At 72.0% G+C, this 111280-nt stretch carries 107 protein-coding genes, 1 tRNA gene and 1 pseudogene (1 of these 109 cut by a window edge); 62 read left to right on the forward strand and 47 right to left on the reverse strand.

Annotation, left to right across the window (positions count from 1 at the left end):
* Positions 1–114 carry the 3' end of a hypothetical protein gene (locus BSB02_RS05370; protein ID WP_084957394.1) on the forward strand. It extends 294 nt beyond the left edge of the window, so the window shows 114 of its 408 coding nt (coding positions 295–408); the start codon falls outside the window, past its left edge; its stop codon occupies positions 112–114.
* On the opposite strand, the gene BSB02_RS05375 is transcribed toward BSB02_RS05370, so the two are convergent.
* Together BSB02_RS05375 and BSB02_RS05380 are read right to left on the reverse strand one after the other, a co-directional pair.
* The gene (locus tag BSB02_RS05375; RefSeq protein WP_206184514.1) at positions 39–899 is read right to left on the reverse strand and encodes a hypothetical protein; all 861 of its coding nucleotides are present in this window, start codon (positions 897–899) and stop codon (positions 39–41) included. The two genes, BSB02_RS05370 and BSB02_RS05375, sit on opposite strands and share 76 nt — an antisense overlap.
* A gap of 107 nt (positions 900–1006) precedes the next feature.
* On the reverse strand, positions 1007–3472 hold the full coding sequence (locus tag BSB02_RS05380) for a penicillin acylase family protein (protein ID WP_084957396.1): 2466 nt from the start codon (positions 3470–3472) through the stop codon (positions 1007–1009).
* Between the two features lie 275 nt (positions 3473–3747).
* Here BSB02_RS05380 and BSB02_RS05385 point away from each other — a divergent pair, with 275 nt between their 5' ends.
* The 3 genes from BSB02_RS05385 (at position 3748) to BSB02_RS05395 (ending at position 7597) form a co-directional block, all read left to right on the forward strand.
* On the forward strand, positions 3748–6051 hold the full coding sequence (locus BSB02_RS05385) for a hypothetical protein (protein WP_143590262.1): 2304 nt from the start codon (positions 3748–3750) through the stop codon (positions 6049–6051).
* 111 nt (positions 6052–6162) lie between these two features.
* The gene (locus tag BSB02_RS05390; protein WP_084957400.1) at positions 6163–6999 is read left to right on the forward strand and encodes an alpha/beta fold hydrolase; all 837 of its coding nucleotides are present in this window, start codon (positions 6163–6165) and stop codon (positions 6997–6999) included.
* 43 nt (positions 7000–7042) lie between these two features.
* The gene (locus BSB02_RS05395) at positions 7043–7597 is read left to right on the forward strand and encodes a TetR/AcrR family transcriptional regulator (protein WP_084957402.1); all 555 of its coding nucleotides are present in this window, start codon (positions 7043–7045) and stop codon (positions 7595–7597) included.
* Positions 7598–7647: 50 nt separating this feature from the next.
* Here the strand turns inward: BSB02_RS05395 and BSB02_RS05400 are convergent, their stop codons facing one another.
* The gene (locus BSB02_RS05400) at positions 7648–8106 is read right to left on the reverse strand and encodes a winged helix-turn-helix transcriptional regulator (RefSeq protein WP_084957404.1); all 459 of its coding nucleotides are present in this window, start codon (positions 8104–8106) and stop codon (positions 7648–7650) included.
* 82 nt (positions 8107–8188) lie between these two features.
* Between BSB02_RS05400 and BSB02_RS05405 the strand changes: the two genes are divergently transcribed.
* Complete coding sequence (locus BSB02_RS05405; protein ID WP_084957406.1) at positions 8189–8713, forward strand: pyridoxamine 5'-phosphate oxidase family protein; 525 nt, start codon at positions 8189–8191, stop codon at positions 8711–8713.
* A gap of 15 nt (positions 8714–8728) precedes the next feature.
* On the opposite strand, the gene cysS is transcribed toward BSB02_RS05405, so the two are convergent.
* The 7 genes from cysS to BSB02_RS05440 all read right to left on the reverse strand — a co-directional run bounded on the left by cysS (position 8729) and on the right by BSB02_RS05440 (position 18062).
* A complete protein-coding gene (cysS, locus tag BSB02_RS05410) occupies positions 8729–10099 on the reverse strand; it encodes a cysteine--tRNA ligase (RefSeq protein ID WP_084957407.1) in 1371 nt (456 codons plus the stop codon).
* A gap of 48 nt (positions 10100–10147) precedes the next feature.
* Positions 10148–12004: a sigma factor-like helix-turn-helix DNA-binding protein gene (locus tag BSB02_RS05415; protein ID WP_084957409.1), complete on the reverse strand. Its 1857-nt coding sequence runs from the start codon at positions 12002–12004 to the stop codon at positions 10148–10150.
* 35 nt (positions 12005–12039) lie between these two features.
* Complete coding sequence (locus tag BSB02_RS05420) at positions 12040–13902, reverse strand: UvrD-helicase domain-containing protein (protein ID WP_084957411.1); 1863 nt, start codon at positions 13900–13902, stop codon at positions 12040–12042.
* A 6-nt stretch (positions 13903–13908) separates the two neighbouring features.
* A complete protein-coding gene (locus tag BSB02_RS05425) occupies positions 13909–15786 on the reverse strand; it encodes a hypothetical protein (protein WP_084957413.1) in 1878 nt (625 codons plus the stop codon).
* A 112-nt stretch (positions 15787–15898) separates the two neighbouring features.
* Entirely contained in the window at positions 15899–16675 is a 777-nt protein-coding gene (locus BSB02_RS05430; RefSeq protein ID WP_084957415.1) for a class I SAM-dependent methyltransferase, read from the reverse strand.
* Between the two features lie 101 nt (positions 16676–16776).
* A complete protein-coding gene (locus BSB02_RS05435) occupies positions 16777–17823 on the reverse strand; it encodes an ABC transporter substrate-binding protein (RefSeq protein ID WP_240506198.1) in 1047 nt (348 codons plus the stop codon).
* 11 nt (positions 17824–17834) lie between these two features.
* Positions 17835–18062: a putative acetyltransferase gene (locus BSB02_RS05440; protein WP_084957419.1), complete on the reverse strand. Its 228-nt coding sequence runs from the start codon at positions 18060–18062 to the stop codon at positions 17835–17837.
* A gap of 104 nt (positions 18063–18166) precedes the next feature.
* Between BSB02_RS05440 and fdxA the strand changes: the two genes are divergently transcribed.
* The 3 genes from fdxA to BSB02_RS05455 all read left to right on the forward strand — a co-directional run bounded on the left by fdxA (position 18167) and on the right by BSB02_RS05455 (position 20287).
* Positions 18167–18493 carry a ferredoxin gene (fdxA, locus tag BSB02_RS05445; RefSeq protein WP_084957616.1) on the forward strand — a complete coding sequence of 109 codons (327 nt, stop codon included), beginning with the start codon at positions 18167–18169 and terminating at the stop codon, positions 18491–18493.
* Positions 18494–18560: 67 nt separating this feature from the next.
* Positions 18561–19631: a succinyldiaminopimelate transaminase gene (gene dapC / locus BSB02_RS05450; protein ID WP_084957421.1), complete on the forward strand. Its 1071-nt coding sequence runs from the start codon at positions 18561–18563 to the stop codon at positions 19629–19631.
* Between the two features lie 11 nt (positions 19632–19642).
* Positions 19643–20287 carry a DUF4178 domain-containing protein gene (locus BSB02_RS05455; protein WP_084957423.1) on the forward strand — a complete coding sequence of 215 codons (645 nt, stop codon included), beginning with the start codon at positions 19643–19645 and terminating at the stop codon, positions 20285–20287.
* Positions 20288–20307: 20 nt separating this feature from the next.
* Here the strand turns inward: BSB02_RS05455 and BSB02_RS05460 are convergent, their stop codons facing one another.
* Positions 20308–21126, reverse strand: coding sequence for a hypothetical protein (locus BSB02_RS05460; RefSeq protein WP_206184515.1), 819 nt, complete (start codon positions 21124–21126; stop codon positions 20308–20310).
* Between the two features lie 54 nt (positions 21127–21180).
* Here BSB02_RS05460 and BSB02_RS05465 point away from each other — a divergent pair, with 54 nt between their 5' ends.
* The 4 genes from BSB02_RS05465 (at position 21181) to BSB02_RS05480 (ending at position 24667) form a co-directional block, all read left to right on the forward strand.
* Positions 21181–22014, forward strand: a complete 834-nt coding sequence (locus tag BSB02_RS05465; protein ID WP_084957425.1) for a 2,3,4,5-tetrahydropyridine-2,6-dicarboxylate N-succinyltransferase — start codon at positions 21181–21183, stop codon at positions 22012–22014.
* Complete coding sequence (gene dapE, locus BSB02_RS05470; RefSeq protein ID WP_084957427.1) at positions 22011–23078, forward strand: succinyl-diaminopimelate desuccinylase; 1068 nt, start codon at positions 22011–22013, stop codon at positions 23076–23078. The genes BSB02_RS05465 and dapE overlap by 4 nt, the downstream gene beginning before the upstream one ends.
* A 198-nt stretch (positions 23079–23276) precedes the next feature.
* Positions 23277–24071 (forward strand): LOG family protein, encoded by a 795-nt coding sequence (locus BSB02_RS05475; protein ID WP_084957429.1) that lies wholly within the window; start codon positions 23277–23279, stop codon positions 24069–24071.
* An 11-nt stretch (positions 24072–24082) separates the two neighbouring features.
* Positions 24083–24667, forward strand: a complete 585-nt coding sequence (locus BSB02_RS05480; RefSeq protein WP_084957431.1) for an LOG family protein — start codon at positions 24083–24085, stop codon at positions 24665–24667.
* 5 nt (positions 24668–24672) lie between these two features.
* Here BSB02_RS05480 and BSB02_RS05485 read toward each other — a convergent pair whose 3' ends face one another.
* A complete protein-coding gene (locus tag BSB02_RS05485) occupies positions 24673–24954 on the reverse strand; it encodes a hypothetical protein (protein WP_084957433.1) in 282 nt (93 codons plus the stop codon).
* A gap of 28 nt (positions 24955–24982) precedes the next feature.
* On the opposite strand from BSB02_RS05485, the gene BSB02_RS05490 reads away from it, so the two are divergent.
* Together BSB02_RS05490 and BSB02_RS05495 are read left to right on the forward strand one after the other, a co-directional pair.
* The gene (locus BSB02_RS05490; protein ID WP_084957435.1) at positions 24983–25699 is read left to right on the forward strand and encodes a hypothetical protein; all 717 of its coding nucleotides are present in this window, start codon (positions 24983–24985) and stop codon (positions 25697–25699) included.
* On the forward strand, positions 25696–26238 hold the full coding sequence (locus BSB02_RS05495; RefSeq protein WP_084957437.1) for a DNA-3-methyladenine glycosylase I: 543 nt from the start codon (positions 25696–25698) through the stop codon (positions 26236–26238). The genes BSB02_RS05490 and BSB02_RS05495 overlap by 4 nt, the downstream gene beginning before the upstream one ends.
* On the opposite strand, the gene BSB02_RS05500 is transcribed toward BSB02_RS05495, so the two are convergent.
* Both BSB02_RS05500 and BSB02_RS05505 read right to left on the reverse strand, forming a co-directional pair.
* Positions 26235–27011, reverse strand: a complete 777-nt coding sequence (locus BSB02_RS05500) for an enoyl-CoA hydratase-related protein (RefSeq protein WP_084957439.1) — start codon at positions 27009–27011, stop codon at positions 26235–26237. The genes BSB02_RS05495 and BSB02_RS05500 overlap by 4 nt on opposite strands.
* Positions 27008–27778: a PaaX family transcriptional regulator gene (locus BSB02_RS05505; RefSeq protein WP_084957620.1), complete on the reverse strand. Its 771-nt coding sequence runs from the start codon at positions 27776–27778 to the stop codon at positions 27008–27010. The genes BSB02_RS05500 and BSB02_RS05505 overlap by 4 nt, the downstream gene beginning before the upstream one ends.
* 180 nt (positions 27779–27958) lie before the next feature.
* Between BSB02_RS05505 and BSB02_RS05510 the strand changes: the two genes are divergently transcribed.
* Positions 27959–28129 (forward strand): DUF3117 domain-containing protein, encoded by a 171-nt coding sequence (locus BSB02_RS05510; protein ID WP_084957441.1) that lies wholly within the window; start codon positions 27959–27961, stop codon positions 28127–28129.
* 18 nt (positions 28130–28147) lie between these two features.
* Positions 28148–29554 carry a leucyl aminopeptidase gene (locus tag BSB02_RS05515; RefSeq protein WP_084957443.1) on the forward strand — a complete coding sequence of 469 codons (1407 nt, stop codon included), beginning with the start codon at positions 28148–28150 and terminating at the stop codon, positions 29552–29554.
* 18 nt (positions 29555–29572) lie between these two features.
* Here BSB02_RS05515 and BSB02_RS05520 read toward each other — a convergent pair whose 3' ends face one another.
* Entirely contained in the window at positions 29573–30211 is a 639-nt protein-coding gene (locus BSB02_RS05520; RefSeq protein ID WP_084957445.1) for an O-methyltransferase, read from the reverse strand.
* Positions 30212–30370: 159 nt separating this feature from the next.
* Between BSB02_RS05520 and sigE the strand changes: the two genes are divergently transcribed.
* The 4 genes from sigE to BSB02_RS05540 all read left to right on the forward strand — a co-directional run bounded on the left by sigE (position 30371) and on the right by BSB02_RS05540 (position 33642).
* Positions 30371–30985, forward strand: coding sequence for an RNA polymerase sigma factor SigE (gene sigE / locus BSB02_RS05525; protein WP_084957447.1), 615 nt, complete (start codon positions 30371–30373; stop codon positions 30983–30985).
* 1 nt (position 30986) lies between these two features.
* Positions 30987–31481, forward strand: a complete 495-nt coding sequence (locus BSB02_RS05530) for an anti-sigma factor family protein (RefSeq protein ID WP_084957449.1) — start codon at positions 30987–30989, stop codon at positions 31479–31481.
* 99 nt (positions 31482–31580) lie between these two features.
* The gene (locus BSB02_RS05535) at positions 31581–33218 is read left to right on the forward strand and encodes a S1C family serine protease (protein ID WP_158088558.1); all 1638 of its coding nucleotides are present in this window, start codon (positions 31581–31583) and stop codon (positions 33216–33218) included.
* A gap of 64 nt (positions 33219–33282) precedes the next feature.
* A complete protein-coding gene (locus tag BSB02_RS05540; RefSeq protein WP_084957453.1) occupies positions 33283–33642 on the forward strand; it encodes a sec-independent translocase in 360 nt (119 codons plus the stop codon).
* A 15-nt stretch (positions 33643–33657) separates the two neighbouring features.
* Here the strand turns inward: BSB02_RS05540 and BSB02_RS05545 are convergent, their stop codons facing one another.
* Positions 33658–34173, reverse strand: coding sequence for an FBP domain-containing protein (locus BSB02_RS05545; RefSeq protein ID WP_084957455.1), 516 nt, complete (start codon positions 34171–34173; stop codon positions 33658–33660).
* Between the two features lie 173 nt (positions 34174–34346).
* On the opposite strand from BSB02_RS05545, the gene BSB02_RS05550 reads away from it, so the two are divergent.
* On the forward strand, positions 34347–36173 hold the full coding sequence (locus tag BSB02_RS05550) for an ABC transporter ATP-binding protein (protein ID WP_206184516.1): 1827 nt from the start codon (positions 34347–34349) through the stop codon (positions 36171–36173).
* A gap of 10 nt (positions 36174–36183) precedes the next feature.
* Here BSB02_RS05550 and BSB02_RS05555 read toward each other — a convergent pair whose 3' ends face one another.
* Positions 36184–37794: a hypothetical protein gene (locus BSB02_RS05555; RefSeq protein ID WP_084957457.1), complete on the reverse strand. Its 1611-nt coding sequence runs from the start codon at positions 37792–37794 to the stop codon at positions 36184–36186.
* A gap of 354 nt (positions 37795–38148) precedes the next feature.
* Between BSB02_RS05555 and BSB02_RS05560 the strand changes: the two genes are divergently transcribed.
* Positions 38149–39399 (forward strand): esterase/lipase family protein, encoded by a 1251-nt coding sequence (locus BSB02_RS05560; protein WP_084957458.1) that lies wholly within the window; start codon positions 38149–38151, stop codon positions 39397–39399.
* A 71-nt stretch (positions 39400–39470) separates the two neighbouring features.
* Positions 39471–40202 (forward strand): class I SAM-dependent methyltransferase, encoded by a 732-nt coding sequence (locus tag BSB02_RS05565; protein WP_084957460.1) that lies wholly within the window; start codon positions 39471–39473, stop codon positions 40200–40202.
* Positions 40203–40229: 27 nt separating this feature from the next.
* On the opposite strand, the gene BSB02_RS05570 is transcribed toward BSB02_RS05565, so the two are convergent.
* On the reverse strand, positions 40230–41369 hold the full coding sequence (locus BSB02_RS05570) for an Mrp/NBP35 family ATP-binding protein (protein ID WP_084957462.1): 1140 nt from the start codon (positions 41367–41369) through the stop codon (positions 40230–40232).
* A 75-nt stretch (positions 41370–41444) separates the two neighbouring features.
* Between BSB02_RS05570 and BSB02_RS05575 the strand changes: the two genes are divergently transcribed.
* Positions 41445–41879, forward strand: coding sequence for a MarR family winged helix-turn-helix transcriptional regulator (locus BSB02_RS05575; protein ID WP_206184517.1), 435 nt, complete (start codon positions 41445–41447; stop codon positions 41877–41879).
* Positions 41880–41944: 65 nt separating this feature from the next.
* Entirely contained in the window at positions 41945–42901 is a 957-nt protein-coding gene (locus tag BSB02_RS05580) for an EamA family transporter (protein WP_084957464.1), read from the forward strand.
* On the opposite strand, the gene BSB02_RS05585 is transcribed toward BSB02_RS05580, so the two are convergent.
* Positions 42850–43218, reverse strand: coding sequence for a hypothetical protein (locus BSB02_RS05585; RefSeq protein WP_084957466.1), 369 nt, complete (start codon positions 43216–43218; stop codon positions 42850–42852). The genes BSB02_RS05580 and BSB02_RS05585 overlap by 52 nt on opposite strands.
* Before the next feature lie 20 nt (positions 43219–43238).
* Entirely contained in the window at positions 43239–43727 is a 489-nt protein-coding gene (locus BSB02_RS39370) for a hypothetical protein (protein WP_143590266.1), read from the reverse strand.
* Positions 43728–43914: 187 nt separating this feature from the next.
* On the opposite strand from BSB02_RS39370, the gene BSB02_RS05595 reads away from it, so the two are divergent.
* Entirely contained in the window at positions 43915–44859 is a 945-nt protein-coding gene (locus BSB02_RS05595) for an HpcH/HpaI aldolase/citrate lyase family protein (RefSeq protein WP_084957626.1), read from the forward strand.
* 3 nt (positions 44860–44862) lie between these two features.
* Here BSB02_RS05595 and BSB02_RS05600 read toward each other — a convergent pair whose 3' ends face one another.
* Both BSB02_RS05600 and BSB02_RS05605 read right to left on the reverse strand, forming a co-directional pair.
* Positions 44863–45408 carry a DUF6529 family protein gene (locus BSB02_RS05600; protein ID WP_084957470.1) on the reverse strand — a complete coding sequence of 182 codons (546 nt, stop codon included), beginning with the start codon at positions 45406–45408 and terminating at the stop codon, positions 44863–44865.
* Positions 45405–46070 carry a hypothetical protein gene (locus BSB02_RS05605; protein WP_084957472.1) on the reverse strand — a complete coding sequence of 222 codons (666 nt, stop codon included), beginning with the start codon at positions 46068–46070 and terminating at the stop codon, positions 45405–45407. Before BSB02_RS05605 ends, BSB02_RS05600 begins: the two co-directional genes overlap by 4 nt.
* A 98-nt stretch (positions 46071–46168) precedes the next feature.
* On the opposite strand from BSB02_RS05605, the gene BSB02_RS05610 reads away from it, so the two are divergent.
* Complete coding sequence (locus BSB02_RS05610) at positions 46169–47167, forward strand: CPBP family intramembrane glutamic endopeptidase (protein WP_143590268.1); 999 nt, start codon at positions 46169–46171, stop codon at positions 47165–47167.
* A 214-nt stretch (positions 47168–47381) separates the two neighbouring features.
* On the forward strand, positions 47382–50327 hold the full coding sequence (locus tag BSB02_RS05615; protein ID WP_143590270.1) for a sialidase family protein: 2946 nt from the start codon (positions 47382–47384) through the stop codon (positions 50325–50327).
* Here the strand turns inward: BSB02_RS05615 and BSB02_RS05620 are convergent.
* Entirely contained in the window at positions 50290–50706 is a 417-nt protein-coding gene (locus BSB02_RS05620; RefSeq protein ID WP_206184518.1) for an NUDIX hydrolase, read from the reverse strand. The genes BSB02_RS05615 and BSB02_RS05620 overlap by 38 nt on opposite strands.
* Positions 50707–50771: 65 nt before the next feature.
* Between BSB02_RS05620 and BSB02_RS05625 the strand changes: the two genes are divergently transcribed.
* From BSB02_RS05625 to BSB02_RS05640, 4 genes are all read left to right on the forward strand, one after another.
* Positions 50772–51401: a DUF6758 family protein gene (locus BSB02_RS05625; RefSeq protein WP_084957478.1), complete on the forward strand. Its 630-nt coding sequence runs from the start codon at positions 50772–50774 to the stop codon at positions 51399–51401.
* Positions 51402–51432: 31 nt separating this feature from the next.
* Positions 51433–52041: a MarC family protein gene (locus BSB02_RS05630; RefSeq protein ID WP_084957480.1), complete on the forward strand. Its 609-nt coding sequence runs from the start codon at positions 51433–51435 to the stop codon at positions 52039–52041.
* Positions 52042–52180: 139 nt separating this feature from the next.
* Positions 52181–52888, forward strand: a complete 708-nt coding sequence (locus BSB02_RS05635) for an MBL fold metallo-hydrolase (protein WP_084957482.1) — start codon at positions 52181–52183, stop codon at positions 52886–52888.
* 1 nt (position 52889) lies between these two features.
* Entirely contained in the window at positions 52890–53738 is an 849-nt protein-coding gene (locus tag BSB02_RS05640; protein WP_338064321.1) for a RecB family exonuclease, read from the forward strand.
* Here BSB02_RS05640 and BSB02_RS05645 read toward each other — a convergent pair.
* Complete coding sequence (locus BSB02_RS05645) at positions 53735–54619, reverse strand: oxygenase MpaB family protein (protein WP_084957484.1); 885 nt, start codon at positions 54617–54619, stop codon at positions 53735–53737. The genes BSB02_RS05640 and BSB02_RS05645 overlap by 4 nt on opposite strands.
* A 13-nt stretch (positions 54620–54632) precedes the next feature.
* Positions 54633–55517, reverse strand: coding sequence for an alpha/beta fold hydrolase (locus BSB02_RS05650; RefSeq protein WP_084957486.1), 885 nt, complete (start codon positions 55515–55517; stop codon positions 54633–54635).
* A gap of 75 nt (positions 55518–55592) precedes the next feature.
* Between BSB02_RS05650 and BSB02_RS05655 the strand changes: the two genes are divergently transcribed.
* Complete coding sequence (locus BSB02_RS05655) at positions 55593–56156, forward strand: GNAT family N-acetyltransferase (RefSeq protein ID WP_084957489.1); 564 nt, start codon at positions 55593–55595, stop codon at positions 56154–56156.
* 191 nt (positions 56157–56347) lie between these two features.
* Here BSB02_RS05655 and BSB02_RS05660 read toward each other — a convergent pair whose 3' ends face one another.
* A complete protein-coding gene (locus BSB02_RS05660; protein WP_143590272.1) occupies positions 56348–58036 on the reverse strand; it encodes a DEAD/DEAH box helicase in 1689 nt (562 codons plus the stop codon).
* A 201-nt stretch (positions 58037–58237) separates the two neighbouring features.
* Here BSB02_RS05660 and BSB02_RS05665 point away from each other — a divergent pair, with 201 nt between their 5' ends.
* Positions 58238–58897, forward strand: coding sequence for a ferritin-like fold-containing protein (locus BSB02_RS05665; protein WP_084957491.1), 660 nt, complete (start codon positions 58238–58240; stop codon positions 58895–58897).
* Between the two features lie 49 nt (positions 58898–58946).
* On the opposite strand, the gene BSB02_RS05670 is transcribed toward BSB02_RS05665, so the two are convergent.
* The 5 genes from BSB02_RS05670 to ligD (BSB02_RS05690) form a co-directional block, all read right to left on the reverse strand.
* Entirely contained in the window at positions 58947–59177 is a 231-nt protein-coding gene (locus BSB02_RS05670; protein ID WP_084957492.1) for a DUF3107 domain-containing protein, read from the reverse strand.
* Positions 59178–59263: 86 nt separating this feature from the next.
* Positions 59264–59884, reverse strand: coding sequence for a TetR/AcrR family transcriptional regulator (locus BSB02_RS05675; RefSeq protein WP_084957494.1), 621 nt, complete (start codon positions 59882–59884; stop codon positions 59264–59266).
* Between the two features lie 73 nt (positions 59885–59957).
* A complete protein-coding gene (locus BSB02_RS05680) occupies positions 59958–60170 on the reverse strand; it encodes a hypothetical protein (protein WP_240506199.1) in 213 nt (70 codons plus the stop codon).
* A gap of 33 nt (positions 60171–60203) precedes the next feature.
* On the reverse strand, positions 60204–61079 hold the full coding sequence (gene ligD / locus BSB02_RS05685; RefSeq protein ID WP_084957496.1) for a non-homologous end-joining DNA ligase: 876 nt from the start codon (positions 61077–61079) through the stop codon (positions 60204–60206).
* The gene (gene ligD / locus BSB02_RS05690; protein ID WP_240506200.1) at positions 61076–61963 is read right to left on the reverse strand and encodes a non-homologous end-joining DNA ligase; all 888 of its coding nucleotides are present in this window, start codon (positions 61961–61963) and stop codon (positions 61076–61078) included. The genes ligD (BSB02_RS05685) and ligD (BSB02_RS05690) overlap by 4 nt, the downstream gene beginning before the upstream one ends.
* Positions 61964–62056: 93 nt before the next feature.
* Here ligD (BSB02_RS05690) and ku point away from each other — a divergent pair, with 93 nt between their 5' ends.
* The 12 genes from ku (at position 62057) to BSB02_RS05750 (ending at position 80566) form a co-directional block, all read left to right on the forward strand.
* The gene (gene ku / locus BSB02_RS05695; protein ID WP_084957500.1) at positions 62057–62899 is read left to right on the forward strand and encodes a non-homologous end joining protein Ku; all 843 of its coding nucleotides are present in this window, start codon (positions 62057–62059) and stop codon (positions 62897–62899) included.
* Between the two features lie 454 nt (positions 62900–63353).
* Positions 63354–63788, forward strand: coding sequence for a hypothetical protein (locus BSB02_RS05700; RefSeq protein WP_143590274.1), 435 nt, complete (start codon positions 63354–63356; stop codon positions 63786–63788).
* Positions 63789–64432: 644 nt separating this feature from the next.
* On the forward strand, positions 64433–65320 hold the full coding sequence (locus BSB02_RS05705) for an alpha/beta fold hydrolase (protein ID WP_084957504.1): 888 nt from the start codon (positions 64433–64435) through the stop codon (positions 65318–65320).
* Positions 65321–65360: 40 nt separating this feature from the next.
* Positions 65361–66542 (forward strand): adenylyltransferase/sulfurtransferase MoeZ, encoded by a 1182-nt coding sequence (gene moeZ, locus BSB02_RS05710; protein WP_084957506.1) that lies wholly within the window; start codon positions 65361–65363, stop codon positions 66540–66542.
* Between the two features lie 68 nt (positions 66543–66610).
* Positions 66611–67369 carry a hypothetical protein gene (locus BSB02_RS05715; protein ID WP_240506201.1) on the forward strand — a complete coding sequence of 253 codons (759 nt, stop codon included), beginning with the start codon at positions 66611–66613 and terminating at the stop codon, positions 67367–67369.
* A complete protein-coding gene (locus BSB02_RS05720; RefSeq protein ID WP_240506202.1) occupies positions 67357–68598 on the forward strand; it encodes a S8 family serine peptidase in 1242 nt (413 codons plus the stop codon). Before BSB02_RS05715 ends, BSB02_RS05720 begins: the two co-directional genes overlap by 13 nt.
* Positions 68599–68636: 38 nt before the next feature.
* Positions 68637–69557 (forward strand): hypothetical protein, encoded by a 921-nt coding sequence (locus tag BSB02_RS05725; RefSeq protein WP_240506203.1) that lies wholly within the window; start codon positions 68637–68639, stop codon positions 69555–69557.
* The gene (locus BSB02_RS05730) at positions 69551–70735 is read left to right on the forward strand and encodes a S8 family serine peptidase (RefSeq protein WP_084957509.1); all 1185 of its coding nucleotides are present in this window, start codon (positions 69551–69553) and stop codon (positions 70733–70735) included. Before BSB02_RS05725 ends, BSB02_RS05730 begins: the two co-directional genes overlap by 7 nt.
* A 10-nt stretch (positions 70736–70745) precedes the next feature.
* Complete coding sequence (locus BSB02_RS05735) at positions 70746–71063, forward strand: MGMT family protein (RefSeq protein ID WP_143590276.1); 318 nt, start codon at positions 70746–70748, stop codon at positions 71061–71063.
* A 207-nt stretch (positions 71064–71270) separates the two neighbouring features.
* Positions 71271–73991: a CDP-glycerol glycerophosphotransferase family protein gene (locus BSB02_RS05740; RefSeq protein ID WP_084957511.1), complete on the forward strand. Its 2721-nt coding sequence runs from the start codon at positions 71271–71273 to the stop codon at positions 73989–73991.
* 105 nt (positions 73992–74096) lie between these two features.
* A complete protein-coding gene (locus BSB02_RS05745; protein ID WP_084957513.1) occupies positions 74097–77312 on the forward strand; it encodes an ATP-dependent helicase in 3216 nt (1071 codons plus the stop codon).
* A complete protein-coding gene (locus tag BSB02_RS05750; RefSeq protein ID WP_084957515.1) occupies positions 77306–80566 on the forward strand; it encodes an ATP-dependent helicase in 3261 nt (1086 codons plus the stop codon). The genes BSB02_RS05745 and BSB02_RS05750 overlap by 7 nt, the downstream gene beginning before the upstream one ends.
* On the opposite strand, the gene BSB02_RS05755 is transcribed toward BSB02_RS05750, so the two are convergent.
* From BSB02_RS05755 to BSB02_RS05770, 4 genes are read right to left on the reverse strand one after another with little or no spacing between them, the layout of a single operon-like run.
* Positions 80551–81606 (reverse strand): type III PLP-dependent enzyme domain-containing protein, encoded by a 1056-nt coding sequence (locus BSB02_RS05755; protein WP_240506204.1) that lies wholly within the window; start codon positions 81604–81606, stop codon positions 80551–80553. The two genes, BSB02_RS05750 and BSB02_RS05755, sit on opposite strands and share 16 nt — an antisense overlap.
* An 11-nt stretch (positions 81607–81617) precedes the next feature.
* Positions 81618–83165 (reverse strand): IucA/IucC family protein, encoded by a 1548-nt coding sequence (locus BSB02_RS05760; protein WP_084957518.1) that lies wholly within the window; start codon positions 83163–83165, stop codon positions 81618–81620.
* Between the two features lie 2 nt (positions 83166–83167).
* On the reverse strand, positions 83168–84664 hold the full coding sequence (locus BSB02_RS05765; protein WP_240506205.1) for an IucA/IucC family protein: 1497 nt from the start codon (positions 84662–84664) through the stop codon (positions 83168–83170).
* Positions 84661–85821 (reverse strand): ATP-grasp domain-containing protein, encoded by a 1161-nt coding sequence (locus BSB02_RS05770; RefSeq protein WP_240506206.1) that lies wholly within the window; start codon positions 85819–85821, stop codon positions 84661–84663. Before BSB02_RS05770 ends, BSB02_RS05765 begins: the two co-directional genes overlap by 4 nt.
* A gap of 227 nt (positions 85822–86048) precedes the next feature.
* Here BSB02_RS05770 and nudC point away from each other — a divergent pair, with 227 nt between their 5' ends.
* On the forward strand, positions 86049–87017 hold the full coding sequence (nudC, locus tag BSB02_RS05775) for an NAD(+) diphosphatase (protein WP_084957640.1): 969 nt from the start codon (positions 86049–86051) through the stop codon (positions 87015–87017).
* A 75-nt stretch (positions 87018–87092) separates the two neighbouring features.
* On the opposite strand, the gene BSB02_RS05780 is transcribed toward nudC, so the two are convergent.
* Together BSB02_RS05780 and BSB02_RS05785 are read right to left on the reverse strand one after the other, a co-directional pair.
* The gene (locus BSB02_RS05780) at positions 87093–87338 is read right to left on the reverse strand and encodes a glutaredoxin domain-containing protein (RefSeq protein WP_084957524.1); all 246 of its coding nucleotides are present in this window, start codon (positions 87336–87338) and stop codon (positions 87093–87095) included.
* 67 nt (positions 87339–87405) lie between these two features.
* On the reverse strand, positions 87406–88317 hold the full coding sequence (locus tag BSB02_RS05785) for an alpha/beta hydrolase (protein ID WP_084957526.1): 912 nt from the start codon (positions 88315–88317) through the stop codon (positions 87406–87408).
* 134 nt (positions 88318–88451) lie between these two features.
* Here BSB02_RS05785 and BSB02_RS41990 point away from each other — a divergent pair.
* The 5 genes and pseudogenes from BSB02_RS41990 to BSB02_RS05805 all read left to right on the forward strand — a co-directional run.
* On the forward strand, positions 88452–89633 hold a 1182-nt coding region (locus BSB02_RS41990), incomplete at its 3' end, for an ATP-dependent helicase (RefSeq protein ID WP_240506207.1).
* A 1-nt stretch (position 89634) separates the two neighbouring features.
* Positions 89635–90455 (forward strand): annotated as a pseudogene (locus BSB02_RS41995) (HRDC domain-containing protein); the annotation flags it as partial.
* Between the two features lie 74 nt (positions 90456–90529).
* Entirely contained in the window at positions 90530–91402 is an 873-nt protein-coding gene (gene tesB, locus BSB02_RS05795; protein ID WP_084957530.1) for an acyl-CoA thioesterase II, read from the forward strand.
* A 113-nt stretch (positions 91403–91515) separates the two neighbouring features.
* Positions 91516–91764: a hypothetical protein gene (locus BSB02_RS05800; protein WP_084957532.1), complete on the forward strand. Its 249-nt coding sequence runs from the start codon at positions 91516–91518 to the stop codon at positions 91762–91764.
* A gap of 119 nt (positions 91765–91883) precedes the next feature.
* A complete protein-coding gene (locus tag BSB02_RS05805; RefSeq protein WP_084957534.1) occupies positions 91884–92153 on the forward strand; it encodes a WhiB family transcriptional regulator in 270 nt (89 codons plus the stop codon).
* A 720-nt stretch (positions 92154–92873) separates the two neighbouring features.
* Here the strand turns inward: BSB02_RS05805 and BSB02_RS05815 are convergent.
* Together BSB02_RS05815 and BSB02_RS05820 are read right to left on the reverse strand one after the other, a co-directional pair.
* Positions 92874–94229, reverse strand: a complete 1356-nt coding sequence (locus tag BSB02_RS05815; protein WP_084957538.1) for an ABC1 kinase family protein — start codon at positions 94227–94229, stop codon at positions 92874–92876.
* 138 nt (positions 94230–94367) lie between these two features.
* The gene (locus BSB02_RS05820; RefSeq protein WP_084957642.1) at positions 94368–95564 is read right to left on the reverse strand and encodes a ThiF family adenylyltransferase; all 1197 of its coding nucleotides are present in this window, start codon (positions 95562–95564) and stop codon (positions 94368–94370) included.
* 118 nt (positions 95565–95682) lie between these two features.
* Here BSB02_RS05820 and BSB02_RS05825 point away from each other — a divergent pair, with 118 nt between their 5' ends.
* From BSB02_RS05825 to BSB02_RS05835, 3 genes are all read left to right on the forward strand, one after another.
* Positions 95683–96465 (forward strand): enoyl-CoA hydratase/isomerase family protein, encoded by a 783-nt coding sequence (locus BSB02_RS05825; protein ID WP_084957540.1) that lies wholly within the window; start codon positions 95683–95685, stop codon positions 96463–96465.
* 67 nt (positions 96466–96532) lie between these two features.
* On the forward strand, positions 96533–97048 hold the full coding sequence (locus tag BSB02_RS05830) for a M48 metallopeptidase family protein (RefSeq protein WP_084957542.1): 516 nt from the start codon (positions 96533–96535) through the stop codon (positions 97046–97048).
* Positions 97049–97055: 7 nt separating this feature from the next.
* Positions 97056–97640, forward strand: coding sequence for a hypothetical protein (locus tag BSB02_RS05835; RefSeq protein ID WP_206184520.1), 585 nt, complete (start codon positions 97056–97058; stop codon positions 97638–97640).
* Here the strand turns inward: BSB02_RS05835 and BSB02_RS05840 are convergent.
* Genes BSB02_RS05840 through BSB02_RS05850 form a run of 3 tightly spaced genes read right to left on the reverse strand, consistent with a single transcriptional unit; the run spans position 97563 to position 100356 of the window.
* Positions 97563–98573: an endonuclease/exonuclease/phosphatase family protein gene (locus BSB02_RS05840; protein ID WP_084957543.1), complete on the reverse strand. Its 1011-nt coding sequence runs from the start codon at positions 98571–98573 to the stop codon at positions 97563–97565. The genes BSB02_RS05835 and BSB02_RS05840 overlap by 78 nt on opposite strands.
* 20 nt (positions 98574–98593) lie before the next feature.
* A complete protein-coding gene (locus BSB02_RS05845; protein ID WP_084957545.1) occupies positions 98594–99136 on the reverse strand; it encodes an NUDIX hydrolase in 543 nt (180 codons plus the stop codon).
* The gene (locus tag BSB02_RS05850; RefSeq protein WP_084957547.1) at positions 99133–100356 is read right to left on the reverse strand and encodes a zinc-dependent metalloprotease; all 1224 of its coding nucleotides are present in this window, start codon (positions 100354–100356) and stop codon (positions 99133–99135) included. Before BSB02_RS05850 ends, BSB02_RS05845 begins: the two co-directional genes overlap by 4 nt.
* Before the next feature lie 133 nt (positions 100357–100489).
* Between BSB02_RS05850 and BSB02_RS05855 the strand changes: the two genes are divergently transcribed.
* The 5 genes from BSB02_RS05855 to BSB02_RS05875 all read left to right on the forward strand — a co-directional run bounded on the left by BSB02_RS05855 (position 100490) and on the right by BSB02_RS05875 (position 106263).
* Positions 100490–101560 (forward strand): NAD-dependent epimerase/dehydratase family protein, encoded by a 1071-nt coding sequence (locus BSB02_RS05855; protein ID WP_206184521.1) that lies wholly within the window; start codon positions 100490–100492, stop codon positions 101558–101560.
* Entirely contained in the window at positions 101557–102021 is a 465-nt protein-coding gene (locus BSB02_RS05860; protein ID WP_084957554.1) for a molybdenum cofactor biosynthesis protein MoaE, read from the forward strand. Before BSB02_RS05855 ends, BSB02_RS05860 begins: the two co-directional genes overlap by 4 nt.
* 10 nt (positions 102022–102031) lie before the next feature.
* Complete coding sequence (locus tag BSB02_RS05865; protein ID WP_084957556.1) at positions 102032–103078, forward strand: YlbL family protein; 1047 nt, start codon at positions 102032–102034, stop codon at positions 103076–103078.
* A 130-nt stretch (positions 103079–103208) separates the two neighbouring features.
* Positions 103209–106133, forward strand: coding sequence for a UPF0182 family protein (locus BSB02_RS05870; protein ID WP_084957558.1), 2925 nt, complete (start codon positions 103209–103211; stop codon positions 106131–106133).
* A gap of 53 nt (positions 106134–106186) precedes the next feature.
* Positions 106187–106263, forward strand: a tRNA-Met gene (locus BSB02_RS05875).
* Positions 106264–106371: 108 nt separating this feature from the next.
* Here the strand turns inward: BSB02_RS05875 and BSB02_RS05880 are convergent.
* The 5 genes from BSB02_RS05880 to BSB02_RS40470 form a co-directional block, all read right to left on the reverse strand.
* Complete coding sequence (locus BSB02_RS05880; protein ID WP_206184522.1) at positions 106372–107103, reverse strand: class I SAM-dependent methyltransferase; 732 nt, start codon at positions 107101–107103, stop codon at positions 106372–106374.
* A 167-nt stretch (positions 107104–107270) separates the two neighbouring features.
* A complete protein-coding gene (locus BSB02_RS05885; protein WP_084957560.1) occupies positions 107271–107795 on the reverse strand; it encodes a site-specific integrase in 525 nt (174 codons plus the stop codon).
* Positions 107796–107798: 3 nt separating this feature from the next.
* Entirely contained in the window at positions 107799–107927 is a 129-nt protein-coding gene (locus BSB02_RS42900; protein WP_276206310.1) for a hypothetical protein, read from the reverse strand.
* Positions 107928–107963: 36 nt separating this feature from the next.
* Complete coding sequence (locus BSB02_RS40465) at positions 107964–108134, reverse strand: hypothetical protein (RefSeq protein ID WP_158088559.1); 171 nt, start codon at positions 108132–108134, stop codon at positions 107964–107966.
* A 357-nt stretch (positions 108135–108491) separates the two neighbouring features.
* Positions 108492–108668: a hypothetical protein gene (locus tag BSB02_RS40470; protein WP_158088560.1), complete on the reverse strand. Its 177-nt coding sequence runs from the start codon at positions 108666–108668 to the stop codon at positions 108492–108494.
* 170 nt (positions 108669–108838) lie between these two features.
* On the opposite strand from BSB02_RS40470, the gene BSB02_RS05900 reads away from it, so the two are divergent.
* Together BSB02_RS05900 and BSB02_RS05905 are read left to right on the forward strand one after the other, a co-directional pair.
* On the forward strand, positions 108839–110200 hold the full coding sequence (locus BSB02_RS05900) for a helix-turn-helix domain-containing protein (protein WP_158088561.1): 1362 nt from the start codon (positions 108839–108841) through the stop codon (positions 110198–110200).
* Complete coding sequence (locus BSB02_RS05905; protein WP_084957568.1) at positions 110197–110736, forward strand: flavoprotein; 540 nt, start codon at positions 110197–110199, stop codon at positions 110734–110736. The genes BSB02_RS05900 and BSB02_RS05905 overlap by 4 nt, the downstream gene beginning before the upstream one ends.
* Positions 110737–111280 lie beyond the last annotated feature (544 nt).

Raw genomic sequence — 111280 nt, forward strand, 5'->3', positions numbered from 1 at the left:
ATGGCCGTGTCGATGGCCATCTGCGGGGACCAGGCGTCCTACAACCCGTTCGAGCGGCTGGCGAACCTCGACGACGGCGGGTACGCGCGGCGCGGGCCGTGGTGGTCGAGGTAGGTCCAGGCCAGGGCGCCGATGCCCAGACCGCTCACCGCTCCCGCGCACAGCACGGAGGCCGTCGAGGGGCCGGCGGCGGTGATCCCCAGGGCGGCGAGCACGGAGACGGCCGCGGCCGCCACGCCGTACAGCAGGCAGGCCAGCCGCACCAGCCGCAGCCTCCTGGCCTCGGGGAGGGGCAGGGCGGCCAGCGCGGGCAGCAGCAGGAGGCCGTGCATGAGGACGGCGTGGGCGGGCTTCATCGACCCGGCCACCGTGTAGGCGAGCTGGGCGTTGCCCGTGGCGACCTCGACCATCCCACGGGCGATCATCACGCCGCCGAACGCCATGGCGGCCAGCAGGGTGACGAACCCGGCCCGTACGGCAAGCCGCATGCTCGGGGAGACGTCCGGGTCGGGGCGGAACGCGGCCACGGTGAAGGCGACCACGACCGCGATCAGCACGCCGCCGCCGATCGCCAGCCCGCGGCTGACGAGGGCGTCGAAGGCCGTCTCCTGGTTGAAGTGGGACGGCACGCCTCGCCAGGCCTGCATGGTGATGAGGGCGACCTCCAGTGTGGAGGCGGTGGCGAAGGCGCCGAGGAGGAGGTTCCGCCACCGCGTGCGGACGTGCCCGGCGACCCAGGCGAGGGTCAGCACGCTCACCCCGAAGCTGATGCCGAACGTGAACGGCTTGCGGAAGGACACCGGGCCGTCCCACGGGCCTCCGGTGACGGCCAGGACGCCGAGGTGTGCCAGGCCGGAGGCGAGGAGCAGCAGTCCGATGAGGTACCACAGTCGGGTCATGGGTCGATCGTCCGCCTGCGGGCGGGCTCCGGCGTCGGCTCGTGGTCTCGACCCGGGGTACGACGCCGGGATGACTGAAGGGGCATGCTGCGTCGTCCCCGCGGCGGCTATGAGCCCGGGACCAGGCGCAGCGTGTGCGTGGCGGCCTTCTTGACCGACTCCGGCTTGGAGTACATCGGCAACAACTCGCCCTTCGTCCACAACGCCGTCTGGTCCCAGTAGTTGTCGTGGTAGGCGTGGCCCGAGGCGCCCGTGAGGTTGATCCAGCCGGACTTGTCCATGTCCGCCAGGTCCACGACCATGCGCATCGACGGCACGGCCGTGATCTCGTAGCCCCTCTGCACGTTCCAGCCGGTGGCGTTGACCGCGTCCTTGTTGCCGGGCACGCCGAAGGGTCCCCGGTTGAAAAGCATCTCGATGGGCGCGATCCCCGAACTGCCGAACGTCTGGTTGGTCAGCGTGAGCGTGTGCACCTCGCCCCACGGGGTGTCGGCGCCGACCTCCTCGTAGGCGTCGACCATGGCCAGTCGCAGCATGTCGTCGCGCGTCTCCTTGACCGGTGTGCGGACGTCGTCCCAGAACGGGTCGTCCGGCCGGTCGAGCAGGCTCCTGACCACCTCGAACCACCGGTCGCCGCCGGTGGGGCGGGCCTGGGCGGGCAGCTCGTCGTCGAAAGTCAGCTTGAGCAGGTGGCGCCACACCGCGTTGAAGTACGCGGCCGGGCGCGAGCTCACGGTCTGCCAGCCGTCCCAGCCTTCGAGCAGCTTCCGCGCCTCGGCGGCGGGGCCGGCCAGGGGCACCCGCATGAGGTGGGGGACGAGCGTGGCGGCCAGGCCGTTGTGGGAGTCCTGCTGGATCTCCGCCATGGTCTGGGCGCTGATCTTGCCTTTCTGCAGCGCCTGCTTGATGCGCTCGATGATGCGCTGGGAGCGGTAGCCGTACGCCCAGTCCTTGGTGAGCAGCGGGCCGTAGCGCCGGGAGTCGATGACCGCGTTGTTGGCCGTGACGATGTAGCCCTCGGGCGGATCGGTCACGGACGGGAGCTGGTCGAACGGGATGGGCGCCGGCTTCCAGTCGTACTCCCCGGTCCAGCCGGGCACCGGCACGGTGCCGTCGCCCTTCAGCCGCACCGGGATGCGGCCGGGCGCCTGGTAGCCGATCCTGCCGTCGACGTCGGCGTAGATCAGATTCTGCGCGGGCACCTCGAACAGCGAGGCGGCGGCGCGGAACTCGTGCCAGTCGCGCGCCTCGTTCATCGCGAAGATGGCGTCGGCGCTGGCGCCGGGCGTCAGCGCCGTCCACTGCAGCGCGACGGCGTTGGCCTCCGCGCCGGGGTCGATCTTGAGCACCTCGCCGACCAGCGGGCCGTGGACCGTGCTGCGCACCTCCAGGGTAACGGGGTCGCCGCCCGCCACCTTGATCGTCTCCGTGCGCTTCTCCAGCGGGCGCGTCTCCCCCTTGTACAGGTAGGTGTCGCCCTCGACCTTCTCCAGGAACAGGTCGGCCACGTCGGGCCCGAGGTTGGTGAAGCCCCAGGCGATGCGGTCGTTGTGCCCGATGATCACGCCGGGGACGCCGGAGAACGTGAAGCCGGTCAGGTCGAAGGGGCACTCCTGCGACTTCGTCCGGCAGTGCAGCCCGGCCTGGTACCACACGCTCGGCATCGTCGCCGACAGGTGCGGGTCGTTGGCCAGGATCGGCTTGCCGGTCGTGGTGTGGTCGCCGGAGACGACCCAGGAGTTGGAGCCGATGCCGTCGCGGTCACGGCTGCTCATCAGGTCGGGGACGGCCTGGAGTGTCTCGGCGGCCGTCTCGATCAGCGCGGCGTCGGCGTCGCCGGGCATGGCCTGGGGGTCGAACCGGTCGCCGGAGATCGCGCCCTGGGTGACGATCGGGTCGTGGCGGTCGAAGGGATACTCCGGGAACAGCTGCGCCACCCGCTGCGGAGGCAGCCGCGTCGCGGTCAGCGCCCTGTCGATCTCCGTCTCGACGTTGGACCGCAGGTCCCACGCCATGGCCTTCAGCCACGCCACCGAGTCCACCGCTGTCCACTTCTCCGGCCGGTAGTCGCGGTTGGTCAGCTTGAGCACGGAATACTCGAAGCTGCGGGCGGAGGCGTCGGGGTGGGCCGCCAGCCAGGCGTTGACGCCCTCGGCGTAGGCGTCGAGATAGCGCCTCGTCGACTCCCTCAGCTCGGGGAGCTCCTTCTCCGCGACCCGGCGCCAGCCCATCGTCCTGATGGCCTTGTCCTGGTCGAGGGTCGACCTGCCGAACAGCTCCGACAGGCGGCCCGCGGTGACGTGGCGGCGGAAGTCCATCTCCCAGAAGCGGTCCTGGGCGTGGACATATCCCTGCGCGAGAAAAAGGTCCTCGGGCGTGTCGGCGTAGATGTGGGGGATGCCGAACCTGTCGCGGTAGACCTCCACCGCGGCCGACAGGCCCGGCACCCTGAGCGTGCCCTCCAGCTGGGGGAAGGACTGGCGGACCGTCCAGACGACCACGCCGGTCAGGACGAGGGCGAGCGCGAGGAGGACGGTCAGCACGCGCGCGAGCCAGCGCAGCGGCCCCGGCATCCACGCATATGGCCTCAACCTCACGGAACCTCCCTCGACCTGGATCCGCACCAAGTTTGGCAGGACTTCGCGGGTGCGAGGACCGTGGCGATCTCGCCTGTGGATAACTTCCGCGTGAGGTGTGGCGCACGACCCGGTCGTCCCATGGCCGCCAGGTCGCACGGGCCTCCGCCGCTGACGCGGGTCGTTAGGAGATCGATATTTGATCACCTTCGCGATGGCTCGCTAGGGTTGGCCGCCTTTGTTCCCCCCGGTCCCCCTCGCGAGGAGGTCCTGTGCGAGGTGCTGTGCGCCGCCACCGGTTCGGCCGGATCGCCGCGCTGCTCGCGGCCTGCTACGTCGCCGCCGCCGTCGCCTTCGGCGTCGTCGCTCTGGCCACCGGCGACCCCTCGCTGCTGCGGTCGCTCACCGGCGCGTACCGGGATCAGGACATCCTTCCGCCCACCTGGTGGGTGGAGGCCCTCCTGGTCGCGGCAGCAGTACTGCAGGGCTGGGCCTACTGGCAGGTGCTGCGCGGGCGGCTCGTCGGCGAGCCGGTGAGCCTGCCGAGACCGGTACGGCTGTTGCGGGCGGCCCTGTACCTCAGCGTCGCCTGCTCCCTGCTGTACCGCCTGCCGATCCCCGACCAGTGGTATCAGTGGTGGTTCGGCCTGCCCGCCGACCTCGTCCAGTTCGCCGTCGTAGGGCTGTTCTTCGTGGTCCTCGCCGGGAGCCTGCCTCGATGGCTGCGGCTCGCGGGGCTCGTGGCGGGCGTGGCCGGCGCCGCCATCGAGTTGGTCAACACCGTCGCCTACGGTCTCGAGGCACCGCGGGCGCTGGAATTCCTCTGGCACATCCCAACAAACGCGGTCCACCTGCTGTGGCTCGTCCCTGTTCTGATCGGGCAGGCTAGGGATGCCCGCTGGAGCCGTACGACCGTACGGATTGGCGTGGCATCGGCGTGGCTGTCGTCTCTGTTGCCCGGGTCGATCGTATTCGGGTTCTTCGGCTGGGGCGGCGTGGATTACCGCCTGGTCATCCTCATGCTCCTGGGCATTCTGGGCGTCCTCGGCATGGTGTGGGAGGCTCGCTCGGCTCACGAACTGGCCGGTCCGCCTCCGGCGCGCCCGCCCATCACCGTGCCCTCGCGGCTCGACCCCCGGCTGTGGCCGCTCGCCGCCGTGGCCGTCGTGCTCCCGCTCGTCCCGGCGGCCGTCAACCTCGCGGCGTACGGCATGCCGGTCTGGATCGGCCCCAGGGGCGCGGTGGAGAGCTTCTTCTACGAGTTCGCGAGGTACTCGACGGGCCTGCTGTGGGTCGCCGTCGACGTGCTCGTCGGGGTCGGCGCGCCTGCCGTACTCGTCCTGCTGACGGTCGTGCGCGGGACCCCGCGCCTGCTGCGCGTCACGATCTGGGCGCTGTCCATCGCCGCCGCGGTCGGCGCCGTCTCCGCGCTCACCTACGAGCCCGACTTGGACGGGCGACTCATCCCCGACATGGACGAGGATCGGCTGGGGTTCTATCCGTTCGGCCTGTTCACCCCGGACGCGGACGGCCGGCTCGCCTTCGGCATCTCGCCGCTGTGGTACTGCGCCGCGCTCGCCGCCTCCGCCCTCCTCCTGCACGCCCTGTACGGCACAGCGCCCCCCGGGCGCCCGCGACACCACGTTCTCGTGGCCGCCCTCGCCCCCTGCCTGGCCGTGCTCTTCCTCCCGGCGGCGGACCAGCCACGCGGCCCGGTGACCACGGCCGAGGAGTGCGTGCCGCGGGAGCCCTGGAAGCAGGCCGCGCTCCAGCCCTTGACGGGTCCACGCGCCTTCATCTGCGCGGCGCGCTCGAACCGCATGCTCCCGGACACCACACCCGACCAGGTGCTTTTAGCCCACGGACGCCGCTGGTGCGCCGTCTACACCCGCAACGACCCGCGCGAGCTCGCCCGCGTGCAGGCTGTGGAAGGGGTGAACGTCCGCAGCCTGGCGGGCGAGCTCTCCGGCATCTGCCCGCCCGCCGACGCGGCGGTCAAGGCCGCGCAGGCCGCGGATGACCGCGAGTTTGCGGCATTTCAGGCGGAGGAGCGGCGCAAGTGCGACGCCACCCCGCGCCACCGCCCCCTCATCAAGCCCGCCAAGGCGATCCGGCTGAAGGAACCGGAATGGCCCGAGGTGGGGCTGGAGCTGTACGAGCCGACCGAGGGCCACGACCCCGCAGACGACGGGACGTTCGAGAAAAGCCTGGACAACGGCCTCGTCGCCGGCGGGCCGGGACACCTGTTCCTGCACACGCACTCCGACTTCCACGTCTGCGTCACGCTGGAGACGTACACGCGCCGCCCGCCGGTGGAGACCAAGGGCTGGGACCACGTCGTGGAGGTCGGCTACGACAGCCCGACCGGCGACATGCGTTTCATCGACGGCCTGAGCGGCACCGAACTGCCCGACCTGTCACTCAACGGCCGCAAGGGCCACTACCGCATCCGCGTGCACTTCGCCTGGTTCCCCTGGAAGGGCGAGAAGTACGGCACGCAGCGCCTGCTGATCATGGCGTACCCGGGACCGGGCGACAAGGTCATCACCTACCGCAAACCACGCAAGGCCCAGTGACGACGGCCCACAGACGCGGGCAGACGCTTTTGACAGGACGTTGACAGGCATTGGCTAATAGCATTAGCTTTAGGGCTATCAGCGATAGCCGACCTCGGACGGAGACCGAACATGACGGAATCGCTCAGCATCCAGGGCGGCCGGATCGCCTACGACGTCACGGGCGACGGCCCGCTGGTCGTCCTCGCACACGGCATGGGAGACAACCGCCGCGCCTTCCGTTTCCTGGTCCCCGAGCTGGTGGCGGCCGGGTACCGCGTGGCGGCCGCGGACCTGCGCGGCCACGGCGAGTCCACCGCGGGCTGGCCGTCCTACACCCGCACCGACAGCGCGGGCGACATCCTGGCCCTGATCCGCCACCTCGGCGGGCCAGCGGTCGTCGTCGGCCACTCGTTCGCGGGCGGCGCGGCCACCATCGCCGCCGCCCAGGAGCCGGAGCTGGTGAGCGCGGTCGTGGAGATCGGCCCCTTTACCCGGGCCCAGCGGCTCGACCTGGCGGGCCTGCTGCGCGACTCTCACCACCGCAGGGGCATGACGCTGCTCATGGGCGCGGGGATGCTGCGCAGCGTCGCGCTGTGGAAGCGCTACCTCGACCACGCCTACCCCGGCGTCAAGCCCGCCGACTTCGCCGCTCACCTGGCCGCCGTCGAGGCCGACCTCCGGCGGCCGGGCCGCATGGCCGTGGTGGCCAAGATGGGCATGTCCGCGCCCACCGACGCGGGCGCGCACCTGCCTGCCCTCGAGTGCCCCGCACTGGTCGTCATGGGCACGCGGGACCCCGACTGGGCCGACCCCGAGGCCGAGGCCGAGGGCATCGTCGCCGAGATGCCCGCAGGGCTCGGCTCGGTCGCGATGATCGAGGGCGCCGGGCACTACCCGCATGCCCAGTACCCGGCCGAGGTGGCCGCCGCGATGCTCGCCTTCCTGCGTGAGCGGGCCGGGAAGTAGGCCGCGGGTCCCCGAGAAAAGGTCCCCGAGAAAGGAGCGTCGCGTGGCCCGAGCCGGGCTCTCCCAGGAAGCCGTGGTCGACCTCGCCCTGCAGGCGGTCGACGAAGGCGGCCCCACGGCCCTGACCCTTGCCGCCGTGGCGGCCCGCGCGGGAGTCGCCATCCCCTCCCTCTACAAGCACGTGCGCAACCTCGCCGAACTGCGCGCGCTGGTCTCCGTCCGGATCATGAACGAGCTGTCCGACCTGCTCACCGAGGCCGTGCTGGGCCGTTCCGGCGACGAGGCCGTGCGCGCCCTCATGGAAGCCTGGCGCGCCTACGCCGTGCGCCACCCGCACCGCTACGCCGCCATCATCCAGGCCCCCGACCCCGCCACGGCCCAGGCCGGGGAGCGCCTGATCGGCATCCTCCTCGCCACGCTGCGGGCGTACGGCCTGCACGGCTCCGCCGCCGTCCACGCCGTGCGCTGCCTGCGCGCCATGGCGCACGGCTTCGGCGTCCTGGAGGCCTCCGGCGCGTTCGGCCTGCCGGAGAAGCTGGACGACAGCTACGACCTGCTGGTCCGCATGGCGATCTCCAGGCTGCGCACCGCCCGTTAACTGCGCACCGCCCGTCAGCTCAGCACCGCCCGTCAGCTGGGCACCGCCCGTCAGGCGGGCACGGCTCCCGGGCCGGGCAGCACGTCGACGTCCCCCGCGCGCATCGGCCGGTCGCACACCGAGCAGTGCAGCTCGACGTGGCTGATCTCCCCGCACGCGTGGTGCCGGTACAGCACCGGCGGCCCCGCCTCCCCGGCCGTCCAGCGATCGCCCCACCGCACCATGACCATCAGCAGGTCGCACAGCTCCAGCCCCTTCTGGGTCAGGGTGTACTCGTGCCGGGGCGGGCGGCTGGAGTACTCCGTGCGCGCCAGCACCCCGTTGTCCACCAGCCACCTGAGCCGCTCGGCCAGCACCTTGCGCGAGATGCCGAGGTCCTGCTGCAGCTGCTCGAAGCGCCTGATCCCGACGTAGACGTCCCGCAGGATCAGCGGCGACCACGGCTCGCCGATGACGTCGAGGGTGCGGGCGATGGAACACGCCATGTCGCCGAATCGCGTGCGCTGCATGAAACCAGCCTAACCGGAAGAGTTCCCTCAAGAAACTTACCCTGCTAGCGTTCCCTTAAGGAACTCACGAGGGGAGTACGCCATGACGACGATCCCGGATCCCATCGCGGAACTGCTGTTCAGCCCCGCCGACGCGACGCCCATGAGCAGCGACGAGGCCACCGTCAAGCCGTGGGAGCAGGCACGGCGCTGCCTCGCGGCGGCGCGGAAGGTGTGGCTCACCACGACCCGGCCCGACGGCCGGCCGCACACCGCGCCCGTCCTCCTCGTCTGGGCCGGCGAGGATCTCTGTTTCGCCACCCGCCCCGGCTCGCGCAAGGCGCGCAACCTCCAGGCCCGGCCGTCCTGCGTCGTCGCGGCCTCCGACGAGACGCTGGACCTCGTGGTGGAGGGCGCCGCCACGCTCGTGCGCGAGGAGGCCGGGCAGCGCCGGGTGGCGGAGGCGCTCCTCGCCGAGTACGGCTGGCGGCTGACCCTCCGCGACGGCTCGTTCCACGACGACGGCCTCCCCGGCTCGCCGGAGTACGTCTTCTACCGGGTCACGCCCACGCGCGCCTACGGCTACGGCCCCGACGGCCTGACCGCCACGCGCTGGCGCTTCGCGTGACGGATCAAGGTCCGGTCAGGTCCAGACCTGCCCCTCGGGGGTGTCGGCCACCTTCACGCCCATGGCCGCCAGCTCGTCGCGGAGCCGGTCGGACTCGGCCCACTCTCTGGCCTGCCGCGCCCGTGCCCGCCGCTCCAGCAGCTCGGCAGCGCCCGGCGGGAGGACCTTGACCTTCCCGATGTCGCTGGACAGGTCGAGCCCCAGCACGTGGTCGAGGTGGAGGAACGTCTCGAACCGCGACCCGGGCGGCACCGACTCGTCGCGTTCGAGCTCCCGCAGCACCCTCAGGGCCGTGGGCGTGTCGAGGTCGTCGTCGAAGGCCGCCTCGGCCCGCCGTACGTGCTCCTGGGACAGCGGCGCGGACGGCGACTCGGCCCACTCGGCCACGCGCTGCCGCCACCGGCGCAGGGTGCGGTCGGCGGCGCGCAGCGTGTCCCAGGTCAGGTTCATCTGCTGCCGGTAGCGGTGCTCCAGGAACGCCAGCCGTACGGCCAGCGGATCCAGCCCCTGGTCGGCGACGTCGGACAGCAGCACCACGTTGCCGGTGGACTTGGCCATCTTGCGGCCGTCGAACAGCAGGTGCTCGCCGTGCACCCAGCGCGTGACGACCTCGTGCCCGGCCGCCGAGTCGGACTGGGCGCGCTCGTCCTCGTGGTGGGGGAAGCGCAGGTCGATGCCGCCGGTGTGGACGTCGATGCGGTCGCCGAGATACTCCAGCGACATGGCGGAGCACTCGATGTGCCAGCCGGGGAAGCCGGTGCCCCACGGCGTCTCCCAGACGAGCTCGCGGTGGGAGTGCTTCCACAGGGCCCAGTCGGCGTGGAAGCGCTTGCGCGGGTCGGCGCCCTCGACGCGGTGCCCGGGCTTGAGGTCTTCGAGCCGGTTTCCGGAGATCTCGCCGTAGGACGGGAAGGACTGGGCGGAGAAGAACACCGAGCCGTCGGGGACGGCGTAGGCGTGGCCCTTCTCGACGAGCTTGGCGATCAGCTCGATCATCAGGTCGATGGTCTCGGTGGCGCGGGGGGTGTGCTCCGGGGGGCGGAGGTTGAGTGCGGCGGTGTCGCGGCGGAAGGCGTCCTCGTAGAAGCGGGCGATGTCGAGGGTCGAGCGGCCCTCCGCGCGGGCCTGCATGACGATCTTGTCTTCGCCGATCTCCGCGTCGTCGACGAGGTGGCCGACGTCGGTGATGTTCTGGCAGACCACCATGCGCGCCCCGTGGCGTTCCATGACCCGGCGGATGAGGTCGGACAGCAGGTAGGAGCGCAGGTTGCCGACGTGCGCGAAGCGGTAGACGGTGGGGCCGCAGGTGTACATTTTGACGACTCTGCCCGGAGGGACCGGCACCGGCTCGGCCTGCCTCGTGCGGGTGTCGTAGATCCGCAGCATGCCTTCGAGCGTAGCCGCGGGGTGTGACAGAACCCAGACGGCGGAGGGTTACTCGGCGCCCAGGAAGGTGAGGATGTCGCGGTCGCCGCGCTCGCGCAGGCGGGCCAGGACCTCCTCCCGCGAGGCCGTCTCCGGCAGCCCGATGCGGGCCCCGATCAGCCGCAGGCCCTCGGCCTCCGACTGCACCGGAGCCGTGTACCCGATCAGGTGCAGCGCCCGGTTGAGCGGCGGCAGCTCGGGAGGGGCCGCGGGCAGGTACCGCGTCAGCAGCTCGCCCCCGTCCGAGACGGTCAGGAACACGTGGTCCCCCTCGGCCGCCTTGAACTCCGCCAGCACGTTGCGGATCGACCCCATCGTCGGCTGGTTGTGCCAGCTGATCACCACGTCCCCGGACGGCGCCGAGGCCGTGAGCGACCCGCCCGGCGCCATCCCGAGGTAGGCCGCGAACCCCGTGGGCAGCGGCGACCCCGACCCGCGCAGGTGCTCGGCGTTGACGTCCACGCGGTGCCACCACCGCCCGTCGCGGGAGCGGAAGCAGCGCCGCGTCTCGGAGACGTCCTTGCGCGGCTGGTACGGCTCGGCCGGACCGGACCCCGGCGGCGAGCTGCCCGCCACGCGGACCCACCCGCGCTGCGTGCGCTCGAACCCCGGCCCCCCGGCGTACGCCCGCACCGAGCTCTCGCTCACGTCGTAGCGCGAGGTCAGGTTCGCCACGATGGCCGAGATCGGCGCCTCGCCCCCGGCCCGCTCGATCTCGCGGGCGATCATCTCCCTGATGCCGAGGTACTCCTCGCCGCCCCATCTGGCCAGGCCGTACTTGTTGCGGTCCACCCGCAGGAAGCGGTCGTCGGCGGTGAGCTGGTTGCGGATGCCCACGAGGCTGTAGTCCTCGCCGATGCGCTCCTGGATCTCCTCGGGCGTCATCGGATCGCCGGAGATCGCCAGCACGGCCTCGGCCTTCTCGTTGATGCTCCGCGGCCAGGGCACCACGTAGTTCTCCAGGATCCGCAGCTGCGGCACGGAGCGGATCCACCGTTCGGCGACGTCCTCGCGGACCCCGAGCTGCGCCACCATGGTGACCGCCTCCTCCAGCGGGCGCGGCCCGTCGGAGAACAGCTGGCGCGTCTTCTCCCGCAGCTCGTCGGCCCCGCCCGCGACGAGCCAGCCGTCGGCCTGCTCGTAGCCGCTGAGCAGGGTGCGCACGAACCGCCAGGCGGGGATGCCCAGCGTCTTGAGCTCGTCGTGGTGCCAGGGCACGATCGCGGCCAGGTCGTCGGCCGGTACGGCGGAGCCGAGCCGCCCCCGCAGCCAGGCGACGTGCCCCACCAGGGGCGCGGCCTCGGGACCTGCCAGCCAGGCTTCGACGTGGTCGCGCAGGTCGCGCTCGATCTGCCGGATGCGCTCCCGGGTGACGTTGAAGCGCTGCGCCAGCTCGTCCAGCGTCGCCCGCTGCGCCGCGTAGAGCCGGTCGCGGGCGATCGCCCGCTGGCGCTCGTCGAGGTCGACGAAGAGCAGGTCGATCAGCTCCGGCAGCGGCCGCTCCGGATGCGCGGCCCGCACCTGGGCGGCCTGGTCGGCGGGCTCCAGCAGCCGCTCGAAGACGCCGAGGAACAGCTTCTCCACCACATCCTTGCCGAGCGACTCGGGAGTGCGCTCGCTCTCGGCCGGGTCCGACAGGCGCAGCAGCGGCAGGATGTCGCCCAGCGCGAGGTGGCCCCAGCAGGCGACGGCCAGGTCGGCCAGGTGGCCGGCCACCCGCTGCGTGCCCACGATGGCGCACGCCCGGTCGAAGGGGACCGCCTGCCACCATGCCGCGGGCAGGTCGGCGTCTTCCGCGATCGGCGCGATCTGGCCAGGGGAGGTCCAGCGCACCGGCGGTGCGAGGTCGCTCAGACTGAGGTTCATCGGGATCCAACCGGCATGGGAGAGATATCCGCAGTTCAGAGTATGTGATGACTGGCCAGGAATGGGCTGGCTCTCCCGGAATGGGAGAGGTAAAGCAACGACCGGGCACGGGTACAGGCCACGTACAGCACGCTACGCTCACGCTGCAGCACGCGCGCGCGGACACTCGGGCTGTCCGCGCCCGCGAGCGAGCCGGGATCCGGGACGACGCCCTCCGCCACCGCGAAGAGCGCGACGCGCTCGAACTCCAGCCCCTTGAGCCCGTGGAAGGTCGTCACCAGCACGTCGTGGCCGCGCAGCGCCTCGCGCCCGGCCCTGGCCAGCGACGCGGTGCGGGCCGCCACGGCGATCCGCCCGGGCGGCACCCCCTCGGCCAGCCACGCCTCGACGGTCCTGGCCAGCCCAGCGAGCTCGGCCTCGGGCGAGTCGTAGGCGCGCACCACCGGACGCTCGCCGTGCCACGCCGACCGCAGGCCGTACAGGCTGGCCACGCCCTTGACCAGCCCGTCGGCCGGGCCGCCGCCGCGCAGCCGCACGCCGAAGGACAGCAGCTCCTGCGGCAGCCGGTAGGACATGCGGAGCGTGTGCTGCACCGCGTGGATGCCGACGGACTCCAGTGTGACCCGGTGGTCGGTGACGCGCTGGTGGGGGTCGCCGACGATGAACAGGTCGTCGGGGGCGCGCGGCACCGCCGCGCGCAGCAGCTCCCACTGCGCCGGGCTGAGGTCCTGCGCCTCGTCCACCACGACGTGCCGGTACGGCCTGCGGGTCTGGCCCACGCCGTCGAGCAGGTCGCCGACGGGCGTGCCGAGCAGGCGCACGGCCTCCTCGGTCACCTCGGCGAGGGTCCGGGCGCCCGGCCCGACCAGCGGCGGCTGCCGCCCCTCGGCGTCGGCCACGATGCGCATGGCCAGGTGGTCGGGGTTGTCCACGTCGATGCGCTTGCGGACGACCGCGTCCTCCACCAGCGTGTCGAGCCGCCTGGTCAGCTCCTCGCGCAGCCCCTGGGAGAAGGTCGCCAGCAGCACGGGTCCCGAGCCGTGCGCGGCCAGGTGGGCGGCCCGGTGCAGGGCGATGAGGGTCTTGCCGGTGCCCACGCCGCCGGTGACGAGCACCGGATGGTCGTAGCGCGCCGCGCGGGCCAGGCGGTGCTGCGGCGGGTGCAGGAAGACGCACCAGCCGGGCGCCTGCAGCACGCGGTCCAGCTCGTCGGCGTCGCGCACGAACGCCGCCCGGTCAGGGCTGCGCAGCAGGGCGGCGTGCAGGTCGTCGACATCCACGCCGTGCCCGGGGTAGCCGGGAGGGTCGGGCTCGTCGACGGCCCTGCAGTCCTCCAGCTCCAGCCACGCCTCGGCCATGGTCCCGCCGCGCGCCAGCACGGCCAGCGGGCGGTACTGCGTGGGCGGCAGGTACGGCTCGACCGCCTCCACGTCGGCCTCGGTGGTGATGTGCCGGACCAGGGGCAGGATGCGCACGTCCAGGCCGAGGGCGAGCAGGTCGCCGTCGCAGATCGGGTCGAACAGCCGCGAGGCGCCCGCCGACCTGCGCAACGCGGGCTCCACGCGCTCTAACGCCTCGGCGTCCCACTCCTCGACCACGCCGATGACCGGGTTCACGCCGTAGCGGCGCCGCAGCGCGAACTCCCACGCCTCGGGCTCGGGCAGCAGCGCGACCAGCCAGTAGACCTCGCGCTGCCGTACGGCGACGCCCCGGTGGCCCTCGGCCAGCCGCAGCGTGGCGACGCGCGGGTCACGGCCGCCGCGCACCCGCTCGGGGTGCGGGGCGCCCGCGGCGTTGGCCAGGAAACGGCGCAGCGCGACCAGCACCTCCTTGCGCACCCCCGGCGCCAGCGCGGCGAGCGCCGGAGGGAAGTCGGGGCCGATCGCGAGGCGCGGCATGGCCGATCAGCCCAGCAGGGCGAGCAGATCGCGGTCGCCGCGCTCGCGGAGCCTGGACTGCAGGTCGGGCAGGCTCACCGGGCCGGTCATCCCGATCCTGGTGGCGATCACCCGGGCGGCCTGGTCGAGCGTGCCGCCGGGAGCCGTGTAGCCGACCAGGCGCAGGGCCTTGGTGATCGGCTCGGCGCCCTCGGAGGCCGCGGGCAGGTGACGCGCCCTGAGCACGCCCTCGTCGGACAGGGTCAGGAACAGGTGCCCGCCCTCCTTGGCGCCCACGTCGGCCAGCAGGCGGTCCATCGGCTCCAGCGCCGGGCGCGCGTGCCAGCTCATCGTCAGCTCGCCCGCGGCGCTGCGCACCGTGCGGCTCTCGCCGGGGTGGAGCCCCAGGTAGGCGGCGAACCCGGTGGGCAGCGGGCACTCCCCGCCCTCCAGCTGCTCCTTGGTCACGTCCACGCGCAGCCACCACCGGCCGTCGGGCTGGCGGAAGCACCGCTTGGTCAGCGAGACGTCCTTGAGCGCCTGGTACGGCCTGCCCTGCGGCTCCTCGGCGGGGGCCGGCGGGCTCGGCGCCTGCGCGGGCGCCTGGACCGGCGCCTGGGCGGCGGCGGGAACGGGAGCCTCGGCCTGGGCCTTCAGCGAGGCCAGGACGAAGTGCCAGGCGGGCACCTCCAGCGGGCGGACCTCCCACTTGTGCCACTCGTCCGCGCCGATGAGCTGCTCCTTGGACGGCGCGGGCCCGAGCGTGGCGCGCAGGTGGTCCAGGTGCCTGCGGTACGGCTCGGCCTGCGGCGAGGCGAGCCACTGCTGCAGGCGGGCGCGCAACCCGGCCTCGATGGCCTCCATCTCGGCCGGGGGCACGGCGAAGAGCTTGGCCAGCTGGTCGAGGGCGGACGGCTCGTCGGTGAAGACGCGGTTCTGGGCCACGGCCCAGGTCTTGTCGTCCAGCCCGGCGAAGGCGGCTTCCACCAGCTCGTGGAGGGGGTGGCGGGGCGGGACGGCCGGCGGCACGGGTGGCGGCGGCACGGGGGCGGGCGGCGGTTCCACCACGGGCGCGGGCTGGGGCGCCTCGACGGGCTCCGGCTGGGGAGCGGGGGCCTCCGGCACGGCCGGAGCGGGCCGCGGCGCTGCAGGCTGGGGGGCGGCCGCGGCGGGCTCGGGGGCGGCGGGCTCAGGGGTGGCGGGCTGCGGCGCGGGAGCCGCCTCGGCCGCCGCAGGGGCCTCTACAGCCGGAGCCTCGGCCGCCACAGGAGCCTTCGCGGGTGGAGCCTCGGCCGCGGGAGCCTCCACGGGTGGAGCCCCGGCCGCGGGAGCCTCCGCGGCCGGCTCGGCTTCCTCGGGAGCCGGTCCACCGGCCTCGGCCGCCGCCGGGACCGGCGCCGCGGCGGCCTCGTCTGCGGCGTCGTGCGCGGAAGCGGCCTCGGCCGCCACCGGAGCCTGGGCGGGAGCCGCCTCCGCCCGCCGGGCGGCCGGTTCGCGGATGGCCGGGGCCAGCCGTACCAGGGCGGCCGAGAACAGGGTGGCGATCACCGGCCGGGCCTGCACGAACGGCTGGTCCGCCAGCTCGCGCGCGGTCATGTTGAGCAGCCCCTGCCAGGAGCCCGCGCGGTCGAGCGCGATCGCCACGTGCGGCTCGTCGGCCTCCTCGGGGTCCAGCACGTGCAGCGCGGGCAGCACGTCGCCGACGGCGGCTGCCGGCCAGTGCTCGAGGGCGATCTCGGTCAGCAGCTCGCCCAGCGACTCCGGGCCGATGGCGGCCAGGACCTGAGGCATGGGCAGCGAGCGCCACCAGGCGTCGGGCAGGTCGGGGTGCGAGGTGAGGAGCGTGATCGTGGACGTGTCGCTCCACCTCAGCGGTGGTACGAGGTCACTCAGGCAGAATTTCATCCCGTTCCGTTCACCAGCCCCTCACACCGCCGTCGCGGCGCAGCCGTACTCTTGCCGCCAACGGAACAGACCATAGTCTGGCAAAACACCCACGTGCATCCCGCACTACGGATCAGCGCCGGACGGCGGCGAAGCGTAGGCGCACGTAGTCGGCCATCCATCCGGTCTCGCGCCGCAGGGCCGGCGCGGCCAGCTCGTTCACGCGCCTGAGCAGCGGGTCCACCAGGTCGGGCGGGAGTCCTTCGAGCAGGTTGGCGGCGAACATGCGCACCCAGTCGGCGGCGCCGCCCGGGCACTCGTCGAGCGGGGTGGGGCGGTCGAAGTACTCCAGGAGCCGGACGACGAAGCCGTGCTTCTCCAGGCGCCCGGCGTACTCGGCGGGGGAGGGGAAGTACCAGGGGAGGCCGGGCTCGGGCAGGCCGTACTCGCGCCACGCCGTGGACATCGCGGCGGTCAGCTCCGCGCAGTTGCCCGCGCCGCCCATCTCGGCCACGAACCGGCCGCCCGGCAGCAGCGCCTCGCGCACGTTCTCGATCACCCGCTCCGGGTCGCGGCTCATCCAGTGCAGCGCGGCGTTGGAGAAGACGGCGTCGTAGCCCTCGACCACGGTGAAGTCGTGGCCGTCGCCGACGATGAAGTCGATGCCGGGGAACTGGGCCAGGGCCTTCTCGATCATCGCGGGGGAGCCGTCGATGCCCAGCACCCGGGCTCCCCGCGACGCGATCTCCGCGGTCAGCACCCCCGTGCCGCAGCCCAGGTCGAGCACCCGCTCGCCGGGCTGCGGGTCGAGCAGTTCGACCAGGGGCGCGCCCTTGGCCGAGACGTATCCGAAACTGCTGTCGTAGGCGCGACTGTTCCACCGCGTCAGACTCGGTGTGTCGTAACGCAAGACAATCAGCTCACATTCTGAGACGTGGACCCCCTGTCGCCTCACTGTAGAGCTTGAATGTCTCTACGGCATATCAGTCACAACTGTGACTTTGTGCCTATTCAGGCAATCGCCTTGCCCCATTGCCGTTTCAGATAGCTCTTGGCGCGGTCGATCTGCGGGATCGTGAGGAGGACCGGCGGGCCGGGCGCGGCGGGCAGCTTGGCCGCCTGCGCGGTGTCGAGGCTGCCCTTCATCAGCATCGCCTCGGCGCGCGCCGGGCGGGCGAAGCCCTTCTGGAGCAGGTTCTGGCCCTCGTCGGAGAAGAGGAACTCCTCCCACAGCCGGGCCGCGGCCGGGTGCGGGGCGTTCTTGTTGATCGCCTGCACGTGATAGGCGCCCAGCGCGGCCTCACGCGGGATCGTCACCCGCCACGCCTCCGGGGCACGTGCGGCGCGCGCGGCGTTCACGTGGTCCCAGTCCAGCACCGTGTTGGCCGCCGTGGTCTTGGTCAGCCGGTCCTTCAGCCGGGCGAACAGCTCCACGCCCCTGACGGGCTCGGGCATCCCGTCGCGCATCGAGGCGGCCATCACCGCGTAGAAGCCCGACGCCTCGCGCACCGGGTCGCCCGGCAGGCCCACGGTGTAGCCGGGCTTGGCCAGGTCGGCGAAGGAGGAGGGCGCCGGGACCCTGCGCGGGTCGTAGCCGATGGACATGTAGCCGCCGTAGGCGGCGTACCAGGCCCCGTCGGGCTGCTTGACCTCGTCGGGCAGGTCCTGCCAGCCCTGGACCCGGTAGGGCGCGAACCGTGCCGCGTTGGCGACGGCCACGTCCAGCGTCAGCTCGAAGACGTCCGGCTCCAGCTCCTGGGCGGCCTCGATCTGCCGCCGGCTGCTCGCGGTGGGCTCCAGCTCGTTGACCTTGATACCGTACCGGTCGGAGAAGGTGTCGACGATCTCGCCGTAGTTCACCCAGTCGCGGGGCAGGCCGATGACGTTGAGCTGCCCTTCCTTCTTCGCGGCCGCGGCCAGCCGCTCCATGGTCGAAAAGCCGTCCTTCAGCGAGGCGGCGTGGACGTCGACGGCGGGCATGGACTCGTCCACCGCGCTCGGCGAGCCGCAGCCGGCCGCCAGGGCCAGGGCGAGAAGCAGTGTTCTACGCTTAGTCACATATCGAATACTTATCGTTGATCACGCCCAGGTCGAGGAGGCACGACCTTGGCCGCGACCAGCGTGTCCCGCGTGATCTCCACGAGCGTCCCGTCGCGCTTGCGCACGCGCAGCACGTCGCCCTCCCACGACTCCAGCACGCCCACCGCGTCGCTGAAGCCGCCGGGCACGCGCCTCCTGGTGGTCACCCGGGACCCGACGTCGGCGGGCGTTATCGCGACGACGAGGCGACCGGCCACGAGTTTTCACCCCCTGCTTTTCACCCCCTGCGTTTCCGCTCATCGGCGGGCGCGGCAATACTAGGGCGTAGCAAACCGCGGTCGGAGTCGTGAAGGAGCTCGAGGTGACCTACGTCATCGCGCAGCCTTGCGTGGACGTGCTGGACAAGGCGTGCATCGAGGAATGCCCTGTCGATTGCATCTACGAGGGCGAGCGCATGCTTTACATCCACCCCGACGAGTGCGTGGACTGCGGCGCTTGCGAGCCCGTCTGCCCGGTTGAGGCCATCTTCTACGAAGACGACCTGCCCGAGCAGTGGAAGGACTTCTACAAGGCCAACGTGGAGTTCTTCGACGAGCTCGGCTCGCCGGGAGGCGCTTCCAAGGTCGGTAAGATCGACAGGGATCACCCGATCGTGGCCGCTCTCCCGCCGCAGGAGGCGGACCACTGACGAGCGGGCGCGCCGGCCGGGTCGCCCTTGGCGGGCCCGGAGCTGAGGCGTGCCGCGGAGGAGCCGCGTGAACAAGCTGCCCGACTTCCCGTGGGACCGGCTGGAGCCGTACAAGGAGCGCGCCAGGGAGCACCCCGGCGGCATGGTCGACCTGTCCGTCGGCACGCCCGTCGACCCGGTGCCGCCCGCCGTCCAGGAGGCGCTGGCGCGGGCCGCCGACAGCCCCGGCTACCCGCTGACGCACGGCACCAGGGAGCTCCGCGCCGCCGCCGCGAGCTGGCTGCTGCGCCGTCACGGGGTGGGCGTCGACCGGGCCGACGTGCTCCCGCTGATCGGCTCCAAGGAGTTCGTCGCCTGGCTGCCGACCTATCTGGGCGCCACGCACGTGGTCTTCCCCGAGCTGGCCTACCCCACCTACGACGTGGGCGCGCGGCTGGCCGGCGCACGCGGCACGGCCGCCGACGGGCTGCTGGCGCTGGGACCCGAGCGGGTGGACCTGGTGTGGGTGAACTCGCCGTCCAACCCGACCGGCCGCGTGCTGCCGGTGGAGCACCTGCGCAAGGTCGTCGCCTGGGCGCGCGAGCGCGGCGCCGTGGTGGCCTCCGACGAGTGCTACATCGAGCTCGGCTGGGAGGAGCAGCCGGTCTCCATCCTCCATCCCGACGTCTGCGGCGGCTCCCACGAGGGCCTGCTGGCCGTCCACTCGCTGTCCAAGCGGTCCAACCTGGCCGGCTACCGGGCCGGGTTCGTCACCGGCGACCCGCTGCTGGTCAAGCGGCTGCTGGAGATCCGCAAGCACGGCGGCATGCTGATGCCGGCGCCGGTGCAGGCCGCCATGGCGGCCGCGCTCGACGACGACGCGCACGCCGAGGAGCAGCGCGCCCGCTACGCCGCCCGCCGGGCGAAGCTGCGGCCCGCCCTGGAGAAGGCCGGCTGGCAGATCGAGCACTCGGTGGCGGGGCTGTACCTGTGGGCCACCAACGGGGCGGACTGCTGGGAGCAGGTGCGCCAGCTCGCCGAAATCGGCATTTTGGCCGCGCCGGGTGATTTCTACGGAACCGCAGGCAGCAGGCACATCCGGATCGCCCTGACGGCCACGGACGAGCGCATCGATGCGGCGGTCACCAGGCTCCTATAGGATGCCCCGGCATGAGCACGTCCTCCATGGTCGTACTCGGGCTCAGCATCGCCACGGTGGTCCTGCTGCTCGGCGCCTTCGTCGCGACCATGCGCCAGGACAGGAAGGGCCGCGCGCCCCGGCCGGCCAAATCCCCTCCCGCCGAGAAGCCGGTGGCCGCGCCGGTGCCTGACTACATCGACCCGCGCACGATCAAGGTCGGCGACCTCATCGAGATCCACGGCGCGCCCTGGCGGGTCAGGGGCGCGATGCACATCTCCTGGCAGGGCCAGCAGTGGACCGAGTACCTGGTCGAGGACGCCCTGCGCCGCCGCCAGTGGGTCTCGGTGGAGGTACGGCAGGGCCTGGCCTCCGGCGACCCGCCGCACCTGGAGGTCCTCATGTGGACCGAGGTGCCGACCCAGGGCATGGTGCCCGCCAAGAGCATGCTGATCATGGAGGGTGTGGAGTTCTTCCCCATCGAGCGCGGCACGGCCGCGTTCAAGTCCGAGGGCGAGACCGGCGCCCCCGAGCGCGGCCTGATGGACTTCGCCGACTACCGCGCCTCCGACGGCCGCCTGCTGTCCTTCAGCCGCGTCCAGGGCGGCCCGTGGACCGCCAGCTACGCCCACCCCCTCCCGCCCGGCTCGATCTCGCTGCTCAGCCGGGCCTCCTGAGCTTTCCCGACCCCGGGCCTTCACGACAGGGCCAGGTCGGTCCCCTGGGCGCCGCCGGAGCTGTCCGTCCACGTGCCCGGATGCGCCGACCAGGTCGCGCCGCCGAACGTCACGCGGCGCAGGCCGTACTTGTCGGCGTGTGCCACCCACCACGCGGCCATCAGCCACCCGCGCCTGGGCGAGCTGACCGAGGTGTCGCCCAGCGCCCTGACCAGGTCGCGCCGGGCGCGCTCGGTCTCGGGCGAGCGCGTGGGGGAGGGGGTGGCCGGCGGCGGGTAGACGCAGTGCACGGCCCTGGGCACCCGGCCGGTGAAGGCGGCGGCCAGGATGCGGGCGTCCTCCTCGTGGTCGGCGTAGGCGTAGCCGCCGGCCGACCGCTGGACCGCCTGCGCGGCCTCCTCGATGGGCAGCTTGCGGTAGTTCTTCACCTTCACCAGCTCGGCGAAGAAGCGGTTCGTCGCGTAGACCGGGTCCATGATCTGCTTGCGCGTCCCCCAGCCCTGGGAGGGACGCTGCTGGAACACGCCCAGCGAGTCGCGGTCGCCGTAGTCGAGGTTGTAGAGCTTGGACTCCTGGATGGCCGTGGCGTAGGCGATGACGACGGCCCGCTCGGGCAGGCGGCGGCGGGCCGCCACGGCGGCGATGGTCGCCGCGATCTGCGCCTGCTCGACCTCGAGGGCGCGCTCGCCGAGCGGGGTCTTGACGGTGCATCCCGCGGCCTCGGTCGTGAACGGCTCGACCTTCCTCAGCAGGTTGTACAGCAGCACGCTGATGGCCACCGCGAGCACGACGACGACGGCCACGATGGTGACGACGGATCGAGACAGACGCAGCCGCACTCTGAAGAACCTACCGCCGTCTCGCGCGGCGTGAGGCGGATAAGCTCCCTGCCCATGAGCAACAGGTACGCCAGCCCCCTCCCGGCGGCCGTCGACGAGCTGTGGGAACGCCGCGCGGAGCTGTCCCCCGGAGACTCGGCGGCCCGTGGCGTCGTGGTCGGCGCCGTCGACCTGCTCGACGCGGGCAAGGCCCGGGTGGCCTTCGTCGCCGACGACGGCGAGGTCGTCGTGGACGAGCGCGCCAAGAGGGCGATCCTGCTCAGCTTCAAGGTCCTCGGCATGGCCAGGTCGCAGGTGGGGGATTTCCAGCACCATGACCGGATTCCACTGAAAACCAGGTTCGAAGGGGTCCGCGTGGTTCCGGGAGCGATCGCGCGCTGGGGGTCGTACCTGGCGCCCGGCGTGGTGCTCATGCCGTCGTTCACCAACATCGGCGCCTACGTCGGCGAGGGGACCATGGTCGACACGTGGGCCACGGTCGGGTCGTGCGCCCAGGTCGGCAGCAACGTGCACCTGTCGGGCGGCGTGGGCGTCGGCGGCGTGCTGGAGCCGCCGAACGCGGTGCCCGTCGTGATCGAGGACGACGCGCTGATCGGCAGCCGCGCCATGATCGTGGAGGGCGCGCGGGTGGGCCGCGGCGCGGTGGTCGGCGCGGGCACGATCCTGTCGGCCTCCATGCCGGTGATCGACGTGCAGACCGGCGAAGAGCTCGGCCGGGGCAGGATCCCCGACTGGTGCGTGGCCGTCGGCGGCACGCGGCAGAAGCAGTTCCCCGGCGGCACGTACGGCCTGCCGTGCGTCCTGGTGCTCAAGCGCCTGGAGCCCGGCCAGCGGCACGACAAGGCGGCGCTCAACGACGTCCTGCGCGAGCACGGGGTGAACACGTGAAGCTCGAACTGTCCCAAGACGTGCGCACGCTGACCGCGGCCATCGTCGACGTCGAGTCGGTGAGCGGGAACGAGAAGGCGCTGGCCGACGCCGTGGAGGCGGCGCTGCGGACGCTGCCGCACCTGAGCGTGGCGCGCTCGGGCGAGACGATCGTGGCCCGCACCGAGCTGGGGCGGCCCGACCGCGTGCTGATCGCCGGGCACCTGGACACCGTGCCCGTCGCGGGCAACCTGCCCAGCCGCGTGGTGGGCGACCTGCTGTACGGCTGCGGCGCCTCGGACATGAAGGCGGGCGTCGCCGTGGCGCTCAAGCTCGCCCACGCCCTGAAATATCCGTCCAAGGACGTCACCTACGTCTTCTACGACTGCGAAGAGGTCGAAGCCGAGCGCAACGGGCTGAACCGCATCGCCAAGGAGCACCCCGACTGGCTCGCCGCCGACTTCGCCGTGCTCATGGAGCCGACCGACGGCGTGATCGAGGGCGGCTGCCAGGGCACGCTGCGCGCCGAGATCACCGTGCCCGGCAAGCGCGCCCACAGCGCCAGGTCGTGGTTCGGGGTCAACGCCATCCACGGCGCGGCCGAGGTGCTGAACCGCCTCACCTCCTACGAGCCGCGCCGCCCGGTGGTCGACGGCCTGCAGTACCACGAGGGGCTCAACGCGGTGGGGATCCGCGGCGGGGTGGCCGGGAACGTGATCCCCGACGAGTGCGTCGTCACCGTGAACTACCGCTTCGCCCCGGATCTGTCGCTGGAGCAGGCCCGCGAGCACGTGCTGGAGGTCTTCGACGGCTACCGGGTCGCCTTCACCGACGGGGCGCCCGCGGCCCGGCCGGGGCTGACCCATCCGGTGGCGGCGGCGTTCGCGGCGGCCGTCGGCGGCGCCCCCAGGGCCAAGCTGGGCTGGACGGACGTGGCGCGCTTCGCCGAGCTGGGCGTGCCGGCGGTCAACTACGGCCCCGGCGACCCGAACCTGGCCCACCAGCGGGAGGAGCACGTCTCGCTCCAGCAGGTCGTGGCCGCCGAGCGGGCGATGGTCGCCTGGCTGACGGGCCCCGCAAAGTGAAAGTGGCTCTCCTCGCCGGCCATTTGGCGGGGAGAGCCACTTTCAGTCCCGAGCAGCACCCTCGGTCCTTAGACGCACGGCTCTCGAAATCCGGTTCCGCGCTTCTTCCAAGATTTTTCCGGGCCGTGCCCGGCGAGTTTGGACACGGCCTCGCCGGTAAGCGCACCAGTCATGGAGCAGGGCATTAGCGTGGCCGATATGCCAAACAAGCGTCGGGAACGCCGTCAGGGACAGGCCGTGGTCCGCGGCAGGCTCGTCCCCTCCTCCACTCACGACCAGCGTCTGCTCGCCCGCCAGGGGCCCGCCGACTGGGTCCACATGGACCCGTGGCGCGTGATGCGCATCCAGGCGGAGTTCGTCGAGGGCTTCGGCCAGCTCGCCGAGCTTCCCCCCGCGGTCTCGGTGTTCGGATCCGCCAGGACCAAGGAGGGCACGCCGGACTACGACATGGCCAGGGACCTGGGCGCGGCGCTGGCCCGAGCCGGTTACGCGGTCATCACCGGCGGCGGCCCCGGCATCATGGAGGCGGGCAACCGCGGCGCGTCGGAGGCCGGCGGCATCTCCGTGGGGCTGGGCATCGAGCTGCCCTTCGAGCAGCGCATGAACGACTACGTGGACCTCGGCATCGAGTTCCGCTACTTCTTCGTCCGCAAGACCATGTTCGTGAAGTACTCCTGCGGCTTCATCGCGCTGCCGGGCGGCTTCGGCACGCTGGACGAGCTGTTCGAGGCGCTCACGCTGGTCCAGACGCGCAAGGTCACGTCCTTCCCCGTGGTGCTGATGGGCACGGAGTTCTGGGGCGGGATGCTGGAGTGGATCAAGAGCTCGCTGCTGGACACCGGCAAGATCGCACCGGAGGACATGGACCTCATCCACCTCACCGACGACGTCGAGGAGGCGGTGAGCATCATCGTGGAGGCCGACCGGGCACGGTCGCGGCAGCTCGCGGAGGAGGCGGAGGCGGCCGCCGCCCAGGACGCCGAGCCGCAATAGGCTCCTGTTTCGTGAATGTCTGTGTCTATTGCTCCTCCAGCGAGAAGATCGACCGGAAATACGTGAAGCTGGCCGAGGAGGTCGGCGACCGGCTCGCCCGGCGCGGCCACACGCTCGTCAGCGGCGGCGCCACCGTCTCGTGCATGGGCGCCGTCACGCGGGCGGCGCGGGCCGCGGGCGGGCGGACCATCGGCGTGATCCCGCAGACGCTGGTGGACATCGAGATCGCCGACCGCGACTCCGACGAGCTGATCGTCACGGCCGACATGCGGGAGCGCAAGGGGATCATGGACGCGCGCTCCGACGCCTTCCTGGTGCTGCCGGGCGGCATCGGCACGCTGGAGGAGCTCTTCGAGATCTGGAGCTCCCGCGTGCTCGGCCTCCACGACCGGCCGCTGGTGGTCCTGGACCCGTGGGGCCTGTTCGACCCCCTGCGCAAGCTGATCGACGACCTCTACGAGAGCGGGTTCACGCGGGCCAACGTGTTCGACGCGATCTCGTGGACCTCCTCGGTGGACGAGGCGTTCCACCTGCTGGAGAGCGGCACGGTGCACCTGGAGCCGAGCGCGGGGGAGGTCGGCGAGGCCGGGGGCTGAGCGCGTCAGGCCAGTCCGCGCCGCGCCAGCGCCGGAGGGCGGCGACCGGCCAGGGAGTCGGTCATGTCCAGCGCCAGCCGTACCTCCTCGGCGTGCTCGGTCACGAACACCGCGGCGCCGTGCCAGCGGTGCACGGCCGCGGCGGCGAGCGCGGCGTCGAGCTCGGCGGGCAGCACGACCAGCGGGGTCGCGCCGCGGGCGGCCAGCTCGGCCACGTCAGCGGGCGACCGCGCGGGGGTCCAGGCGGGATCCACGGGTGCGCCGGGGCTGACGACTACGGGCCTCATGCGTCGATCGTACGAGTACGATTCCAGTGTGCTGGTCGTACTCGCCATCGCCGCAGTGGCCGTGCTGGTGTGCGTCGTGCTGGTCTCGCTGGGCAAGGGCGGTGAGCTGACCGAGTTCCCGCCGGACGTGCCGCCGCTCAACCTGCCCGAGCCGAGCCAGCTGTCGGCGGTGGACTTCATGGCGCTGCAGCTGCCGGTCAACCTCGTCGGCTACCACACGCAGTCGGTGGACGAGACGCTGCGGCGCGCCGCCAGCGCCATCAGCGCCCGCGACACCAGGATCGCCGTGCTGGAGCAGCGGGTCTCCGAGCTGCTGGCCAGCAGGCTGCAGGCCCGCCAGGAGGTGCACGCGGCCCCCGGCGCCGGCCTGCGCACGCAACACGAGCCGCGCCCGCCGGAGAGCGCGCTGGTGCTCGCCGAGACCGAGGCGGCGCCCGCGGCCACGAGGCTCGACCCGTACGGCGAGGCGATCGTCCGGCCGCGCCTGCCCGCCGACGCCGAGGAGCCCGCCTCCCGGAAGCCTCGGGAGCGGGCGGACGACGAGGCGCCGAGCGACCACCTGGAGGAGGCGGACGGCAAGGCCGGCGACGGGAACGACGGCAGCACCGACAGCAAGGACTCGGACGGCACAGGCGCGGACGAGGCCGGCGAGCAGGGCAGGGCGGACGGCAGCGCCGACGGCAGGGACGACGGCAGGGACGACGACAGGGACGACGACAGGGACAAGGTGGACGAGCAGCGGTGAGCGAGGTCGTCCGCTGCGACTGGGGCGTCATGCCCCCGATCTACGTCGCCTACCACGACGAGGAGTGGGGCCGCCCGGTCCGCGGCGACGACCGCGTCTTCGAGCGCGTGACCCTGGAGGCCTTCCAGTCGGGCCTGTCCTGGCTGACGATCCTGCGCAAGCGCGAGAACTTCCGACGCGCTTTCGACGGCTTCTCCATCCCCAAGGTGGCCGCCTACACCGAGCGCGACGTCGAGCGCCTGCTCGCCGACGAGGGGATCGTGCGCAACCGCGCCAAGATCCTCGCCGCGATCACCAACGCCAGGGCCGCCCTCGACCTGCCCGGCGGCCTGTCGGACCTGGTCTGGCGCTACCACGACCCCGACGCGCCGGCGCCCAGGACCATGGCCGACGTCCCGGCGTCCACGCCCGCCTCCAAGGCGCTGGCCAAGGAGCTGAAGCGGCACGGCTTCGTCTTCGTCGGCCCGACCACCGCCTACGCGCTGATGCAGGCCATCGGCATCGTCAACGACCACATCGAGGGGTGCGTCGCCCGCTAGTGGCCCTTGAAGACCGGCGTCTGCTTGGCCAGGAAGGCCCGCGTGGCGTTGAGGTGGTCCTCGGTCGCGGCGCAGGCGTCCTGCAGCTCGGCCTCCATCGCCAGGGCCTCCTCCAGCGTGTGGGTGGCCGCGTAGTGCAGCGCCCGCCGGGTGGCCGCGTACGCCTTGGTCGGGCCCTGCGCCAGCCGTACGGCGAGCTCGTGGGCGGTCTTGAGCAGGTCCTCGGCGGGGACCACGCGCGTGACCACGCCCAGCTCCAGCGCCCGGGCGGCGTCCAGCTGCTCGCCCAGCAGCAGCATCTCGGCGGCGCGGGCCGGGCCGACCAGGCGCTGCAGCGTCCACGAGGCGCCGGAGTCGGGCGCGAGGCCGATCGCGGAGAACGCCATGGCGAAGCGCGCCTTCTCGGTGGCCACCCGCAGGTCACAGGCGAAGGCCAGGGAGGCGCCCGCGCCGGCCGCCACGCCGTTCACCGCGGCGACGACGGGCTTGTCCATCGTGGTGATCAGCTCGACGATCGGGTTGTAGTGCACGCGGACCGTGTTGGCCAGGCCGCGCCCGTGCTCGAGGTTGTCGGCGTGCTCGCGCAGGTCCTGCCCGGCGCAGAACGCCTTGCCCGAGCCGGTCAGCAGCACCGCGCGGACCGACGGCTCGGTGGCCGCCCTGGCCAGGGCGTCGAGCAGGGCCTTCTTCATCGGCGCGGTGAGTGAGTTCATCGCCTCCGGGCGGTCCAGGGTGACGGTGGCGACGGCGTCGGCGACGTCATAGCGGATCACTGCAGCTCCCTCTCTACGAAGGCGGCGGCGGCGGGCAGCAGGCGGGCCGCCTCGTGCTCGAAGTATGCCCGCGCCTTCTCGCCCGGCCACCCCGCCGGGAGCAGCTCGTGCGGCAGGCCGGGGTCACGAAACAGGAAGTTGCGCCACCCGTGGACCAGCCTGCTGCGGGTGGCGAACACCTCGTCGTCGGAGGCGTCCTCGGGCAGCGCGCCCACCAGCGCCTCGGCCTCGGCCAGCCACTGCTCGTAGGCCTGGCCGATCGACGCGAGGTCCCACGCCCGCGCCACCAGCTCGCGCGGGTCGCCCTCCAGCTCGGCGTGGAAGCGGTCCACGCGCAGGCCGTCCAGCAGCCCCTCCAGCTCGGGGGAGGGGCGCGGACCCAGCCACGTGGTGTCCGACAGCGGCGCGTACCCCAGGAAGGCCAGGTCGGAGCGGAGCCGCTCGCGGCGCGTCCGGTCGCGCACCGGCTGCAGGACGACCAGGTGCCACCGTCCCGACCAGGGCGGCGAGCCCGATCGGTAAATTCTCCGCGCGGCCTCGTCCAAGCGGGTAACGCCCTTGGCGGTCAGCGCGTAGCCGGGCCCCTGGGGCAGCCGGACGGGGGTCAGCCAGCCCTGCCTGACCATGCGCGAAACCGCCGTGCGCACGGCGGGTGCGGCGATGTCGAGGGGAGCCAGCAGCCGCACGAGCGCGGCCACCGAGGCTCGCCCGCCACGGGACCGCAGATGGTCTCCGTAGAGGTCGAACAGCGCGCTGCGTGCGTTCACGAAGACCAGTTTGTATGCCTTCGCGACCATCGACAACGCATTCTGGGAGGAGATCGTTACCCATCAGGGCCCTGGATGCGGGAGAATAGGACATCACAGAAGACGTGAATGCGTCGGGCACCGACCCGGGAGGCCGGCATGACCGGTCCGCGGTGGCCCCAGGCAGGAAGGGATGCACGCATGGCGGCGATGAAGCCGCGGACCGGCGACGGTCCGCTCGAGGTCACCAAGGAAGGGCGCGGCATTGTCATGCGCGTTCCGCTGGAGGGTGGCGGTCGGCTCGTCGTGGAGATCTCGGCGGACGAGGCAAAGGCGCTGGGTGAGGCGCTGAAGAACGTCGTCGGCGGCTAGCCCACGATCAGCCTCAGCATGCCTATCGAGACCAGCGTGTCCGTGGCCGCCGCGGCGCCAGCCGACGCCGAGCTGCTCGCGGTGCCCTACACCAGCGAGCTGCGCCCCGACGTCGAAGACCTGCCGTTGCCGCCGGCCGACCTGCTCGCTCACTACGAAGCCAAGGGCGAGGCCGGCGAGATCGTCGAGGTGCCCGTCGCGCGAGAAGCGGGCGTCGGCAGGATCCTGCTGTACGGCGTGGGCGACGGCTCCCCGAAGGCGCTGCGCCGGGCGGCCGCGGCGCTGGTCCGACGGGTGAAGGGCCGCCGGTCCCTGACCGTCGTGCTGCCCGAGGGCGACGCGGCCGCCTTCGCCGAGGCCGCGCTGCTGGCGGCCTACCACTTCAAGATCGGGTCCGCGGAGGGCAAGAAGCCCGTGCGCGAGCTGACGTTCGCCGGGGCGGCGCACGACGCCGTGCGCCGAGGCGAGACCGTCGCCCGCGCGGTCGCCCTGGCCCGCGACCTGGCCAACACCCCCTCGTCGGTGAAGACCCCCGCCTGGCTCGCCGACCGGGCCGCCGAGCAGGGGCTGCCCGTCCGCGTGTGGGACGAGGAGGCGCTGCAGGCCGAGGGCTTCGGCGGCATCGTGGCCGTGGGCCGCGGCTCGGCCAGGCCGCCCCGGCTCATCCAGCTGTCCTACGAGCCCGGCTCCTACGACAAGCACGTGGTGCTGGTCGGCAAGGGCATCACCTTCGACTCGGGCGGCCTGTCCCTCAAGCCGACCGACAACATGAAGTTCCAGAAGACCGACATGGCGGGCGGCGCCGTCGTCATCGCGGTCATGGGCGCGCTCGCCCGGCTGGGCGCCCGGGTCCGGGTGACCGGCCTCGTCGCCGCCGCCGAGAACATGCCCTCCGGTACGGCGCAGCGGCCCAGCGACGTCATCAGGATCTACGGCGGCAAGACCGTCGAGGTGCTCAACACCGACGCCGAGGGACGGCTCGTGCTGGCCGACGCCATGGCCTACGCCGACGCCCGGCTCGATCCCGACGCGATCGTCGACATCGCCACGCTGACCGGAGCCATCACGGTCGCGCTGGGGCGCAACGTCGGAGCCGTCTACTCCACCGACGACGTGCTGGCCAAGGAGCTCATCGAGTCCGGCGCGGCCAGCGACGACCGGCTGTGGCGCATGCCGCTGATCGAGGACTACACGCCGGCGCTGGAGTCGTCGATCGCCGACCTGGCCAACGTCGAGCAGGGCGCGAGGTTCGGGGCGGGGTCCATCACGGCCGCGCTGTTCCTGCGGGAGTTCGCGGGCGGGCGGCCCTGGGCGCATCTCGACATCGCGGGTGTCGGGCGCAGCACGGTCGACGAGGGCGTGCTGTCGAAGGGGGCGACCGGGTTCGGGGTGCGGTTGCTGCTCGACTGGCTCAGCCGTACCTGACCCTCCGTCGGGAGGCGATCAGGAGGCGATCTTGACGGCGGCGAGCAGGCCGTCGCCCACCGGCAGCAGCACCGGGCGCAGCCGCTCGTCGGCCTGCACCAGCTTGCCCAGCTCGCGCACCGCCACCGTGTCGGGGTCGCGCTGGGTGGGGTCGGCCACGCGGTGGTGCCACAGCGCGTTGTCGAAGGCGACCACGCCGCCCACACGCAGCAGCCGGATCGCCTCGCTGAGGTAGTCGGCGTACTCCTGCTTGGCCGCGTCGGCGAAGACCAGGTCGTAGCCGCCGTCCGACAGGCGCGGCAGCACGTCCAGGGCGCGGCCCGTGATCAGCCGGATCCGGCTGCCGGAAAAGCCCGCCTCGGCGAAGGCCTGCTTGGCCAGGCGCTGGTGCTCCAGCTCGATGTCCACGCTCGTCAGCGTCCCGTCGGGGCGCATGCCGCGCAGCAGCCAAAGCCCGGAGACGCCGCAGCCCGTGCCGATCTCCACCACCGCCCTGGCGTTGACGGCGGTGGCGATGAAGCACAGCGCCGCGCCACCGCCCGGAAGGATCGGCACGGCGCCCATCTCCAGGCCGCGCTGCCGGGCCGCGCGCAGAATGTCGTCCTCCGCTACGAACGACTCCGCATAGGCCAAAGTGGCCTCTACCGGGCTGGTCATCGGCCTCCTCCCTCCGTTTGGGGCGTTTAATCACCGATCGCAGCCTAGGGGAGACGCGCCGGGACGGGAACTCACGTACGCCTCGCGGCGTTGCAGGTTTAAACGGGCTTTGCCGGTCCTCAAGGCGGCAGTGCGCACGAAGGGACGAAACCAGGCACTATGGCGGTAGCGGTGGTCCCAGAGAGAGGAGTGCTGGTGGACGCGAGCGACCACCAGGTGTCCGAGTGGACTCCTCCTACCTGGGAGGAGGTCGTGCGTGAGCATTCCGCGCGCGTATACCGATTGGCCTACCGGCTGACCGGCAACGTCCACGACGCGGAGGACCTCACCCAGGAGGTCTTCGTCCGGGTCTTCAGGTCGTTGTCGAGCTACCAGCCGGGCACGTTCGAGGGCTGGCTGCACAGGATCACGACGAACCTGTTCCTCGACATGGCGCGGCGCAGGCAGCGCATCCGGTTCGAGGGACTGGCCGACGACGCGGCCGAGCGGCTGCGCGGGCGTGAGCCCTCGCCGGCCCAGGCGTTCGACGACGCGCACCTCGAGCCGGACATCCAGGCCGCGCTCGACGCGCTCGCTCCGGAGTTCCGCGCCGCGGTGGTGTTGTGCGACATCGAGGGCCTGTCTTATGAGGAGATCGCGGCCACGCTCGGCGTGAAGCTGGGCACGGTCCGCAGCAGGATCCACCGTGGCAGGGCGCAACTGCGGGAGGCGCTGGAGCACCGCGCGCCCCGCCATCTCCCCCCGCCAATCGGAACTCGTGGGGAGGAAGTCTGAAATGTCGCATCTTGGAGAGAACGTTTCAGCTCTGGTCGACGGTGAGCTGAGCCATGTCGAGCGCGAACGCGCGCTCGCCCATCTGACCTTCTGCGCTGACTGCCGCCGTGAAGTCGAGTCGATGCGGGCGCTGAAGTCGCGCCTGCGCTCGCTCGACGGTCCACCGACGCCGGCCGACCTGACGATGTCCTTGCTGCGCATGGGTGAGCCCGGCGGGCCGCTGCCCCCGAGGGAGCGCCCTTTTCCGGCACGCACCTTCGGTGGGGTGCCGCTGCCCGGGCCGCGGAGCATCGGCCCCCTGGCCCCGGTGGACAACCGCCCGCGCCGCGACTCGGGAGCCGGCTCTGGCCCTGGGCGTAGGCGCCGCCGTACCTATGTCGCGGTCGGTGTCGTGTCCGCCGCGGTCGCCATCGGCACCTTCTTCGCCACGGTCGGCAATCCCGACCCCACGCCTCCGCCCGCCGACCTGCAGGTGCACAAGACGAGCGTGCCGTAGGCAGGCCCTGGCTCAGCCAGCATGCCCAGGGGCATACGATCGGTTTACGTCTCCCGTATGTCCCGGGCGTCAAGATTGGCTGTGGCCGAGCAAGGAGTGGTGAGGACCTACATGACCGACGAGACGCGCCCCGAAGAAGGACGCACGCCGTCGTCGGAAGAGCCCACACAGCAGCAGGAGCGGCCGGAGTTCCGCCCGGCTCAGGACGGTGGGTGGGGTGACCCGTCCGGCAGGTCGGGTGACACGGCGATCCTGGGCTCGCCGTCCGGTTCCTCCTACGGCGATCCCGGGCCCGGCTACGGCGATGCCGGTTCCTCCTACGGTGACTCCAGGCCCGGCTACGGCGATTCAGGTCCCTCTTACGGCGATTCCAGGCCCGGGTACGGCGCCGCGCCGGGCTACGGCGGCGTGCCGGGCGGTGGTGTGCCGGGCGGTGGTGTGCCGAGCGGTGGCCAGAGCGCCATGCCCGGGAGCATGCCGGGTGGCATGCCCGGTTCCATGTCGGGACCCCTGCCCCCGCCTCCGCAGCGCGCTCTCGGCATGGGGCCCGGCTGGGCCCCGCCGCCTCCCGCGCACACCGGGGCGTCCGCCTCCGGCCGCGGCGCGCCCGCCACGGGCGTGCTCGTCGCGCTGGCGGTGATCATCTCCCTGGTCGCGGGCGGGATCGGCAGCGTGGGCACGTACCTGCTCACCCGCGACTCCTCCGGCACCGACCCCAGCTACACCCTGGGCCCGATCCCGACCGGCGCCACGAGCCGGCCGCCGGAGTCCATCGCGGGAGTCGCCGCCCGCGTCCTGCCCAGCGTGGTCTCCCTCGAGGTGGGCAACGGCACCAGGACCGAAGGCGCCACCGGCTCCGGCTTCCTGATCAAGGGCGGCTACATCGTCACGAACAACCACGTGGTCGAGATGGCGGCCTCGGGCGGCGAGATCAAGATCCTCTACAACAACCGCCAGACCACCGGGGGCCGCATCGTCGGCCGCGACCCCGGCTCCGACCTCGCCGTCGTCAAGCCCGAGCAGACCTTCGGCACGCCCGAGATCCCGCTGGGCAACTCCGACCAGATCGTCGTCGGCGACACCGTCATCGCGATCGGCTCCCCGCTGGGCCTCACCGGCACGGTCACCACCGGCATCGTCAGCTCGCTGAACCGCCCCGTGGTCGCCGGCCAGGAGAGCGCCCGCCAGCCGGAGGACGTCGCCTACATCAGCGCGATCCAGACCGACGCGGCCATCAACCCCGGCAACTCCGGCGGCCCCCTGGTCAACGTCAACGGTGAGGTCGTCGGCGTCAACTCGGCCATCGCCACCCTCGGCCGCTCGGCGTCCGCCGAGGGCGGCAACATCGGCCTGGGCTTCGCCATCCCCAGCAACCAGGCCAGGCGCGTCGCCGAGGAGCTCATCAAGTACGGCAAGGCCAAGAAGCCCCGCATCGGCATCGTGCTCGACCCCGAGTACAACGGCCAGGGCGTCCGCATCGCCACCACGCCCGAGCAGGGCCGCCAGCCGGTCGAGGCGGGCGGTCCCGCTGCCAAGGCCGGCCTCAAGCCGGGTGACGTCATCCTGGAGGTCGACGGGCTGCGTCTGCAGAACAGCGAGGAGCTCATCGCGCTGATCCGCAGCAAGACCCCCGGATCCAAGATCACCATCAAGTACCAGCGTGACGGCCAGGAGAAGACCGCCACGCTCACCGTGATGGGCGAGGAGGATCCCGCCGCGTCTCCATCTCCTTCCTAACCTGTCTTAGGCTGGAGTGACCGGAACCGTCCGGTGTCAGGTGGACTGCGGCGGGAGCTGAAGCGTGCTGAACCTCGGCTGGTTGGAGATCGTGGCGCTGATCGTCATCGCGCTGCTCGTCTTCGGCCCGGACAAGCTGCCGCAGGCCGCCGCGCAGGCCGGCAGGACCCTGCGCAACCTGCGGCGGATGGCGAACAGCGCGCGCGAGGACCTGCGTGCCGGGCTGGGACCGGAGTTCGCCAACTTCGACCCGGCGGACCTCAACCCCCGCCACTTCGTCCGCAAGCACCTGCTGGATGACGTCGAGGACGACTGGAACCGCCCTGCCGAGGCGGCCCCCGCCGCGGTTCCGGCCGCGCCCGCGCCGCCCGGCGGAGAACTGGGGTACGGGGAGATCCCGCCCTACGACTCCGAGGCCACCTGAGGCTGCTCGCCCGGCTCAGCCGACGCGGGCGCCGGACGGCGCCAGCACCTTGGCCAGGAACGCATCCAGGTTGGCGACGACCCGCGCCACACGCTCCTCGGTGGTCAGCGACTCCACCCGCATGCCCACCTCGGGCGCCTTCAGCCCCCGCACGTACAGCGAGCAGGCCAGGTCGGCGCAGATGTAGGCGCCCACGGTGTTGCCCTGGCGGCCGGCCGCGCCGACCCGGGCGGCGGTGAACAGGGCGACGCCCATGCCCGGGTGCGGGGTGATGCAGATGGAGCAGACGGTCGACTTGGAGAAGCTCCTGCGCACCTCCGTGGACAGCCGCAGGGACAGCCCGACCGGCTCGCCGTGCCGCTCGGCCACCAGGTAGGCCCGCTCCGGGGCGCCCGGGTCGCGCCAGCCCAGGAAGTCGAGGTCGGCCCAGGGGAGCCGGGCCATGTCACGCGGCAGGCTGAGGCGGCGGGCCTCGCCCTTGGAGCAGTTGACGAAGGAGTCGCGCAGTTCCTTCTCGCTGATGGCACGCATGAGCCGAGAACCTAGGCAATCGCTCGGCATGGTCGCAAACGGTTTACGGCGGGGCTTACCGTGATCCCATGTCGCATTCCATGATCCCTTATTGACGCTCCGGCTCCGACTCCCATGACGCGCTCGACGGCATCGAGCTGAACGAGGAGGCGTCGTGGGCCCACGACGCCGAGGTGGTCGCCTCCGGGCTGGTGACGATGCTGCGGCGGCTGTCCGCCCTCGTGCGCGACACGCTCGCGCTCGCCTGGCGCGCCGGCAGGGCCGACACGGCGGTCATGCTGGCCGCCACGCTGGCCGGTGAGATCTGCACGACCTTCGGGGTCCTGGCGACGACCGACGTCCTGGAAGAGCTGTTCAGCGCCGCGCCGACACCCGACAGGCTGCGCCAGGCGCTGCCCTCGCTCGCCTCCGTCGTGGTCGCGACCGTGCTGCGCGGCTCCTTCCGCGCGGCCGGGGAATGGGCGCGAGCGCGGCTCGAACCGCTCGTCACCCAGGCCGTGAACCTTCAGATCGTCGCCCTCACCACCCGGGTCGAGCCGGCCGCGTTCGACGATCCCGAGTTCCACGACCAGGTCCAGCGCACCTCCGAGGCGTCGGAGCGCGGTGCGGCGATGCTGTTGTGGGCGGTGATGGCGACGATCACTGGCCTGTGCGGCCTGCTGGCCCTGTCGGGCGCCCTCGGCGTGCTGCACCCCGCGTTGCTGCCGCCGATCCTGCTGGCCACCGTGCCGGGCACGTGGGCGACGGTGCGCGGCGCCCGCGTCGGCTACCAGGTCACCGCCGGCATCGCCGCTGCCAGGCGCAGGCAGGAGACCCTTCAGAAGCTGATGACCGAGCGCGGCCCCGCCGCCGAGATCCGCTCCTACGGCATGCGCCCCTACCTCCTCGGCGAGTTCCGGCGCATCTCCCGCTGGATCGTCGGCTTCGAACTGCGTGCCGTACGCAGGCAGCAGCTCGCCGAGATCCTGGGCGGCACGCTGGGCGGCGCCGCCACCGGCCTGGTCTACCTGGCGCTGGGCGTGCTGCTGTGGACCGGCCAGGTGCCGCTGGCCGTGGCCGGGACCGCGGCGCTCGCCGTCCAGCGCGCCACCGGCGCCACCCGCGACCTTCTCAACGGCGTCAGCGAAGCCTACGAGGCCGGGCTCTACTTCGCCGACTACCGCGACTTCCTGACGCGGGCGGCCGCACGGGTGCCGGTTCTGGGCGGTACGGCACCGCCGGACGACCTGGACCGGATCAGCGTGCGCGACGTCACCTTCACCTACCCGGGCGGCGACGAGCCGGCGTTGCGCGGCGTCAGCGTCGATGTCGCACCCGGCCAGGTCGTCGCCCTCGTCGGCGAGAACGGCTCGGGTAAGACCACGCTGGCCAAGCTCATCACCGGCCTGTACGTCCCGGACTCGGGGACGATCAGCTGGGGCGGCGTGGGCGTCGAGGAGATCGACAGGGAAGCCCTCCGCCGCCACGTGGCGGTGATCGCGCAGAACTTCACGTGCTGGCCGTTCACCGCCGGCCACAACGTCACCCTGGGCGGCGACCGCGATCCCGGGGCCGCCCTGGCCGCCTCGGGCGCCGACGAGGTCGTGCGGCGCCTGCCGTACGGGCTGGACACCCTCCTGGACCCCTCCTACCGCGGCGGGACGGAGCTGTCCGGCGGCCAGCGGCAGCGCATCGCGGTCGCCCGCGGCCTCTACCGGGACGCGCGCCTGCTCGTCTGCGACGAGCCCACCGCCTCCCTGGACGCGCGCGCCGAGCACGCGATCTTCGAGAGCATCCGCCGCCACGCCGTCCAGCGCACCGTCGTCATGATCACCCACCGGCTGGCCGGCGTGCGCTGGGCCGACCAGATCTACGTGCTGGGGCGAGGCCGCGTCGTGGAGTCGGGCACGCACGAGGAGCTGATGCGGCTCGGCGGGGTCTATGCGGGCATGTACGCACTCCAGGCCAGGGCTTACGCGCCGGCCCCGCCGGTCAGGGGAGGGCGTGATGGGATCCCGTGAGCCGCCCGGCTCACGCCCCGAGCAGCTCATGCAGGTGCCAGCCGTCCCTGTCGCCCACGACACGGAGGGCGAGCTCGGCCCTGCTTGCCAGGTCCAGCGGAGCCGTGCCCGCGACGGCGTAACCGTGGGCGAGGCGGTCCAGTGCCGCTCCGACCAGGGGACCGGCGGTGCGGACGGTCGCGGCCAGCGCGACCGACCTGGTGGATCCGCCGTGCAGCACGATGTTCCGCTGGCGGTAGAGACGGCGGAAGCTCGCGCGCAGGTACCGGTTGATGCGGTTCAGCGTGGGCGAGGGGCGGGCCACCAGCTCCCGCACGCGCTCGAACGCGGCGACGGTGCGCAGGTCGGCTGCCGGGCAGGGCGGGTGTGCGGCCAGCCAGTCCACCATTCGCCTGGTCCGTTCCCGGTTGTCGCCTTCGACGGCGGCCAGGTCTCGTGCCAGGCGGGCGTCGCTGGTCGCGATCTGCTTGTGGTAGCTCAGCGTGGTGAGTTCCGCGCGCGGCCAGCCCGCCGCCACCAGAGCCGCGGCCCGGTCGGCCGCCACGGCACGGCCCTCCTCCCGGTCGGCCTCGTCGGTGTCGCAGAACAGCAGCGCCTCGATCGCGGCCCAGGCGCCCGCCACGGCTTTGCTCGGGGAGCTCTCGGTGAGCGCCGCCGCCAGCTCCAGCGCGTCGTCGATGCGCGACCCGTGTGTGCCTGTCTCGGGGAGCTCGTAGAGCAGGCCGACGCGCTCCAGGGACACCACGCTGACCGCTGGGTCGCCACGGACGAATTCCTGGGGTTCGGGCTGGCCGGCGAGGAAGACCTGCGGGTAGACGTCCAGCCGTGTCTGGCCGCGCCGGTAGCGCACCCGGTTGCGGATCCGGTCGAAGAGTTCGGTGATCTCGTGGACGGCCGACACGTGATCCCGGGCACGGACGCGGAAAAGCAGTCCTCCGCTGATGCGAATTCCCGTGACGTGGGGAAAGCCGGTGGCCAGCCGATGGGCGACCTCTTCCTGGGACAGCCAGATGGGGGACTTGATCGCAACCTGGGCGGCCGGCAGCTTGTCCTGGAGGACGATCATGCCTTCGTACGTCTGCTCGCCCTGCTCTTCCAGCTCCATGAACAGCTCGATGACGTCCACCGCGGTGGAGGATTCATCCAGCCGGGAGCGGAGGTGACGGCGCAGGAAATCCTGGTGGAAACCGCTGTCGAGCACATGAGAGGTGATGCACCGGGCGGAACGTTCCACATGAACCGGTGCAGTCGCCACGAGATCGCGCCAACGGCGGAGATAACCGTCGGCGACCAGGTCGGTCAGGTGCCCCAGGGCGCGCTGGCTCCGGGCCGCCGGTTTGATGGGCGACTTGCAGAGCTGGTGGAGCTGCCGCCGGACCTCGCCGTCGCCGATCGCGCCGTCGGTCTTGAGCCTGGGCAGCAGCGACTCCTGGACGCACCAGGAAAGCGCGGCACGGGACAGGACGTGCCGCCCCACCCAGTCGGCCGCCTCGATCACCTCCCGCATGGCCAGGACCGTTCCAAGATCCCAGAGCCGGCGATGCCAGGGACTCCACGACTCGAGCAATTCCAGGATCCGGGCCTTGACCAGAGCGTCGGTCTGGGGGGTACCGGCGGTCATGACTCCTCCCGCAGTGCGTTCGCGAAGGCGGCCTTCGCACGTGGTCGGTTGCGATCGGCTCCGGCTGGGAGCTATCCTCGAAGGGACTAAGGCAGGGGAGTCGCCCTTCGGGGCCGCTCCCCATCGCCTTTTCTGGGGGGTTGCCGCGGAAAAGTCTTGCCGACACCAGCCCCATGCGTCTCACGATTTCGCTGATTGGCGGGCTCGCTTCCACGTTCCGGGCAAGCGTCCTTCCTCGCGCTGGAAGCGGCCGTGGCATCCACACCAAGCCCCTGCGCCATGGCGGTCGGCCACATTGATCCGGGGGCGTCTCCTCGCGTGAGGTGAGGTTCACGGCACCCCCGAGGAGATGTGATGAAGCGACGGTTAGCGAGCAGGGTGGCCGCGGCGCTGGTGGCGTTCGCGGCGACCGTGGCGGGCGCGTCCGCGCCGGCCGAGGCCATGACGGGTTCGGTGACGCTGGAGGCGAGCTACTCGACGGGCCTGGAGAACGGATGGGCGCTCGTCGAGCGTTACCGGGACAACTCCAGCGCCTTCGTGGCCGAGACATATCCGCCCGACGGGCGCGGCGACCACACCGGGCAGACCAGGAGGCTGTTCGGCGACGTGGCCCGGCCGCACTCCTCGCGCTTCCTGCTCTACCACGCGCCCGGCTGGCAGACCAACCCCAAGGCGACCCCGGTGCTGCTGGTCCACGGCGCCAACCAGACGGCCGACCTGGCCTGGGCGAACCCCAACGCCCGCGGCTCGTACGGCTGCGGCCAGGCCGACTGCCCGACCACCGGGCTGATGCAGCACCTGTCCGCGGCCGGCTACAAGGTGTTCGCGATCGGCTTCCCGCACGTCACCGGCGACGGCTACTACTGGGCCGAGCAGATCGGCGACGCCGTCAGGCTGATCCGGGCCAAGACCGGCGCCGCCAAGGTCGATGTGATCGGCTGGTCCAAGGGCGCGTTCAACGCCCGGATGTACGTGTCCTCGCTGCGGAAGTCCTGGGGTACGGCTTACGCCGGGGACGTGCGCAAGCTCATCCTGGTGGGCGGGCCGAACAAGGGGTTCGACTGGGGTTACCGGCACGGCTGGACCCACGATTTCGCGATATTTCCGGAATGTGGGGGCTCCCTCAATGCGCCCGCCCCGCACAGCGCCATGATCTGCTACGGCCTGTGGCGCAGCCACCCCGAGCTGAGCTACGAGGGCAACGCCTACCCGGGCTCGGACGACATGCTCTACCGCTGGGACGACGTCTACCCGCTGCCCGCGGCCGAGCAGGACTGGTACACCACCTACTACGGCGGCACCGGCTTCTACACGCAGGGCCGAGGCATCCAGTGGGCGATCGACCGCGGCTCGCTGGTCATGCCGCTCATCGCCGCCGGCACGCCGTCCGGCGTGCCCGTCTACCAGCTCTGCGGCAACCGCGCGGACATGGCGCTGCTGCACAACGAGCACACCGGCCCCTCGGACGGCGCGGTGTTCGTGGCCAGCTGCAGCGCTCCCGACGGCGTCGCCAACCGCGCCGCCGTGGCCACCCTGCCGCTCAACCACCTGAAGCTGGGCTGGGCGAGCGAGGCCAGGACCCAGATCACCACCTGGCTCGGCTGACCGCGCAGGCCGGTGGCGGGAACGCGGAAATCCGGTTGGCAGGCCGTCCCGGGCTGCCCGATACTGCCCCGGTGTTCTCCGACGCCGACGCCGCCGCCCTGTACGACCTGATGTATCCCTGGGACGGCATCCGCTTCCCCGGCGACGCCTTCTACCTCGGCCTGGTCATGGACGCGCCCAGCGTCCTGGACGTCGGCTGCGGGACCGGCGCCCTGCTGCACCAGGCGCGCGAGCGCGGGCACGCCGGGCGCCTGGCCGGGATCGATCCCAACGAGGCGGCCCTGGCCCGCGCCCGGCGCCGCGCCGACATCGAGTGGGTGCGCGGCGTCGCCGCCGACGCCGCCTGGGACCGCGAGTTCGACCTGGCGACGATGACCGGCCACGCCTTCCAGTGCCTCGTGGACGACGACGAGCTGCGCGCGTCCCTCGCCGCCGTCCGCGCCGCGTTGCGCGAGGGCGGCCGGTTCGCCTTCGAGACCCGTCACCCGCAGGCGCGCGCCTGGGAGGGCTGGACCCCGGCCAACGCCACGGAGGTCGAGTGGGCCGACGGGCGCATGCTGCGCGTGTCCCACCACGTCGAGGCGGTCATCGGCGACGTGGTGACCTTCACCGAGACCACCGCCGAGGCCGGCGGCGCGGTCCTGCGCGTCGACCGGACGAGCCTGCGCTTCCTGGACGTGCCGGCGCTGATCGCGTTCCTCGAGGAGGCCGGGTTCGCCGTCGAGGCGCAGTACGGCGACTGGGCCCGCGGCCCGCTCACGCCGGCCAGCCGGGAGATCGTCACGATCGCCCGGCGGGTGTGACCGGCCGGTCGCGGTCGGGCCGTACCGTCACCGGCGGGTGGGAGCCAGCCCCAGCTGCATGCCCTTGAGGCTGCTGGAGCGCTTGCTCAGCAGCCCGGCGATCCGGCGCAGCTCGGCCGCGCCCGGCGAGTCGGGGTCGGTCAGCACCAGCGGCTTGCCCTCGTCGGCGCCCTCGCGCAGCCGCATGTCGATCGGCACCTGGCCCAGCAGCGGCACCCGGGCGCCGAGGATCCGCGTGAGCGCGTCGGCGACGGTCTGCCCGCCGCCCTCGCCGAAGACGGGGATGCGCTCGTCGCAGTGCGGGCAGGGCAGCCACGCCATGTTCTCGATGACGCCGGCGATCTGCTGGTGGGTCTGCGCCGCGATGGACCCGGCGCGCTCGGCGACCTCGGCGGCGGCCATCTGCGGCGTGGTGACGACCAGGATCTCGGCGCCGGGCAGCCGCTGGGCGACGGAGATGGCGATGTCGCCGGTGCCGGGCGGCAGGTCGAGCAGCAGCACGTCGAGGTCGCCCCAGTACACGTCGGCCAGGAACTGGTGGAGCGCGCGGTCGAGCATCGGGCCGCGCCACACGACCGGCGTGTTGCCCTCGGGCTTGAACATGCCGACCGAGATGACCTTGATGTCGTGCGCGACCGGCGGCATGATCATGTCTTCGACCTTGGTCGGCCGCTCGGCGGCGCCCAGCATCCGCGGCACGCTGTGGCCGTAGATGTCGGCGTCGACGATGCCGACCTTCAGGCCGTTCTGCGCCATCGCCGCGGCCAGGTTGACCGTCACCGACGACTTGCCGACGCCGCCCTTGCCGCTGGCGACCGCGAAGACGCGGGTGAGGGAGCCGGGCTGGTTGAAGGGGATCTCCTTCTCCGGTGGCCGGTTGCCGCGCAGCTTGGTCTGGAGGGCCTTGCGCTGCTCCTGGCTCATGACGTCGAGCGAGACGCGGACCGAGGTCACGCCCTCGACCTTGGAGACCGCGTTGGTCACGTCGCGGATGATGGTGTCCTTCAGCGGACAGCCCGACACCGTGAGGTACACGCCGACGGCCACCTCGCCCGAGGGGGAGATGTCGACGCTCTTCACCATGTCGAGGTCCGTGATGGGGCGACGGATCTCGGGGTCGTTCACGGTCGCGAGGGCGGCCGTCACCTGCTCGTGGGTAGGTGCCATCGCAGCTGGGCACTCCTTGTCGCTGATATCGATCGGCGCACAGTAGATGCGCGCGCAACGTTTTAAGGTTACTCCGTGAATCTGACCGTCGAGGAACTGTCTCTGTGGCGGCTGCTGCAACGCGCCCAGGTGCGGATCGCGGGGCGGTTGGAGGCCGAGCTGGTCGAGGCGCACGACCTGGCGCTGGCCTCCTACGAGGTGCTGTCCCAGCTGGCGGCCGCGCCCGGCCGCCGGCTGCGCATGAACGACCTGGCCGACCGGGTGCTGCTGTCGCGCAGCGGGCTGACCAGGCTGGTCGACCGGTTGCAGCGCGAGGGGCTGGTGGTCAGGGAGGCGTGCGAGAGCGACGCCCGCGGGCTGTTCGCGGTGCTGACCGGCGCCGGGCTCGACCGGCTCAAGGAGGCGACGCCCACGTACCTGCGCGCCGTCCGCACCCATTTCCTGGACGCTCTCGACGGCGACGACGTGCGGCGTTGCCGTTCCATGCTGGCCAAGCTGGGGGTTGTGTGACCGGGGAGCATCATGTCAGTATCAAAAGTGCTGAATGGTGATTACTAACCCCTGGTGGTGTCTCGATGCGGTACACCGGACTCGCGCTGGCGTTGCTGTCCTCGTGGTGTTTCGCCTTCTCCGGGCCGATGGCGAAGTACCTCAACGCCGCGGGCCTGGTGCCGCTCCAGTCCGTCTGGGTGCGCATGGCGGGCGCGGGCCTGCTGATGGCCGCCGTCCTGGCATTGTTGAAGCCGCGGGCGCTGCGCGTCCCGCGCGGCAAGCTCGGCTTCTTCGCCGCCTACGCGCTGGTGGCCGTCGCCGGGGTGCAGTCGCTGTACTTCGTGGCCATCACCCGCCTGCCCGTCGGGGTGGCGCTGCTGCTGGAGTTCACCGCGCCGGTGATGGTGGTGCTGTGGGTGCGCTTCGTCCGGCGGGTACGGCTGCCGCGCAGCGCGTTCGTCGGCGCCGTGGTCGCCTTCGCCGGCCTGGCCGTCGTGGTGGAGTTCTGGCAGGGCATGCGCCTGGACGTCGTCGGCGTCCTGCTTGGCCTGGCCGCGGGCGCGTGCTGCGCGGCCTACTTCCTGCTGAGCGACAGCTTCGGCGAGGACGTCGACCCGCTCGGGCTGGTGACCTGGGGCATGCTCGGCGCCGCCGTCCTCCTGCTGCCCGTCTCCCAGCCGTGGACCATCCCGTGGCAGGCGTTCGCCGCGTCGCCCACGATCGGCGGCAACACGCTGCCCGCCCTGGGCGCCTATCTGTGGCTGATCGTCGTGGCCACCGCGACCGCGTACGTGCTGGGCGTCAACGCCGTGCGCAGGCTCTCGGCCGCGGTGGGCGCCACGGTCGCGACGCTGGAGGTCATCGGCGGCGCCGTCGTGGCATGGGCGCTGCTGGGGGAGGGCCTGGGCGTCTTCCAGATCGTGGGCGGGCTGCTCGTGCTGTGCGGGGCGGTGCTCGCCCAGCTGGCGGCGGCGCGGCCGGTCGCCCGTCAGGACGCTGAGGGCGCGCGCGGCCGGAGCCTGGCGACCGTCGCCTCCTGAGCCCAGCGCTCGGTCAGGTGCTCGCCGTCGAGCGCGTTGAGCCGCTCCTTGGCCAGGGCGGCGACCGGCTCCGGCTCGGCCGCCTGGTCGACCACCTCGACGTCGGCCTCGAAGGTGACGAGCCGGGCGCCGTTGTCCTTGCTGCGCAGGATCACCTCGACGGTGCGGCGCTCGGCCAGGCCCGGCAGGTGCTGCTCGCCGCCGCCGGTCACGACGTAGAGGGCGCCCTCGTGCCAGGTGTGCCAGGCCAGCCGCGGCCGGTCCAGCACCAGCCACAGCACGCTGGACTTCTTCGCGCCTTCCTCGATGACGGTCACGCCTCGACTGTAGTCCGCACTCACCCCGCCGTCGCCGTCTCCTCGGGCGTCGGCTCAGGGGGCGGGGCCGTGGACTCCTGGACGTCGGGCGTGGGGCTGGGCGAGGGGGTCGGCGAGGGCGGCGGGCTGTTCGGCGAGGGGGAGGGCGTCGGCCGCGGCGACCGCGTGACGTGGTGCGACGGCACGGTCCTGGTCCACGGCGGCGCCTGCGGCGAGCTCGGCCTCCTGGGCTTGACCGAGCCGCTGGCCTTGCGGACGCCGGGCGTCGCCGGCGCCGACGCAGCCGGGGTGGCGCCCAGGTCGAACCAGTCGAGCCTGATGTCGAAGAGGTCCCGCCCGAAGGCCAGGAACGCGAGCAGCAAGGTGAGCACCGTGATGAGGGCGGCCGACCGGCGCGAGAGGTCGGCGGGACCGTGCTGGGCGCCGGGCGGTTTGCGCGCCGGTGCGGGGCGGCTGACCGGCTTGGCCGTGCGGTTCTTCCTGCGCGCTTTCGCCTTGCTCTTGCTCACCGGTCGACGTGCCTCTCCGTAGCCCCTCGTCAAGCTCTGTACTTAGCAGCCGCGCCGTGATCCATTCGGCCGAAGGACGCTACGTCCGCAAATGCAACGCTTTCCGCCGTCCGTGGTGCTCTCCACGGTCCTGTACGGCTGGGCCGCGCGGGTCGCCGCGGAGCGGGCGCGACTACTCTTACTGGCCATGCGCTCACGACGTTCGGTGCTCGCGGTCCCCGGCAGCAACCCGCGCTTCCTGGAGAAGGCCCAGACCCTTCCGGCCGACGAGGTCTTCCTCGACCTGGAGGACGCGGTGGCGCCGGCGGCCAAGCAGGAGGCGCGCAAGAACATCGTCGAGGCGCTCAGGACCGGCGACTGGACGGGCAAGACCCGCGCGGTGCGCGTGAACGGCCTGGAGACGCAGTGGACCTACCGCGACGTGATCGAGGTCGTCGAGGGCGCGGGGGAGCACCTGGACTGCCTCATCCTGCCCAAGGTGCAGGATCCGACCGAGGTGGCCTGGCTCGACAGGCTGCTCACCCAGATCGAGCGGACCGTGGGCCTGGAGGAGGGCCGCATCGGCATCGAGGCGCAGATCGAGAACGCCCGCGGCCTGGTCAACGTGGACGCCATCGCGGGCAGCTCCAGGCGGCTGGAGGCGCTGGTGTTCGGCCCGGCCGACTTCATGGCCTCCGTCGGCATGCGCACGCTGGTGGTGGGGGAGCAGCCGCCCGGCTACACCGAGGGCGACGCCTACCATTACGTCCTCATGCGGTTGCTCATGGCCGCCCGCATGCACGACCTGCAGGTGATCGACGGGCCGTACCTGCAGATCAAGGACGTCGAGGGCTACCGGCGGGCGGCCCGCAGGACCGCCGCGCTCGGCTACGACGGCAAGTGGGTGCTGCACCCGCTCCAGGTCGAGGCGGCCAACGAGGTGTTCTCGCCCTCGCAGGAGGACTACGACCACGCCGAGCTGATCCTCGAGGCCTACGAGTACTACACCACCGTGGAAAGGCGCGGCGCGGCCATGCTGGGCGACGAGATGATCGACGAGGCGTCGCGCAAGATGGCGCTCGTCGTCGCCGCCAAGGGCCGCGCCGCCGGGCTGAGGCGGACCAAGCGGTTCACGCCGCCGTCGGCACAGTGATTCTCACAGCGTGACGCCGATGGCGGTGAAGAACCAGAACGACGAGGTGAGCCACAGCCCCACCAGCGCGGTGAAGGCGAGCCCGCCCAGCACGGGCAGGGCCCAGCCGGGCAGGCCCCGGCGCGGCAGCGCCAGCATCTTCGCGGTGAACACGCCGTAGAAGAAGCAGCCCAGCAGCGAGTGGACCAGCACGCGCGGCACGTCGTACTGCAGGCCCAGGGCGTACAGGCAGTGGAAGGCGACCGGGACGCTCAGCAGGAACGCCAGCCGGCCGGACCAGCGGTGGACGCCCGCCGGGATGCGGATCCCGATCTTGCCCCACATGGACAGGGCGGAGACCACCTGGACGATGGCCAGGACGAACGCGCCCGTGGTCAGCCACGCCTTCATCGGCAGCGCGCCGGAGAACCCGGCCGGGCCGATGGCGAAGCCGGTGGGTGTGTGCAGCCTGCCGTACACGCCGAGGGCGACCATGACCAGGCCGCCGGCGAGGAGCGGGACGAGCAGGGGCACGGCGCTCCTGCGCTGCTGCGGGTAGACGGCGGTCATGACATCTCCTCCACGAAACCGTCGACGTCCTCGGGCACGACGTATTCGCCGTTGACGTTGATGGGCCGGTCGGGGGTGAAGGTCGGCGTGGTGACCCGGGAGTCGTTGACGGAGGCGGTGCCGACCTGGATGAAGCCGTCCCCGTTGGGGTTGGCCAGGTAGATCCAGCTGGCCTTGATCTTGGCGCCTCTGACGATCCGCGTGGCCCGGTACAGGCCCGACGGCTTCTTCACGGTGGGGGCGACGAAGTCCCACTCCTTGCCGCCGAGCGCGACGACGCCCTCGGCCCTGCCGCCGCCGAACGTGGCGTTCAGCTTGGCGTCGCCGAAGCCCTTGAGCTTGACCTTGTCGCCGTCGACGGGGCCGATGAACCACGCCTCGGTCTTGCCGTCGCAGAAGTACCCGATGGCCTTGGCGCCGCGAATGGACACGGCGATGAGGGCCCGGGTGCGCTCGACGCGGCCGGCGTAGTCGGCCCGGACGACCACGGGCTTGGCGGCCTCCTCGCCGGGCGCGGAGGTGGTCTGGGCGGTGGCTCCCGTGACCTGCTCCGCGGCGGCCACGGTCTCGCCCGCAGGAGCGGCGGTCGCGCTGGCCACGCCCAGCCCCGCGGCCAGGACGGCGCCTGCCGCGAGGGTGACGAACGGCCCCAGTCTGGACATGACGTACTCCCAGGTTGTGCTGACGGACCCCTCGACGATGGCCTCTTCCGCGCGCTCTGTCTGTGAACTAATCCGCGCTCAGCGGACAGAATGGGGAGATGCAGGAGAACCAACAGCCGTTCCCCCAGGGCCAGCCGTACCCGGCGGCGCTCGCGTATACACCCCCGGCGCCCCAGCCCTGGCTTCTTCCGCCACCCGAGGGGGTGCGGTACGACCACCTGGCCAGGAACCCGGCGACCCGGTGGTGGCGGCCGGTCGTCGGCACGCTCGTCGTGGCCGTGGCCTTCGTGGTGGCGGCGATGGTCGTCTTCCTGCTCGGCGCGCTGCTGGCGCCGGCGTTCGGCGTGAAGATGCTGCCCGGTGACACCAGGCTGTTCGACGATCCGGAGTACGCCCTGGTCGTCATGCTGCTGTCGATCGCCGTCGTGCTGCCGCTGGTGTTCGGTACGGCGGCGCTGATCCAGCGGCGGCGGCCGGGGACGCTGTCGTCGGTGGCCGGGCGGCTGCGCTGGTCGTGGCTGTGGGGGTGCGCGGGGGTCGCGGTGGTCGCGCTCGTGCTCGGGCAGACGGCGCTGGTGGTGGCCTACTCGGTCGCGGGCGAGGACACCTCGGGGCTGTTCGGCGAGTGGGCGGGCTGGGAGCGGTTCCTGCCCGGCCTGGTGGTGATCGTCCTGCTCGTGCCGTTCCAGGCGGCGGCCGAGGAGTACATCTTCCGCGGCTGGGTGATCCAGGCGTTCGGCAGCTACCTGCGCAATCCGGCCTACGGCATCGTGCTGGGGTCGCTGCTGTTCATGGTCATGCACGGCTACACCCAGGCCGGGATGGTGGACGTGTTCGGCTTCGGGGTGGTGATGGGCTTCCTCGCGGTGCGCACCGGCGGGCTGGAGGCGGCCATCGCCATGCACGTGGTGAACAACGTGTTCGCCTTCGGGCTCAGCGCGGCGACGGGGCAGCTGGACAAGGCGATGCAGCAGGGGGCGGTGCCGTGGCCGGCGCTGGCGGGGACCGTCGTGCAGCTGGCCGTGTTCGCGGCCGGGGTGCTGCTGCTGGCCAAAAAGCTGGCCAAAAAGCGGGCAATCAGCGCATTTTCTGGATAAATCTCCAGAGGGTCGGCGAAATCTCGCTAGAGAGGTCTCGCCTTCCGGGCTGTGGCGTGCTGATCTGGAAGGGTGGCGTGCTGGTCCGGCCGTACGGCAGGCCGTCGGATCCGGAGGTGATCATGTCGATCGGACCGGGTATAGGCGCCTAGGAGTCGGCAAACCATCGGCAAGTCAGTGGAACGGTCCGGAACACCACGAGGAGGTGTCGCGCGTGGCCTCCGGCCCCAGCGATCCACCACGGCGACAGCCGGACGACCCGCCGGGTGACGCCCCGCGCGAATCCGGCGAGGCCCCCCGCCAACCCGGCGACGCCCCCCGCGAACCTGGTGAGGCTCCACGGCCGCGCGAGCCCCGGATCCAGCACTCGCCGCCCGGGCCGACCGACGACCGGGCGCGCGGGCTGCCTCTCGCCTCGCCGTGGGGGATGCCCCCGTTCGCCTCGCCCACGCCCGAGGACGCCGCGGCCGAGGACGAGGAGCCGCCCGAGGCGCCCCGGGGACGCAGGCCGTACGGCTCGCCGACCGCGGAGCCGGAGACCCAGCGGCGCAGGCGGCTGGTCAGCAGGCCGGACAAGCTTGTCGCCAGGGGCAGGCCGCGGCCGTACCCGCCGCCCGGCCCGGCCGAGGAGGCCGAGCGCCGCGAGCGCATGGCCGACACGCGCCCCTACCCGCGCCAGCCCGCCGCACCCGAGCAGGCCCCCCGCGAGCGTCCGGTTCCCGGCGAGCATGCCGTGCCAGCCGAGCAACCGCGGGAGATCCAGGTCGAGCCGCGCATCAGCGCCGAGCCCGAGCGCGGCCCCCAGGACCAGCAGCCCGTCAGGCGCGTCGGCAGGCCGCCCGGCGGCCGCCCGACCCGCCCCGACCTGCTGGTCGCCAGCGGCCCGCCGCGGCCCTCCGGCTCCAGCGGACGCCACCACCGCGGCGCCGCGCCGCCCGTGCCCGCCAGGCGGCGGCGCGGGCTCACCGCCCCGATCGCCATCGTCGTGGCCCTCGCCCTCACCGCGACCGCCGGGATCCTCGCCTGGCGGTACCTGACCGGCCCCGGCAAGCCCGGGCCGACGCTCGCGACCGGCGAGGTGCGCCCCGGCGACCCGTGGTTCAAGCTCTCGGCCGCCGTCGGCGGCGCCAACCAGAAGCTCAACGACGTCGCCGCCACCGGCGACACGGTCGTGGCGGTCGGCAGCGACACCACGACGCCCACGCCCCGGCCGATCTTCCTGTACTCGCCCGACGCCGGGAGGAGCTGGCACCTGGGCAAGGTGACCGACTCTCCCACGGCGATCGTCCGGCGCGTGACCGGCGGCGACGGGAGGTGGCTGGCCGCCGGCGGCGACGAGACCCAGGTGGGCCTGTGGGTCAGCGGCGACGGCTTCAGCTGGGAGGCGGTGTCCAGCCCGGCGTTCCGGCGCGGCGACCTCGTCCACGACATCGCCAGGACCGCCTCCGGCTTCGTGGCGGTCGGCCGCGCGCCCGCCGCGTCCGGCCTGGTGCCCGCCGCCTGGCGGTCCGCCGACGGGCGGACTTGGCAGCGCGTCGACCTCGGCGATCTGGACGTCGGCGAGCTGAAGGCGGTCGAGGCGCGCGGCGACACGGTCGTCGCGCTGGGCCCGTCCGCGCGCGGCGAGGGCGCGCGGGCCGTCCGCTCGGCCGACGCCGGGAAGACCTGGCACGCCACGGCGTTCCTCCTCCCCGAGGCGCAGGCCGAGCCCGGGACGCTGGCCGTCCTGCCCAGGCAGTTCCTCCTCGTCCCGCTCGGCCGGCGCACCCCGGAGGGCCAGGTGCGGGTGTACTGCTCGGCGTCCGGCGAGCGCTGGGCCCAGTGTGGCGCGATCAGCGGCCTGGACAGCCAGAGCGTCGGCGTCGACGCGGTCGTCTCCCACAAGGGCGGCGTGACCGCGGTCAGCGAGGTCGGCCTGGGCGACTACCGCGTGCTGACCAGCCCGGACGGCAGGACCTGGACCAGGCGCGCCCAGCTCGCCGGGCTGGAGGAGGCCACGCTGCGCGGCTTCGCCGTCGGCGACTCCGGCGTGCTGTTCGCGGGCGGCGACCGGGCCGCCTCCGACATCGACAACCAGCCCGTCCTGGTCACCGCGCCGCCCGGCGGGGCGCCCGCGACGGTGGAGCTCACCGGCATCGACGGCCTGATCAGGGCCGCACGCGACGTGGCCAGGCTGTCCGTCGCGCGGGGCACGTACGTGGCGGTCGGCTCGGCCTCCGGCGACGCGGGCATCTGGACCAGCTCCGACGCCCAGGTCTGGCGGGCCTCCAGCCTGGGCGGGCCGCGCCAGCAGGGCCTGTCGGACGTGGCGCACGGGCGCAAGGGCTGGGTCGCGGTCGGGGCCAACGCCGTCGGCGCCAACGGCGCCGAGCCGCTCGTGGTCTCCTCCACCGACGCGCTGACGTGGAAGAAGGTGCCGGTTCCCGGGCGCGAGGGCGGCTGGGTGACCATGCACGCGGTCGCGGCCGGGCCCAAGGGCTACGTGGTCGCGGGCGAGGACCGCGGCCAGGCGGGCACGGCCGCCGCGCTGTGGTTCACCGCCGACGGGCAGAGGTTCACCCGCTCCAGGCCGCTGCCGCAGGGCGGCGTCGGCGTGCGCGTCCACGACGTGGCGGCCGTCGGCGAGCGGTACGTGGCCGTGGGCGGCTTCGGCGACGCCGACCGGGAGACCGGCGTCGTGTGGTGGTCCGACGACGGGCTGACCTGGAAGCAGCGGGACCGGCGCATCCTGCCGGAGGACGCCCAGAGCGCGGGCCTGCGCCAGGTGGCGGTGGACGGCGAGCGCATCGTGGTGACCGGTACGGCGTTGCGCGACGGCGTGCGCAAGGCGTTCGCGGGCGTGTCGGAGGACGAGGGCAGGTCGTGGACCTACAGCTGGCTGCGGGCCGAGGGGGAGGCGGCCGTCTACGACCTGGCCGCCACGCCCCAGGGGCTGGTGGCGGTCGGCTCGCACGACGGCGACGGCGCGGCGTGGACCTCGCAGGACGGCCTCGGCTGGAACCGCACCGACCTGACGGGCCAGCGGCTGGCCGGGGAGGGCCGGCAGTGGCTGGCGGCCGTCGCGGTCACCGGGTCGCAGGTGGTGGGCCTGGGCCGGTCGGCCACCTACAACGCCGACCACCTCAGCCTGTGGATCTCGACCCTGTCGGCCGATCGGTGATCCCCCAGGCGGCCAGCGCGTCCAGCAGGCCCTCCGACAGCGGCAGCCGTACGAGGTCGGGAAGGGGGCACCAGCGCACGTCGGCGGCGTCGTCGCCGGCGGCGAGCACGCCGCCCGTCACCGTGGCGCGGTAGTCGCGGATGTCGTAGACGACCCCGCCGGGGCCGGGCCGGTCCACCACGCCCACGAACGGGCCGGGCTCGACGAGCAGGCCGGTCTCCTCGCGCACCTCGCGCCGCAGGGCCGCCTCGTCGGACTCGCCGGGCTCCACCCGGCCGCCGGGCAGCGACCAGAGCCCCTGGCCGGGCGGCCTGCCACGGCGCACGAGCAGCAGGCGGTCGCCGTCCACGACGATGGCGCCGACACAATTTACACGCACATTGCGGTTATATAACGGCCGCCGCCCTTGACGGATCGGCGTCACACGAAGCACCGTGAGTAGCTGTGAGAGCGGCACCAACCTGTCCGCGGTGTTTTGGCCCGCTTCATCCGCCCAGCGCCTGGCACAGCGCATGGCGCTGTGACGCGCACGGCGACGTCCTGCCCTTCCAGCCGCCCCGGCAGCCGTCGGAGGCGTCGATGGAGCTCATCCGGCAGAACTCGGTCGTGCCCGTGTGGCTGCCCTGGCCGCTGCCGACGGGCTGGCTCGTGACCGGGTTCGCCGAGGTCGGCGACGAGCGCACCGGTGGGCGGGCGAGCGTGGTCGCCCTGTCGGGGCCCTCGGTGACGCACGGGCCCGCGGACCTGCTGATCATCGCCGAGGAGCCGGGCATCGGGCTGGGCGCGTCCTTCGCCGGGATCGGCGGGCCGGACCCCGGAGCGGGCTTCGACGAGGGACCGCCGAACGCCAAGATCGACGTCCTCGGGCACCCGACCGCGCTGTGGTTCGTCAAGGGGCCGGGCGACCGGGCGGCGTACGCGGGGGAGGCGCTGGGCAACTGGCTGTGGACGATCGGCTGGCCGGCCGAGGCCGGCTGCGTCATCGCGCTGGCCCAGCTGAGCCTCATCGACCTGCGGGAGGCGCCGCCGCTCGACGTGCCCTTCGGGGCGTTCTCGCCGCGCCTGGACGACTAGGATCGCTGTCCCCCTGGGATTGGGGGAGCCGGTGTTCGACGTACGGTTCTTCGTCGAGGCGTTCGTGACGATGTTCGTCATCATGGACCCGCCCGGCGTCATCCCGCTGTTCCTCGCCTACACCGGCGGGCGCACCGCCCGGCAGCGCACCACGATCGCCTGGCAGGCGGCGGTGACGGCGTTCTGCCTCATCGTCGTCTTCGCGGTGTTCGGGCAGGCGATCCTGTCGTACCTGCACGTCGAGGTGCCGGCCATGCAGATCGCGGGCGGGCTGCTGCTGTTGCTGGTGGCGCTGGAGCTGCTGCGCGGGCAGACCGAGCCGCGGGCCGACGAGATGCGCTCCAACGTCAACGTCGCCCTGGTGCCGCTGGGGACGCCGCTGCTGGCCGGTCCGGGCGCGATCGTGGCCACGATCGTCTTCTCGCAGCAGGCGCAGGGCCGCTTCGCCGACACGCTGGCGCTGGGGCTGGCGATCGCGGCCGTCCACATCATCCTGTGGATCTTCATGCGGTTCTCGGTGTCGATCATCCGCGTGATCAAGGAGAACGGGGTCGAGCTGGTGACGCGGATCGCGGGCCTGCTGCTGTCGGCCCTGGCGGTCCAGCTCATCATCAACGCGATCAGAGCCTTGCTCGCCTGACACGCGAGGGCCGCGACAGGGATCGGCCCGCCCTTTCCCTCTGGTCCTCCGCCCCCATCTGGCAGAAAGACGCGGTACGGCGGGGCGTGGCCGCGGTGAGGATCGGCCTCGCCGTTCAAACGCAGTAGCATGCGGAAGCGTGACAGCGCGTATCGAGCGAGTGGTGACCGAAGGCGTCGTGGATGTCGACGGCGTCGAGCACAAGGTCGAGAACAATACGTGGATCGTGGGCGACGACGAGGAAGTCATCGTCATCGACCCGGCACGGGACGCCGACAAGATCCTGGAGCAGGTCGGCGAGCGCGAGGTGCTCGCCGTCATCTGCACCCACGGCCTGTCCGACCACGTCGGCGCGGCGATCGAGGTGGCCGCCCGCGACGAGGCGGTGATCGCCCTCCACCCGAAGGACAAGCCCCTGTGGCGCGAGACCTGGTCGGAGACCTGGCCGGACATCGACCTGGAGGACGACGGCCGGTTCCAGGTCGCCGACGTCACCCTCGACGTCATGGAGACCCCCGGCGTCACGCCGGGCGGCATCTCCCTCTACAGCGAGGACCTGCAGGCCGTCTTCACCGGCAAGTCGCTGCTGGCCGACGGTCCCGGCAAGCTCGGCGGGGAGTATCCCGCGCTGGCCGACCAGCTCACCTCGATCGGCGGGCGGCTGTTCACCCTGCCCCACGCCACGCGCGTGCTGCCCGCGCACGGCGAGGAGACCACGGTCGGGGACCTGGAGCCCCACTTCGACGACTGGGTGTCCGGCTCGCTGACCCGCACCGACAAGCCGGAGAGCCCCCTTGTCGACGGCACCAGGTCCGCCGGGATCTCGCTCGAACCGGACGACGACTAGCGTGTACGACCAGCTCCCGCTGGAGGGCATGCCGCGGCGGCTCTACTCCTGCACGCCGTCGCGGTTGAACACCTGGCTCGACTGCCGGCGCCGCTACCGCTTCACCTACCTCGACCGGCCGGCGCCCCAGAAGGGCCCGGCCTGGGCGCACACCAGCCTCGGCGCGAGCGTGCACAACGCCCTGGCGGCCTGGTGGCGGGAGCCGTACGAGAGAAGGACCCCGCACATGGCGAGCGTCCTGCTCGCCGGCGGCTGGATCGCCGAGGGGTACAGGGACGCCGAGCAGTCGGCCGCCTGGCTCAAGCGGGCGTGCGACATGGTGGCCGGGTACGTCAGCACTCTGGACCCCGCCGACGAGCCGGTGGGCGTGGAGCGGGTCGTCGCCACGCGGACCCCGGTGATCGCCGTCTCCGGCCGCATCGACCGGCTCGACCGGCGCGGGGACGAGCTGGTCGTCGTCGACTACAAGACCGGGCGGCGGGCGCTGACCCCCGACGACGCCCGCTCCTCCCTCGCGCTGGCCCTGTACGCGATCGCCGCCTCCCGGATGCTGCGCACGCCCTGTCACAAGGTCGAGCTGCACCACCTCCCGACCGGTGAGATCGTGGAGTGGGAGCACACCGACGAGTCGCTCGCGCGGCACCTGGGCCGGGCCGAGGAGGTCGCGCTGGAGGCGGCCGAGGCCGACGAGGGCTACCGGAAGGGCGAGCACGAGGCGCTCTTCCCGCCCAACCCCGGCCCGATGTGCTCCTGGTGCGACTTCCGCCGCCACTGCCCGGAGGGCCGGGCGGCCGCTCCCGACAAGCGCCCCTGGGACGGGCTCGACACGGGTCAGCTCGACACGGACTAGGCGGCCCCGGCCCAGCGGCGTGGGTCGGTCAAGCCCGCGAGGCCCCTGCTCAGGTCGTAGCCGGCCGCCGCCAGGCGCGTGCGCGCGCCCTCCAGCATCCGCCGGGTCGACGGCATGAACATCCGGTCGTGCACCGCCTCGGGCAGCGAGTTCGCCGCCAGCCGGAACGCCCGCAACGCCGCGGTCGCCGTCGCCTGCGGCACCTCCGGCAGCACGCCGTACATGCGCCGCGCCCAAGCGGGGAGCGTGTAGTAGCACAGCGCCCCGAACGGGAAGTAGGCCGGCTTGCCCGGCGCCAGCATCCGCATCTCGCGCGGCAGCCGCGGCCACAGCAGGAAGCGCACGGTCGCCGCCGCCTCGGGCGTGACCTGGAGCTTCGGCCGCATCTGCTTGAAGTAGGCGTCCATCTCCGCGACCGACCCCGGCACGTCGTCCTCGTGCAGGCCGACGTAGGTGGCACTCTTGCGCTGCTCGCGAAGGTACCGGTCGGCCATGCGCTCGGTGATGCCCGGCCTGCCGCGCCTGGCCACCTCCAGGTAGGAGGACACCTCCGCGCAGTGGACCCACAGCAGCAGCTCGGGGTCGTCGACGCGGTAGGTCCTGCCTTCGTGCCGGATGCGGAGCCGCCGGTGGATGGCGCGGACGCGGCGGCCGATCTCCTCGGCCTCCTCAGGGCTGCCGAAGGTCACCCGTCCCACGAAGTCCGCGGTACGGCGGAGCCGCCCGAACGGGTCTTCCTGGAAATTGGAGTTCTGCCAGACGCCCCGCATCGCGACGGGGTGCAGGGCCTGGAGCATGAGGCCGCGCACGCCGCCCACCCAGATCGAGCGGTCGAGGTGCACCAGCCACGTCACGGACTGCGGGGGCTGAACCGTTTCCATAGTAAGTGAATGATTACACCTCTTTGGACTTGGCGTCCAATGCCTCCGCCTCGTTCCAGAAGCGGACCAGCGCCGCGGCCGTCGTCTCGGGCGCCTCCACCGCGGGCGAGTGGACCGCGCCCGGCACCACCACGCACTCGGCCTCCAGCCGCCTCGCGGTCTGCCGCTGCACCTGCGGCGGCCAGCCGTCGTCGTGCTCGCCGAACAGCACCAGCACCGGCACGCCGGCCTGCCGGAGCTGCTCGGTGCGGTCGTCGATGCACAGGCACTGCTCGGCCATCACGCCCAGCCCCGTCGGCGAGTTGGACAGCAGCCTCTTGCGCAGGAACGCGACGATCTCGTCGGGCACGCCGTTGGCCACGGCCTCGGGCTCGAACCTCGAGTGCCACAGGTGTTCGAGGCCGAACTGCCCGATCTCCTCGATGATCTTCTTGCCGCCCTCCGCCCGGCGCCCGGTGATGCCGGTCGGGCCGGTGCTCATCAGCGTCAGCGAGGCGAGCCTGGCCCTGCCGTCGATCGCCGCGGCCCGCGCCACCAGCCCGCCGAAGGAGTGGCCCACCAGGTGGACGGGCTCGCTCCCGCCGATCGTCTCGGCCAGCGCGTCGACGTCGGCCCCCAGGGCGGCGCAGGTGTAGGCGGCCGGGTCGTCGGGGCCCGGCGTTTCGTACTGCCCCCGCAGGTCCATCGCGACCACGCGGCGTCCGGAGTGGGCGAGCGTCTGCAGGACGGCGAGGAAATCCTCCTTGCTGCCGGTCAGCCCCGGCACCAGCAGGGCGGGACAGCGCTCGACCACGCCGCTGCCGGGCAACGCCTCGAGGACCGCGAAGATCCCCCGGGAGGTCTCGATCCTCCTGGGCGTCACACCGGGCGGCAAGGTCAGGAAACGCGGCGTACTCACGTGGGGCAACAATACCCGTCACTTCCCGTGACGACACCGGTGAAGTCGCTACGCCGGTTCTGGGAGGATGGGCCGATGGAGGAGATTGCGATCCGGCCCGCGAGCTCGTGGCCCGACGTGGCCGCCGTCTTCGGGCCCAGGGGCGCGTACGGCGGTTGCTGGTGCATGTGGTTCAGGACCACCGACGCGCAGTTCCGGCAGATCGCGGGGGAGCAGGCCAGGGAGCGGCTGCGGGGGCTCGTGGAGTCCGCGGGACCGGCTCCGGGACTGCTGGCCTACCTCGACGGGACGCCGGTCGGCTGGTGCGCGGTGGCGCCCCGGGAGGACTACGTGCGGATCGGGCGGTCGCCGGTCGTCAAGCCGGTGGACCCCGCCGAGGAGGGCGTCTGGTCGGTGCCGTGCTTCTTCGTCACCCCCGCTGGGCGGGGGCGCGGGGTGCCGGCCGCCCTGCTGCGGGCGGCGATCGGCTTCGCGCGGTCCCACGGGGCGCGGGCGCTGGAGGGCTATCCCCGCGACACCGGCAGGCGGGTCCAGGCGGCGGAGCTGTACTACGGGTGGCGCTCGCTGTTCGAGGGGGCGGGCTTCCGCGAGATCGCCCGGCGCTCGCCCACCCGTCCGATCATGCGGCTGGACCTGTGACTTACCGCCCCTCGCCGTAACCCCTGCCCCGCCGTCCCGGCCCTGCCCACGGCTGGGGCTGAGGACATGGGGAGTGGGGTACGGCGGCACGCACACTCCCAGGTCCTCGGCCCGGCACGGGGTGCGGTGAGGCGCGGCGCGCACTCCAGGTCCCCGGCCCGGCAAGGCGTCGGCCTGCGGGCCGGGGAGGGTCAGCGGCGGCGGGTGCCGTTGCCGCGGGGGCGGCGGCGCTGCTGCTGCCGCTCCGTCGCCGCCGAAGGCGCGATCTCGTCCTCGTCCGTCGCCAGGTCGGGCGACTTGAAGATGACCTGGAACGGGCTGGCCGGGATGATCCGCTCGGGCTCGCGGCGCACCGGCTCCTGCACCGGCTCCTGAATCGGCACAGCGGCGAGCTCCTCGACGGAGACCAGTTCGGGTGTCTGGTCCATGGACTCGACCTCCGGCTCGGCGGACACGGACTCCTCTGGCTGCCTCGGCTCCTCTGCCTGCGTTGGCTCCTCTGGCGACGGGGCCGTCACCAGGCCGCCACGGGTACGGCGGCGCTGGCGGGGAGCGCGGGCCGGGCGGTCGCGCTCCTCCCGGCGGCCGCGGGAGCGCGACCGCCCGGTCTCGCCGAGGTCTTCGATCTCCTCGGCCGCCAGCCCGGCGCGCCTGCGGGCCTCACGCGGGAGCACGCCCTTGGTGCCCTCGGGGATGCCCAGCGACGAGTAGACGTGCGGCGAGGTGGAGTAGGTCTCCTCCGGCTCGGCGAACTCCAGGCCGAGCATCTGGTTGATCATCTTCCACCGGGTCAGCTCCTCCCACTCGACGAAGGTGACCGCGATGCCGGTGCGGCCCGCGCGGCCGGTGCGGCCGATGCGGTGCACGTAGGTCTTCTCGTCGTTGGGGCAGTCGTAGTTGACCACGTGGGTGACGTCGTCGATGTCGATGCCGCGCGCGGCCACGTCGGTGGCCACAAGCACGTCGATCTTGCCGTTGCGGAAGGCCCGCAGAGCCTGCTCGCGCTGCCCCTGGCCGAGGTCGCCGTGGACGGCGGCCACGGCGAAGCCGCGGGTGTCGAGCTGCTCGGCGACCATGTCGCAGGCGCGCTTGGTCTCGCAGAACACCATCGTGAGCCCGCGGCCCTCGGCCTGCAGGACCCGCGCCAGCAGCTCGATCTTGTCCATGCGGTGCGTCCGCCAGACGAACTGGCGCACCTGCGGGGTGGCCTCGCCCTCGCCGGCGTCGTGCTCGGCGCGGACGTGGGTGGGCCGGTTGAGGTAGCGGCGCGACAGCGCGACGATCTCGCCCGGCATGGTGGCCGAGAACAGCATCGTCTGCCGCTCCTCGGGCACGAGCTTGAAGATCCGCTCGATGTCGGGCAGGAAGCCCAGGTCGAGCATGCGGTCGGCCTCGTCCAGCACCAGCGTGGTGACCTGCGAGAGGTCCAGGTGCTTCTGCTTGACCAGGTCCAGGAGGCGCCCCGGGGTGCCGACGACCACGTCGACGCCGGTCTTGAGCGCCTCGATCTGCGGCTCGTAGGCGCGCCCGCCGTACACGGTCAGGACACGGGAGCCGAGCTTGCCGGCCGCGGTGACCAGGTCCTCCGAGACCTGGATGGCCAGCTCGCGGGTGGGCACGATCACCAGACCGCGCGGCTTCTTGCGGTTCTTGCGCGGCTTGCCGATGCTCTGCAGCATCGCGATGCCGAACGCGTAGGTCTTGCCCGTCCCGGTGCGCGCCTGGCCGATCACGTCCTGGCCGCTCAGGGCGAGCGGGAGTGCCATCTCCTGGATGGGAAACGGCGTGGTGATGCCCTCGGTCTCGAGGGCATCGGCGATCTCCGGAATGACTCCGAGCTCACGGAAGGTCGTCAGTGTGGCCTGCCTCAGTCTCACCATGAAGACTGGGCCTCCGGGACAGGGGTCCGCGCGGAGGGGCCAGTCCTCTCCATTCGTCAGCGACCGCTGACCCAGATGTGGGGGCAATCGGGAGAGAATCCCCCGGATTCACATAGTGCGGTCGCACTTTCACAGAGCAGTGTACTCGATAGCACAACGCTGGCCGAGATGGCAGATGTTCCCGCGAAGTACGCTGCGTTCATGGCAGATTCTGATGCGCCTTCCCCCGGCGCGAGCTCCGGCGTGGTCGACCTGCTGGGCGCCCTGGCCTACGCCGAGCTGACGGCGTTCCTGCGGATGGCGGAGGACGCGGCGCATCTCGCGCCGACGGTGACGGACCGGGCCCAGCTGGGCGAGCTGGCCGTGACGGAGTACGGCCACTTCCGCCTGCTGCGCGACCGGCTGACCGAGCTGGGGGCCGATCCGGAGCGCGCGATGGCGCCCTTCTGCGGGGCCTTCGACGCCTGGCACGAGCTGACCAGGCCGGGCGACTGGCTCGCGGCGCTGGTCAAGGCGTACGTGGGGCTGGGCATCGCCCTGGACTTCTACCGCGAGGCCGCCAAGCGGCTGGACCCCTCCCTCTCGCCGCTGGTGGAGGAGGTGCTGGCCGACGAGCCGCGTTCGGAGTTCGTCGTCGAGCGGGTGCGCGCCGCCCTGGCGGAGGATCCCGCGCAGAGCGGGCGGCTGGCGCTGTGGGCCAGGCGCCTGGTGGGCGAGGCGCTCAGCCAGGCCCAGCAGGTGGCCGCCGCCCGGCCCGAGCTGGCCCGGCTGCTGTCGGACGCCGACCAGGCCGACGTCTCGCGCCTGTTCGCCCAGCTGACCGAGGAGCACAACAAGCGCATGGCCGCGCTCGGCCTGTGACCGGCATGCCGAGGGGTACGGCCGGGCCGTACCCCTCGGGCCGGAAAACCTAAAGCGTGCCGCCGAATCCCACCGGCCTGGCCTCGTCCTCGCCGATCTCGACGAAGCCGAGCGCCGCCACCGGCACGATGATGCGCCTGCCCTTGACGTCGGTGATGGCCCAGAAACCGCGATCGGCGGTCAGCGCCTGCTTGATCTCCTCTTCGAGCTGCTCGGCCGAGAGGTCGGTTTCCACCACGAGCTCACGGTGCACCGACCGTACGCCGATCTTGACTTCCATCGCGCTCCCTCACGTCCCGTGTTCCACACCCCATCGTGACCTGCGGCGACCGGCTCGGGACCGGGTGATCGCGGCAAGCGAACGGATTAAGCCGTACGCGGAAAGCCGCTGATGCCGCGCCAGGCCAGCCTGGCCATGAGCTGCTCGGCCGCGTCCTTGGGGATGGAGCCGTGCGTGGTGACCCAATAGCGTGCGCTGACCTCTGCCATGCCGACGAGCCCGACGGCCAGCAGGTGCGCCTCCTCGCTGGAGCATCCGGTGTCGTCCTGGATGACGGCGCTGATCAGCTCGGCGCACTCGCGCAGGGACCGCTCCACCCGCTGCCGCACGGGGGCGACGTTGCGCAGGTCGGACTCGAAGACCAGGCGGAACGCCTCACCCTGCCCGGAGACGAAGTCGAAGAAGGCGCCGAAGGTGGCCTGCACGCGCAGCTTGTTCTCCTGCGTCGAGGCCAGCGCGTCCCTGATGCGGCTGACCATGTCGTCGACGTGGAGGTCGAGCAGCGCCAGGTACAGCTCCAGCTTGCCGGGAAAGTGCTGGTACAGCACCGGCTTGCTGACCCCGGCCCGGTCGGCGATCTCGTCCATGGCCGCGGCGTGGTAGCCGTTCTCGACGAAGACCTCCTGGGCGGCGCTGAGCAGCTGACGCCGGCGGGCGAGTCGGGGCAGCCGCGTGCCCCGGGGCTTGGCATCCGGGGTAGCCGTCATGCGGTCTCCTTCGTCGCGGACTCCGAGTGGGGGGGTCGAGTTCGTTCGGACATCCTACGTGTGGGCTAGCACCTCATCGGTAGTCTTCGTCGTCGAGGTCCACAATGCGCTCCTGGTCGGCCATGTCCGCGGGATCCACATCGAGCGGCAGCTCGCGGCGGAACGTCCGGTCGGCCTCCTCACGCAACTGACGCTGCTGCTCGGCGGCGTCCGCCTCGGGCGCCTCGATGGGCAGCTCGGCCTCGTCGAAAGGGCGCTCGTCCCCACGTACGTCCATCTCCGACATGTTTGGTCCCCTCTGGTCGTGGACGGTTCCACATTACGCCCGGCCGAACAGATCCCCGTGCTCCTCCACTCGCTCCAGCACGTCCGCGGCGGTGAAGACCAGGTCCTCGGGCCGCTCGCAGCCCTCGACCTCCTCCCACAGCAGGGGCGTGGAGACGGTGGGCCGCTGCCTGGCACGCAGAGAGTATGGCGCCACGGTGGTCTTGGCCGGGTTGTTCTGGCTCCAGTCGATGAACACCTTGCCAGGTCTGGCCGATCGCGTCATCACGCTGACGATCCGGTCACGGTGCTCTTTCTCCAGCAACCTTGCCAGCTCCTTGGCGTACGTGGCCGCATCTGCGCGGCCGTCCCAGCCGGCGTACAGTTGCATGCCCTTGCTGCCGCTGGTCTTGGGCCTGGCCGTCAGCCCCTCGGCCTTGAGGACGTCCCGCAGGATCAGGGCCACCTCGCAGCACTCCACGATCGTCGCCGGAGGGCCGGGGTCGAGGTCGAACACGAGCGTGTCGGGGTCCTGGGCACGGCCCCTCCCGTCGACGCGCCACATCGGGACGTGCAGCTCCAGCGCCGCCAGGTTGGCGTAGTACACCAGCCCGGGCAGGTTCTCGACGATGGGGGAGTCGATCGTCTCGCGGTCCTTGGTGCTGCCGGGGACCGGGATCGTCACCGTCCTGATCCACTCGGGGGTGCGCGAGGGGGCGTTCTTCTCGAAGAAGAAGGGGCCCTCCACGCCGTTGGGGTAGCGCTTGACGGTCAGCGGCCGGCCCTCGATGTAGGGGAGCAGCACGGGGGCGATCCGGCTGTAGTAGTCGATCACCTCGGCCTTGGTGAAGCCGGCCTCGGGGTAGAGCACCTTGTCCAGGTTGCTCAGCATCAGCTCCCGGCCGTCGACCTGGACAGGCACTCTGCTCATAGCGTCACCTCGGCGGGGAGCTTGTCGGGGCGCAGGCCGCGCCACACGGGGTGTCTCAGCTTGAGATCGGCGGTCCACATCGTGTAGGCCACCTCCCCCACGAGCTCGGGTCTAACCCACCGGTTGCGCCACGGCACCTCGTTGCGGAAGGGGCTGCGCCGGATCTCCAGCGGCCTGAGCAGCTCGTGGAGCTCGTCGAGCAGCGCGTCGGTGAAGCCCGTGCCGACGTGCCCGACGTAGGTCAGGCCCTGGCCGGTGAACACGCCCATGACCAGGGACCCGACGCCGCCGGCACGCCGTCCCTTGCCCGGCTTCCAGCCGCCGACCACGACCTCCCTCGTGGTGAGGTTCTTGACCTTGACCCACCAGGGGGAGCGGGTGCCCGGCCGGTACGGCGAGTCCAGCCGCTTGGCGACCACGCCCTCCAGCCCTTGCGCGTGGGTGGCGCCGAGCAGGTCCGTGGTGCCCGGGAAGTACGGCGGAGCCCCGATGTCGAGCTCGTCCAGGAGGGTGCGGCGGTCGCGGTACGGCAGGTCGAACAGCGGGGTGCCGTTGAGGTAGAGCAGGTCGAAGGGCAGGTAGGTGACGGGGTACAGGCGCAGCATGGCCGGCTCGGGATCGGTCAGGTGCATGCGGTGCTGGAGGCGCTTGAAGCTGGGGCGGCCGTGCCGGTCGAAGGAGACCACTTCGCCGTCGATGACTGCGTTCCTCAACCCGAGGTTTCGCAACCCGAACCCAGAAATTTCGGGATAACGGCGGGTGTAGTCGGCGCCGTGCCGCCCCGTCACCCGGAACCCCCCGTCCACGTGGATGATCGCGCGGATGCCGTCCCACTTGACCTCCAGCCCGTACAGCTCGGGACGCTCGGGCAGCTCACCAGGCATGGCGAGCATCGGCTCCACAGGAAACGGCATTGGATCGCCCATGTACGGGTATGTGCCCTCAAGGCGAGCCGGATAGTGACGAAGGGGTGCTCCATGCGCAGCATCTGGAAGGGTGCGATCTCCTTCGGCCTGGTCACGATCCCGGTGAAGCTGTACTCCGCGACCGAGCAGAAGGACGTCACCTTCCACCAGGTGCACCGCGAGGACGGCGGCAGGATCCGCTACAAGCGGGTGTGCACCAAGTGCGGGGAGGAGGTGCCCTACGCCGACATCGCCAAGGGGTACGAGCTGGCCACCGGGGAGATCGTCGTGCTCACCGACGAGGACTTCGAGGACTTGCCCCTGTCCACCTCGCGCCGGATCGACGTGCTGCAGTTCACCGCGGCCGACCAGATCGACCCGATCTACTTCGCCAAGTCCTACTACCTCGAGCCGGACGCCGAGGGGGCCAAGCCGTACGTGCTGCTGCGCAACGCCCTGGAGAGCTCGGGGCAGGTCGCGGTGGTGAAGGTCGCCCTGCGGCAGCGGGAGTCGCTGGCCACGCTGCGGGTGCGCGACGGCGTCTTCGTGCTGGAGACGATGCTGTGGCCCGACGAGATCCGCCGGCCGGACTTCGAGTTCCTGGACGAGGACGTCGAGGTGCGGGCGCAGGAGCTCAGGATGGCCGAGTCGCTCATCGCCACGATGGAGGCCGACTTCGACCCGGAGGAGTACCACGACGCCTACCGCGAGGCGCTCCAGGAGGTCATCGAGGCCAAGGTGGCCGGCAAGGAGGTCGTGGCGTCTCCGGAGGTCGAGGAGGCGGGGCCCGCGGTGGACCTGATGGCCGCGTTGCGCGCGAGCGTCGAGGCGGCGAAGAGGGAACGCGGCGCGGCGGCGAAAACGAAGAAGGAAGAAAAGGCCGAGTCCAAGAAGAGGGCCCGCAAAACCGCTTGAAACATTCACCGCGAAAGCCCGGAGGGAAAAGCGCCCTCCGGGCTTTCTCATGACGGGCCACGGTAAGCGGCAAAAGAGGGCCAGGGGCTCCTCAAGAAATCGTCACGAACGGACCACCTCGTCCGACGTGCCGAGAGACGCCTTATGCGCGCCCCGGACATCGAGGGCAATTGACAATTCTTCACCGATTCTTTCCAGGCACGGGAAATGCGTCGTCGGTGTGCCGCTCTGGAACAGTTCGTGGCGAGTGCCATCATCATGGTGATCTCTCGTCGTCCATTCTCGGAAGGAACGAAGGATGTCGAAGCTAGCTCTAGGCGGTTCTCTCTCCGTGGTCGTGGCCGCCAGCCTGACCATGGCGGTGAGCCCGGTCAGACCCGCAGAAGCCCAGCCTCCTCGGTGCAATCCGCACATCTTCTTCAAACACCACAAGCTCTCGCCGCGGAATTTCTACGTGCCGCGTACCCGCTTCATCGACGGCCCGGGCGGCTCGATGACGGTCTCCGTCACCAGGGAGCACGAAGTGCTCGCGTACCTCGAAACCTTGAAAGTGCGCTCGCTGGAGAAGTCGCTGCAGCTCACCAAGGACGACGTGGTCAAGACGCTGGTCCAGAGCCTGTCCAAGTCGGGGCTCCCGCACCTCGAAGAGCGGCACATGGTCTTCACCGGCCACGAGTACTCCCGCGAGATCAGCAAGGGCATGTACGGCAACATGTGGTACCGGGTGCTCGGCTACCGCATCGGCTGGTCGGCCTGGCGGGTCCTCGGCACATGCAAGCTCGTCCCGGTCGGGCGGGGCATCGCCAACGTGCCTTCCAGGGTGGAAGGCTGGCGGTACTGGGAGACCAAGCGCCCGATGTTCCGTGGGCGCGTCCTGTCGCCCAAGTGATGCTCAGCCGGCGCCGGTGCGACGGCGATGCCGTCGGCGTCGCAGACCGGAATCGTCCCCGGCGTCGGCGTTGGGAGACAGGAACAGGGACAGGTGGGGTACGGCGAGGCCGGCGGTGTGCGGGTGGCGCACGTGGTGCCCGGCCGATCGGGCCCGCCGTTGTGCCCGGCCTGTCGTCCGCCCGCCGCGCGGGCCAAGGAGTGGGTGAGCGCCCAGGCCGAGCATGTGACGCTCGGTCTGGAGCGGATCCGGCTGATGGCGCACAAGCGGCGCCGGCACGGTGATGTCGTCTGGCGCACCAGGCGCCCGTTCACCGAACGGGTGCCGTCGCCCGCGTGTGGGGGCGGGTCTCCGAACCGCTCAAGGACCATGTCGCGGTGGAGGTCGGCGATCGGCTGCGGGCGGCGGCCGCCCGCACCCGTGGTCGCGCCGACCGTCGTGGCTCCGGCTCCCATGAGACCCAGGTGAGAGCCGCCGTCAGGGTGCCGACGGCTACGGCCTTCCTGTAGTGGGACATCATCCCTTTCCCCGGCGGTCTGCCGGCCATTTCAGGCGCCACAAGCCGGACATAAATAGATATAAGCGGTGTATGCATTTATTTATGTCTAACTTATGCAAAAAGGCGCGTGAGCTATCTTGGGGGCATGGACCTGCCGATCCCCCACTGGCCCGGACGCATGGTCGGGCCCGTCCACGTCCGCTCGACCCCCGAAGGAGCCCCCGAGCGGGCCGTCTTCGTCCACGGGCTGGCCGGTTCCGCGACGAACTGGACCGACCTGATGCACGAGCTGCGCGACGTGGTCACCGGGCACGCGATCGACCTGCCGGGCAACGGCTTCTCCCCGCCGCCGCCCGACGGCGACTACTCGGTCACCGCCCACGCCCGCGCCGTCGTCGGCCTGCTGGAGGAGACGGGACCGGCCCATCTGTTCGGCAACTCCCTGGGCGGCGCCGTCGCCGTGCGCGCCACCGCCCTGCGGCCCGACCTCGTGCGCTCCCTGACGCTGGTCAGCCCGGCGCTGCCCGACCTGCTGCCCCGCTACGGCCCGGCCAGGGTGCTGCTCGCCTCCGCCCCGCGCCTGGGCGAGGTCGCCGCCGCCATGCTCGGCCGGCTGCCCGCCGAGCGCAGGATCGCCGCCACGATGGCGATGATCTACGCCGACGTCGCCTGCGTGCACCCGCGCCGCGTCAGCGACGCCGTGGAGGAGCTGCGCCGCCGCGACGGCCTGCCGTACGCCCAGCAGGCCATGATCGGCTCGGCCAGGGGCATCGTCAGGGAGTACTTCAGGAAGGACCTGTGGCGCGATGCGGCGTCGATCGGCCAGCCCACCCTGCTGCTGTACGGCAGGCGCGACCGGCTCGTGCGGCCCGGGGTGGCGCTCAGGGCGGCCCGGACCTTCCGCCGCAGCCGCCTGGTCGTACTGCCCGGCTGCGGCCACGTGGCGCAGATGGAGATGCCGCAGGTGGTGGCCGCCGAGACCCGGCGTCTGATCCTTGAGACGCGATTGGGGAATGCCCCACTCGCCAGCTAGGTTTCTGAGAGGAAAGAACCTGCATCGGGAGCGTAGAACCGTGTCCTTGCCACCTCTGGTCGAGCCGGCCGCCGAGCTGAGCGTCGATGAAGTGCGCCGTTACTCGCGACACCTGATCATCCCCGACGTGGGGATGGCGGGTCAGAAGCGGCTGAAGAACGCCAAGGTGTTGTGCGTGGGCGCCGGAGGGCTCGGCTCGCCCGCGCTGATGTACCTGGCCGCCGCGGGTGTCGGCACGCTGGGCATCATCGACTTCGACGTCGTCGACGAGTCCAACCTGCAGCGCCAGATCATCCACGGCCAGTCCGACGTGGGCCGGCTGAAGGCCGAGAGCGCCGCCGCCACGGTCCGCGAGATCAACCCGCTGATCGAGGTGATCGTCCACAACACGTCTCTGACGACCGAGAACGTGATGGACATCTTCTCGGGGTACGACCTGATCGTCGACGGCACCGACAACTTCGCCACCCGCTACATGGTCAACGACGCGGCGGTGCTGCTCGGCAAGCCGTACGTGTGGGGCTCGATCTACCGGTTCGACGGCCAGGCCAGCGTGTTCTGGGCCGAGCACGGGCCGTGCTACCGCTGCCTGTACCCCGAGCCGCCGCCGCCCGGCATGGTGCCCAGCTGCGCCGAGGGCGGGGTGCTGGGCGTGCTGTGCGCGTCGATCGGGTCCATCCAGGTCAACGAGGCGATCAAGCTCATCACCGGCATCGGCGACCCGCTCGTCGGCCGCCTGATGATCTACGACGCCCTGGAGATGAAGTACCGCGACGTCAAGGTCCGCAAGGACCCCGAGTGCGCGCTGTGCGGGAAGAACCCGACGATCACCGAGCTGCTGGAGGACTACGAGGCCTTCTGCGGCACGATCTCCGACGAGGCCGCGCAGGCCGCGTCGGGTTCGACCATCACCGCCACCGAGCTCAAGGCCATGCAGGACCGCGGGGACAACATCTTCCTCATCGACGTCCGCGAGCCGAACGAGTACGAGATCGTCTCCATCCCCGGCGCCACGCTGATCCCCAAGGGCGAGTTCATCAACGGCTCGGCCCTGGAGAGGCTGCCGCAGGACAAGCGCATCGTGCTGCACTGCAAGTCGGGCGCGCGCAGCGCCGAGGTGCTGGCGATCGTCAAGAACGCCGGCTTCTCCGACGCCGTCCACGTCGGCGGCGGCGTGCTGAGCTGGGTCAAGGCGGTCGACCCCAGCCTGCCGACCTACTGACCTCCTGCTGACCCCCGAAAGGGACGAACGGGTGCCTGTGCCTGTTCGTCCCTATTAGGGTCGGTTTTGTGAGCAGCTTCGACCATCGCGCGAGCGGCGTGGGCGTCCACGTGCGAGCGCGGACCTGGCCGTCGCTGATGGTGGCCGCCGCGCTGAGCGTGCTCTGCGCCGTCGCGGCCGTGCTGGGCGTGCGCACCGTCGTCGCCGAGCTCACCCGGGGCCCCACCGAGGCCGAGCTGGCGGCGGCCGCCCAGGAGGAGGTGGCCGAGCGCTGGCGCACCTGGCCGGCCGGGCGCGTGTTCCCGGAGTCCCTCGCCTACTCGGCCGAGCAGGGCGGCGAGGAGCGGGCCCGCCGGGTCGGCATCTCGCCGCTGACCGGTTGCGCCCCGGCCGTGGACGAGGAGGTACGGCAGGCGCTGCGCGAGGCGGGCTGCCGCGCCGTGCTGCGCGCCACCTACCTCGACGCGCTCGGCGGCGTGGTCGTCAGCGTCGGCGTGGTCGTGCTGCCCGACGAGCCGCGCGCCCAGCGGGTCGCCCTGGCCTTCCCCCAGGGCGGGTCGGCGGTGCCCGGCCTGCGCGCCGTGCCGTTCAAGGGGACGGTCGCCGAGCGGTTCACCGACGCGGGACGCCAGGCCGGTTCGGTACGGCAGGCCGGGCCGTACGTCGTGCTCACCACGGCGGGGCAGAGCGACGGGCGGCCGGCGCGGGCCGTGCGGGAGCAGCGGCCCGCGATCTTCGCCTTCGCCCCCGACCTGGGCGAGCAGGTTCTGGAGCGACTGAGCGAGCCGCGCGTGCCCGACTGCGCGGAGGAGGGGTGGCGGTGCTGAACGCCGGCCGGGCCCGGCGGCTCGGCGGGGCGGTCGCGGTGCTGCTGCCCGTCCTGCTGGCCGCCGCCCCCGCGCGGGCCGACGACGTGCGCGGCGCCCAGGGCGAGGTGATCCGGACGATGGAGCTGCCGAAGGCCTGGACCACCACGCGCGGCAAGGGCGTGACCGTCGCCGTGCTCGACTCCGGGGTGGACCCCGGCCACCGCGACCTGGCGGGCTCGGTCATCGTGGGCAAGGACTTCACCGAGGGCGCCAACCCGCCCGGCGTGCCGCCCCGCAGGCTCCACGGGACCTACATGGCCTCGCTGATCGCCGGGCACGGCCACGGCCCCGGCGGCTCCCGGGGCGTGATCGGCGTCGCGCCCGAGGCCAGGGTGCTGTCGGTCCGGGTGATCCTGGAGGACGAGGAGCCGGGGTTCCATAAGTTCAACACGGCCGAGCGGTACGAGAACGTGGTGGCCAACGGCATCCGCTACGCGGTCGACCACGGCGCCGACGTGATCAACATGTCGATCTCCAAGGAGCTGGCGACCAAGGAGGAGCGGGCCGCGATCCGCTACGCCATCTCCAAGGGCGTGGTGCTGGTGGCCGCGGCGGGCAACGAGGGGGCGCGCAAGGCCGGCGTCAACGGGTTCGCGCCCTACTCCTACCCGGCCGCCTTCCCCGGCGTGGTCGCCGTCGGGGCGATCGACCGCAGGCTGCGCCGGGCGTCGTTCTCCAACGTCAACCCCTCGGTCCTGGTGGCCGCGCCGGGCGTGGACATCCTGGGCGCCGGGCCGGGCGACGAGTACTGGGTCGGCCGCGGCACCTCGCAGGCCACGGCGCTGGTGTCGGGGGTGGCCGCGCTGATCAAGTCCAGGTACCCGCGCATGTCGCCCCCGCTGGTCGCCCAAGCGCTGACCAGGGGCGTGATCAGGCAGCCCAAGGGCGGCTACGACACCGGCACGGGCTTCGGCGTCGTGAGCGCCGCCCGCTCCCTGGCCGAGGCCGCCAAGCTCTCCCGGCACACGCTGGTCGCCAGGTCGGCGCACGACCCCGGCAAGCCGCTCGGCCCGGGCGCGGCCGAGCCGGTCCAGGTGATCCGGCGCGACCAGCGGCGCATCACGCTCTACGGGACCGTCGCGGTGGCGGGCGTGCTGGGCGCGCTGCTGGGCGTGGCCGCCATCGCCGTCCTGGCCAGGAGGTGCGGCGGATGGGCGGTCGCGGGCACGCATGATCCGCGTCCATAGGGGGACGAAATAGGCGTAAGCATCCGCGGAGTGTGCGAGTGAGCGACGAGGCCAGGGCACGGAGGAAGCCGGCGCCCCCATTGCCACGCGCCGAGCAGGGCGCCAAGCCCTTCGCCGGCGCGCGTCCCGTCAAGGGGGTCGCCCGCCGTTCGCGCGTCCGCTCCTGGCCCGCCGCCTCCACCAGGGCACGCGCCCAGGCCGCGCGGCAGCGGGCCGAGACGGCCGCGCTCCAGCAGGGGATCCGCTACCGGTCCCTCTTCCTCGGCCTGCTCGGCGGCATCGTCGCCGTCTCCGCCCTCGTCGTGCTGCTGGGGACCGTGGGGCTGGTCGCCGAGACCCGATCCCGTCCCCTCACCCCGACCGAGCAGATGCGCTACCAGCAGGAGGAGATCGCCCGCCGCTGGCAGGCCTGGTCCGCCACCGACGTGTTCCCCGCGGAGGTCAAGTACCTCGGGCTCGGCCGGGCCACCCAGTACGCCCGCCGCGTCGGCATCGCGCCCGAGGTCCGCTGCGGCCAGGCGGTGGACGGCGCGGTGGCCGACGTGCTGACCCGCCACGGCTGCGTGACCATGCTCAGGGCCACCTACGTCGACCAGACCTCCAGCTTCGTCTTCACCGTGGGCGTGGCCGTGCTCAAGGACGAGGAGGCCAGGGTCTCGGCCACCGAGGAGCTGACCGGCGACGACCGCGTGGGCGTGCTGCCGGTGGCCTTCCCCGGCACGGTGACCGAACGCTTCGGCGTCGACCAGCGCCAGCGCAACGGCTGGGTGGGCGCCGGGCCGTACATCGTCTTCTCCACCGGAGGCTACGCCGACGGCCGCACCCGGGCCGCGGTGCCGCCCGAGGAGATCCTGCACAGCGAGCTGTGGCCCGCGGCCCGCTCCATCGGCAACCAGATCGCCTACTTCCTCGCGGACCCGCCCAAGGTCCCGCCCTGCACCCAGGGGAACGTGTGCTGACCGCCCTGCGCGCCGTCGTGGCCTCCGGCGTCCTGCTCCTGTCGGGTCCCCTGACCGGCTCGCAGACCGGTACGGCGCCGCCCCCGGTGCGCGAGCAGCAGCAGTGGGTGCTCAACGCGCTCAACGTGGAGCAGGCGTGGTCGGTCACGAAGGGCGAGGGCGTGACCGTGGCGGTGATCGACAGCGGCGTCGACCCGCGCCTGAAGGAGCTGCGCGGCCGGGTCACGGTCGGCCCCAACCTGTCCTCCCCTGAGAGCCGGGAGGAGAGCACGCCAGGCCGGCACGGGACCGCGATGGCGTCGCTGATCGCCGGATCGGGAGCCGACGGCGGGCTCGTCGGCGTCGCGCCCAAGGCGCGCATCCTGTCCCTGCCGCTGGTCCCCGAGGAGCCCGACGGCGGGGCGGGCCTGATCCCGCCCGGCGAGGACTTCCTGGGCTCCTCGCGCAGCGCCCTGGCCCGGGCCATCCGCTACGCCGCCGACCAGGGCGCCGACGTGATCAGCATGTCGGTCGGCAACCACCGGACCGACCGGTCCGAGCGCGAGGCGGTCTCCTACGCGCTGGGCCGCGGCGCGGTGCTCGTGGCCGCGGTCGGCAACGACGGCCAGAGCCTCTACACCCAGATGAACGGCACGTCCTACTGGACCTTCCCGGCCGGCTACCCCGGCGTGATCGGCGTCGGGGCCGTGGACAAGAACGGCAAGGCCGCCGCCTTCAGCAGCGACAACATGTCGGTGCTGGTGGCCGCGCCCGGCGTGGGCGTGCCCGTGGCCGACCGGAACGGGCACTACCCGCTCACCGAGGGCACCAGCGCCGCCGCGGCGCTCGTCGCCGGGGTGACGGCGCTGATCAAGGCCAGGTATCCGGACATGCGCCCCGAGCAGGTCGCCCAGGCGCTCACCGCCAGCACGCACGGCCGGCCGTTCGCGGGATACGACGACAAGGTCGGTTTCGGGGTGGTGGACGCGGCCGCCGCCCTCGGCGCGGCCGAACGGCTCAGCGGCCAGCGGCGCAGCGTGGCCGTACCGGACGAGACCCACTTCGGCGCGGGCGAGGACTCCCCGCTGCCCTCCCGCCCCGGCCCCGACCCGGTGCGGCTGTGGATCTTCGGGGGCGGGGCGCTGCTGGGCCTGGTGGCCTTCGGCTGGGCGGTGGCGGTGCTCAACCAGCGTCGCTAGAGTTCCGCCAGTGGATCACTTCGCCGAACGTGTGCTCGACGTCGTGGAGCGCATCCCGCCCGGCATGGTCATGGCCTACGGCGACATCGCCGAGTACCTGGGCGAGGGCGGCCCGCGGCAGGTCGGGCGCGTGATGTCGACGTGGGGTGGCGGCGTGCCGTGGTGGCGCGTCGTGCACGCCGACGGCACCCCCGTGCCCGGGCACGAGCGGGAGTGCCTGCGCCGCTGGCGCGAGGAGGGCACGCCCATGCGCGGGGAGCGGGTGGACATGCGCCGCGCCCGCTGGGACGGGGGCGTCGCCACGTCCTCAGCGGAAATTCAGGAATGATGCTGAGCTGGGCTGACGTGTCCGAATCGGCGAGGAGCTCGGCAAGCGGCCATTACCATGGCCAGAACAAGCGACAAGCGGGTTGGGAAAGGGGTCTCCCCGATGGCCACCGGCGTCACAGCCCCGAGCCAGGGCGGCGATGCGGTCGCCGAGCGCCTGCGGGTTGTCCAAGAGCTCTGCGATCGAGGTGAGCCTCTGCCCGCGGTCATGCGGGCCGTGGGCCGGGGCGGGCTCGACGCCTTCGACGCCGGGGCACTCAGCGGGCCGCTGGGCGCGCGCATGGACCACGCGATCAAGAAAGGCGCGGCGCGCCGGCGCGAGCTCGTCGAGCTGCTGCGCCCCTACCTCGCGCAGGTCTCGCCCCGCGTCAAACGCGAGCTGCCGGTGGCGCGGCGGCTGCTGGTGCACCTGATCGAGACCCGCGGCGACGAGGAGCTGGTCGAGGGCGAGACGCTGGTCAAGGTCGTCACCGCGGCGGCCGAGCCGTCCAAGCGCATCCGCAAGGGCCTGCGCTGGTACGCCGACCTGCCCTTCCGCGACGAGCTGCCCGCCCCGCTGTTCCGGCTGCGCAAGGCCGACCTGGTCCCGGTCACCCACATCGAGGACATCCACTGGAAGGACGGCAGGCTGCACGTCCACGGGCACGCCTACCTGGCCGGCCTGTCGGTCCGCAGCCGCCGCTTCAACTGGGCGACCGTGGTGCTGCGCGGTCCCCGCTGGCTGCCCCCGGTACGGCTGCGCACCAGGCGCGTCTACGCCCCGGAGGCCACGCACGGCGCCCGCGAGCCGGGCTGCAACTACGACTGGTCCGGCTTCACGGCCGAGCTGAGCCCCTGGTCGCTGCGCTGGCGGGCCTCGGCCCGCGCGGTCGTCAGCGGCGTGCGGCGGCTCCTGCGCCGCCGCATGGCCGTGCCCGAGACGACCACGTGGCGCGCCGAGATCGTCTTCTGGAGCCGCGGCGCCCGCGCCATCGGCCTGCTGCGCGGCGCCGCCCTGGGCCGCACCGAGCGGCCCGCCGGGCTGGAGATCCGGCCCGGCTGGTGGGTGCGGCCGGTGTGGACCTCCGACCGGGCGCTCCAGGTGGTGCTGCAGCCCAACCGGGCCGAACTGGTCGGCGTCGACGTCGACACCGAGCGCCTGGAGCTGCGGGTCATGCTGCCGGGCCGCAGCGTGGCCAAGGGGCACGCCCGCCTCGGCGGCCACCGCATCGCCGCCGACTTCACCCCCGTGCCCGAGGGCACGCTGGTGGTGGTCCAGCTGGCCGTGCCGTCGCTCGTCAACGAGAAGGACGGCCGCCGGCTGTGGGTGGAGCCCAAGGGCGATCCGGCGGCCTCGGTCATGCTCTCCTCGGCGGGGGAGACCAGGGCCGTGGTCGGCGACCGCGAGATCACCGTGCTCGGCGACCGCCGCGACCGCGTGGTCGTCTCCGCGCACCGTATCCGCCCGGTGATCCACTCGGTCGTGTGGGAGGACGCCACGCTGATCCTTCGGGGGAAATATCCCGATAAAGCGGGCGCCACGCACCTGTCGCTGCGGCACCGCTCCGGCCTCATGTACACCCTGCCGATGGCGCGCACGGGCGACGACTTCGAGGTACGGCTCACGCCGTCCGCCATGGACCGCTTCGGCGAGGCCGTACCGCTGGCGTCAGGCACCTGGACCATGTCGGTCCGCCACCCCTCGGGCGAGATCGTGCCGGTGCGCATGGAGCACACCGCCCTGCCCGGCCTCGACGAGGACCCCCGCACCGTGGGCGGCCGCTCCTACCGCCTGGTCTCCACCCGCTTCGACGTGCCGGTCGTCATGGTGGAGGAGGTACGGCCCGCCGACGAGAAGGGCGTGGCGGGCAACCACCAGCTGCGCCGCGTCTTCTACCCGGCGCAGCGCACCCAGCCGCTGCGCGAGGCCACGGTCTACGTCGTCAACGACGGCCGCCTCTACGCCGACAGCGTGCGCGCCGTCTTCGAGGAACGGCTGCGCCGCGGCGACGACGGCGAGCACATCTGGATCGTCAAGGACGGCGCCTTCGAGGTCGCCGGGGCGACCCTGATCCGGGCGGGCAGCCGCGAGCACTACGAGGCCCTGGCGCGCTCGCGCCACATCGTCACCAACTCCTTCCTGCCCACCTGGTTCCGTGCCCGCGACGACCAGGTCGTCGTGCAGACCTGGCACGGCACCCCGGCCAAGCACATCGGCAACGACCAGCCCCACATGCGGCGCGACCCGCGCCCGCCCGTGTGGTACCGCCAGGCCGCCGAGGTGCGCGGCTGGGACCTGCTGCTGTCGCAGTCGCCCTGGGCCACCAAGGTCCTGCGCCGGGCCTTCAACTACCAGGGCGAGATCCTGGAGAGCGGGCTGCCCCGCAACGACGTGCTGTCCTCGCCCGACCGCGCCGAGCGCGCCGCCGAGATCCGCCGCCGCCTGGGCCTGCGGGAGGACCGTCCGGTCGTGCTCTACGCCCCCACCTGGCGCGACTATGACCGCAAGAACGCCTCGGTCAAGCTGCCGGCGGCGGACTTCTTCCAGCTGCTGGTGCGCTTCCACCCCATGCAGGCGATGCCCAACGTGCCCGCCGGCGCGATCGACGTGACGACCTATCCCGACACCGCCGACCTGCTGCTGGTGGCCGACGTCCTGGTGACCGACTACTCCTCGTCGATGTTCGACTTCGTGGCCACGGGCAAGCCGGTGCTGGTCTTCGCCTACGACCTGGACAAGTACGCGGCCAAGCGCGGGCTGTACCTGGACCTGCGGGAGCAGGCGCCGGGGCCGGTGCTCTCGACGGGCGCGGAGGTGGTGGCCGCGTTGCGCGACATCGAGGCGGTGGCCGCCTCGCACGCCGACCGGTACGAGGCCTTCCGCGCGACCTTCGCGCCCCGCGACGACGGCAAGGCCACGGCCCGCGTGGTCGACCACATCTGGGGCTGATCTCGGGGCGGGCCGGCGCCGCCCGCCTGCCCTTTTGGCGAATCCCGCGACCAGAACGGTCAACTCGGCACGATCTACGCCTGTGGTCTGGTGGAATGGAGGGTTGTGAGTGGTCAGACCTGGCGGTTGGTGCGACGTGGGGGCGCGGGACGATCGGCGCCCCCTGAGCTGGACGAGCACCAGCGTGCCGTGGTCGGCCACGAGGGCGGCCCGCTGCTGGTCCTCGCCGGTCCCGGCACCGGCAAGACGACGACGATCGTCGAGGCCGTCGTCGACCGCGTGGAGCGCCGGGGCCAGGACCCCGAGCGGATCCTCATCCTGACCTTCAGCCGCAAGGCCGCCAGCGAGCTGCGCGACCGCATCACCGCGCGCCTGCGCCGCACCACCCGCTCGCCGCTCGCCATGACCTTCCACAGCTACGCCTACGCCCTGGTCCGCCGCGAGGCCGTCCTGTCCGGCGCCCCGCAGCCGCGCCTGCTGACCGGGCCCGAGCAGCTGCTGGAGATCCGGCGCCTGCTCCACGGCGAACTGGAGGACGGCGCCCGCGGCTGGCCGGAGCACCTCCACGAGGCGCTCAAGACCCGGGGGTTCGCCGAGGAGCTGAGGGACTTCCTGGCCCGCGCCGCCGAACGCGGCCTGGACGGCGAGCGCCTGGTCGAGCTGGGCCGCCAGTACGGCAGGGCCGACTGGATCGCCGCCGGCCGCTTCGCCCTGCGCTACGAGGCCCGCTTCGACCTGGACCCCGAGCCGGTCCTCGACTACGCCGAGCTGATCCGCGAGGCGGGCGGCCTGCTCGCCGACCCCGAGATCCGCCTGCGCGAGCGCGAGGCCTACGACGCCGTGTTCGTGGACGAGTACCAGGACACCGACCCGGCCCAGGAGTTCCTGCTCAGGCAGCTGGCCGGCGACGGGCGCGACCTCATCGCCGTGGGCGACCCCGACCAGTCGATCTACGGCTTCCGCGGCGCCGAGGTGCAGGGCATCCTGAGGTTCCCCGAGCGCTTCCGCGACCGTCACGGCCGCGAGGCGCCGGTCGTCGCCCTGCGCGTGTGCCGCAGGAGCGGCCCGGTCCTGCTGGAGGCCTCCCGCCGCGTGGCGGCCCGCCTGCCCGTCGCGCCCCTGCCGACCGAGGCCGGCGAGCCGCCGAGCCGTACCGGGGTGCGAGGACACAGGGACCTGCTGCCCCTGCCGGACGCCGAGCCGGGCGAGGTGAAGGTGCTGCTGGCCGACAGCGTCAACCAGGAGGCCGCCTTGGTGGCCGACACCCTGCGGCGCGCGCACCTCGTCGACGGCGTGCCGTGGCACCGGATGGCCGTGCTGGTGCGCTCGGCGACCCGGCAGGTGCCGCTCATGCGCAGGGCGCTGGTGGCTGCCGGCGTCCCGACCCTGGTCGCCGGCGACGAGGTGCCGCTCGCCCAGGAGCCCGGCGTGCGGCCGCTGCTCACCCTGATCCGCGTGGCGATCAACCCCGGCGCCCTGGACGAGGCCGTGGCGGAGGAGCTGCTCACCGGCCCCCTGGGCGGCACGGACATGCTGGGCGTGCGCCGCCTGCGCCGCGCCCTGAAGATCGCCGAGAACGAGGCGGTGGAGCTCGCCGGGGAGGACATCGAGCCCAGAACCTCCGGCGAGCTGCTGGTGGCCGCCCTCAAGGACGCCCGCGAGCTGACCCGCGTCGAGCCGCACGTCGCGCTGCCCGCCGAGCGCGTGGCCAGGCTGCTGGCCGCCGCCGGGGACGCGGTGGGGCGGGGCGGCACCGCCGAGGAGGTCCTGTGGGAGGTGTGGGACGCCAGCGGCCTGGCCGAGAAGTGGACCGAGCAGAGCCTCGCCGGAGGCGTCAGGGGCGCCCAGGCCGACCGCGACCTCGACGCGGTGGTCGCGCTGTTCGACTACGCGGCCAAGTTCGTGGACCGCATGCCCAAGGCCGGGCCCGGGGTGTTCGTCGACGACCTGGCGGCCCAGGAGATCCCGGCGGACACGCTGGCGGACCGGGCCCCCGAAGGCGACGCCGTCCACGTGATGACCGCGCACCGCGCCAAGGGCCTGGAGTGGGACGTGGTCGTCGTGGCGGGCGTGCAGGAGGGCGTCTGGCCCGACCTGCGGCTGCGCGGCTCCATGCTGGGCGTGGAGAGCATGATCCAGCTCGCCGAGGGCCTGCCGCTGGACTCCACGAAGGTGGTCGCCGCCCAGCTGGCCTCCAAGCTGCTGGCCGAGGAGCGCAGGCTCTTCTACGTCGCCGCGACGCGGGCGCGCAGGAAGCTGGTGGTGACCGCCGTGGGCGGCGACGACACCGAGGAGCAGCCGTCGCGGTTCCTGCAGGAGCTGCTGCCCGGCGGCGTGGACGCGGCGGGCGCGGACGACCGGTCGCGCTGGCTGACCATGTCGGCGCTCGTGGCCGAGCTGCGCGGCGCCGTCGCCGACCCCACCAGGCCGGCCAAGGTCCGCCAGGAGGCCGCCCGCCAGCTCGCCCGCCTGGCCGCCGCCGGCGTCCAGGGGGCGCACCCCAACGACTGGTACGCCCTCACCCCGATCAGCGACGACCGCCCCCTGGGCTGGCCCGGCGACACCGTCAGGATCTCCCCGTCGGCCGTGGAGAGCTTCACCAAGTGCGGCCTGCGCTGGCTGCTGGAGACGGCGGTCGGCGCGAGCGGCACCAGCAGCGCGCAGGGCCTCGGCTCGGTCATCCACGCCCTGGCCGTGCTGGCCGCCACCGACCTGCCCGCCGAGGACCTGCTCAGCCGCCGCCTGGATGACGTCTGGGGCGAGCTGGACTTCGGCGGCGTGTGGTTCAACAGGAAGCAGCGCCAGGTGGCCGAGCAGATGGTGGCCAGGTTCCTGCGCTGGCACAAGGAGAACCCGCGCGAGCTGGTCGCCCTGGAGGAGGCGTTCGCCGTGAAGGTGTCCGAGGGCGTGGAGATCCACGGCCGGGTGGACCGGGTCGAGCGCGACGCCGAGGGCCGGGCCGTGATCATCGACCTGAAGACCGGGTCGGGCAAGCCCAAGCCCGGCGACCTCGACCGCCACCCCCAGCTGGGCGTCTACCAGCTCGCCGTACTCCTGCAGGCCTTCGCCAAGCACGGGCTCACCGAGCCGGGCGGCGCGGCGCTCGTCCAGGTCGGCAAGGCGGCCGGCAAGGACGCGGTGGAGCAGCGGCAGCCGGCCCTGGCCGACGACCCCGACCCCGGCTGGGCCAAGGACCTGGTCGACACCGTGGCGCTGGGCATGTCGGGGCCGTTCTTCCAGGCCAAGGTCAACGACGGCTGCCGCACCTGCGCGGCCAGGAGCTCCTGCCCGGTCAGCGACAACGGAGGCCAGGTGTGCTGACCCCGGTCGAGCTGGCGGAGAAGCTGGGCATCCTGCCCCCGACCCCGGAGCAGGCGGCGGTCATCGAGGCGCCGCTGGAGCCGATGGTCGTCATGGCCGGCGCCGGGTCGGGCAAAAGCGAGACCATGGCCGGGCGGGTGGTCTGGCTGGTGGCCAACGGCCTGGTCCGCCCCGAGCACATCCTCGGTCTGACCTTCACCCGCAAGGCCGCCGCCGAGCTGGCGCATCGCGTCCGCGAACGCCTGGCCGGCCTGGCCCAGGCCGGGCTCGTCGACCCGGAGGTGCTCGACAACGAGCCCACGGTCTCCACCTACCACGCCTACGCCGCCCGCCTGGTCACCGACCACGCGCTGCGGGAGGCGCTGGAGCCGACGCTGCGGCTGATCACCCCGGCGATCTCCTGGCAGCTCGCCTCCCGCGTGGTGGCCATGTACGACGGGCCGATGGACAAGGTCGAGCTCAGCCCGGCCAGCGTCACCGCCGCCGTGCTGGAGCTCGCCGGGGAGCTGTCCGAGCACCTGCGCACCCCCGCCGACGTGCGGCGGGCCGGCGAGTGGCTCAAGGAGAGGTACGGCGAGCTGCGCGGCAGGACCAACGCGCAGCAGCGCCGCCCGCTGGCCGTGCAGGAGGCGCGCGAGCAGCTCCTTCCGCTGGTGGAGGCCTACCAGAAGATCAAGCGCGCCCGCGAGGTCATCGACTACGGCGACCAGATGGCCCTGGCCGCCCGGATCGCCGCCAACCACCGCGAGGTGGGCGAGATCGAGCGCGGCCGGTACGCGGTGGTGCTGCTGGACGAGTACCAGGACACCAGCCACGCCCAGCTGGTGCTGCTCAGGAGCCTGTTCGGCGAGGGCCACCCGGTGACGGCGGTGGGCGACCCGTGCCAGTCCATCTACGGCTGGCGCGGCGCTTCCTCGGGCAACCTGCGCCGCTTCTCCCAGGACTTCCGCACCCCCTCGGGCGACCCCGCACCCGTCCGCCGGCTCAGCGTGAGCTTCCGCAACGGTGACCGCATCCTCGACGTGGCGGCCAGGATCCAGCTGCCGCTGCGCATGGAGGCCCGCGAGGTGCCCGTCCTGGTGCCCGGCCCCAACCGCGTGGACCGGGGCCGGGTGACCTGCGCCTTCCACGAGACGGCCGAGGACGAGGCCCGCTGGATCGCCGAGGGTGTCGCCAGGCTGCTGAGGACCGAGACCGCACCCGACGGGCTGCCGTGGGGCGACGGCGAGCGCAGGAAGGCCAAGACGCTCGCCGTACAGCCGGGTGACGTGGCGATCCTGGCGCGCAGGCGGTCGCAGTTCCCGATGATCCGCAGGGCGCTGGAGGAACGCGGCATCCCGGTCGAGGTGGTGGGCCTGGGCGGGCTGCTGACCGTGCCGGAGGTGGCCGACGTCGTGGCGACCCTGCGGGTGCTCTACGACGCGACCGCCGGCGACGCGCTGGTCCGCCTGCTGGCCGGGCCCCGCTGGCGCATCGGCCCCGCCGACCTCAAGCAGCTGGGGGAGTGCGCCCGCGAGCTGAACCGCGAGTCACGCGAGGGCTCCCGCCAGGAGAGCGACCCGCTCCAGCAGGTCGTCGCCGACCTGGCCGAGGAGCGCGGCAGCCTGGTCGACGCGCTGGACGAGCTGCCCGACCGGCCGCAGTGGCACGAGCTGTTCTCGCCGCTGGCCCGCACCCGCCTGATCGCCTACGCCCACGAGCTGCGCGCCCTGCGGGCCCGCGCCGCCCAGCCGCTGCCCGACCTGATCACCGAGATCGAGCGGCGCATGGGGCTGGACATCGAGGTGGTCGCCAGGGGCGGCGCGTTCGCCGCCCGCGCGGACCTGGACGCCTTCCAGGACGCGGCCTCGCGCTTCGCGGGCGACTCCGAGGACCCCACGCTGGGCGCCTTCCTCGCCTACCTGCAGGCGGCCGAGAGCGAGGAGTTCGGGCTCGAGGGCGGCCGGGTGAGCGACGGCAACTCGGTCAAGCTCATGACCGTTCACGCCGCCAAGGGCCTGGAGTGGCCGGTGGTCGTGGTGCCCGGCCTGTCGCAGCTGACCAGCGCCAAGGGGATCACGACCGGCAGCGTCTTCCCCTCCACCCCGGCCGCCAACACGCGATGGACCGAGAACCCGCGCAAGCTGCCCTCCTTCCTGCGCGGCGACGCGAGCGACCTGCCCAGGCTCACCGGGCTGAGCAAGGAGGAGCTGGCCGCCTTCGAGGAGCAGTCGCGCGAGCGTGACCTGATGGAGGAGCGGCGGCTGGCCTACGTGGCGGTCACCCGCGCCCACTACCACCTCATCGCCTCCGGCTACCGCTGGGGCACCGCCACCAAGCCGCTGGAGCCCTCGCAGTTCCTGCTGGAGATCCGCGACACCGCCGACCGGGTCGCCCACTGGGCGCCCGAGCCGGAGGAGGGCGCGACCAACCCGCTGCTGGCCGAGCCGCCGGAGGCCACCTGGCCCGTCACGCCCGAGGGCCTGCGGTACGAGTCGGTGCTCGACGGCGCCCGCATGGTGGAGGAGGCGCTGGCCGGGCTCCTCGAACCGGCCGCCGACGAGCCCCTGCGCCCCTTCGAGGAGGAACGGCTCAGGGCCTGGCAGCGCGACGCCGAGCTGCTGCTGCGCGAGCGCGAGGCCCACGCCGACCGCGCCGGGCTGACGGTCGAGCTGCCCTCCAGGCTGACCGTCTCCTCCCTGGTGACCCTCGCCGCCGACCCGGCCGAGCTGGCCCGCCGCATCCGCCGCCCGGTGCCGCGCAAACCCGCCCCGCTGGCCCGCCGCGGCACCTCCTTCCACCAATGGCTGGAGTCCCGCTGGAGCCAGCAGCGCCTCATCGACGACTTCGAGCTCGGCCTCGAGGAGCCGGAGGAGATCGACGTACGGCTGGCCGAGCTGCAGGCCCGCTTCGAGGAGAGCGAGTGGGCCGGGCGGCGGCCGGTGGACCAGGAGGTGCCGTTCGAGACGGTGATCGGCGACCGGCTGGTGCGCGGCCGCATGGACGCGGTGTTCCTGGACGACGACGGCCGCTATGAGGTCGTGGACTGGAAGACCGGGCGGCCGCCCGCGGGCAGGGCCGCCCAGGCCGCCTCGGTCCAGCTGGCCGCCTACCGGCTGGCCTGGTCCCACCTGGCGGGCGTCCCGCTGGAGCGGGTCGGCGCGGCCTTCCACTACGTGCGGCTCAACCAGACCGTCAGGCCGGTGAACCTGCTGGACGAGGCCGGTCTGGTCGCGCTCATCGAGTCGGTTCCGGAGACTCAGCCCGGCAGGTAGTGGACGGCCGGCTTGGGGTGCATCAGGAAGTCGTGGTGGGAGATGTTCCAGGCGTAGGCGCCGGCCATCTCGAACACCACGATGTCGCCCGGCCGGAGCGAGGCGGGGACGTCGCGGGCGAAGACGTCCTTGGGCGTGCACAGCTGGCCGACGACCGTGACCGGCTCCTCCCGGCCCACCCGGGCGGGGAGGACCGTGAAGGGCTGGTCGTGGCCCTTGGTGACGGGCGTGCGGAGGTGGTGGGTGCCGCCCTGCACGATGGCGTAGGACCTGCCGTGCACCCGTTTGACGTCGATGACGCGGGTCGCGTAGTAGCCGCAGTACGCCGTGAGCGCCCGGCCCGGCTCGATCCGCACCACCTGCCCGGGCCGGCGCAGCTCGGCCAGGCCCTTGCCGTAGGACTCCCAGTCGAAGCGCGCCTGCGGGTCGGCGTAGGAGACCGCCATGCCGCCGCCGACGTTGACCTCCCCGGCGTGGTGCCTGAGCACCTCGGCGGCCAGCTGGAGCAGCTGGGGCGCCGCCAGCCCGCTGGCCAGGTGCGCGTGGACGCCGCGCAGCCGTACGCGCTCGCCGAACAGCGGCAGGCACTCGGCCACGGCCTCGGCGTCCATCCCGAACGGCCCGTCCATCCGCAGCGCCGCGCCCTCGACCCGCACCTCGAGGTTGAGCCGCAGCAGCACCTCGGCGGGCAGGCCCAGCCTTACCAGGCGGCGCAGCTCGCCGGGCGACTCCACGTGGACGCGGTGCGCCCGGGCGGCCAGCGCCAGCTCCTCGTCGGTCTTGCCGGGGCCGCCGAAGGCCACCCGCGCCTCCAGGAACAGCCCGGTGACGTGGGCGAACTCCCCGCCGGAGGACACCTCGAAGCCGTCCACGTGCCGGGCGAGCACCCGCAGCAGCTCGGCGTCGGGGTTGGCCTTGACCGCGTAGTACAGCTCGATCCCGTCCATCGCCCGCCGTACGGCTGCCGCGTGCTCGTCGAGCGCGGCCAGGTCGTAGAGGTAGGCGGGGAAGCTCGTGAGGCGCTGCACCGCATCACGCACATTCGCGGAAATCATGCCAGAGGGTTCGCAATCGGGACGTAGCCCGCGGCGCGGTCCGCGTGCCTGGCCCACCGGACGCTCAGGTTGGCCTTGGCCGGCAGCGGCGCCCCGGCGAGCAGGTCGGACAGGGGCAGGGGACGGCCGATCGAGTCGGCGTAGTCGCCGACGACCTTACCGGCGACGCGCCACAGCTCGCGGAGCAGGCCGTCGCGCCCGCCGGCCAGCGTGGCGGCGATCTCGGTGAGGTGGTTGACGACCAGGCAGTACACCACCCTGGCCCAGCCGCGCTCGGCGTCGTAGGTCAGCGCCTCGGCCACCCTCGGCTCCAGGCCCGCGAGGTCGTGGCGGCCCGCGACGAGCTTGGTCCCCTCCAGGTCGCGGAAGATCGCCTCCCGCGGCAGGCCGTCGATCCCGACCAGGACGTTCTGCAGGTGCGGCTCCAGGACGACGCCGTGCGTGAAGTACGCATCGAGCACCGGCAGCGCCACGGCCGACACGTAGGCCGACCACCAGGCCACCGGGTCCGCCACCTCCAGCGGCCCGGCGGCCAGGGCCCCGGCCAGCACCGGCGTCGCCTTGGCGACCGTCCACGGGCTCTCCCTGACGATCACGCCCAGGCCCTCCAGCAGGCGCGGGCCCAGGGCGGCCGAGCGGTACCCGGGCTCGCGCAGCCACCGCGTGCCGGGGAACCTGGCGGCGACGCCGGCGAACACGGGCGCCAGCCGCGAGGTCAGCTCCACCGCTCCGGCCAGCTCGTACCAGGCGTTCTTCCGCACGCAGTTCGTGATGCGCACATCCAGGCTGAACTTCAGGCACACGCCGCTCACCGGGTCGTAGACCGTGCGCACCGACGAGGTCGGCGTCACCGGCCAGGCCGTCTCGCCCAGGTCCACCAGCCGGTCGTCGAACGTCACGCCGAGCAGGTCGAGCTGCCAGGGGTGGGCGGGCAGCAGCACGTACCCCGGCGGCGCCTGGCCGAGCCGGTCCAGCGCGCTCACCTCGCCCTTCTGGGCCGCCACGTCCGCCCGCACGCCCAGCAGCCGCAGCGGGAACTCCGCGTGCGTCTCCGGCGCGTAGCGCAGCCAGCCCTCGCCGCGCGACTTCGGGCTCGGATGGAAGGGGTGGCCGTAGACGAGCGCCTGCTCGGAGGCCAGCCACGGGTCGGTGGGCGGGGCCGCCTCGCCGCGCGCGCGCACGATGGCCGCGATCGCCTCCCGGCTGGCCGCCACCTGGGCCGCGAACTCGGGATTGGCCGCACCTGCGCCCACCCCCTCGCCCGCGCCCAGCTCGGCCTCGGCCAGCCGTACCAGCTCCTCGGAGGTCAGCGGCCGCCACAGCCCGCCCTCCAGCCGCTCGGGCGTCCCCTCGAACCGCAGCGCGGCGCCGCCGTACGTGCGGGCCCGCAGCAGCGCCCCGCCGACCCGCAGCAGCAGGTACGGCGGCGCCGGCCACACCAGGCCGCGCACCCCGGCCACCTCGCGCACGCAGCAGCGCAGCAGCGCGGCCAGCGTCGCGTTCTCCGCAAGAGCCGACGACGCATCAAGCACCAGGCTGTCCACGATCAGGCACTCCTTCGCAGGGAGACGGCGCGCAGGTAGTTGGGCCCGCTGGTGCCGTAGTACTTGTTGACGTCGCGCGCGCCGGTCCGCTCCTTGGCCACGAGCGTCCCGGCGATCACCATCGACTTGCCGGTCAGCCGGGCGGCCTCCAGCGTGCGGGCGCGCAGGATCCTGGCCATGGGGTCGCGGCCGTGCTCGGCCAGCGCCTCCTCCAGCGTGTCGCGCAGGAGCCGCGCCGCGCGGTCCTCCGGCAGGGCGCCGAAGACCACCGCGGCGGCGGCCAGGTGGAGCGTGACGGTCACGAACACGTCGGCCAGCGCGTGCGGGTCGTCGGTCAGCATCCGCTCGTCGGCGAAGCCCGGCGGCTCGACGCCCGCGGCGGCCAGCCGCGCGGGCGAGGCGAGCAGCCCGTCGTTGTCCTTGACCAGGAGCCTCAGCTCGCCGTCCCGCAGCACGACCGCGAGGTTCTGCTGGTGCGCCTCCAGCGCGACGCCGTAGCGGACGAACAGCCGGACGTTCCACCGCAGCAGCACGCGCAGGTAGCGCTCGATCAGCTCGGGCGCGGGGTCCACGCCGGGGGCGTTGAACGCGGCCACCGGGATGATCTCCCCTTCGGGCAGGCGGCGCAGCATCCAGCCGAGGTACTCGTGCCCGGCGTGGGCGTAGGTCTGCTCGTCGGCGACCAGCACGTCGGGGTCGGCGAGGCGCTCCAGCAGGCGTTGGGCCCTCGCGCCGTCCTCGAGCGTCGAGGGCTTGATCGAGCGCCGGTTGCGCCGGCCCAGCGTGCTGGTGGCCAGGGGAAGCTTGAGGTGGACGCGGGGGGTGACCTCGACCGTGCGCATGGACAGCGTGGGGCGGACCGTGAGGTACGGCCGGGGCGCGACCGTCACGCCGTCGATCGCCGCGACCTGCGCCAGCGACAGCGGATGCACCGGAAAGAGGACATGTCCAGGAATGTCGGGAAGGCCCACGTCCTCATGCTTCGGCCACCACGGCGGGAGGTCCATGCCGCTCGGATGGAGTACGGCCACCCAGCGCAGCTCGAACGACGGGGCGAACTCGGGCGCGTACGCCAGCAGGTCGGCCGCCGTGAGCCCGGCGCGCGCCCGCGACGTCGGGTAGATCGGGTGGTCGGCGAACGCCGCCAGCGACTCGTAGTCGATCAGCGTCCGGCCGGTCAGCCGCGCCAGCACGCTCTCGCGGTGCTCCTGGAGCAGGTCCCAGGCCAGCTGCGCCTCCGCGCACTCCTCGCGGAAGGCGGCCACGCCCGCCGCGTCGGCCGGGTCGGCGACCGACTCCAGCGTCCGCAGGACCTCCTCCAGCTCCAGCTCCTCGCCGGGGGCGACGACGAAGTCCTGGAAGAGCCGCCCGGGGACGAGGCGGACGCGCCTGCCCGTGGCCAGCTCGATCGCCACGCCGTCCCTGCTCCTGGTCACCCGCGCGGCCAGGCCGCCGTAGTCCTCGCGGAGCAGGGCGTTCAGCACGCGGGCGGCGATCACGAGATCACCCACGGCTGGGCCGCGCGGAAGGCCGTCACGGCGCGCTCCACCCGCTCCCGCGAGGGGCCGACGGCGCGGATGACGCCCAGGTAGTCGCGGTTGGTGTGGGTCAGCTCGACCGTCTCGCCCACGCCCCGCAGGGGCCGGTGCCACAGGCGCACCTCGCCGTCCGCCAGCTCCGCCGGGCCCGGCGCCGCCGTTATCACGCCCGAGCGGTCGGCGACGACGCTGACGGCCGTGCCGTACCCGCCGGGCCTGGTCAGCGCGGGCAGCGGCTCGCCGAGGTGGACGCGCAGCACGAGCTCGAACAGCGGCAGGTCCAGCAGGTCGGCCAGCAGGAAGTCGCAGTGGTCGCCGATGACCCGGTAGTTCACCTCGACCACGCGCGGCCCGGCGGGCGTGTCCACGTACTCGGTGTGGCAGGCGCCGAACCCCACGCCGAGGGCGCGCAGCGCGGCCGGCAGGTGCGGGTCGGGCGGCGCCGGGTCCCAGTCGAGGCGTTCCTCCACGAAGTGCGGCGGCGGTCCCAGGGTGGTGCGGAAGCCGCCGAGCACCTCGACCCTCGCGCCGTCCCCCAGCGTCTCCAGCGTCCTGAGCGGCCCCTGGAGGTACTCCTCCACGACGACCGCCTCGCCGGGACGCCGCTCGCGCACCTGGGCGACGGCCTTGTCCAGGCCGTCCTCGACCAGCAGCACGTCCTCGCTGGCCACGCCCTCCCGGGGCTTGACGACCAGCGGGTACGGCAGGGGCCGCGGGGCGGGGGGGCCGGGGGGGGGGCCGCGGGGCGGGAGCCGTACCGAACGGACGTGTTCCACCCCCGCCTCGGCGAGCCTGCGGCGCATGAGGTACTTGTTCTTGGCCGCCAGGCAGGCGCGCCAGTCCTTGCCGGGCAGGCCGAAGTAGGAGGCCGCGAGCGCCGTCTCGGTCTGGAGGTGGTCGGAGTTGGTGAAGACGGCGTCGGGACGGCCCAGGTGCTCGATGGCGTCGATCAGGGCGCGCGGGTCGCGCACGTCGCAGCGGACGGCGTCCGGGTGCTGCTCCGGCCGGTCGGTCAGGATCGTGACCTCGCAGCCCAGCGCCCGGGCGGCGGGCAGGAAGCCGTGGGTCACCGAGTCGGTCGGCTTCATGGCGGTCAGGTAGAGCCGCAACGGTGGCACCCCCGAGATCAGGTAAGGCTAACCTAACCCCCGAGATCCTAGCCGTCCGGAGATCATCACGGGCCCCGGTCACGGTAATTGGAGACTATGAGAGTTTTCTCATCGCCGTCTCACCGAGCCCGGCTCCCCGGCCGCCTAGCGTCATAGGACAGTCCCGGCCGTCCTCCGGCCGGGACTGTCGCGTGGGCGTAGGATGGCCAGGGCTCCGGGAGGGTGTGCGCGTGTCGATGATCGCTGGCGAGCAGTTGCTGGGCCCTTTGTTGCTCGCGAGGGGGACGGTTGACCGTTCGGCCGCCATGCGCGCCGACGCCGACGCTTTGGAACGTGCCTGGGCCGACCCCGCCACCAGGGTCCTGCTGGTCAGCGAGGGCCAGACCCTGGTCAGCAGGGCGGGCGGGCAGGTGACCGCGGTCCTGTACGGCACGGCGGAGGCGCCACCGGGCGAGCGCTACTTCCTCGGGGTGGAAAGCGGCGTCAGCTACTTCGCCGTCGCCGCGCCGCTGCCCGTCCCGCCGCGCGGCGACGCCAACGGCCGGGTCACCGTCCCCATGCGGATCGACGAGACGCCCGATGGCCGGCCGGTGGCCGCGGGCCTGCGCCAGGTCGGCGGCCTGCTCGGCGACCGCGACGCCGGGCTGCTGGTCTACGCGGTGGCGTTGGAGGCCTGGCACGGCACCCACCAGCACTGCCCGCGCTGCGGCTCGCCGACCGAGGTCCAGCACGGCGGCCACGTCCGCGTCTGCCCCCGCGACGGCAGCCAGCACTTCCCGCGCGTCGACCCGGCGGTCATCATGCTCGTCCGCGACGCCGACGACCGCTGCCTGCTGGCGCGCGGCCCCCAGTGGCCCGCCGGGCGCATGTCCGTGCTGGCGGGCTTCGTCGAGCCGGGGGAGTCGCTGGAGCACGCCGTGGTGCGCGAGGTCGCGGAGGAGGTCGGCATCGCGGTCACCCGCCCGCGCTACCTCGGCAGCCAGCCCTGGCCCTTCCCGCGCAGCCTCATGCTGGGCTTCTTCGCCGACGCGCTCTCCACGGACGTCACGCTCGACCTGGAGGAGATCGCCGAGGCCCGCTGGTTCACGCGGGAGGAGCTGGCCGGCGCGCTGGCCTCCGGCGAGGTACGGCTCCCGCCGCCGGTGTCGATCGCGAGGCGGCTGATCGAGACCTGGTACGGCGGGCACCTCGCCGGAGACTGGTGAGCCGCGCGAGTCCACCGAGCTCAAGAACATGACGAAGTCCCGGCCGGAAACACCCGGCCGGGACTTCGTCATCGCTCACACCCCCAGCAGGGCCTTGACCTCCAGCACGCTCGGGTTGGTGCGCACGACCTTCCCCTTCGGCGTCTCGATGACCACGGTCGGGACGGTCTGGTTGCCGTTGTTGACGCTCATCACGAACTCGGCCGCTCCGGGGCTCCGCTCGATGTCGATCTCCCGATACGCGATCCCCTCGCGGGTCAGCTGCGACTTGAGCCGCTTGCACGGGCCGCACCACGTGGTGCTGTAGACGGTGAGCGCCATGGAAGAGGTCCTTTCTGTCATGAGGCGCCTTCGTTAACAACGCGGGCGCTCCGCGTCATCCTCATGATCACCCGATGCGCTCGCTGATCCAGGTCTGGATCAGCTCCGCCACGCCCAGCGTCCGGTACAGCGGCGCGCTGTGGGCCACGCCCGGCTCGGTGACCACCGTCATCGGCACGCCGACCTGGGTGAGCATGTTCTTCACGACCTGGCTGTGCGCGGGCGGCACGAACTCGTCCTGGGAGTGGACGGTCAGCATGGGCGCGTCCCTGCGGCTGGCGTGCCAGGCCACCTCCATGCTCGCCCAGATGCGGGCGCACTTGCCCGCCGGCTCGCAGCCCCCGGCCAGCTGGATGGCCGCCTCGCGGAGCTTGCGCCGGTAGGGGTCGAGGGAGTTCTCGCCGTCCCGGTAGGCGAGCAGGGGCGACAGGACGGGGGAGACGCCGACCACGCCCTTGAGCCCGGGCAGCCGGCCGTCGCCGTACGTGCCGGCGGAGGCGGCGAGGTGGCCGCCGGCGGAGAACCCGAGGATGACGTAGTTGCTGGAGTCGAAGGACCAGCGGGCCGCGTGCTTGACGGCGGTCCCGATGGCCGCCAGCACGTCGGTGCGCTGCGCCGGCCAGGGGGCGTCGCCGGACAGGCGGTAGTTGAGGTTGAAGACGGTGTAGCCGAGATCGGCGTAGCTGCGGGCGATCTGGGTGGCCTGCCTCTTGTCGCCCGCCGACCACCACCCGCCGTGGATGACGAAGACGCCCGGGCGGCGGATCCCGTCGGGCGTCCACATGACGTCCATGGACTGCCGCCTGTGCCTGCCGTAGGAGACGGTCTCGACGGACAGGCCGCCGACGCCGGCGCGGTCGGTGACGCTGTGGGTCGGCTCCGGGGTGGGATCCTTGACGGTGGCGTGCGCGACGGCGGGCGCGGTGGCCGACGTCAGCACAACGAGGGCGAGAGCCGCTAGGGGGACCGCGGTTCGCAAACGTGCCTTCCTTTCCCCGGCCCACGATTGTCGGGGCGATGACCTACCTTTTCATCTCGGCGATTATCCCGGACTCCGGGCGGCATGGTGCCAGACCGGCGGTCCCCGCCGCCACCTGCTGGGAGGATGAGGGCGTGCGAGATGTTCTGGCCGGGCTGGACCCGGAGCAGCGCGAGGTGGCCGAGGCCGTGCGCGGTCCCGTCTGCGTGCTCGCTGGAGCAGGCACGGGCAAGACCCGCGCGATCACCCATCGGATCGCCCATGCCGTCCACACCGGGGTGGTCGAGCCGCACGGCGTGCTCGCTGTGACGTTCACCACACGCGCGGCGGGGGAGCTGCGGCAGCGCCTGCGCGAGCTGGGCGCGCCCGGCGTGCAGGCGCGCACGTTCCACGCCGCCGCGCTGCGCCAGCTCACCTACTTCTGGCCGCGCGTCATCGGCGGCTCGGCGCCGGCCGTGATCGAGTCCAAGCTGCCGCTGCTGGCCGAGGCGAGCCGGCGGCTGAGGCGTAACACCGACCGGTCGGAGCTGCGCGACGTGGCGAGCGAGATCGAGTGGGCCAAGGTCACCCAGATCGGCCCCGAAGACTACGAGGCGGCCGCCGCCAAGCACCACCGCACCCCGCCCATCGAGGCCGCCCAGGTGGCGGCGCTCTACGAGGCCTACGAACGGCTGCGCCGCGAGCGCCACCTCGTCGACTTCGAGACGATCCTGGAGCTCACCGCCGCGGTGATGGCCGAGCACCAGGAGGTGGCCGCCCAGATCCGCCAGCAATACCGCTACTTCGTGGTGGACGAGTACCAAGACGTCAATCCGCTGCAGAAGATGCTGCTCGACACCTGGCTCGGCGGGCGCGACGACCTGTGCGTCGTCGGCGACCCCAACCAGACGATCTACTCCTTCACCGGCGCCACCCCGCGCTACCTGACCAACTTCGCGGTCGAGTATCCCCACGCGACCGTGATCAAGCTGGTCCGCGACTACCGCTCCACCCCGCAGGTGGTCAACCTGGCCAACCTCGTGCTCGCCAAGAGCCGCGCCCCCCACCGCATGGAGCTCGTCGCCCAGCGCCCGGAGGGGCCGGCGCCGGTCTTCGAGGAGTACGACGACGAGCCCGCCGAGGCCGAGGCCGTCGCCCGCGCCATCGCCAGGCTGACGGAGCGGGGCGTCCCGGCGCGCGAGGTGGCCGTGCTGTTCCGCGTCAACGCCCAGTCGGAGGCCTACGAGGAGGCCCTGGCCAAGGCCGGCATCCCCTACCTCGTCCGCGGCGCCGAGCGCTTCTTCGAGCGCCCCGAGGTACGGCAGGGGGGGGGGGTCNTGGCCTCGGAGGTCCACCACATCCTGTCCGGCGTCGGCCTCACCCCCGAGCCGCCCGCCGGAGGCGGCAAGGCGCGCGAGAAGTGGGACTCGCTCAAGGCCCTGGCCGACCTCGCCGAGGACATGGCCGCCGAGGGCGCCGACCTGCCGGCCTTCGTCGCCGAGCTCGAGCGCCGCGCCGCCGAGCAGCACGCCCCGCCGGTCGAGGGCGTCACGCTCGCCTCCCTCCACGCCGCCAAGGGCCTGGAGTGGGACGCCGTGTTCCTGGTCGGCCTCACCGACGGCATGCTGCCGATCGTCTACGCCGAGACGCCCGAGCAGATCGAGGAGGAGCGGCGCCTGCTGTATGTGGGCATCACGCGCGCCCGCGCCCACCTCCACCTGTCCTGGGCGCTGGCGCGCTCGCCCGGGGGGCGCAGGAGCCGCCGCCCCTCACGCTTCCTCGACGGCCTCACGGGCCGCCCCTCGGCCCCGCCGCGCGCTTCCTCCGGCTCCCGCCGTACCGGCCCGGCCGCCCCGGTCCACTGCCGGATCTGCGGCAAGACGCTGGTGGCCGCCGCCGAGCAGAAGCTCGCCCGGTGCGCCACCTGCCCGGCCGACTACGACGAGGCCCTGCTGGCCGCCCTCAAGGCCTGGCGTACGGCGACCGCCAAGGAGGCCAAGGTCCCGCCGTACGTCGTGTTCACGGACGTGACGCTCCAGGCCATCGCCGAACGGGTGCCCGCGACCGAGGAGGAGCTGCTGTCCATCGCCGGGATCGGCCGGGTCAAGCTCGACAAGTACGGCGAGGCGGTGCTCGCCCTGTGCCGGGGCGAGCGCTAGGTCCACCCCCTGGTGCGAGGCCGCGCCGGGACACGCCACACTGTTCTAGGCCGAAGTCCAACCAAGGGGGAGCAGTGAACGAGGCGCTCAAGGAGGTGCTCGACCTCCTGGACCTCGAGCAGATCGAGCTGGACATCTTCCGCGGGCGCAGCCCCGAGGAGCGCATCCAACGGGTCTTCGGGGGCCAGGTGGCCGCCCAGGCGCTCGTGGCGGCGGGCCGCACAGTGCCGTCCGACCGCAACGTGCACTCCCTCCACGCCTACTTCATCCGTCCCGGCGATCCGTCGGTCCCGATCGTCTACAACGTCGAGCGGGTCCGCGACGGGCGGTCCTTCACCACCCGGCGCGTGGTCGCCGTCCAGCACGGCAAGGCGATCTTCACGATGTCCGCCTCGTTCCACATCGCCGAGGAGGGCGTCCACCACCAGGCGGCCACCATGCCGCAGGTGCCGGCGCCCGAGACGCTTCCGACCTTCCAGGAGCGCATGCGCGAGGTCGTCGGCGACGACCCGGAGTGGCGGGCCTGGCTGGAGCGGCCCCGGCCGATCGACGCCCGCTACGCCTCGCCGCTGACCTGGGAGGCGCACAAGGACCCCTCGCTGCGCAGCGCCGAGACCAACGTGTGGTTCCGCTGCGACGCCGAGCTGCCCGACGACCCGCTGCTGCACGTGGTGCTGGCCGCCTATGCCTCCGACTTCACGCTGGTGGACACGGTCCTGCTGGCCCACGGCCTGGCCTGGGGCGCCTCCAACGTCATGGGCGCCTCGCTGGACCACGCGATGTGGTTCCACCGGCCCTTCCGCGCCGACGAGTGGCTGCTGTACGCGCAGGAGTCGCCGTGGTCCGGCGGCGCCCGAGGCCTGGCTCGCGGGCAGATGTTCACCGCGTCGGGAGACCTCGTGGTGTCCGTGGTCCAGGAGGCCATGATCCGTATCACAAATCCGTGAAATCCCAGCTAGAAAATAAGTTGCCCGTCTTGGGCTTCCCGGTTTAGGGTCATGGTCATGCGAGTCGGACGCTCCTGTCCGACGATCTGTCTTCTGAGTGGAGGTGAGTCCCAGTGGTGATCAGCATGACGAACGCTTCGGCCACGCAGTGGCTCGCCTTCGCATGCCTTGAGTCGAGCCCGAGGCTCGCCGATGGGCCCACCGGCGCGCGGCGGGAGAAGTCTGCCTTCTTCCTGCGTGTGCGCTACGCCGTCCCGGCCTTCGCCGGCGCCGGCGCCCAGCACGTGCCGACCCAGCAGATCGCCGACAAGGGTGGACTGCGTGGTCCGCAACCCTGGAGGGACGAACCGGTCATATCCTGACCGGTTCACACACCGCCTCCAGGCCGCGGATCCGCAGACAGGATCCGCGGCCTCTTTGTTTGTCCGCGAACCCCCTACCGCCCACGAGGTACCCACCACACACCACTGAGGAGAGACAGATGGGGGCGCAGCCGATCATGGACCTGATCGACGAAGCCAAGATCCCCTGCCGTACCGACCCCGACCTCTGGTTCGCCGAGTCGCCAGAGGACGTCGAGTTCGCCAAGGCCCTGTGCGGCGGCTGCCCGATCAGGGAAGCCTGCCTGGCCCGCGCGCTGGAGCGCGAGGAGCCGTGGGGCGTCTGGGGTGGCGAGCTCATCCTCCGCGGGACCATCGTCCCGCGTAAGCGGCCTCGCGGGCGTCCCCGCAAGCACCCGGTCGCTGCCTGACCCGCACACCTCTAGCCCAGGAAGAACCTGACACCGATGACGATCTTCAGCTCTGGGAGCATCGAAATGCCACATCTCATCCATGAACTGGTCACCGACCGAATACAAACGCTGCACCGGGAGGCGGCGGAGCACCGCATGGCCTCCCGCATCCAGCGGGTCCAGCGCGCCCGCCGCAACGTCCGCCGGGCCCAGGAGCGGCTGCACCGCGCGCTGAGCCAGGCGTAGCCTGACGCGCCGATCCGGCGCTGCTCCGACGGGCATGCCCGGCGGGCACGTCGGATGGGCCTGTCAGACGGGCCCGGCCGCCCGCTCCTGCTCGGGCGGCTGCCCGGCGGTCCCCGCGTCGATCACGGCCGGGTGCGAGAGTCTCGCACCCGGCCTTTCACTTTCCGGATCTCGAAGCCATAGCGCTGGGGAGACGTCGCCAAATCCACCGCCATGTCGCCCTCTGCCGATCTCCGGCCGTCGCCAGAACTCGCCTGCAAGCGGCTGCCCGCTGAGACCGGCAAGCTCAGCCGTCAGCGTGAAGGTATGCGTCCACGGCCGAGCCGAGCCAAAACAACCTTCCGGTGGAGCGGCTGGAAACCGATCCGCAACGAGTGAGGCGTCCAGACCGGCACGGTCCAGGGGCGACAGCCTCCGACCGAGTGTTCGGGCGAGTGTTCAGGCGGGGTGAGGCATGACCCACGCGGCGATCGGCGAGGTACGGCGTTGCGGTCAGGCGAGCGGGAGCGCTTCGTCGTCGGCGAAGCCGGGGACCCAGCGCAGAGCCTCGTCCCGGAAGCGCGCGGTGGTGCCGAGCTGGCACAGCACCCCCACCCCCGCGGCGTGCACCCGGTGGATGAGCACATACGAGGCCGGCAGGTTGAGCTGGCGCACCACGTTGGTCGGCCGCAGGTCCGTGACGGTGGCGGCCTGGGCCTGGAGCCATTCCCTGCTGAACGTGAACTCCTCCACGGCCATCGGCTCGACGTAGGGCGCGAGGAACGCGCGCAGGGCGTCGGGGTCGATCTCGATGTGCGGCCGGATGAAGCCCTCGGCGCGCAGGCCCGCGATGACGGTCTCCATGTCGCCCTGGTTGAAGATGCGGGTGAGCTGCCCGAACACCACCGGATAGCCGTTGGGCATACGGTTGACGGCGCCGAAGTCGAGGATGCCCAGCCGCCCGTCGGGCAGCATGCGGAAGTTGCCCGGATGCGGGTCGGCGTGGAGCATGGCCACCCGAGCCGGCGAGCAGAACAGGAAGCGGACGAACAGCAGCCCGGCGCGGTCGCGCTCCTCCTGCGTGCCGTGGGAGATGATGCGCGACAGCGGGGTGCCGTCCATCCACTCGGTGACGAGGATCTGCTCGTTGGCGGCGATCACGTCGGGGACGTGAAAGTCGGGGTCGTCCTTGAACTCCATCGCGAAGGCGTGCTGCGCCTCCGCCTCACGCAGGTAGTCGAGCTCCTCGGCGATGCGCTCCTGCAGCTCGGCCAGGACCGGCTTGATGTCGAGCCCGGGCAGCAGCGCGCCGAAGACCTTGCCCAGCCTGGCCAGCTGCTTGAAGTCGCCCAGCAGGGCCTTGCCGGCGCCGGGATACTGGATCTTGACCGCGACCGGCCGCCCGTCGTGCCAGACCGCGCGGTGGACCTGGCCGATGGAGGCGGCGGCCGTGGGCTGGTCCTCGAAGGACAGGAAGTTCTCCCGCCAGTCGTCGCCCAGCTGCTCGGTGAGCACCCGGTGGACGGTCGCGGTCGGCAGCGGCGGGGCGGCCTCCTGGAGCTTGGTGAGCGTGGCGCGGTAGGGGGCGACGATCTCCGCCGGGAGCGCCGCCTCGAAGATCGAAAGAGCCTGCCCGAGCTTCATCGCGCCGCCCTTGAGCTCGCCCAGCACCTTGAAGATCTGCTCGGCGGTGCGCTGCTGGATCTCCTGGGCGACGATCTCCGCGGACTTGCCGCCGATGCGCTTGCCCAGGCCGAGGGCGGTACGGCCGGCGAAGCTCAACGGGAGCGTGGCCAGTTTGGCCGAGCGAGTGACGGCGCGGCGGGGAAGGTCGCTGTGTTTGGCGTTGCGCTCGACGGGCTCGCTCACATGGCCTCCTTCGTCCGGCCTGCTCCCAGGCCGGGGTGCTTGCTGGTTGCCTCCACACGAACGCTCACCGGTTGCGCGGCACTCCGTGGAGACGCCGCTTCCCCCTTTCCGCGGTCGGCCACCGGACCCGGGCCCCAGTCAGCCGCTCGCGGCCGACGTGACCATTGTTAGCCCAGCAGGATCGTTTCGGAAACAACGACATTGGGCGTGGATCTTGATCGGTGCTCGCGTCCAGCTCCCATCGGGGGAGATGTCCAGTGTGCCGTTCGTCACAGGGGTCTCGACACCGTCGAGGAAAGCAAGCGCATGGCCGACGGTGGCCGCCGCGACGAGCGTGGCGAGAGCCGTACCGCACGCGATCTCGCCGGCGGGGAAGCCGCCCAGCCGCGAGGTGACGATCGGCCAGCCCGGATCGCGGTCGCGGCGGGCGAGGTCGAGGCACAGCAGGCAGGCCGTCCGGCCGGGGAGGACCAGCGGGCCGACGCTGCCGTACCCCTCGAAGGCCGAGGCCGCCAGATGCGGCATCCCGAGATCGACGAGCTCACGGACCACGAGGCCGTCGAGCGGGCCGGGCGGGGTGAGGATCACGAGGTCGGGCCGTGGCGAGCAGTCGCCGAGGTGGGCGCCACCGATCCAAACGGCCGACGACCCGCCGCCCATTCCCGAGCCCGCAGCGAAAGCGCCGGCCGCTGCCGAACGACCACCCTCCGAAGCACCACCCTCCGAAGCACCACCCTCCGAAGCACCGCCCGACGTGATGCGCCGCGCCACCGCCACGGCCCCCTCCTGGCGGCTCAGCCCCACCTCGCTCCACGTCAGCCCGCCGGGGACGACGTCTTGTGCCTGGGCCGTGCCCGGATCGACCACCGAGACGTTGCCCACCCCCGACGCCGCCAGCAGGGCGACGACCTGCGCGCCAACCCGCCCCGCCCCGTGGACGCGCACGTGCGCGCCACGCCTGCGCGCCATCGCCGCCCCGCCCCCGTCCACCGCGGCCGACGACACCGCGATCGCCTCCGCCTCCGGGCGCAGCCGGTCACGCTCGCCCAGCGGCAGGTGCGCCAGCGCCAGCGGCGCCACCGAGGCGTCGTCCAGCAGCCCCAGCCCGAAGAGCCGGTCGAGCAGCGAATACGCCCCCGCCTCGTCCAGGCCCGCCGCGCACCCCTCACGGGCCGCCTGGCGCAGCTCCTTGGTGCCGTCGAGCCCGGCCAGCCACCGCCGCACCGAGGGGCTCAGGTCGCCGACGAGCACGGCTCGGCGCGGGTGCACGCCGAACTGCAGGGTCGTGTCGTCACGGGGGATCCGCCGCAGAGCGGGCTTCAAACGTGGCCTCATGGCCCCCAAGATTCCACCCCAGGCCAAGATCCCGATCCCGTGTCCCGCCCGCTGTGGATAACCCGCCCCGCGGACCCTCCCCCTGTGGACGGCGCGGCCCGGCCGTACCATCCCCGGCATGGAAGAAGTCCTGATCGACCGCCGCGACGACGGCGTCGTCCTGCTCACCCTCAACCGCCCCGACCGGCGCAACTCCATGACCGAGGCCATGACCGGCCAGTGGCGCCGCGCCATCGCCGAGCTGGGCCATGACGAAGGCGTCCGCTGCGTGGTCGTCACCGGCGCCGGCAGCGCCTTCTCCTCCGGCGGCGACATGGCCTGGCTGGCCCAGCGCGGCACCGAGTCGGTCCCTGAGCTGCGCGAACGCATGCTCGCCTTCTACCGCGCCTGGCTTTCCGTCACCGCTCTGGAAGTGCCGACCATCGCCGCCGTCAACGGCCCCGCCGTCGGCGCCGGCCTGTGCCTGGCGCTCGCCTGCGACCTGGTCTACGCCGCCGACGACGCCCGGCTCCTGGCCCCCTTCACCGGCCTCGGCCTGCACCCCGGCATGGCCGCGACCTACCTGCTCCCGCGGACCGCCGGAGTACGGCTGGCCAGGGAGCTCCTTCTGACGGGCCGGACCATCACCGGCACGGAAGCGGCGCAACGCGGCCTGATCAACAAATCATTCCCCGGCGACGAGCTCATTCACGAGGTCATGCAAACCGCCGCAATGATCGCGGCAAACGCGCCGATCGCCACCAGGCTCACGAAACTCGCGTTGCACGATGAACACCCGGATCTGGAGGCGGCGCTGCGCTGGGAGTCGCTGGCCCAGCCGGTGACCATGGCGTCCGCCGACATGAGAGAGGGACTGGCCGCGATTCGGGAAGGACGCCGTCCCAAATTCACCGGGACTTAATCTGCTGACCAGGGAAAACGGCACACACCCCCTGTGGAAATTCGCCCGTGTCGGCTACCGTGCATATGTGCCCCCCGAGACAGTCGAGGTCCGTCGAAGTTCTCGTCGCCGGCGTACGGTTTCCGCATATCGCGACGGCGACAAGACGATCGTGCTCCTGCCCGCCTGGCTGAGCGGCGAAGACGCCGACGAGTGGGTCAGCAGGATGCTCGAGCGCCTGGCCGCCAAGGAAAAACGCCGGCGCCCCACCAACGAGGCCCTGCTCCTGCGGGCCAACGAGCTCTCGGCGAAGTACCTCGACGGCATGGCCAGACCGGTCAGCGTGCGGTGGGTGGACAACCAGCACCACCGGTGGGGCTCCTGCACGCCGGAGAACGGCACGATCAGGATCTCGACCAGGCTCAAGGGCCTGCCCGAGTGGGTCATCAACTACGTGATCATCCACGAGCTGGTGCACCTGCTCGTGCCCAGCCACGGCCCCGAGTTCTGGGCGCTGGTCGAACAGTATCCCAAGGCCGAGCGGGCGCGCGGCTTCCTCGAGGGGTTCTCGGCCGCGGCCCACAACCAGCCGGAGGAGTGCTGAGGCGGCCTTGAGGCGGATCGTCGCGGTCCTGGCCAGGGCGGGCATGGCGAAGGCGGCTCCCGGCGAGGTCGATCCGGACGAGTTCCTGCGCGCGATGGCCGAGGACGTCTACGAGGTGGCCGCCGGCCTGGAGCTCGTCACGCCCGTGCTGGTCACGAGCGTGCCGGAGCTGGAGGAGATCGTCTGGCCGGGCACCCAGGTCATCGCCGTCGCCGAGGATGTGGCGCTGAGGGACGTGTTCGCCGCCCTCGACGGCGACCAGGCGGCGGTGGTCGCCGCCGACGCGCCCGACCTGCCGCCGCTGCTGATCGGCAAGCTGTTCCGCGAGCTCGGCCGCGCGCCGCTGGCCGTGTGCCCCAGCGAGAACGGCGGAGCCGCCGCGATGGCGGCCACGCTGCCCCTGCCCGGCTGGGCCCACCCCGGCCTGGACGAGCCCGACCCCCTCCAGGCGCTGCGCGCCCAGGCCCCCGGCCGCCGCATGGTCGCCGCCGGACCGGGCTGGCACCGCCTCAGGTCACCCGAGGACGTCCGGTTCCTCGACCCCGGACTGGAGGGATGGGACAACACCCGGGCCCTGCTGCGGCAGCCGTAGCTCCGCGAAGACGGCGCGGTGGTCGGTGCCGGGCAGGGTGTGCACGCTCACCGCGCGCACGCCGATACGAGAGTCCACCAGCACGTGGTCGATGGCGAAGGCGGGCGGCAGGACGCTCTTGTGGGCCGGCCAGGTCGGCACGAGCCCCTGCCCGACCTCGGCGGCGGCGTCCTTGTAGCCGCGAGCGAGCACGCGCCGCAGCGCCGCGTGGTCGAGCGTGGCGTTGAAGTCGCCCGCGAGGATGCGCAGCCGGTCGAGGGAGGCCGCCGGCAGCTCCTCCAGCGCCCGCTCCCACACCGCGACGGCCTCCTCCAGCGGCGCGGGCGGGTGGACGGCGACGACCTCGGCCTTCTGCCCGCCCGGCAGCTCCACCAGCGCCGTGGAGTCCTGGCCGGGCAGCGGGGTCAGCCGGTGCCGGGCGTACAGGCCGCTGCCCCACGGCGACCAGTCCGGCCGCAGCACGCGGTGGGGCAGCAGCTCGGCCAGCCCGGCGGCGTCCAGGGCCGCCACCGCGCCCGGCGTCAGCTCCTGCAGGCTCAGCACGTCGGGAGCCAAGCCGCGGACGAGACCGACGACGGCCTCCGGATCCGCCCGGCCCACGAGCATGTTGATCGTCAGGACGCGCAGCGGCGTGCCCGGCGCGGCGTCAGCCGTACCGAAGGCCCGGGGTAGCACGCTCAGGCCCAGCGCGGCCGTGGTGACCGCGGCCACGGCGACGACAGCGCGGCGGCGGGCGAGCGCGGCCAGCAGCAGGGGGACCACAGAACCGGCGGCGGCGTACGGCGTGGCCGCGATGAGCTGGGTGCCGATCGAGCCGCGCTCCAGCCCGGCGAGGCGGACGGCGGCCCAGGCGGCGAAGGGGGAGACCGCGACCCAGGCGAGGGCGGCGGGCAGGCGCTTGCGTGGCGGGGTGACGATCGTCCCCCCTACCATTCCGGCGTCCCCCCGACCATTCAGGCCACCAGGGCGGCGCGTCCGCGGCGGGCCAGGCGCCTGGTCGCCTCGTCCGAGAGCGAGGGGATGCCGTCGACCGGGAACCAGCGCAGGTCCAGCGACTCCTCGCTGATCACCGCCTCGGCCCCCTCGGGCGCGACCGCGGCGTACTCGACGTCGAGGTGCCAGCTGTACGGCGGATGGCACCACACCTTGTGCCGGTCGAGCGCCAGCGGGCCGGGCAGCAGCCGCAGGCCGGGAATGCCGGACTCCTCCGCGGCCTCGCGCAGCGCGACGGCCGCCAGCGACACGTCGGAGGCCTCGCAGTGCCCGCCCATCGGCAGCCACATCCCCGCCTTCGGATGCAGCGTGAGCAGCACCCGGGAGCCGTCGTGCGACAGCACGGCCGTCGTGGCCGTCAGGTGGCCGGGCACGCACTCGCGGAACATCGCGTCGTCGTGGGCGTGCAGGTGCTCCAGGAACTCCTTGCGCAGCACCTCCTCCTCCGGCGTCGGCGCCTTCCAGGCGGTCAGCACCTCCACCGCGTCGCGGCGCAGGCTCACTGCTCGTCGCCGGACTCGCCCGGCTTGGCGTCGCCCGGCTTGGAGTCGTCCAGCTTGGAGATGTCCCAGTCCGTGCCGCCGCTGATGAAGCCCTCCGGATTGTCCAGGTCGTCGGCGGTCGGCATGAGGTCGGGGTGGCTCCACACCGCGTCACGCCCGTCGACGCCGCGCCGCTCGGCCAGCGCCCGCCACAGCGCCGCGGCCTCGCGCATGCGCCGCGGCCTCAGCTCCAGGCCGACCAGCGCGCCGAACGTCACCTCGGCCGGACCGCCCGAGGCGCGGCGCCGCCGTACCGTCTCGGCCAGCGCGGCGGCCGACGGCAGCTTGCCCGCAGACGCGGCGTCCACGACGCTGCTCACCCAGCCCTCGACCAGAGCCAGCGTCGTCTCCAGCCGGGCCAGCGCGGCCTTCTGCCGCTCGGTCTCCTCCGGCTTGAGCAGCGCGCCGCCGCTCAACGCCTCCTGGATGGCCTCCGGGTTGCTGATGTCGATGCTGCGGATCTGCTCCTCCAGCGCGGAGGTGTCGATCGTGATGCCCCTGGCGTACTCCTCGATCGCGCCCATCAGGTGCGAGCGCAGCCACGGCACGTGCTGGAACAACCGGTGGTGCGCGGCCTCGCGCAGCGCCAGATACAGCCTGACCTCGTCGGAGGGGATCTCCAGGCCGCTGCTGAACGCGGCGATCCCACCGGGCAGCAGCGCGGCCGTCTCCGACAGCGGCAGGCCGATGTCGGTCGTGCCGACCACCTCCCGCGCCAGCGAGCCGAGCGCCGCGCCGATCTGCTGGCCGACCATCATGCCGCCCATCTGCTTGAGCATGCCCAGCAGCGGCCCGGCCATCTGCTGGGCCTCCGGAGGCAGGCCGGAACCGCCGAGCGTGCCGCCCATCGTCTCGACCATCTTGGCCGCGACGGGCTCGCACAGCTGGCGCCAGACCGGGATGGTGTTCTCGATCCACTCCGACCGGCTCCACGCCTGCGGACCGGCCACCCCGCTGGGCAGCGCGGACGCCTCGTCGAGCCACAGGTCGGCGAGCTTGAGCGCCTCGACGATCTGACGGCGCTCGCCCTCCATGACGCTGGGATCACCCTCGGCCACGACGGCGTGGCGGGCGATGTTCTTGGCCATGTCCCAGTTGACAGGGCCGGAACCCTGCGGGGCCGACAGCATGTCGGCGAACTGGCGCATCGCCTGAGCCATCTGCTCAGGGTTGCCGAACATGGCGAACGGGTTCTCGTTGGGGTCGTTTTCACGACCTGGAAGGTCAGTCACCGCTCTACCTCATGCAGGATGGAGGAGTCCACATCCGCCACGTTAGTCGTCCCACGGCGGATCAGTGCAAAGTGAGGACCCCGTGCCTACCTCGAAACGACCGCGCCAGCCCGTCGTCGCCGTCACCGGCGCCGCCACGGGGATCGGCCGTGAGCTGCTGTCCAGGCTGGCCTCCTCAGGGGATTTCCGCAGAGTGGTGGCCATCGACGAGCAGCGGGGGGACGTCCAGGGCGTCACCTGGAGGGTGATCGACGTCCGGGATCCGCTCTTGGCGAACCGGATCTCCGACATCGACGTCCTGGTCCACCTCGCCGGCGACTTCGCCGTGGACTCCGACCCGGCCGAGCGCCGCGCCTACAACCTGCGGGCCGCGCAGACGGTCCTCACCGCGTGCGCGGCGGCGCGGGTGCGGCGGGTGGTCCTCCTGACCAGCGCCATGGTGTACGGCGCGGCGCCCGACAACCCGGTGCCGCTTCCGGAGGACGCGCCCGTGGCCGCCGAGCCGGACACCGGGGTGGTGGGCGACTACCTGGAGATCGAGGGGGTCGCGCGGCAGGCGGCGCGCAGCCACCCGGGGCTGGAGCTGACCATCCTGCGCCCGGCGGCGGTGGTCGGGCCGGGCGTCGACACGGTGATCACCCGCCACTTCGAGGCGCCGCGCCTGCTCACCGTGAAGGGCTGCTCGCCGCGCTGGCAGTTCTGCCACATCGACGACCTGGTGTCGGCCCTGGAGCTGGCGGCCCGCGGGGCCGTCGGCGGCGTCGTGGCGGTGGGCTCCGACGGCTGGCTGGAGCAGGAGCAGGTGGAGGAGCTGTCGGGCATCCGGGGCTTCGAGCTGCCGGCGGGGCTGACGTTCGGTACGGCCCAGCGGCTGCACCGGCTGGGGATCACCCCGGCCCCGGCGACCGACCTGCACTATGTCGTGTATCCGTGGGTCGTGGACTGCTCCTCCCTGCGGAAGGCGGGCTGGAAGCCGTCCTGGACGAACGAGGCGGCGCTGCGGCAGCTGATCGAGCTGAGGGAGAAGCGCACCACCGTGGTCGGCCGGCGGCTGCCGGTCAAGGAAGCGACGCTCACGGCGGCCGGCGCGACGGTGGCGGTGATCGGCACGGCGGCCATCGTCCGCCAGGTGCGGAAGAAGCGCAGGACATGACTCCGAGTCCTTATTCGCCACAGGGTGCGAGAATCGACAACGTGATTCGGTTGCTGGACATTCGCGACACCCCGCTCTCCGTGGACGAGGTCTTCGCCGCCGTGGGCTCCTTCGACGCGGGCGGTACCGCCCTGTTCGTCGGGACGGTACGCCGGGAGGACCACGGCAAGGAGGTGACGCGGCTGTCGTACTCCGCCCACCCCTCCGCCCTGGCCGAGCTGCGCAGGGTCGCCGAGAAGGTCGCCGCCGACTTCCCCGTCACCGCCCTGGCCGCCGTCCACCGGGTCGGCGACCTGGAGCTGGGCGACATCGCGGTGATCGTCGCCGTGGCCTGCCCGCACCGCGCCGAGGCGTTCGCGGCCTGCCGCCGCCTCATCGACGACCTCAAGGCCGAGGTGCCCATCTGGAAACACCAGGTGTTCGCCGACGGGTCGACCGAATGGGTCGGCGCCTGCGCATAAGCTCATCCCCATGTCACCACGCGCGTTGACCCTTCTGGTGTCGGGCTTCCTGGTGCTCGCCCTCGGTGTCGTCGGCGCCTTCCTGAAGGTGCCGTATGTGGTGCTGAGCCCCGGGCCGACCGAGAACACCCTCGGCGAGGTCAGCAAGAAGCCGGTCATCGCGATCTCCGGGCGGCAGACCTACCCCACCAGCGGCGCCCTGCGCCTGACCACGGTGGAGTACAAGGGCGGCCCGACCAACAGGATCGACCTGATGACGGCGCTGCGCGGGTGGATCGACCCGGCCGTGGCGGTGGTGCCCGAGGCGACGATCTTCCCTCCCGACCAGACGGCCCAGCAGGTCGAGGAGCAGAACGCGGTGGAGATGACCAACTCGCAGGACAACGCCACCGCGGCCGCGCTGACCGAGCTCAAGATCCCCTTCACCATGGCCGTCACCGTCGTCTCCACCGAGAAGGGCATGCCCGCCCACGGCGTCCTGCAGAAGGGCGACGAGATCGTCTCGATCGACGGCAAGCCGCTCGGCGGCGTCGACGAGGCCGTCGCGGCGGTCAAGGCACACAAGCCGGGCGACACGATCGTCCTGGGCATCCTGCGCAACGGCAGCAGGCAGGAGGTCTCGGTCAAGGCGGCCGCCAGCCCGCAGAACGCCGCGAGGCTGGGCGTCAGCATGCAGGCCAAGTACAAGTTCCCGTTCGAGGTGCGCATCAACGTGGGCGAGGTCGGCGGCCCCAGCGCGGGGCTGATGTTCTCCCTGGGCATCCTCGACAAGCTCACGCCCGGAGAGCTCACCGGCGGCAAGTCCATCGCGGGCACCGGCACGATCACCCCCGAGGGCGAGGTCGGGCCGATCGGCGGCATCGCGCAGAAGATGGTCGGCGCCAGGAAGGCGGGGGCGAGCGTGTTCCTGACCCCCGAGGACAACTGCGCCGAGGCCGTCAAGGCCGCCCCCGACGGGCTGCGCCTGGTCAAGGCCAGCACGCTGCACCAGGTGGTGCAGGCGCTCGACGCCCTGCGCACCGGACGGGGCACCGTGCCGTCCTGTGCGGCCGGCTGAAACTTTCCACAGGCCGTCGCGCGTTAGCCGTATGGCTGGCACCTCGGTGTAGGTTGCCAGACACAACCGATTGTTTCGTCACGACGAGGGGTTGGCCTTGAGCTTCCGAACCCCGGGAGGCGGACGGGCGATGCGTTTGCGCCGCCCCCGGCTCTTGCTTCCCGTCGCGATCGCCATCGTCGCGATCGTCGCTTTGTTCTTCCTGTTCGCCGGCTTCTATACCGACTATCTGTGGTTCGACAACATCGGCAAGGCGCGGGTGTTCTCGGGCATCCTGCTGACGCAGATCGTCTTGTTCGTGGTCGGCGCCCTGCTGATGGTCGGCATCGTCGGCGGCAACATGCTGCTGGCCTTCCGCATGCGGCCGATGTTCGGGCCCGCGATGTTCGGCGGGGCCAGCGGGGCCGACCGCTACCGGATGGCGCTCGACCCGCACCGAAAGCTGATCTTCATCGTCGGGATGGCGGTGCTCGCGCTGTTCGCGGGCTCGCAGTCGGCGGGGCAGTGGAAGACGTGGATGCAGTTCGCCAACGGCGCGGACTTCGGCGAGAAGGACCAGCTCTTCGGGCTGGACATCTCCTTCTTCACCTTCGACTACCCGTTCATCCGGATGGTGCTGAACTTCCTGTTCACCGCCGTGATCCTCGCGATCATCCTGGCGACCGTCACGCACTACCTGTACGGGGGTTTCCGGCTCCAGTCGCCCGGCGTCCACGCCTCCCGGGCCGCCCGCGCCCACCTGTCGATCCTGCTGGGCCTGTTCGTGCTGCTGAAGGCCGTCGCCTACTGGCTTGACCGCTACGGCCTGGTCTTCTCCGACCGCGGCTTCGTCCACGGCGCCTCCTACACCGACGTCAACGCGGTGCTCCCGGCCAAGACCATCCTGGCCGTCATCGCGCTGATCTGCGCGGCGATGTTCTTCGTGGGCGTCGTGCGGGCCGGCGGCATGCTGCCCGGCGTCTCCTTCGGCCTGCTGGTGCTGTCGGCCGTCCTCATCGGCGGGGTCTACCCGGCGCTGGTCGAGCAGTTCCAGGTCAAGCCCAACCAGCAGGCCAAGGAGTCGGAGTACATCAAGCGCAACATCGAGGCCACCCGCAAGGCGTACGACATCGACGACGTCGAGGTCCTCGCCTACGAGGCCCAGGCCGACGCCTCCAAGGTGCGGGGCAACGGCGACACCTCGGTGTCCGGCGTGCGCCTGCTGGACCCGTCGCTGGTCTCCAAGACCTTCCAGCAGACGCAGCGCATCCGCGGCTTCTACGACTTCCCCGAGCAGCTCGACGTCGACCGCTACCCCGACGGCAACGGCAAGCTCGTCGACCACGTCGTCGCGGTGCGCGAGCTGACGGGCCCGCCGGCCGAGCAGGACAACTGGATCAACCGGCACCTGGTCTACACCCACGGCTACGGCTTCGTCTCCGCGCCCGGCAACCAGGTCAGCGCCGACGGCCTGCCCGACTACGACGCCAAGGACATGCCGGTCTCCGGCTCGCTGGTCACCCAGACCAAGCTCCAGGAGCCGCGGGTCTACTTCGGCGAGCAGGGCGCGGCCGAGTACGTCATCGCCGGCGGCAACCCCAACCGGCCGCAGGAGCTCGACTACCCGGAAAGCGCCGGCACCGGCCAGAAGAACTTCAGCTACACGGGCAAGGGCGGCGTGCCGCTCGGCTCGTTCTTCAACCGCCTGGTCTTCGCCGCCAAGTACGGCGAGGTCAACATCCTGCTGTCGGGCGACATCAACGACTCCTCCAAGATCCTCTACGTGCGCAACCCGCGCGAGCGGATCGAGAAGGTGGCGCCGTTCCTCACCCTCGACGGCAACCCCTACCCGGTGATCGCCGACGGGCGGATCAAGTGGATCGTGGACGCCTACACCACGTCCAACGACTACCCCTACTCCCAGAGCGAGAGCCTGGGCGAGATGACCCGCGACGCCGTCGTCGAGCGCCGCCTCGCCGCCGCCCAGCCCCGCGACCGGATCAACTACATCCGCAACTCGGTCAAGGCGGTCGTCGACGCCTACGACGGCAGCGTCACCCTCTACGCCTGGGACGACAAGGACCCGATCCTGCGGACCTGGAGCAACGCCTTCCCCGGCGTCATCAGGCCCGCCGCGGAGATGAGCCCGGAGCTGCGCAGCCACGTCCGCTACCCGGAGGACCTGTTCAAGGTCCAGCGCCACCAGCTCGCGCGCTACCACATCGAGGACGCCGGGGCCTTCTACAGCGGCCAGGACTTCTGGAACGTCCCGCGCGACCCGTCGGCGGGCACCCAGGACATCAAGCAGCCGCCGTACTACCTGACGACCACCATGCCGGACGTCTCCGAGCCGCGGTTCTCGCTGACCACCACCTACGTCCCGCGGCAGGGCCCCAACCTGGCGGCGTTCATGGCCGTCGACTCCACACCGGGCGATGACTACGGCAAGCTCCGCATCCTGCGCATGCCGTCCAACACCGCCATCCCCGGCCCGGGGCAGGCGCAGAACAACTTCCAGAACAAGTTCTCCGGCGAGCTCAACCTGCTCGGCCTGGGCAACGCCACGGTCCGCTACGGCAACCTGCTCACGCTTCCCTACGCGGGCGGCCTGGTCTACGTCGAACCGGTCTACGTCCAGTCCACCGCGGGCACCGGCCAGGAGCCCTACCCGATCCTGAAGCGGGTGCTGGTCTCCTTCGGCAACAAGATCGGCTCGGCCGACCGCCTCGAGCAGGCGTTGCAGCAGGTCTTCGGCGACGCCCAGAACCAGCAGCAGCAGCCCCCGCCGAACCAGCAGCAACAGCCTCCCACGCAGACGGCGCCGCAGCTGTCGCAGGCGATCGAGAACGTCCGCAAGGCCTTCCAGGAGTCGCAGGACGCGCTCAAGGAGGTCCCGCCGAACTGGCAGAAGTACGGCGATGCTCAGCGGCGGCTGCAGGAGGCGCTGAACGCTCTCGACCGGTTGAAGACCCAGCCGGCGCCCACGAGCACCCCGTCGCCGACCGCATCACCGACCGCATCGCCGACGGCGTCGCCGACGGCAAGCCCTTCCCCGACGGCGACGGGCGGCGGCTAGCTCCTTGATTTGCGTGCACCCCGCGGGGCCGATAGTCTTTAGACACACGCCAACGCGGGGTGGAGCAGTTCGGTAGCTCGCTGGGCTCATAACCCAGAGGTCGTAGGTTCAAATCCTACCCCCGCTACCAGGGAAAACGCCCTTCCGGAGATGATCCGGAAGGGCGTTTTCCGTTATCGATGCCAATGGGATTTGTTCTGCGGTCCGGGCGGCGAAGTGATGCCCGGCTGTGGCGGGTTCAGGCGATCAGCAGGCGAAGGCCGAGCTCCGCTGCGTCGAGATCGACGAGGTCTTGGTTGCGTTCGGCCCAACGACCGGATGCGAGGTCATCACGAAGGCTGTGTACTGCGCGCTGCTCGACGGCTGGCCCGACTCTGGCCCAGACCGATACTCCGCGACGGACATTCTCGTCCAGGTATGCCTCCGGCCGGCGCCAGTAGGCTTCGAAGAAGCCGTCAGCGCAGTCCCACGGGATGAGCACCGGTTCGATCCGGGCTCCGATCGCGCGGGCCAGCTCTATCAGCGAAGGCCGGCCGGCAAGAAGGTCCGCAACCTCAGGCAGGTAGTCGCGAGTAAGCCAGAACCGATGGCGCCATCCGGCGTCACTGGTGTCGTGCGTGAACACCACCACGCGGCGAGCAACGCGCCTCATCTCGCGCAGGCCGGCAATCGGGTCCTGCCAGTGATGGACGGAGGCAACAGCCATCGCGGCGTCGAAGGACTGATCATCGAACGGCGGGCTCTCGGCAGATCCAACCAGGCACGGCGCCGCATCCGGAAGGCGCTGCGAACGCATGACCGCCGACGGTTCCACCGCGAGGACGTAGCGGTCAGAGGGCTCGTAGGACCCGGTGCCCGCCCCGACATTCAGTATGGTTCGGGCGTCGCCGAGCGCAGCCCAGATCCGCGCAGCGATGCGCGGTTCAGTGCGCCGTGTCACGGTGTAGGTGGCTCCGATAGTGTCGTACAACGGCGCGTTTGACATTGACTGTGCCTTTCTGGCTGTCACTATCGTCGTCCCCGCACCGCGCCTCTAGCCTGGGAGGTGTCACTGCGCGGGATGTTGCTTGAGCGCTATTTGACCATATTGATCGGCAGTCTTTTCGATCTCGACCGAGGCGAGCGTTCCGCCGATGATCAGATCCGCGAGGGTTGTCGGACCTGGCGGTCTGCTTCGAGGTCGGCCTGAACGTACTGCTTCATGGTGAAGGCCACGTCAGAGTGCCCGATGCGCTTGCTGAGCGCCTTCCAGTCGATCTTCGCGTCTCTGCCGGCCGTGGCGTAGCTGTGCCGTACGTCGTGAAGGTCGATGTCCGGGAGTCCGGCCTTCTGGGCGAGGCGCTTGAAGCGCCGGATGATCGTGTCCGGGTGCGGTGGCTTGCCGTTCTCCCGGCAGAACAGCAGGCCGTGATCCTGGTAGTCGGCCCCGGACTCCTTGGCCTCCTGATCCAGCATCTCGACGTGTCGGGTCAGCGCGGCCAGGGTGAAGGGATCGAGGGCAAGCGTGCGCTGAGCGTTCTCGGTCTTGCCGTCCGACTCGACGACCTTGCCGTCGACGACCACACGGGTTGTCTCGATCGTAAGAGTTCCGGCATCCAAGTCCAGGCCGTCACGACGGGCGCCCGCCAGCTCGCACCGCCGTAGGCCGGAGGTGGCTTCCAAGACCTACAGCGCGTAGAACCGGTCCGGCCGCGCCTGGTCGAGGAAGGTCCTGAGCTGAGCGACCGTCCAGACCGTACGGCCTTGCCGGGGCACGCGAGGTGGATGCGCGTCCGACACCACATTGCGGCTCACCCAGGACCAAGCCGCGAAACGGAGGCGGGCAAACCATCACTTGACGTAGCCGCCGAGCAGCGCTCGCCACGTCCGCCGTATCTCGCGAACCAACCAGGCGTCTGACTCCCAGACAGCGCCGCCGGTGGTCTTGCGGATGAAGGCCAGGCCCGCCGCTTCGCACAGTTCGTAGACCTCCGCCGCACACTCACAGGTCCACTCGATCACGCGGATACGGCCAGTGACGTACGGCTCCCGCCACACCAGGTCACGGCAGCCGGGCTGAGGCCGTGCCGGATGCGGGCTGAGGCAGGACGATCTCGTTTTCATGACGTCGCCGACGTCCAGCGCAGGAATCCCGCGTCATCGAGCTCAACTCGGACGAGAACACGGATGGACGAGTCATCCGGTTGCAGGCCGTACGTGAAGATCCGGCGAGAGATCCGCCCCCACGCCGGACGGCCAGCAGCGCGAAGGGCATCGGCGAGCCGCTGCATGGCCGTGCTCTGGAGCTGGTTCGTCCCGCAGGGGCCGATGACGTCGGAGTCCCGGAGCACTTCCCACTCGTAGACGACGGCTATGGGATCATGCGGCCACACCGGTACCACCACACCAAATGCATTCGGTCTCGGATTCGGCCAGCATCGAATTGTCGAGGCGGGAGATCGCGGCCTCACCCCGCATGGTCACGAGTTTCCAGCCCCGCCCTTGGCAGGAGGAGCACGGCAGTTCGGCCTGCTCGCTGGTCTCTGTGCTCGTCATACGATCCAGCGTGGCCGTTTCGCTTTTCCCAGCCCATCGCCGCGCGGTATCCCTTGACGGGATAGGTGATCGTGGGGTCACGATGGAATCGCTCTTTGTCGCGAGGCCAGCATGAAGGGAAATCCGCCTGAATGCCCGAGATTCCCGACTCTCTGTGGCAACGTCCCGACATGCTTGCCGCCCTCAGAGGTCGCGACATCGGCTCTGTCTTTTGCCTTGTTCGCCAATACGCGGGAATGTCGCAAACGCACATCGGCAGCGTGACCGGCATGAGCCAAGGCAAGGTCAGCGCCATCATGAGCGGAAACCAGCAGGTCACGGCGTTCGAGGTGGTCGAGCGTGTGGCCGATGGACTCGGCATGCCGGACGCGGCCCGGATGGCGCTCGGGCTTGCCCCGCGTACCGCGCTCACCTTGGCTATCCCATCGCAGGACGACCGTCCGGCAGTTTCCACACGTGCCGTGGATCTCGTCCAGCGAGGAGGGGCCGAGACGAACGTGCGACGCCGTGAGTTCGTCGGTCTGGCGGGGGCCGCGTTGTTCAGCGCCGCCCTCGGCCCGGCCGAGCAGGCATCCCCCGATGGCATCGAGGACCTGGCCGCCGCCCTGGTCAGCTTCCCTGCGCCGGGTGACGAACTCCCTGACTTGGCGCCTTTGGCCCGCGCCGTGGCCGCGGCCAAGCAGAGCTACCAGGCGTGTCGGTACGGCGACGTCGTCAGCATGCTGCCGTCGTTGCTTCGCTCGCTGCGCGTGGCCTGCACGGTGCTCGAAGGGGACGCCCGGCTGAAGGCGCACGCGCTGACGGCCGAGGCGTATCACGTGGCCGCATCCATTCTGATCAAGCAGGAGGACAAGGGCCTTGCCTGGCTTGCGGCCGATCGCAGCGTCCAAGCGGCTCATGCGTCCGAGAGTCCGCTGATGATCGGTTCCAGCGCGCGGATCATCACGCACGCGCTCATGGATGGTGGTCACCACAGGGCAGCCGTCAGTACGGCTTCCACCGCCGCCCAACGCATGGACGCTGAGCTTTCCGGCCCGACACCGGATGATCTGTCGGTCTATGGCTCATTGCTGTTGCGCGGCGCCGTCGCAGCGGCTCAGCAGGCCAATCGGCATACGGCTGTCGAGCTCCTGGACGAGGCCGCCGAGGCGGGGAAGCGGCTTGGCCACGACGGCAACCACATGTGGACCGCGTTCGGTCCGAACAACGTCCTGTGCCACCGCGTGAACGTCGCGCTCACGATGGGCGATGCGGGCACGGCCGTCGAGTACGCCCGCAAGGTCAACATCGACGCCCTACCGATCAACGAGCGCAAGGCGACGCTTCTTCTCGACACCGCCCGCGCGTTCCTCACGTGGGGCAAGCACGACCGTGCCCTCTATGTCATGCGCGCGGCCGGCGACATCGCCCCCGAGGAGATCACGGTCCGGCCTGCGACCCTCCGGCTTGTCCGTGATCTACTAAAGACCGCGCCCGCCAGCGTCCGTCGCGAGGCGCGTGAGTACGCGGAATCCCTGGGAGTCTCGGCTTGAGTAGTGAGGGCAAGGTCCTCTACATCATCGTGTGCGCAGCGGGGCCGGCCAAGGACGTCGGCCGCCTCGTGGCCATGGCCCAAGACGAAGGCTGGACCGTCCAGGTCATCGCCACACCTTCCGCGCTCGACTTCATCGACGTGGCCGCGCTGGAGAAACAGACGGGCCGGCCAGTACGCAGCCAGTACCGGAAGCCCCACGAGCCCAAATCACCGAGAGCTGACGCCATCATCGTGGCCCCTGCCACTTATAACACCATTAACAAGTTTGCTGGAGGGATCTCTGACACCTATGCTCTTGGAATCCTCGCGGAGGCTCCGGGCATAGGAATCCCTGTAGTTGTCCTTCCCTTTGTGAACGCTGCACTCGCAGGTAGAACTGCGTTTCGTCAAGCAGTCTCCACCCTGCGCGCTGAGGGCGTTCACGTGCTCATCGGCCCAGGGCAGTTCGAGCCGCACCCGCCGAGCACGGGCGCAGATCGAGTGAACGATTACCCATGGCGTCTGGCCATCGAGACTCTCGCCGGGGAGTTCTGATCACTTCGGCATCCAGGGAAGCGGTACGAAGGCTGCGATACCGCCCAAGATAGCAACGAACCCTCCAACGGTGGCCAAGCAGTCGCGTGGCTGCGTCCACAAGCCGCGATTTATCTTGCCCCATTTACTTCGGGCGAACCGCATTTTGAACTTTTGCCACCTGTGTTGACGGAGATGACATCCCAAGAGCAACCCGTATGCATTCTGGCGGCAGGCTGTTCCGTCGCGATTCACAGCCCCACACCACACCGGCATGCGAAAGAAGAAGAAGTAAGCAGATACTGCTGCGAGTCCAGCTAACAGCATTGGGGCGACTCCCGGTATCCAGCCGAGAAGACCAGCGATGAGCGCTAAGAACGGGACGAAACCCCAGTACTTACCCAAACTGCTGTTCTTCGTGGTCTTACCCTTGGTCGCCATGGTCGGAAAGTTATCGGGCTATCCCCTCATGGACCAGCTAAGTCTGTGCTGCCGAACAAGTCAGTCGAACAGTGCTTGACAGCTAAGCGGCATTCCAGAAGTTCCGCTTGTAACCGGCGGGCAG

It is taken from the genome of Thermoactinospora rubra, from assembly GCF_002093975.1.
GTDB classification, from domain to species: domain Bacteria; phylum Actinomycetota; class Actinomycetes; order Streptosporangiales; family Streptosporangiaceae; genus Nonomuraea; species Nonomuraea rubra_A.

What these genes read in the sequence shown, in the direction of transcription:
- BSB02_RS05375 (WP_206184514.1), bottom strand. Translation starts at nt 899, where the DNA reads ATGACCCGACTGTGGTACCTCATCGGACTGCTGCTCCTCGCCTCCGGC.
- BSB02_RS05380 (WP_084957396.1), bottom strand. Translation starts at nt 3,472, where the DNA reads ATGCCGGGGCCGCTGCGCTGGCTCGCGCGCGTGCTGACCGTCCTCCTC.
- BSB02_RS05390 (WP_084957400.1), top strand. Translation starts at nt 6,163, where the DNA reads ATGACGGAATCGCTCAGCATCCAGGGCGGCCGGATCGCCTACGACGTC.
- BSB02_RS05400 (WP_084957404.1), bottom strand. Translation starts at nt 8,106, where the DNA reads ATGCAGCGCACGCGATTCGGCGACATGGCGTGTTCCATCGCCCGCACC.
- BSB02_RS05405 (WP_084957406.1), top strand. Translation starts at nt 8,189, where the DNA reads ATGACGACGATCCCGGATCCCATCGCGGAACTGCTGTTCAGCCCCGCC.
- cysS (WP_084957407.1), bottom strand. Translation starts at nt 10,099, where the DNA reads ATGCTGCGGATCTACGACACCCGCACGAGGCAGGCCGAGCCGGTGCCG.
- BSB02_RS05415 (WP_084957409.1), bottom strand. Translation starts at nt 12,004, where the DNA reads ATGAACCTCAGTCTGAGCGACCTCGCACCGCCGGTGCGCTGGACCTCC.
- BSB02_RS05420 (WP_084957411.1), bottom strand. Translation starts at nt 13,902, where the DNA reads ATGCCGCGCCTCGCGATCGGCCCCGACTTCCCTCCGGCGCTCGCCGCG.
- BSB02_RS05425 (WP_084957413.1), bottom strand. Translation starts at nt 15,786, where the DNA reads ATGAAATTCTGCCTGAGTGACCTCGTACCACCGCTGAGGTGGAGCGAC.
- BSB02_RS05455 (WP_084957423.1), top strand. Translation starts at nt 19,643, where the DNA reads ATGAGCACGTCCTCCATGGTCGTACTCGGGCTCAGCATCGCCACGGTG.
- BSB02_RS05465 (WP_084957425.1), top strand. Translation starts at nt 21,181, where the DNA reads ATGAGCAACAGGTACGCCAGCCCCCTCCCGGCGGCCGTCGACGAGCTG.
- BSB02_RS05475 (WP_084957429.1), top strand. Translation starts at nt 23,277, where the DNA reads ATGCCAAACAAGCGTCGGGAACGCCGTCAGGGACAGGCCGTGGTCCGC.
- BSB02_RS05485 (WP_084957433.1), bottom strand. Translation starts at nt 24,954, where the DNA reads ATGAGGCCCGTAGTCGTCAGCCCCGGCGCACCCGTGGATCCCGCCTGG.
- BSB02_RS05510 (WP_084957441.1), top strand. Translation starts at nt 27,959, where the DNA reads ATGGCGGCGATGAAGCCGCGGACCGGCGACGGTCCGCTCGAGGTCACC.
- BSB02_RS05515 (WP_084957443.1), top strand. Translation starts at nt 28,148, where the DNA reads ATGCCTATCGAGACCAGCGTGTCCGTGGCCGCCGCGGCGCCAGCCGAC.
- BSB02_RS05520 (WP_084957445.1), bottom strand. Translation starts at nt 30,211, where the DNA reads ATGACCAGCCCGGTAGAGGCCACTTTGGCCTATGCGGAGTCGTTCGTA.
- sigE (WP_084957447.1), top strand. Translation starts at nt 30,371, where the DNA reads ATGGCGGTAGCGGTGGTCCCAGAGAGAGGAGTGCTGGTGGACGCGAGC.
- BSB02_RS05530 (WP_084957449.1), top strand. Translation starts at nt 30,987, where the DNA reads ATGTCGCATCTTGGAGAGAACGTTTCAGCTCTGGTCGACGGTGAGCTG.
- BSB02_RS05545 (WP_084957455.1), bottom strand. Translation starts at nt 34,173, where the DNA reads ATGCGTGCCATCAGCGAGAAGGAACTGCGCGACTCCTTCGTCAACTGC.
- BSB02_RS05555 (WP_084957457.1), bottom strand. Translation starts at nt 37,794, where the DNA reads ATGACCGCCGGTACCCCCCAGACCGACGCTCTGGTCAAGGCCCGGATC.
- BSB02_RS05560 (WP_084957458.1), top strand. Translation starts at nt 38,149, where the DNA reads ATGAAGCGACGGTTAGCGAGCAGGGTGGCCGCGGCGCTGGTGGCGTTC.
- BSB02_RS05570 (WP_084957462.1), bottom strand. Translation starts at nt 41,369, where the DNA reads ATGGCACCTACCCACGAGCAGGTGACGGCCGCCCTCGCGACCGTGAAC.
- BSB02_RS05580 (WP_084957464.1), top strand. Translation starts at nt 41,945, where the DNA reads ATGCGGTACACCGGACTCGCGCTGGCGTTGCTGTCCTCGTGGTGTTTC.
- BSB02_RS05595 (WP_084957626.1), top strand. Translation starts at nt 43,915, where the DNA reads ATGCGCTCACGACGTTCGGTGCTCGCGGTCCCCGGCAGCAACCCGCGC.
- BSB02_RS05600 (WP_084957470.1), bottom strand. Translation starts at nt 45,408, where the DNA reads ATGACCGCCGTCTACCCGCAGCAGCGCAGGAGCGCCGTGCCCCTGCTC.
- BSB02_RS05605 (WP_084957472.1), bottom strand. Translation starts at nt 46,070, where the DNA reads ATGTCCAGACTGGGGCCGTTCGTCACCCTCGCGGCAGGCGCCGTCCTG.
- BSB02_RS05610 (WP_143590268.1), top strand. Translation starts at nt 46,169, where the DNA reads ATGCAGGAGAACCAACAGCCGTTCCCCCAGGGCCAGCCGTACCCGGCG.
- BSB02_RS05645 (WP_084957484.1), bottom strand. Translation starts at nt 54,619, where the DNA reads ATGGAAACGGTTCAGCCCCCGCAGTCCGTGACGTGGCTGGTGCACCTC.
- BSB02_RS05655 (WP_084957489.1), top strand. Translation starts at nt 55,593, where the DNA reads ATGGAGGAGATTGCGATCCGGCCCGCGAGCTCGTGGCCCGACGTGGCC.
- BSB02_RS05660 (WP_143590272.1), bottom strand. Translation starts at nt 58,036, where the DNA reads ATGGTGAGACTGAGGCAGGCCACACTGACGACCTTCCGTGAGCTCGGA.
- BSB02_RS05665 (WP_084957491.1), top strand. Translation starts at nt 58,238, where the DNA reads ATGGCAGATTCTGATGCGCCTTCCCCCGGCGCGAGCTCCGGCGTGGTC.
- BSB02_RS05670 (WP_084957492.1), bottom strand. Translation starts at nt 59,177, where the DNA reads ATGGAAGTCAAGATCGGCGTACGGTCGGTGCACCGTGAGCTCGTGGTG.
- BSB02_RS05675 (WP_084957494.1), bottom strand. Translation starts at nt 59,884, where the DNA reads ATGACGGCTACCCCGGATGCCAAGCCCCGGGGCACGCGGCTGCCCCGA.
- BSB02_RS05680 (WP_240506199.1), bottom strand. Translation starts at nt 60,170, where the DNA reads ATGTCGGAGATGGACGTACGTGGGGACGAGCGCCCTTTCGACGAGGCC.
- ligD (WP_084957496.1), bottom strand. Translation starts at nt 61,079, where the DNA reads ATGAGCAGAGTGCCTGTCCAGGTCGACGGCCGGGAGCTGATGCTGAGC.
- ligD (WP_240506200.1), bottom strand. Translation starts at nt 61,963, where the DNA reads ATGCCTGGTGAGCTGCCCGAGCGTCCCGAGCTGTACGGGCTGGAGGTC.
- ku (WP_084957500.1), top strand. Translation starts at nt 62,057, where the DNA reads ATGCGCAGCATCTGGAAGGGTGCGATCTCCTTCGGCCTGGTCACGATC.
- BSB02_RS05705 (WP_084957504.1), top strand. Translation starts at nt 64,433, where the DNA reads ATGGACCTGCCGATCCCCCACTGGCCCGGACGCATGGTCGGGCCCGTC.
- BSB02_RS05740 (WP_084957511.1), top strand. Translation starts at nt 71,271, where the DNA reads ATGCGGGCCGTGGGCCGGGGCGGGCTCGACGCCTTCGACGCCGGGGCA.
- nudC (WP_084957640.1), top strand. Translation starts at nt 86,049, where the DNA reads ATGATCGCTGGCGAGCAGTTGCTGGGCCCTTTGTTGCTCGCGAGGGGG.
- BSB02_RS05780 (WP_084957524.1), bottom strand. Translation starts at nt 87,338, where the DNA reads ATGGCGCTCACCGTCTACAGCACCACGTGGTGCGGCCCGTGCAAGCGG.
- BSB02_RS05805 (WP_084957534.1), top strand. Translation starts at nt 91,884, where the DNA reads ATGGGGGCGCAGCCGATCATGGACCTGATCGACGAAGCCAAGATCCCC.
- BSB02_RS05820 (WP_084957642.1), bottom strand. Translation starts at nt 95,564, where the DNA reads ATGAGGCCACGTTTGAAGCCCGCTCTGCGGCGGATCCCCCGTGACGAC.
- BSB02_RS05825 (WP_084957540.1), top strand. Translation starts at nt 95,683, where the DNA reads ATGGAAGAAGTCCTGATCGACCGCCGCGACGACGGCGTCGTCCTGCTC.
- BSB02_RS05840 (WP_084957543.1), bottom strand. Translation starts at nt 98,573, where the DNA reads ATGGTAGGGGGGACGATCGTCACCCCGCCACGCAAGCGCCTGCCCGCC.
- BSB02_RS05850 (WP_084957547.1), bottom strand. Translation starts at nt 100,356, where the DNA reads ATGTTCGGCAACCCTGAGCAGATGGCTCAGGCGATGCGCCAGTTCGCC.
- BSB02_RS05860 (WP_084957554.1), top strand. Translation starts at nt 101,557, where the DNA reads ATGACTCCGAGTCCTTATTCGCCACAGGGTGCGAGAATCGACAACGTG.
- BSB02_RS05865 (WP_084957556.1), top strand. Translation starts at nt 102,032, where the DNA reads ATGTCACCACGCGCGTTGACCCTTCTGGTGTCGGGCTTCCTGGTGCTC.
- BSB02_RS05870 (WP_084957558.1), top strand. Translation starts at nt 103,209, where the DNA reads ATGCGTTTGCGCCGCCCCCGGCTCTTGCTTCCCGTCGCGATCGCCATC.
- BSB02_RS40470 (WP_158088560.1), bottom strand. Translation starts at nt 108,668, where the DNA reads ATGACGAGCACAGAGACCAGCGAGCAGGCCGAACTGCCGTGCTCCTCC.
- BSB02_RS05900 (WP_158088561.1), top strand. Translation starts at nt 108,839, where the DNA reads ATGCTTGCCGCCCTCAGAGGTCGCGACATCGGCTCTGTCTTTTGCCTT.